The organism is Streptomyces sp. NPDC059679 (assembly GCF_042734105.1).
GTDB lineage: Bacteria > Actinomycetota > Actinomycetes > Streptomycetales > Streptomycetaceae > Streptomyces.
In genome coordinates this window covers 109,317-216,563 of sequence record NZ_JBHWES010000011.1, presented here as the reverse complement: position 1 = coordinate 216,563, position 107,247 = coordinate 109,317, and the positions used below count along the sequence as shown (strand labels likewise).

At 72.1% G+C, this 107,247-nt stretch carries 92 protein-coding genes, 1 rRNA gene, 2 pseudogenes and 1 riboswitch (1 of these 96 cut by a window edge); of the genes and pseudogenes, 58 read left to right on the top strand and 37 right to left on the bottom strand.

Annotated elements, in window-relative coordinates:
• The 11 genes from rrf to ACFV2X_RS15780 all read left to right on the top strand — a co-directional run.
• Positions 1-82, top strand: a 5S ribosomal RNA gene (rrf, locus tag ACFV2X_RS15830); the annotation flags it as partial.
• 143 nt (positions 83-225) lie between these two features.
• Positions 226-834 carry a CDP-alcohol phosphatidyltransferase family protein gene (locus ACFV2X_RS15825; protein ID WP_385616441.1) on the top strand — a complete coding sequence of 203 codons (609 nt, stop codon included), beginning with the start codon at positions 226-228 and terminating at the stop codon, positions 832-834.
• A 115-nt stretch (positions 835-949) separates the two neighbouring features.
• Positions 950-3,445 (top strand): sugar phosphate nucleotidyltransferase, encoded by a 2,496-nt coding sequence (locus ACFV2X_RS15820; RefSeq protein ID WP_385616439.1) that lies wholly within the window; start codon positions 950-952, stop codon positions 3,443-3,445.
• Positions 3,446-3,589: 144 nt separating this feature from the next.
• Complete coding sequence (locus ACFV2X_RS15815; protein ID WP_385616437.1) at positions 3,590-4,516, top strand: DUF881 domain-containing protein; 927 nt, start codon at positions 3,590-3,592, stop codon at positions 4,514-4,516.
• Positions 4,513-4,845 carry a small basic family protein gene (locus ACFV2X_RS15810; protein ID WP_089511818.1) on the top strand — a complete coding sequence of 111 codons (333 nt, stop codon included), beginning with the start codon at positions 4,513-4,515 and terminating at the stop codon, positions 4,843-4,845. The genes ACFV2X_RS15815 and ACFV2X_RS15810 overlap by 4 nt, the downstream gene beginning before the upstream one ends.
• 4 nt (positions 4,846-4,849) lie before the next feature.
• Positions 4,850-5,824: a DUF881 domain-containing protein gene (locus tag ACFV2X_RS15805; protein ID WP_385616435.1), complete on the top strand. Its 975-nt coding sequence runs from the start codon at positions 4,850-4,852 to the stop codon at positions 5,822-5,824.
• A 130-nt stretch (positions 5,825-5,954) separates the two neighbouring features.
• The gene (locus tag ACFV2X_RS15800; RefSeq protein ID WP_385616433.1) at positions 5,955-6,788 is read left to right on the top strand and encodes an FHA domain-containing protein; all 834 of its coding nucleotides are present in this window, start codon (positions 5,955-5,957) and stop codon (positions 6,786-6,788) included.
• A gap of 17 nt (positions 6,789-6,805) precedes the next feature.
• Positions 6,806-7,561: a MerR family transcriptional regulator gene (locus ACFV2X_RS15795; RefSeq protein WP_385616431.1), complete on the top strand. Its 756-nt coding sequence runs from the start codon at positions 6,806-6,808 to the stop codon at positions 7,559-7,561.
• A 52-nt stretch (positions 7,562-7,613) separates the two neighbouring features.
• On the top strand, positions 7,614-8,087 hold the full coding sequence (locus ACFV2X_RS15790) for a bifunctional nuclease family protein (protein ID WP_014181304.1): 474 nt from the start codon (positions 7,614-7,616) through the stop codon (positions 8,085-8,087).
• Between the two features lie 228 nt (positions 8,088-8,315).
• Positions 8,316-8,942: a MerR family transcriptional regulator gene (locus ACFV2X_RS15785; RefSeq protein WP_385616429.1), complete on the top strand. Its 627-nt coding sequence runs from the start codon at positions 8,316-8,318 to the stop codon at positions 8,940-8,942.
• A gap of 112 nt (positions 8,943-9,054) precedes the next feature.
• Positions 9,055-10,557, top strand: coding sequence for a DNA polymerase IV (locus ACFV2X_RS15780; RefSeq protein ID WP_385616427.1), 1,503 nt, complete (start codon positions 9,055-9,057; stop codon positions 10,555-10,557).
• Here the strand turns inward: ACFV2X_RS15780 and ACFV2X_RS15775 are convergent.
• A complete protein-coding gene (locus tag ACFV2X_RS15775; RefSeq protein WP_385616425.1) occupies positions 10,533-10,880 on the bottom strand; it encodes a PRC-barrel domain-containing protein in 348 nt (115 codons plus the stop codon). The two genes, ACFV2X_RS15780 and ACFV2X_RS15775, sit on opposite strands and share 25 nt — an antisense overlap.
• 116 nt (positions 10,881-10,996) lie before the next feature.
• Positions 10,997-11,094: riboswitch (glycine riboswitch) on the top strand.
• A gap of 188 nt (positions 11,095-11,282) precedes the next feature.
• Here ACFV2X_RS15775 and gcvP point away from each other — a divergent pair.
• Complete coding sequence (gcvP, locus tag ACFV2X_RS15770) at positions 11,283-14,177, top strand: aminomethyl-transferring glycine dehydrogenase (RefSeq protein WP_385616423.1); 2,895 nt, start codon at positions 11,283-11,285, stop codon at positions 14,175-14,177.
• A 66-nt stretch (positions 14,178-14,243) separates the two neighbouring features.
• On the opposite strand, the gene ACFV2X_RS15765 is transcribed toward gcvP, so the two are convergent.
• Together ACFV2X_RS15765 and ACFV2X_RS15760 are read right to left on the bottom strand one after the other, a co-directional pair.
• A complete protein-coding gene (locus ACFV2X_RS15765) occupies positions 14,244-14,450 on the bottom strand; it encodes a DUF5999 family protein (RefSeq protein WP_089511810.1) in 207 nt (68 codons plus the stop codon).
• A 290-nt stretch (positions 14,451-14,740) separates the two neighbouring features.
• Positions 14,741-15,319 (bottom strand): hypothetical protein, encoded by a 579-nt coding sequence (locus ACFV2X_RS15760; protein ID WP_385616421.1) that lies wholly within the window; start codon positions 15,317-15,319, stop codon positions 14,741-14,743.
• Positions 15,320-15,765: 446 nt separating this feature from the next.
• Between ACFV2X_RS15760 and ACFV2X_RS15755 the strand changes: the two genes are divergently transcribed.
• Positions 15,766-17,322: a glutamate--cysteine ligase gene (locus tag ACFV2X_RS15755; protein WP_385616419.1), complete on the top strand. Its 1,557-nt coding sequence runs from the start codon at positions 15,766-15,768 to the stop codon at positions 17,320-17,322.
• A 194-nt stretch (positions 17,323-17,516) separates the two neighbouring features.
• On the opposite strand, the gene ACFV2X_RS15750 is transcribed toward ACFV2X_RS15755, so the two are convergent.
• Positions 17,517-19,352, bottom strand: coding sequence for a substrate-binding domain-containing protein (locus tag ACFV2X_RS15750; RefSeq protein ID WP_385616417.1), 1,836 nt, complete (start codon positions 19,350-19,352; stop codon positions 17,517-17,519).
• Between the two features lie 178 nt (positions 19,353-19,530).
• On the opposite strand from ACFV2X_RS15750, the gene ACFV2X_RS15745 reads away from it, so the two are divergent.
• Entirely contained in the window at positions 19,531-20,310 is a 780-nt protein-coding gene (locus ACFV2X_RS15745) for a CPBP family intramembrane glutamic endopeptidase (protein WP_385616469.1), read from the top strand.
• Here ACFV2X_RS15745 and ACFV2X_RS15740 read toward each other — a convergent pair.
• Positions 20,265-21,314: a helix-turn-helix transcriptional regulator gene (locus ACFV2X_RS15740; RefSeq protein ID WP_385616415.1), complete on the bottom strand. Its 1,050-nt coding sequence runs from the start codon at positions 21,312-21,314 to the stop codon at positions 20,265-20,267. The two genes, ACFV2X_RS15745 and ACFV2X_RS15740, sit on opposite strands and share 46 nt — an antisense overlap.
• 128 nt (positions 21,315-21,442) lie before the next feature.
• Between ACFV2X_RS15740 and ACFV2X_RS15735 the strand changes: the two genes are divergently transcribed.
• Together ACFV2X_RS15735 and ACFV2X_RS15730 are read left to right on the top strand one after the other, a co-directional pair.
• Positions 21,443-22,012 (top strand): DinB family protein, encoded by a 570-nt coding sequence (locus tag ACFV2X_RS15735; RefSeq protein ID WP_385616413.1) that lies wholly within the window; start codon positions 21,443-21,445, stop codon positions 22,010-22,012.
• A 23-nt stretch (positions 22,013-22,035) separates the two neighbouring features.
• The gene (locus tag ACFV2X_RS15730; RefSeq protein WP_385616411.1) at positions 22,036-23,130 is read left to right on the top strand and encodes a winged helix DNA-binding domain-containing protein; all 1,095 of its coding nucleotides are present in this window, start codon (positions 22,036-22,038) and stop codon (positions 23,128-23,130) included.
• Positions 23,131-23,187: 57 nt separating this feature from the next.
• Here the strand turns inward: ACFV2X_RS15730 and ACFV2X_RS15725 are convergent, their stop codons facing one another.
• On the bottom strand, positions 23,188-24,015 hold the full coding sequence (locus ACFV2X_RS15725; protein WP_385616409.1) for a PhzF family phenazine biosynthesis protein: 828 nt from the start codon (positions 24,013-24,015) through the stop codon (positions 23,188-23,190).
• A 148-nt stretch (positions 24,016-24,163) separates the two neighbouring features.
• On the opposite strand from ACFV2X_RS15725, the gene ACFV2X_RS15720 reads away from it, so the two are divergent.
• Positions 24,164-24,811, top strand: a complete 648-nt coding sequence (locus ACFV2X_RS15720; RefSeq protein WP_385616407.1) for a PadR family transcriptional regulator — start codon at positions 24,164-24,166, stop codon at positions 24,809-24,811.
• 28 nt (positions 24,812-24,839) lie between these two features.
• On the opposite strand, the gene ACFV2X_RS15715 is transcribed toward ACFV2X_RS15720, so the two are convergent.
• Positions 24,840-25,268 (bottom strand): SRPBCC family protein, encoded by a 429-nt coding sequence (locus tag ACFV2X_RS15715; RefSeq protein WP_385616405.1) that lies wholly within the window; start codon positions 25,266-25,268, stop codon positions 24,840-24,842.
• A gap of 212 nt (positions 25,269-25,480) precedes the next feature.
• On the opposite strand from ACFV2X_RS15715, the gene ACFV2X_RS15710 reads away from it, so the two are divergent.
• Positions 25,481-26,029, top strand: a complete 549-nt coding sequence (locus ACFV2X_RS15710; protein ID WP_385616403.1) for a Clp protease N-terminal domain-containing protein — start codon at positions 25,481-25,483, stop codon at positions 26,027-26,029.
• A 31-nt stretch (positions 26,030-26,060) separates the two neighbouring features.
• On the top strand, positions 26,061-27,101 hold the full coding sequence (locus ACFV2X_RS15705; protein WP_385616401.1) for a DMT family transporter: 1,041 nt from the start codon (positions 26,061-26,063) through the stop codon (positions 27,099-27,101).
• Positions 27,102-27,175: 74 nt separating this feature from the next.
• On the opposite strand, the gene ACFV2X_RS15700 is transcribed toward ACFV2X_RS15705, so the two are convergent.
• Entirely contained in the window at positions 27,176-27,853 is a 678-nt protein-coding gene (locus ACFV2X_RS15700; RefSeq protein WP_385616399.1) for a pyridoxamine 5'-phosphate oxidase family protein, read from the bottom strand.
• 36 nt (positions 27,854-27,889) lie between these two features.
• Here ACFV2X_RS15700 and ACFV2X_RS15695 point away from each other — a divergent pair, with 36 nt between their 5' ends.
• On the top strand, positions 27,890-29,221 hold the full coding sequence (locus tag ACFV2X_RS15695; protein ID WP_385616398.1) for an aminotransferase class I/II-fold pyridoxal phosphate-dependent enzyme: 1,332 nt from the start codon (positions 27,890-27,892) through the stop codon (positions 29,219-29,221).
• 1 nt (position 29,222) lies between these two features.
• Here ACFV2X_RS15695 and ACFV2X_RS15690 read toward each other — a convergent pair whose 3' ends face one another.
• Complete coding sequence (locus tag ACFV2X_RS15690; RefSeq protein WP_385616396.1) at positions 29,223-30,224, bottom strand: DMT family transporter; 1,002 nt, start codon at positions 30,222-30,224, stop codon at positions 29,223-29,225.
• A gap of 74 nt (positions 30,225-30,298) precedes the next feature.
• Between ACFV2X_RS15690 and ACFV2X_RS15685 the strand changes: the two genes are divergently transcribed.
• Positions 30,299-31,207 (top strand): LysR family transcriptional regulator, encoded by a 909-nt coding sequence (locus ACFV2X_RS15685; protein ID WP_089511796.1) that lies wholly within the window; start codon positions 30,299-30,301, stop codon positions 31,205-31,207.
• A 134-nt stretch (positions 31,208-31,341) separates the two neighbouring features.
• Complete coding sequence (locus ACFV2X_RS15680) at positions 31,342-31,974, top strand: hypothetical protein (RefSeq protein ID WP_385616393.1); 633 nt, start codon at positions 31,342-31,344, stop codon at positions 31,972-31,974.
• Positions 31,975-32,050: 76 nt separating this feature from the next.
• Here ACFV2X_RS15680 and ACFV2X_RS15675 read toward each other — a convergent pair whose 3' ends face one another.
• Positions 32,051-32,512 carry a pyridoxamine 5'-phosphate oxidase family protein gene (locus ACFV2X_RS15675; protein ID WP_385616391.1) on the bottom strand — a complete coding sequence of 154 codons (462 nt, stop codon included), beginning with the start codon at positions 32,510-32,512 and terminating at the stop codon, positions 32,051-32,053.
• Between the two features lie 120 nt (positions 32,513-32,632).
• Between ACFV2X_RS15675 and ACFV2X_RS15670 the strand changes: the two genes are divergently transcribed.
• The gene (locus ACFV2X_RS15670; protein ID WP_385616389.1) at positions 32,633-33,280 is read left to right on the top strand and encodes an isochorismatase family protein; all 648 of its coding nucleotides are present in this window, start codon (positions 32,633-32,635) and stop codon (positions 33,278-33,280) included.
• 39 nt (positions 33,281-33,319) lie between these two features.
• On the opposite strand, the gene ACFV2X_RS15665 is transcribed toward ACFV2X_RS15670, so the two are convergent.
• The gene (locus ACFV2X_RS15665; protein WP_385616387.1) at positions 33,320-33,784 is read right to left on the bottom strand and encodes a Rieske (2Fe-2S) protein; all 465 of its coding nucleotides are present in this window, start codon (positions 33,782-33,784) and stop codon (positions 33,320-33,322) included.
• Between the two features lie 114 nt (positions 33,785-33,898).
• On the opposite strand from ACFV2X_RS15665, the gene ACFV2X_RS15660 reads away from it, so the two are divergent.
• From ACFV2X_RS15660 to ung, 6 genes are all read left to right on the top strand, one after another.
• The gene (locus ACFV2X_RS15660; RefSeq protein ID WP_385616385.1) at positions 33,899-34,732 is read left to right on the top strand and encodes a HipA family kinase; all 834 of its coding nucleotides are present in this window, start codon (positions 33,899-33,901) and stop codon (positions 34,730-34,732) included.
• Positions 34,729-35,124 (top strand): DUF3037 domain-containing protein, encoded by a 396-nt coding sequence (locus ACFV2X_RS15655; protein WP_089511793.1) that lies wholly within the window; start codon positions 34,729-34,731, stop codon positions 35,122-35,124. Before ACFV2X_RS15660 ends, ACFV2X_RS15655 begins: the two co-directional genes overlap by 4 nt.
• Positions 35,125-35,579: 455 nt before the next feature.
• Positions 35,580-36,341 carry a 3-oxoacyl-ACP reductase FabG gene (gene fabG / locus ACFV2X_RS15650; protein WP_385616383.1) on the top strand — a complete coding sequence of 254 codons (762 nt, stop codon included), beginning with the start codon at positions 35,580-35,582 and terminating at the stop codon, positions 36,339-36,341.
• A 17-nt stretch (positions 36,342-36,358) separates the two neighbouring features.
• Positions 36,359-37,120 (top strand): SDR family oxidoreductase, encoded by a 762-nt coding sequence (locus ACFV2X_RS15645; RefSeq protein ID WP_385616381.1) that lies wholly within the window; start codon positions 36,359-36,361, stop codon positions 37,118-37,120.
• Between the two features lie 128 nt (positions 37,121-37,248).
• The gene (locus ACFV2X_RS15640; RefSeq protein ID WP_385616467.1) at positions 37,249-38,214 is read left to right on the top strand and encodes an aldo/keto reductase; all 966 of its coding nucleotides are present in this window, start codon (positions 37,249-37,251) and stop codon (positions 38,212-38,214) included.
• Between the two features lie 76 nt (positions 38,215-38,290).
• Entirely contained in the window at positions 38,291-38,971 is a 681-nt protein-coding gene (ung, locus tag ACFV2X_RS15635; protein WP_385616465.1) for a uracil-DNA glycosylase, read from the top strand.
• A gap of 6 nt (positions 38,972-38,977) precedes the next feature.
• Here the strand turns inward: ung and ACFV2X_RS15630 are convergent, their stop codons facing one another.
• A complete protein-coding gene (locus tag ACFV2X_RS15630) occupies positions 38,978-39,385 on the bottom strand; it encodes a DUF3224 domain-containing protein (protein ID WP_385616379.1) in 408 nt (135 codons plus the stop codon).
• Between the two features lie 106 nt (positions 39,386-39,491).
• Here ACFV2X_RS15630 and ACFV2X_RS15625 point away from each other — a divergent pair, with 106 nt between their 5' ends.
• The gene (locus tag ACFV2X_RS15625; RefSeq protein WP_385616377.1) at positions 39,492-40,568 is read left to right on the top strand and encodes a helix-turn-helix transcriptional regulator; all 1,077 of its coding nucleotides are present in this window, start codon (positions 39,492-39,494) and stop codon (positions 40,566-40,568) included.
• Positions 40,569-40,645: 77 nt separating this feature from the next.
• Positions 40,646-41,161 (top strand): hypothetical protein, encoded by a 516-nt coding sequence (locus tag ACFV2X_RS15620; protein WP_385616375.1) that lies wholly within the window; start codon positions 40,646-40,648, stop codon positions 41,159-41,161.
• A gap of 10 nt (positions 41,162-41,171) precedes the next feature.
• Here ACFV2X_RS15620 and ACFV2X_RS15615 read toward each other — a convergent pair whose 3' ends face one another.
• Positions 41,172-43,151, bottom strand: a complete 1,980-nt coding sequence (locus ACFV2X_RS15615) for an esterase-like activity of phytase family protein (RefSeq protein WP_385616373.1) — start codon at positions 43,149-43,151, stop codon at positions 41,172-41,174.
• Positions 43,148-43,567 carry a hypothetical protein gene (locus tag ACFV2X_RS15610; RefSeq protein ID WP_385616371.1) on the bottom strand — a complete coding sequence of 140 codons (420 nt, stop codon included), beginning with the start codon at positions 43,565-43,567 and terminating at the stop codon, positions 43,148-43,150. Before ACFV2X_RS15610 ends, ACFV2X_RS15615 begins: the two co-directional genes overlap by 4 nt.
• A gap of 186 nt (positions 43,568-43,753) precedes the next feature.
• Here ACFV2X_RS15610 and ACFV2X_RS15605 point away from each other — a divergent pair, with 186 nt between their 5' ends.
• A complete protein-coding gene (locus tag ACFV2X_RS15605; RefSeq protein ID WP_385616369.1) occupies positions 43,754-44,671 on the top strand; it encodes a Gfo/Idh/MocA family protein in 918 nt (305 codons plus the stop codon).
• Here the strand turns inward: ACFV2X_RS15605 and lnt are convergent.
• The 6 genes from lnt to ACFV2X_RS15575 form a co-directional block, all read right to left on the bottom strand.
• The gene (gene lnt / locus ACFV2X_RS15600; protein ID WP_385616463.1) at positions 44,631-46,190 is read right to left on the bottom strand and encodes an apolipoprotein N-acyltransferase; all 1,560 of its coding nucleotides are present in this window, start codon (positions 46,188-46,190) and stop codon (positions 44,631-44,633) included. The genes ACFV2X_RS15605 and lnt overlap by 41 nt on opposite strands.
• Before the next feature lie 89 nt (positions 46,191-46,279).
• The gene (locus ACFV2X_RS15595; RefSeq protein WP_385616367.1) at positions 46,280-48,733 is read right to left on the bottom strand and encodes a SpoIIE family protein phosphatase; all 2,454 of its coding nucleotides are present in this window, start codon (positions 48,731-48,733) and stop codon (positions 46,280-46,282) included.
• A gap of 35 nt (positions 48,734-48,768) precedes the next feature.
• Positions 48,769-49,797: an ABC transporter permease gene (locus ACFV2X_RS15590; RefSeq protein ID WP_385616365.1), complete on the bottom strand. Its 1,029-nt coding sequence runs from the start codon at positions 49,795-49,797 to the stop codon at positions 48,769-48,771.
• Positions 49,790-51,328: a sugar ABC transporter ATP-binding protein gene (locus ACFV2X_RS15585; protein WP_385616363.1), complete on the bottom strand. Its 1,539-nt coding sequence runs from the start codon at positions 51,326-51,328 to the stop codon at positions 49,790-49,792. The genes ACFV2X_RS15590 and ACFV2X_RS15585 overlap by 8 nt, the downstream gene beginning before the upstream one ends.
• Positions 51,325-52,332: a sugar ABC transporter substrate-binding protein gene (locus ACFV2X_RS15580; protein WP_385616361.1), complete on the bottom strand. Its 1,008-nt coding sequence runs from the start codon at positions 52,330-52,332 to the stop codon at positions 51,325-51,327. The genes ACFV2X_RS15585 and ACFV2X_RS15580 overlap by 4 nt, the downstream gene beginning before the upstream one ends.
• A gap of 130 nt (positions 52,333-52,462) precedes the next feature.
• Positions 52,463-53,797, bottom strand: a complete 1,335-nt coding sequence (locus ACFV2X_RS15575) for an enolase C-terminal domain-like protein (protein ID WP_385616359.1) — start codon at positions 53,795-53,797, stop codon at positions 52,463-52,465.
• Between the two features lie 165 nt (positions 53,798-53,962).
• Between ACFV2X_RS15575 and ACFV2X_RS15570 the strand changes: the two genes are divergently transcribed.
• The 4 genes from ACFV2X_RS15570 (at position 53,963) to aspA (ending at position 58,773) form a co-directional block, all read left to right on the top strand.
• On the top strand, positions 53,963-54,721 hold the full coding sequence (locus ACFV2X_RS15570; protein ID WP_385616357.1) for a FadR/GntR family transcriptional regulator: 759 nt from the start codon (positions 53,963-53,965) through the stop codon (positions 54,719-54,721).
• Positions 54,718-56,160, top strand: a complete 1,443-nt coding sequence (locus ACFV2X_RS15565; RefSeq protein WP_385616355.1) for an amino acid permease — start codon at positions 54,718-54,720, stop codon at positions 56,158-56,160. Before ACFV2X_RS15570 ends, ACFV2X_RS15565 begins: the two co-directional genes overlap by 4 nt.
• A 116-nt stretch (positions 56,161-56,276) precedes the next feature.
• Positions 56,277-57,308 (top strand): asparaginase, encoded by a 1,032-nt coding sequence (locus ACFV2X_RS15560; RefSeq protein WP_385616461.1) that lies wholly within the window; start codon positions 56,277-56,279, stop codon positions 57,306-57,308.
• Between the two features lie 61 nt (positions 57,309-57,369).
• On the top strand, positions 57,370-58,773 hold the full coding sequence (gene aspA / locus ACFV2X_RS15555; protein WP_385616353.1) for an aspartate ammonia-lyase: 1,404 nt from the start codon (positions 57,370-57,372) through the stop codon (positions 58,771-58,773).
• Here aspA and ACFV2X_RS15550 read toward each other — a convergent pair.
• Both ACFV2X_RS15550 and ACFV2X_RS15545 read right to left on the bottom strand, forming a co-directional pair.
• The gene (locus ACFV2X_RS15550) at positions 58,770-60,080 is read right to left on the bottom strand and encodes a GAF domain-containing protein (protein WP_385616351.1); all 1,311 of its coding nucleotides are present in this window, start codon (positions 60,078-60,080) and stop codon (positions 58,770-58,772) included. The genes aspA and ACFV2X_RS15550 overlap by 4 nt on opposite strands.
• A gap of 107 nt (positions 60,081-60,187) precedes the next feature.
• A complete protein-coding gene (locus tag ACFV2X_RS15545; protein WP_385616349.1) occupies positions 60,188-62,617 on the bottom strand; it encodes a SpoIIE family protein phosphatase in 2,430 nt (809 codons plus the stop codon).
• A 177-nt stretch (positions 62,618-62,794) separates the two neighbouring features.
• On the opposite strand from ACFV2X_RS15545, the gene ACFV2X_RS15540 reads away from it, so the two are divergent.
• The gene (locus ACFV2X_RS15540; protein ID WP_385616347.1) at positions 62,795-63,361 is read left to right on the top strand and encodes a TetR/AcrR family transcriptional regulator; all 567 of its coding nucleotides are present in this window, start codon (positions 62,795-62,797) and stop codon (positions 63,359-63,361) included.
• Positions 63,362-63,465: 104 nt separating this feature from the next.
• Here ACFV2X_RS15540 and ACFV2X_RS15535 read toward each other — a convergent pair whose 3' ends face one another.
• Positions 63,466-65,529 (bottom strand): phosphocholine-specific phospholipase C, encoded by a 2,064-nt coding sequence (locus ACFV2X_RS15535; protein ID WP_385616345.1) that lies wholly within the window; start codon positions 65,527-65,529, stop codon positions 63,466-63,468.
• Between the two features lie 214 nt (positions 65,530-65,743).
• Between ACFV2X_RS15535 and ACFV2X_RS15530 the strand changes: the two genes are divergently transcribed.
• From ACFV2X_RS15530 to ACFV2X_RS15520, 3 genes are all read left to right on the top strand, one after another.
• Entirely contained in the window at positions 65,744-66,952 is a 1,209-nt protein-coding gene (locus tag ACFV2X_RS15530; RefSeq protein ID WP_385616343.1) for an SUKH-4 family immunity protein, read from the top strand.
• An 85-nt stretch (positions 66,953-67,037) separates the two neighbouring features.
• The gene (locus ACFV2X_RS15525; protein ID WP_385616341.1) at positions 67,038-68,480 is read left to right on the top strand and encodes an amidase; all 1,443 of its coding nucleotides are present in this window, start codon (positions 67,038-67,040) and stop codon (positions 68,478-68,480) included.
• A gap of 80 nt (positions 68,481-68,560) precedes the next feature.
• Positions 68,561-69,790 carry an MFS transporter gene (locus ACFV2X_RS15520; protein ID WP_385616459.1) on the top strand — a complete coding sequence of 410 codons (1,230 nt, stop codon included), beginning with the start codon at positions 68,561-68,563 and terminating at the stop codon, positions 69,788-69,790.
• A gap of 165 nt (positions 69,791-69,955) precedes the next feature.
• On the opposite strand, the pseudogene tnpA reads toward ACFV2X_RS15520, so the two are convergent.
• A pseudogene (gene tnpA / locus ACFV2X_RS15515) lies at positions 69,956-70,308 on the bottom strand (IS200/IS605 family transposase); the annotation flags it as partial.
• Here tnpA and ACFV2X_RS15510 point away from each other — a divergent pair.
• The 4 genes from ACFV2X_RS15510 (at position 70,198) to ACFV2X_RS15495 (ending at position 73,613) form a co-directional block, all read left to right on the top strand.
• The gene (locus ACFV2X_RS15510) at positions 70,198-71,133 is read left to right on the top strand and encodes an RNA-guided endonuclease InsQ/TnpB family protein (RefSeq protein ID WP_385616457.1); all 936 of its coding nucleotides are present in this window, start codon (positions 70,198-70,200) and stop codon (positions 71,131-71,133) included. The pseudogene tnpA and the gene ACFV2X_RS15510 sit on opposite strands and share 111 nt — an antisense overlap.
• Positions 71,134-71,604: 471 nt before the next feature.
• Complete coding sequence (locus tag ACFV2X_RS15505) at positions 71,605-72,231, top strand: DUF4352 domain-containing protein (RefSeq protein WP_385616339.1); 627 nt, start codon at positions 71,605-71,607, stop codon at positions 72,229-72,231.
• 76 nt (positions 72,232-72,307) lie between these two features.
• Positions 72,308-72,949, top strand: a complete 642-nt coding sequence (locus ACFV2X_RS15500; RefSeq protein WP_385616337.1) for a flavin reductase family protein — start codon at positions 72,308-72,310, stop codon at positions 72,947-72,949.
• Positions 72,939-73,613 carry an HAD family hydrolase gene (locus tag ACFV2X_RS15495; RefSeq protein WP_385616335.1) on the top strand — a complete coding sequence of 225 codons (675 nt, stop codon included), beginning with the start codon at positions 72,939-72,941 and terminating at the stop codon, positions 73,611-73,613. The genes ACFV2X_RS15500 and ACFV2X_RS15495 overlap by 11 nt, the downstream gene beginning before the upstream one ends.
• A gap of 435 nt (positions 73,614-74,048) precedes the next feature.
• Here ACFV2X_RS15495 and ACFV2X_RS15490 read toward each other — a convergent pair whose 3' ends face one another.
• Together ACFV2X_RS15490 and ACFV2X_RS15485 are read right to left on the bottom strand one after the other, a co-directional pair.
• Entirely contained in the window at positions 74,049-74,921 is an 873-nt protein-coding gene (locus ACFV2X_RS15490; RefSeq protein ID WP_385616333.1) for an undecaprenyl-diphosphate phosphatase, read from the bottom strand.
• A 138-nt stretch (positions 74,922-75,059) separates the two neighbouring features.
• Positions 75,060-75,818: a TVP38/TMEM64 family protein gene (locus tag ACFV2X_RS15485; RefSeq protein WP_385616331.1), complete on the bottom strand. Its 759-nt coding sequence runs from the start codon at positions 75,816-75,818 to the stop codon at positions 75,060-75,062.
• A gap of 328 nt (positions 75,819-76,146) precedes the next feature.
• On the opposite strand from ACFV2X_RS15485, the gene tuf reads away from it, so the two are divergent.
• Together tuf and ACFV2X_RS15475 are read left to right on the top strand one after the other, a co-directional pair.
• Complete coding sequence (gene tuf / locus ACFV2X_RS15480; RefSeq protein ID WP_385616330.1) at positions 76,147-77,328, top strand: elongation factor Tu; 1,182 nt, start codon at positions 76,147-76,149, stop codon at positions 77,326-77,328.
• A 100-nt stretch (positions 77,329-77,428) separates the two neighbouring features.
• The gene (locus tag ACFV2X_RS15475) at positions 77,429-78,280 is read left to right on the top strand and encodes a spermidine synthase (RefSeq protein ID WP_385616328.1); all 852 of its coding nucleotides are present in this window, start codon (positions 77,429-77,431) and stop codon (positions 78,278-78,280) included.
• Here ACFV2X_RS15475 and ACFV2X_RS15470 read toward each other — a convergent pair.
• The gene (locus ACFV2X_RS15470; protein WP_385616326.1) at positions 78,267-79,574 is read right to left on the bottom strand and encodes an MFS transporter; all 1,308 of its coding nucleotides are present in this window, start codon (positions 79,572-79,574) and stop codon (positions 78,267-78,269) included. The two genes, ACFV2X_RS15475 and ACFV2X_RS15470, sit on opposite strands and share 14 nt — an antisense overlap.
• A 108-nt stretch (positions 79,575-79,682) precedes the next feature.
• Positions 79,683-80,549: a hypothetical protein gene (locus ACFV2X_RS15465; RefSeq protein WP_385616324.1), complete on the bottom strand. Its 867-nt coding sequence runs from the start codon at positions 80,547-80,549 to the stop codon at positions 79,683-79,685.
• Between the two features lie 299 nt (positions 80,550-80,848).
• Between ACFV2X_RS15465 and ACFV2X_RS15460 the strand changes: the two genes are divergently transcribed.
• On the top strand, positions 80,849-81,301 hold the full coding sequence (locus ACFV2X_RS15460; RefSeq protein ID WP_385616322.1) for a DUF4442 domain-containing protein: 453 nt from the start codon (positions 80,849-80,851) through the stop codon (positions 81,299-81,301).
• A 196-nt stretch (positions 81,302-81,497) separates the two neighbouring features.
• Positions 81,498-82,193 (top strand): DedA family protein, encoded by a 696-nt coding sequence (locus ACFV2X_RS15455; RefSeq protein ID WP_385616320.1) that lies wholly within the window; start codon positions 81,498-81,500, stop codon positions 82,191-82,193.
• A 48-nt stretch (positions 82,194-82,241) separates the two neighbouring features.
• Here the strand turns inward: ACFV2X_RS15455 and ACFV2X_RS15450 are convergent, their stop codons facing one another.
• Positions 82,242-82,796: a gamma carbonic anhydrase family protein gene (locus ACFV2X_RS15450; RefSeq protein ID WP_385616318.1), complete on the bottom strand. Its 555-nt coding sequence runs from the start codon at positions 82,794-82,796 to the stop codon at positions 82,242-82,244.
• 101 nt (positions 82,797-82,897) lie between these two features.
• Positions 82,898-83,770 carry an EamA family transporter gene (locus ACFV2X_RS15445; protein WP_385616316.1) on the bottom strand — a complete coding sequence of 291 codons (873 nt, stop codon included), beginning with the start codon at positions 83,768-83,770 and terminating at the stop codon, positions 82,898-82,900.
• A gap of 113 nt (positions 83,771-83,883) precedes the next feature.
• Between ACFV2X_RS15445 and ACFV2X_RS15440 the strand changes: the two genes are divergently transcribed.
• Complete coding sequence (locus tag ACFV2X_RS15440; protein ID WP_385616314.1) at positions 83,884-84,456, top strand: helix-turn-helix domain-containing protein; 573 nt, start codon at positions 83,884-83,886, stop codon at positions 84,454-84,456.
• A gap of 44 nt (positions 84,457-84,500) precedes the next feature.
• Positions 84,501-85,055, top strand: a complete 555-nt coding sequence (locus ACFV2X_RS15435; protein WP_385616312.1) for a YbaK/EbsC family protein — start codon at positions 84,501-84,503, stop codon at positions 85,053-85,055.
• Between the two features lie 50 nt (positions 85,056-85,105).
• On the opposite strand, the gene ACFV2X_RS15430 is transcribed toward ACFV2X_RS15435, so the two are convergent.
• Positions 85,106-85,513, bottom strand: a complete 408-nt coding sequence (locus ACFV2X_RS15430; protein ID WP_385616311.1) for a CoA-binding protein — start codon at positions 85,511-85,513, stop codon at positions 85,106-85,108.
• 131 nt (positions 85,514-85,644) lie between these two features.
• On the opposite strand from ACFV2X_RS15430, the gene ACFV2X_RS15425 reads away from it, so the two are divergent.
• From ACFV2X_RS15425 to ACFV2X_RS15400, 6 genes are all read left to right on the top strand, one after another.
• Complete coding sequence (locus ACFV2X_RS15425; RefSeq protein WP_089511754.1) at positions 85,645-86,280, top strand: YigZ family protein; 636 nt, start codon at positions 85,645-85,647, stop codon at positions 86,278-86,280.
• Between the two features lie 171 nt (positions 86,281-86,451).
• Positions 86,452-86,886, top strand: coding sequence for an SseB family protein (locus tag ACFV2X_RS15420; protein WP_385616309.1), 435 nt, complete (start codon positions 86,452-86,454; stop codon positions 86,884-86,886).
• Positions 86,883-87,524 carry a hypothetical protein gene (locus tag ACFV2X_RS15415; protein ID WP_385616307.1) on the top strand — a complete coding sequence of 214 codons (642 nt, stop codon included), beginning with the start codon at positions 86,883-86,885 and terminating at the stop codon, positions 87,522-87,524. Before ACFV2X_RS15420 ends, ACFV2X_RS15415 begins: the two co-directional genes overlap by 4 nt.
• Positions 87,525-87,613: 89 nt before the next feature.
• A complete protein-coding gene (locus ACFV2X_RS15410; RefSeq protein WP_385616305.1) occupies positions 87,614-92,266 on the top strand; it encodes a putative T7SS-secreted protein in 4,653 nt (1,550 codons plus the stop codon).
• A gap of 183 nt (positions 92,267-92,449) precedes the next feature.
• Entirely contained in the window at positions 92,450-93,640 is a 1,191-nt protein-coding gene (locus ACFV2X_RS15405) for an exonuclease SbcCD subunit D (RefSeq protein WP_385616303.1), read from the top strand.
• The gene (locus ACFV2X_RS15400) at positions 93,637-97,365 is read left to right on the top strand and encodes an AAA family ATPase (protein WP_385616301.1); all 3,729 of its coding nucleotides are present in this window, start codon (positions 93,637-93,639) and stop codon (positions 97,363-97,365) included. Before ACFV2X_RS15405 ends, ACFV2X_RS15400 begins: the two co-directional genes overlap by 4 nt.
• Positions 97,366-97,409: 44 nt before the next feature.
• On the opposite strand, the gene ACFV2X_RS15395 is transcribed toward ACFV2X_RS15400, so the two are convergent.
• From ACFV2X_RS15395 to ACFV2X_RS15375, 5 genes are all read right to left on the bottom strand, one after another.
• On the bottom strand, positions 97,410-99,092 hold the full coding sequence (locus ACFV2X_RS15395) for a DUF885 domain-containing protein (protein ID WP_385616299.1): 1,683 nt from the start codon (positions 99,090-99,092) through the stop codon (positions 97,410-97,412).
• Between the two features lie 162 nt (positions 99,093-99,254).
• Positions 99,255-100,511: a GNAT family N-acetyltransferase gene (locus ACFV2X_RS15390; RefSeq protein ID WP_385616297.1), complete on the bottom strand. Its 1,257-nt coding sequence runs from the start codon at positions 100,509-100,511 to the stop codon at positions 99,255-99,257.
• A gap of 184 nt (positions 100,512-100,695) precedes the next feature.
• Positions 100,696-101,220 carry a DUF1990 family protein gene (locus ACFV2X_RS15385; RefSeq protein WP_385616295.1) on the bottom strand — a complete coding sequence of 175 codons (525 nt, stop codon included), beginning with the start codon at positions 101,218-101,220 and terminating at the stop codon, positions 100,696-100,698.
• Positions 101,221-101,250: 30 nt separating this feature from the next.
• The gene (locus ACFV2X_RS15380; RefSeq protein ID WP_385616455.1) at positions 101,251-102,843 is read right to left on the bottom strand and encodes an alkaline phosphatase D family protein; all 1,593 of its coding nucleotides are present in this window, start codon (positions 102,841-102,843) and stop codon (positions 101,251-101,253) included.
• A gap of 88 nt (positions 102,844-102,931) precedes the next feature.
• Positions 102,932-104,401, bottom strand: a complete 1,470-nt coding sequence (locus ACFV2X_RS15375; protein WP_385616293.1) for a PLP-dependent aminotransferase family protein — start codon at positions 104,399-104,401, stop codon at positions 102,932-102,934.
• A 47-nt stretch (positions 104,402-104,448) separates the two neighbouring features.
• Here ACFV2X_RS15375 and ACFV2X_RS15370 point away from each other — a divergent pair.
• Positions 104,449-105,639: pseudogene (locus ACFV2X_RS15370) on the top strand (DMT family transporter); the annotation flags it as partial.
• 30 nt (positions 105,640-105,669) lie between these two features.
• Here the strand turns inward: ACFV2X_RS15370 and ACFV2X_RS15365 are convergent.
• Positions 105,670-106,500, bottom strand: a complete 831-nt coding sequence (locus tag ACFV2X_RS15365; protein ID WP_385616291.1) for an alpha/beta fold hydrolase — start codon at positions 106,498-106,500, stop codon at positions 105,670-105,672.
• A gap of 142 nt (positions 106,501-106,642) precedes the next feature.
• Here ACFV2X_RS15365 and ACFV2X_RS15360 point away from each other — a divergent pair, with 142 nt between their 5' ends.
• Positions 106,643-107,247: the 5' portion of an RNA polymerase sigma-70 factor gene (locus tag ACFV2X_RS15360; protein WP_385616289.1), read on the top strand. Its footprint extends 373 nt past the window's final position; 605 of the gene's 978 nt are visible here — the first part of the coding sequence; the start codon lies at positions 106,643-106,645; its stop codon lies off the right edge, out of view.

Below are 107,247 nucleotides of genomic sequence, written 5' to 3'. Positions count from 1 at the left end.
CATTCCGAACCCGGAAGCTAAGCCTTTCAGCGCCGATGGTACTGCAGGGGGGACCCTGTGGGAGAGTAGGACACCGCCGAACAATCTTTGATAAAGCTCCGGGTGGGAACCATTGGTTTCCGCCCGGAGCTTTTTGTCGTGCCCGGGGCCCCGTGTCAGGCCTCGATACCCTACCGGTAAGGTCATGGGGCATCCATCGGCACCGTTCTCACAGGAGGCTCCCGGGTGGAGGTCCAGGAGACACGCGTCCAGACCGACCGCGTGCTCACCATCCCGAACATCCTCAGCGCCGCGCGTCTGCTCGGCGTGCCGCTTTTCCTGTGGCTGATCCTGTGGCCCGAGTTCGGCGGGCCGAAGAGTGATGAATGGGCGCTGCTCGTGCTGGCGCTCAGTGGTGTGAGCGACTATCTCGACGGGAAGCTGGCCCGACGCTGGAACCAGATCAGCAGCCTTGGCCGGATTCTGGATCCGGCGGCCGACCGCCTCTACATTCTGTCTACACTCGTCGGCCTGACCTGGCGCGACATCCTGCCGATCTGGCTGACCGCGGTGCTTCTCGCACGGGAGTTGGTGCTGCTGGTCATGGTCGGCATCCTGCGGCGTCATGGCTATCCCCCGCCCCAGGTCAACTTCCTCGGCAAGGCAGCGACCTTCAACCTGATGTACGCCTTCCCGTTGCTCCTTCTGAGTGATGGAAGTGGCCCACTTCACACAATCGCTGCTATTTTCGGATGGGCGTTCGCCGGATGGGGTACAACGCTCTATTGGTGGGCAGGAGTCCTCTACGTGGTCCAGGTCCGCCGTCTCGTCAAGGCGGACGCCGCGGCCGACTGAGCTCGCTGATGTGGCAGCCCGTAGTGGTGGGGTGTCCGTAATGCGATAGGTATGTGGGCCATCGGGGTGCGTCAGTCGGCATGACCGTCGTCTCTTCAAGGAGGACGCTTCCGACATGAAGGCCGTCGTGATGGCAGGAGGCGAGGGTACTCGCCTGCGCCCGATGACCTCGACCATGCCAAAGCCGTTGCTGCCAGTGGCCAACCGGCCGATCATGGAGCATGTGCTGCGGCTGCTCAAGCGGCATGGTCTGTGCGAGACCGTGGTGACCGTCCAGTTCCTCGCGTCGCTGGTCAAGAACTACTTCGGGGACGGCGAGGAGCTCGGGATGGAGCTCACGTACGCCAATGAGGAAAAGCCACTCGGCACCGCCGGCAGCGTCAAGAACGCGGAAGAGGCACTCAAGGACGATGCCTTTCTCGTGATTTCTGGTGATGCCCTGACAGATTTCGACCTCACCGAGCTGATCAATTTCCATAAGCAGAACGGGGCGCTGGTCACGGTCTGTCTGACCCGTGTGCCCAATCCCCTCGAGTTCGGGATCACCATCGTCGACGAGGGTGGCCGGGTCGAGCGTTTCCTGGAGAAGCCCACCTGGGGTCAGGTCTTCTCCGACACCGTGAACACCGGCATCTATGTGATGGAGCCGGAGGTCTTCGACTATGTCGAGCCTGATGTGCCCGTCGACTGGTCCGGTGATGTCTTCCCGCAGTTGATGAAGGAAGGCAAGCCGATTTACGGCTATGTCGCCGAGGGCTACTGGGAGGACGTCGGCACCCACGAGAGCTATGTCAAGGCCCAGGCCGATGTGCTCGAGGGCAAGGTCGATGTCGAAATCGACGGCTTCGAGATCTCCCCGGGGGTGTGGGTCGCCGAGGGCGCCGAGGTGCATCAGGACGCCGTGCTGCGCGGCCCGCTCTACATCGGCGACTACGCGAAGGTGGAGGCCGACGCGGAGATCCGCGAGCACACGGTCGTCGGGTCCAACGTCGTCGTGAAGAGCGGTTCCTTTCTGCACAGAGCCGTGGTTCACGACAATGTGTACGTCGGTCAGCAGGCCAATCTGCGCGGCTGCGTCATCGGAAAGAACACCGACGTCATGCGGGCGGCCCGGATCGAGGACGGCGCGGTCATCGGTGATGAGTGCCTGATCGGTGAGGAATCGATCGTCCAGGGCAATGTCCGGGTGTACCCGTTCAAGACAATCGAGGCCGGCGCCTTCGTCAACACGTCGGTCATCTGGGAGTCGCGCGGTCAGGCTCATCTCTTCGGCGCCCGCGGCGTGTCCGGGATCCTGAACGTGGAGATCACCCCGGAGCTCGCCGTACGGCTGGCCGGCGCCTATGCGACGACGCTCAAGAAGGGCTCGACGGTCACCACCGCGCGTGATCACTCCCGTGGTGCGCGGGCGCTCAAACGAGCCGTGATCTCGGCTCTCCAGACCAGCGCCATCGATGTGCGTGACCTGGAGAATGTGCCGCTGCCCGTGGCCCGCCAGCAGACCGCGCGTGGCAGCGCCGGCGGGATCATGATCCGTACCTCGCCGGGCGTGCCCGACTCCGTCGACATCATGTTCTTCGACGAGCGCGGCGCCGATCTGTCCGCCGCCGGGCAGCGGAAGCTGGACCGGGTGTACGCGCGCCAGGAGTACCGGCGGGCGTTCCCCGGCGAGATCGGCGACCTCAGCTTCCCCTCCAGCGTCTTCGACTCGTACACGGGCTCCCTGCTGCGTGCCGTGGACACCAGTGGCATCGCGGAATCCGGCCTCAAGGTCGTCGTGGACGCCACGAACGGCAGCGCCGGACTCGTTCTGCCCAGCCTGCTCGGCCGGCTCGGCGTCGACGCGCTGACCATCAACCCCGGCCTGAACGAATCGCGCCCCACCGAGACGGCGGAGGCGCGCCGCTCGGGTCTGGTGCGGCTCGGTGAGATCGTGGCCTCGGCCCGCGCGGCCTTCGGCGTGCGCTTCGACCCGGTGGGCGAGCGGCTTTCGCTGGTGGACGAGCGGGGGCGGATCGTGGAGGACGACCGTGCCCTGCTGGTCATGCTGGACCTGGTGGCCGCGGAGCGCCGCAGTGGCCGGGTGGCGCTGCCGGTGACCACCACCCGTATCGCCGAGCAGGTGGCGGCGTACCACGGCACGCAGGTGGAGTGGACGACGACCGCGGCCGACGACCTGACCCGGGTGGCCAGGGCGGAGGGCACGATCTACGGCGGGGACGGGCGGGGCGGCTTCATCATCCCCGAGTTCAGCAGCGTCTTCGACGGTACGGCGGCCTTTGTACGCCTCATCGGTCTTGTGGCCCGTACCCAGCTCACCCTCAGCCAGATCGACGCCCGTATTCCGCGAGCCCATGTCCTGCGCCGGGATCTGGCCACTCCGTGGGCGGTCAAGGGACTGGTCATGCGCCGTGTGGTGGAGGAGGCGGGCGACCGGTCGGTCGACACCACCGACGGGGTGCGGGTGGTCGAGGCCGACGGCCGCTGGGTCATGGTGCTGCCCGACCCGGCGGAGGCGGTCACCCATCTGTGGGCGGAGGGACCGGACGACGCGTCCGCGCAGGGGCTGCTCGATGAGTGGTCCGCCGTGGTGGACAGCGCCGGGCGCTGATCCGTTCCCCCTGGTGGGGACCGTCTGAGAGCCCGTAGGCGGTCCCCGGGCGCACAAGGGGCCCCGCAGCCGCCCATGGCCCGCCTCCGGCGCGCCGGTGGGGCCATTCGGCGGCTGCGCCCCCGACGTGCGACGATGTGCGGCATGCCGCAGCAGCCCCCCGTTCGGAGCACAGCTCCGCCGAACCCCCGTCCACGTCTCGACGCGTCCATGTCGCTGCTGACCAACGTGATGGACCACAGTCTCGACGAGGGGTATGCGGAGGCCGCCGCGCGCCGTGGTACGGAGGGGCGGCGGGGCCTGCCGCGCACCCTGCGTGGCAAGCTGGTGCTGGCGGCGGGGCTGCTGCTGGCGGCGGGCATCGTGACCATCGGCGCCGACGAGGCCCGGATATCGGCGCCCAAGCTGGCCAAGGACCGGGAAAAGCTGATCGACCGCATCGAGTCGGGCAACTCGAACGCGGACGACCTCCAGAAGAGCCTGGACAGGCTCCGCGGGGAGGTCGACGACCGGCAGCGGCAGGCGCTGGAGCAGCACGGCGGGGACAAGGGCGAGCTGCTCGCGCTGCTGTCCGGGGCGACCGAGGTGAAGGGCCCCGGGGTCAAGCTGGTCGTCAATGACGCCAAGGAAGCCGACCAGGGCGGCGGAGGGCCGCGGCAGAGCACCGGCTTCTCCGATACGGGGCGGGTGCGCGACCGCGATCTGCAGCGGGTCGTCAATGGCCTGTGGGAGTCCGGCGCGGAGGCCGTCTCGATCAATGGGCAGCGGCTGACGGCCCTGTCGGCGATCAGGGCCGCGGGAGACGCCATACTGGTCGACAACAAACCGCTGGTGCCGCCCTATACGGTGCTCGCGGTGGGGGACGGACGGCGGCTGAGCACGACCTTCCAGGACAGTGCCGACGGACAGTACCTGCACGTACTGCACGAAAACTACGGCGTCCGCACGAGCATTTCCGCCGCGGACGAGGTGCGGCTTCCGGCCGCGCCGAGTCTGATCGTACGAACCGCAGAACCGATAGCCGGTGGCGTCCGGAAGGGCGGCACCGACACAGGGAAGGGCACATCTTGATCGCCGTACTGGGCCTCGTCGTGGGAGTCGTGGTCGGACTTTGGGTCCAACCCGTGGTGCCGACGGTGGTCGAGCCCTATCTGCCGATCGCCGTCGTCGCCGCGCTCGACGCGGTGTTCGGCGGCTTCCGGGCGATGCTCGACGGGATCTTCGACGACAAGGTCTTCGTCGTCTCGTTCCTGTCCAATGTGGTGGTCGCCGCGCTGATCGTCTTCCTCGGCGACAAGCTCGGGGTCGGCGCCCAGCTGTCCACCGGCGTCGTGGTCGTGCTCGGCATCCGGATCTTCTCCAACGCCGCCGCCATCCGCCGCCATGTCTTCCGGGCGTGAGCCGATGACGACTGACGACACGGCGGAGGAGCCCCGGCAGCCCCGCGAGCCGGCCGGGCGGCCCGATCGCCCGGAGGAGCCTCGTACGCCCGAGAGCCGCCCCGATGCGCGACGGGAGAAGCCCGAGGGGGAGCGGCGGGAGACCGCAGCGGCCCCTGAGCCGGCCGAGGACCCTGGCGTAGAGTCCGGTGAGGGGCCGGGAGACGGCCCAGAGGACCGCGCGGAGCCCGAGGCGGCCCAGGATGTCCAGGAGCCGTCCAACGGCCGTCAGCGGCTGGTGAAGGGCCTGTGGCCGCCGCGGCTGACGCGGGCTCAACTCATCGTCGCGCTCCTGCTGTTCGGCCTGGGCCTCGGTCTGGCCATCCAGGTGCGCTCGACCAATGACAACAACAACGTGCTGCGCGGCGCCAGGCAGGAGGACCTGGTGCGGATCCTCGACGAGCTGGACAACCGCACCCAGCGGCTGCGGGACGAGAAGCAGCGGCTGGAGAGCCAGCGGACCGAACTGGAGAACAGCTCGGACCGGGCCGAGGAGGCCCGCAAGCAGACGGCCCAGAAGGAGCAGCAGCTCGGTGTCCTCGCGGGCACCGTCGCCGCCGAGGGGCCGGGTATCACGATGAAGATCGACGCGTCGAAGGGCACCGTGGAGTCGGACATGCTGCTCGACGCGGTCCAGGAACTGCGCGCCGCCGGGGCCGAGGCCATCCAGATCGGCAAGGTGCGGGTGGTCGCGAGCACGTACTTCACGGACGTCGGCGGCGCGGTCGAAATCGATGGACGGAAAGTGACACTGCCGTACGTGATCAAGGTCATCGGCAAGCCGGAGGATTTGGAGCCGGCCCTGAACATTCCGGGCGGAGTGGTGCAGAGCCTGGAGAAGGAGCAGGCCACCGTGTCCATCGAGCGCTCGAAGAAGATCGTCGTCGATGCCTTGCGGTCGGCGAAGCGGCCTGACTACGCTCGGTCGTCGTCGCGGTGAGGTGGTCAGGTATGGGAGTCTCGCGGCCGGACGACGAGGACGCGGGGGGTCGGCGCACCGGAAGAGTCGCGCGTGATGGAAACTGTCTGGTGGTCACGGACGTTGTGAGGATGTCCGGACCGTCTGGTGTGTGCATCGAGGGTTTGCCCTGCCCCACGGGCGGGTCTGTTTCAGTCAAGGGGAATCGCCCGTGAAGTTGTTCGGGAAGTTGTTCGGCAAGAGCGCGCGCCAGGACGGCGGCAGCAGCACCGCCCGCCATCGCGCTCATCGTGCCCCAGAGGAGAGCGGGGTGAGCGAGGAGCGTCCGCTGTTCCGGGACGGTGGCGGCATTCCGGGTGGTCAGGGCGCGTCTTCTGTTGACCCTTCCGCGTCCGGACGCATAGGTTTCGGGGAGCCATCGACCGCGAACACGGGCGGAGGGTTCGGCTTGCCGGTATGTCAGAGGTGCGGCCATCAGAACGCCCAGGACAGCCGTTTCTGCTCCAACTGCGGTGCGCCGCTGCGGGGCCAGGCGCCCTCCGAGCGTGCTTCGGAGACCACGTCCACCATTTCGATCTCCGGTCTTGAGGCATACGACGCCGAGGTGACCGGGCAGACTCCGCTGCCCTCGCTCTCCCCGGAGGCTCAGGCGGCCGTCGATGCGCTGCCCCCGGGGTCCGCGCTGCTGGTGGTCCGCCGCGGGCCGAACTCCGGCAGCCGCTTCCTGCTGGACAGCGATGTGACCACGGCCGGCCGTCATCCGCAGAGCGACATCTTCCTGGACGACGTGACCGTCTCGCGCCGCCATGTGGAGTTCCGTCGCGGCCAGGACGGCTCCTTCACCGTCGCGGACGTCGGTAGCCTGAACGGGACGTACGTCAACCGTGAGGCGATCGACTCGGCCATCCTGAACAGCGGTGACGAGGTGCAGATCGGCAAGTACCGGCTGGTCTTCTACCCGAGCCAGCGAGGCTTCGGTATCTGACCCGTCAGGGGAGGTCCATGCTTCAGACACCGTCGGGCGGTGCCGACACCGGCACCGCCCCCGCGGGCGGCCGGGCGATGAGCATCGGCACCGTGCTGAATCTGCTGCGGGACGAATTCCCCGAGGTCACCCTCTCCAAGATCCGTTTTCTGGAGGCCGAGGGCCTGGTCGAGCCGCGGCGCACGCCCTCCGGCTACCGCAAATTCAGCCCGGAGGACGTGGAGCGGCTCGGCCATGTCCTGCGTATGCAGCGTGACCACTATCTGCCACTGAAGGTCATCCGGGAGCATCTGGACGCCCTGGAGCGAGGAGAGCGGCCCCAGCTGCCCGCCGCGGCCCCCGGTGCCCTGCCGGAGGGATCATCGGCCGAGGAGGGGGCGGAGGGCGCCGTGGAGCGCCCCACGGCCGCCCGGGTGGGCCGGGCCGAACTGCTGGCCGCCACCGGGATCGACGAGGGGAAGCTGGCCGAGTGGGAGTCGTTCGGGCTGATCGGGCCGGGCGCGGACGGCGGATACGGTATCGAGGCGGTGACCGTCGCCAGGCTCGTCGCGGACCTGGGTCGTTTCGGTCTGGAACCACGTCATTTGAGGATCATGAAAGCCGCCGCGGAGCGCGAGGTGGGACTGCTCGAGCAGGTGGTCGCCCCGCTGCGGCGACACCCAAATCCGCAGACCAGAGCCCATGCGGAGGCCAGCGCCCGGGAGCTGGCCGAGCTGTCCGTGCGGCTTCATGCGGCCTTTGTCCAGTCCGCTCTGCGGGCCGGTTCCCGGTGACCGGCTCGGTCCCGACTATCCAAACCGGCCGGGCACGTCCTAGGGTTGCTGTGTGAACGAGCTCGACGTCGTGGGTGTCCGGGTGGAGATGCCCTCCAACCAACCGATCGTGCTCCTGCGCGAGGTAGGAGGCGACCGCTACCTCCCCATCTGGATCGGACCGGGAGAGGCGACGGCGATCGCCTTCGCTCAGCAGGGCATGGCTCCGGCGCGCCCGCTGACCCACGACCTCTTCAAGGACGTGCTCGACGCGGTCGGCCAGCAGCTCACCGAAGTCCGCATCACGGACCTGCGCGAGGGTGTCTTCTACGCGGAGCTGGTGTTCGCCAGCGGCGTGGAGGTCAGCGCCCGGCCGTCCGACGCCATAGCGCTGGCGCTGCGCACCGGCACGCCGATCTACGGCAGTGACGGGGTGCTGGACGACGCGGGGATCGCCATCCCGGACGAGCAGGAGGACGAGGTGGAGAAGTTCCGCGAGTTCCTCGACCAGATCTCGCCCGAGGACTTCGGCACCAGCAGCCAGTGAGCCCGGCCGGCGAGCCATCGGCGGCCAGGGAGCGGCGGACCGTGAGCTGTGCTGAAGCTGTGCTGTCCGCCGGTCTTCGACAGCACATTCGAGTAGCCTTTCCCGCCAGAGGGATACGGGAAACCACCCTTAGGGTGATTATCACTCGGCGTGCCGAGTGTGGCGATCGTTGACGCACCCCGGGTGACTGCCTACCGTCGAGAAGGCAGGTCGAGGACGGAGGTCGGCGTGAGAAGCAGCGGCGACGGCACGGCGGCAGGCGGTCCGTACACGCTCCCCGGGAGCGTACCGGCCGAACCGGTACTGAAGGCTCGGGTGGCGGCACAGGCCACGCCGCCGCGCGAAGGCGCCGTGGCGAAGCCCGAGAAGGTGGGCTATCGCGGGCCGACCGCCTGCGCGGCCGCCGGCATCACCTACCGCCAGCTGGACTACTGGGCGCGCACCGGGCTCGTGGAGCCGAGCGTGCGGCCCGCGTACGGCTCGGGCAGCCAGCGGCTCTACAGCTTCCGGGACGTCGTCGTCCTCAAGATCGTCAAGCGGCTTCTGGACACCGGCGTGTCTTTGCAGAACATCCGGGCCGCCGTCCAGCATCTGCGCTCGCGCGGTCTCGACGACCTCGCCCAGATGACGCTGATGAGCGATGGGGCGACGGTCTACGAATGCACCTCGCCCGACGAGGTGGTCGACCTGCTCCAGGGCGGCCAGGGCGTCTTCGGGATCGCCGTGGGCGTGGTGTGGCGGGACGTGGAGAGCGCGCTGGCGCAGCTCCACGGCGAGCGCGTGGACACCGGCGAGACGCTGGCGGGACACAACCCCACCGACGAACTCGCCCGGCGCCGCAACCGCGCGGGCTGAGCGCGGAGCCGCTGCCCCCGGGTGTCAGCGCCCGGTTGTCAGTGGCCCGTGGTCACTGGCAGTCCAGATGGGTAGTCCCGATTGTCAGTGGCATGCGGCAGCATCTGTAGGTGTGAGGGGTGCGCCGACGATTCTGCATCTGGACATGGACGCCTTCTACGCCTCGGCGGAGCAGGCGGCCAAGCCCAGCCTGCGCGGCAAGCCGGTGATCGTCGGCGGCCTGGGGCCGCGCGGCGTGGTGGCCACGGCTTCCTATGAGGCGCGGGTGTTCGGGGTCCACTCGGCCATGGCGATGGCCCAGGCCCGCCGCCTGTGTCCGAACGCGGCGTATCTCACCCCCCGCTTCTCCCTGTACCGCCAGGTGAGTGACGGGGTCATGGCCCTGCTGGCCGCCCTGTCCCCGCTGGTCGAGCCGCTGAGCCTGGACGAGGCGTTCGTGGATCTGGAGGCGGGCGGTGTCCCGGCCACGGCCGGGGCGGCGCTGGCCGTGGGGGAGCGGCTGCGCTCGGACATCGTGGCCGCGACCGGGCTGACCGGCTCGGTGGGCCTGGCCGGGTCCAAGATGCTCGCCAAGATCGCCTCCGAGCGGGCCAAGCCCGATGGGCTGGTGCTCATCGAGCCCGGCACCGAGCGGGAGCTGCTGGGGCCGCTGACGGTGCGCACCCTGCCCGGGGTGGGCCCGGCCACCGCGGAGGCGCTGCGCCGGGCCGGGATCACCACCGTCGCCGAGACGAGGGAGGCGGGGGAGGAGGAGCTGGTCCGGCTGCTGGGCAAGGCCCATGGCGCCTCGCTTTACGTCATGGCCTGTGGGCAGGACGACCGGCCGGTGGTGGCCGAGCGGGACGCCAAGTCCGTATCGGTGGAGGACACGTACGACGTCGACCTCACCGACCGTACGCGGGTGCAGCTGGAGGTGGCGCGGCTCGCCGACCGGTGTGTGCGGCGGCTGCGCGGGGCCGGCCGTTCGGGGCGCACGGTCGTGCTCAAGGTGCGGCGTTACGACTTCTCCACGCTGACCCGCTCGGAGACGCTGCGTGGGCCGACGGACGATCCGGCGGTCGTGCGGGAGGCCGCGGCGCGGCTGCTGGAAGGCGTGGACACCACGGCGGGTGTGCGGCTGCTGGGAGTGGGCGTGAGCGGTCTGGCGGACTACACCCAGGAGGATCTGTTCGCCCAGGCCGCCCACGCCGCTCATGAGGCCCAGGAGGCTCAGGAGGTCGCCGGGGGGACGGGCGAGGCCGGAGCGACACCGGAGCCCGCCCTGGCGGCCCTGGAGGACGACGAGGGCGCCGACCGGCCCCGCCGCTGGCTGCCCGGCTGCGATGTACGGCATGCGGAGTTCGGGGCGGGGTGGGTGCAGGGCAGCGGGGTCGGGCGGGTGACCGTGCGCTTCGAGGAGCCCTGGTCCAGACCGGGCCGGGTGCGGACGTTCGCGGTCGACGACCCGGCGCTGGAGCCCGCGGACCCGCTGCCGCTGCTCCGGCCCGCCGGGAGCGGCACCGACGCCGACGCCCCGGCCGAGGACGAGGGCCGGGGCGAGGGCCAGGGGCCGGGCCACGACCCGGGCGAGGGCCAGGAGCTTCACCCAGGTCAGCCGGTGACGTCCAGGCCGTAGTGGTGGTAGAGCTGCAGCTCCTGCTCGGGCGACAGATGGCGGCCGACCCCGAAGTCCGGCGCGTCCTTGATGAGCGCCCGTTCGTACGGCACCCGCAGCGTGTCGTCGATGACCTGGCTGGGTTCGAGGGGCACGAACACGTCCCGGCTGAACAGGCCGGTGCGTACCGCCGCCCACTCCGGCTCGCCGGTCGCGTCGTCGAGGTAGACCTCGTCCACGGTGCCGATCTTCGCGCCATCGCGGTCGAAGGCCTTGCGGCCGATGAGGGTCCGCGGATCGATGTCGGTCTGCACACTCTCTCCCACAGGTGGCGATTTTTTCATGACTCCCCCTGTTTCCTTGTGATCCCTACGAAAAGCCACAACGCCGCGCGCGTCCACTCGAGCGCTTTCCCCAAAAACCCTGGCGACAGGCTCGCTGGTAGGCTGACGGTGGCTGCAGACCCCGTGCGGGAGAGCCCTCCGCCGACGTCGTCGGAGGCGCCGAAGGAGCAAATCCTCCCCGGAATCTCTCAGGCACACGTACCGCGCGGGTGAGGTCACTCTGGAAAGCAGGGTGGGCCACGGGCGAGTACGGCTCCGGGACCCCTCCTCACCGACGGTGAAAGCCGGCTCGCCGCCCGCGGGCCGGTGAAGCTCTCAGGTTGAGATGACAGAGGGGGAGGCCGTTCGGGCACCCGCACCGTGGTGCCCCTCGTAGGTCGTACAGACCAGGAGGCCTCGCAGATGACCGCCAATCGCACCTCACTGACCGAGTTGGAACGCGGTACTCCGTTCGAGCGACGCCATATCGGACCGGACTCCGAGGCGCAGGCCAAGATGCTCGCGCAGGTCGGCTTCGGCTCTCTCGACGAACTTACCCAGGCCGCCGTGCCGGAGGTCATCAGAAGCGCCGAGGAGCTGCGGCTGCCCCCGGCCCGCAGCGAGGCCGAGGTGCTGGCCGAGCTGCGCGGCCTGGCCGAGCGCAACCAACTGCTCTCCCCGATGATCGGCCTGGGCTACTACGGGACGTTCACCCCGCCGGTGATCCTGCGCAACGTGCTGGAGAGTCCCGCCTGGTACACCGCGTACACGCCCTACCAGCCGGAGATCTCCCAGGGCCGGCTGGAGGCGCTGCTCAACTTCCAGACCGTGGTCGCCGACCTGACCGGGCTGCCGACCGCCGGCGCCTCGCTGCTCGACGAGGCCACCGCCGCCGCCGAGGCCATGGCGCTGTCGCGGCGGGTGGGCAAGGTCAAGCAGGGCGTGTTCCTGGTCGACGCCGACACGCTGCCGCAGACCGTCGCGGTCATCCGGACCCGCGCCGAACCCACCGGTGTCGAGGTGGTCGTCGCCGACCTCTCGGCGGGCATACCGGCCGAGGTGGCCGAGCGCGGGGTGTTCGGCGTGCTGCTGCAGTACCCGGGCGCCTCCGGCGCGGTGCGCGAGCTGCGCCCGGTCATCGAGCGGGCCCATGAGCTCGGCGCCGTGGTCACCGTCGCCGCCGATCTGCTCGCCCTCACCCTGCTCACCTCGCCCGGCGAGCTGGGCGCCGATATCGCGGTCGGCAGCAGCCAGCGGTTCGGCGTGCCGATGGGCTTCGGCGGGCCGCACGCCGGTTTCATGGCCGTCCGCGACGCCTACGCCCGCAGCCTGCCGGGCCGCCTGGTGGGCGTCTCGGTCGACGCCGACGGCGACAAGGCGTACCGCCTGGCCCTGCAGACCCGCGAGCAGCACATCCGCCGCGAGAAGGCCACCAGCAACATCTGCACCGCCCAGGTGCTGCTCGCCGTGATGGCCGGGATGTACGCCGTCTACCACGGCCCGGAGGGCCTGCGGACCATCGCCCGGCGCACCCACCGCTACGCGGCCGTGCTGGCCGAGGGGCTGCGGGCCGGGGGCGTTCGGATCGTGCACGGCGCGTTCTTCGACACCCTCACCGCGTATGTCCCGGGCCGGGCCGCCGAGGTCGTCACCGCGGCCCGCGAGGCCGGGGTCAACCTGCGGCTGACCGACGCCGACCATGTGGGCATCGCCTGTGACGAGACCACCGGGCGCGCCCAGCTCGCCGCCGTGTGGTCGGCCTTCGGCGTGGACGGCGGGCTGCCCGCCATCGACGAGCTGGACGCCGCGGCGGCCGACGCGCTCCCCGCTGACCTGCTGCGCGGCGATGTGTATCTGACCCACCCGGTCTTCCACCGGCACCGCTCCGAGACCGCGATGCTGCGCTATCTGCGGCGCCTGGCCGACCGCGACTACGCCCTGGACCGGGGCATGATCCCGCTCGGCTCGTGCACCATGAAGCTCAACGCCACCACCGAGATGGAGCCGATCACCTGGCCGGAGTTCGGGGCGCTGCACCCCTTCGCGCCGGTCGAGCAGGCCCAGGGCTATCTGACGCTGATCCGTGAGCTGGAGGAGAGGCTGGCCGAGGTCACCGGCTACGACAAGGTCTCCCTCCAGCCGAACGCCGGATCGCAGGGCGAGCTGTCCGGGCTGCTGGCCGTACGCGCCTACCACCGGGCCAACGGCGAGGAGCGGCGCACCGTCTGCCTCATCCCGTCCTCCGCGCACGGCACCAACGCCGCCAGCGCCGTGATGGCGGGCATGAAGGTCGTCGTGGTCAAGACCGGCGAGGACGGCGAGGTCGACGCCGACGACCTGCGCGCCAAGATCGAGCGGTACGGCGACGAACTGGCCGTCCTGATGGTCACCTACCCCTCAACCCACGGCGTGTTCGAGGAGCACATCAGCGAGATCTGCGCGGCCGTGCACGACGCGGGCGGCCAGGTCTACGTGGACGGCGCGAACCTCAACGCCCTGGTGGGGCTGGCCCGGCCGGGCCGGTTCGGCGGCGATGTCTCCCACCTCAACCTGCACAAGACCTTCTGCATCCCGCACGGCGGCGGCGGCCCCGGGGTGGGCCCGGTCGCGGTGCGCGAGCACCTGGCGCCGTATCTGCCCAACCACCCGCTCCAGCCCGCGGCGGGCCCGGCGACGGGCGTGGGCCCGGTCGCGGCCGCGCCCTGGGGTTCGGCGGGCATCCTGCCCATCTCCTGGGCGTACGTCCGGCTGATGGGCGCCGAGGGGCTGCGCCGGGCCACCCAGGTGGCGGTGCTCGGTGCCAACTACATCGCCAAGCGCCTGGAGCCGCACTACCAGGTGCTCTACACCGGCCCCGGCGGCCTGGTCGCCCACGAGTGCATCGTCGATCTGCGTCCGCTCACCAAGGCGACCGGCGTGAGCGTCGACGATGTGGCCAAGCGGCTGGTCGACTACGGGTTCCACGCGCCCACGATGTCGTTCCCGGTCGCCGGCACGCTGATGATCGAGCCGACGGAGAGCGAGGACCTGGCGGAGCTGGACCGGTTCTGCGAGGCGATGATCGCGATCCGGGCGGAGATCGAGAAGGTCGGCTCGGGGGAGTGGCCCCAGGACGACAACCCGCTGCGGAACGCCCCGCACACGGCGGCCGCGCTCAGCGGGGAGTGGGAGCACCCCTACACCCGGGCGGAGGCGGCCTTCCCGGCCGGGGTGTCGCCGGCCGACAAGTACTGGCCGCCGGTACGGCGGATCGACGGCGCGTACGGCGACCGCAACCTGGTCTGCTCCTGCCCGCCGCTGGAGTCGTACGAGAGCTGACCGGGCGGGCCCGGTCGGGTACGGGGCCGGTGCGGCTGAGGCGCCGGGCCGGCCCCTGAAGGTTCGCTAGGCCGCCGTGACGACGCGCTCGGCGTCCAGCGGCCGGTGCGGTGCGATGATCTGCCCGTCCGGCAGAAGCTCACCGGTGTCCTCGAAGCAGAGGACGCCGTTGCACAGCAGGCTCCAGCCCTGCTCGGGGTGGTGCGCCACGAGATGGGCGGCCTCCCGGTCGGCGGAGTCGGCAGACGGGCACGGTGGCTGGTGCTGGCACATGGAAGGGATCTCTCGCTGCGATGTGGTGAGTGTCCTGTGACTTGCTGCGGCAGTCATGGCCGCCCCCCGTTGGTCAGTCGGTCTGTTGCTCCAAGTGTTGCCCTAAGGGCCGGTTTTCGCACGGATTTCGCGGCACCGGTACCCGCTAGATAATGACGCATCCACCCGGTCGGCGGTTCATCCTGCCGGGACTGTTACGAGCCCGCAGCGGAGCGCCCCGCGATCCGGGGGATCACGGGGCGCTCGGGCGCGGGCGGCGGCGGCCGCGGGCAGTGCTCGGCGGCGGGCGGTCAGGCCGAGGAGCCCAGCAGTGGCGTCGGTGTCAGCCGGAGGGTGAGCACCGGCAGCAGGTCCGCGGCGCGGTGCGCGCGGTGAGCGGCGATTCCGGGCGGGGCGGGGGTGAGCGGCACCAGCAGATCGGCCGCGGCGAGGCGGCCCTCTTCGGCGTCGACGTCAGGGTCGCCGCGCAGCCACAGCGTCAGCATGTACAGCTCCGGGATGGACAGCAGCCGGGGCTGGTACACCGAGGGCAGCGACTCGGCCTGGCTCAGCGCCAGTTCGGCCGACGACACATACGGGCCTTCGGAGAAGTGTGAGAAGACCCAGCCGTCGGCCGTCAGCATCGCCTCGGCGGAGGCCACCGTGCGCTCACCGTCGCGGATCAGGAACCGCCATCCGGTGAGCCGGGCGCCCGGCGGGCCGTCGGGGGCGGTGATGTCGTCCAGGACGTGGACGGGCAGGGGGAGTTCGAGCTCAAAGGGCCCGTCCAGGGTGGCGAGGAGCGGGGTGCGGACGGCGGTGGGAGAACCGAGGGCCGTGCGGATGCTGTTCAGAGCAGGCGCTGGAGCCGAGGGGACGTGCAGCGGCATGGTGGGTCGCCTCTCACTTCGGAGACACGGTGGAGCGCTGGCGTGCCAGGTGCGGATGACGCTGTCGGTGTAACGCGGGTCAGAGGGGCACTGACGAGATGTCAGGGCGCTGTCTCTCTGCCTCGGTTGCCGAGTTTATACGACAAGTGTTCCCGTCGTGTTTCATGTACCTGTCCCCGGTATTGCGGGCAAGCAGTAATCCGGCCCGCCGGGACGAGGGGATTTTCGCCGATTCTCTGCCATATGCACGGATATGACCTGGCATTTTAACCCAGCCTGGGTAGGCTTGATCTGGCGGGTGTTTTTCATCACGGCAATCCGGCGTTGTGCAGAGCCTATCGGTTGGGCAGTCCATGTGTGGCGTTATCGATCACATTGGCTGGGCATCATCGTGCGTGATGTGCGCGGCCAGGAGCCGTTGATCCACTCGAGGAAGGGACGCTTCGATGGGGGAGAAGGTCGTGGCCGGAGAGTTCGATCCGTCCGGGCGGCAGCGGCAGCGCGCCAGGCTCCGGCAGGGCCTGGAGGCGCTGGCCCGGCTCCTGGCCGAGAAGCGTTTCGACCGCCCCAAGAATCTCATGGGGCTGGAGATCGAGCTGAATCTCGCGGGGTCCGACGGGATGCCGAGGATGATGAACGCCGAGGTTCTGGAGAGAATCGCGAGTCACGATTTCCAGACCGAACTCGGACAGTGCAATCTTGAAGTAAACATCGTGCCACACCGTTTGCACGGCAGGGTTCTCGACCAGTTGGCGGAAGAGCTCCGGACCGGTTTGTCATATGCCGATCGCAAGGCGGGGGAAGTCGACTCCGAGATCGTTATGATCGGAATTCTCCCGACCCTTGTCGCCCGCGATCTGGGCTCCGCCAACCTCTCCTACGACGACCGCTACAAACTCCTCAACGAACAGATGCTGGCCGCCCGCGGCGAGGATTTCCTGATCGATGTCGAGGGCGAGGAGCGGTTTCGCTTCGCCTCCGGCTCGATCGCCCCCGAGGCCGCCTGCACCTCGGTCCAGCTGCACCTTCAGGTGACCCCGGGCCGGTTCGCGGCCGTGTGGAACGCGGCCCAGGCGGTGGCCGCCGCGCAGATCGTGGTGGGCGCCAACTCCCCCTTCCTGTTCGGCCGGGAGGTGTGGCGCGAGTCCCGCCCGCCGCTGTTCCTCCAGGCCACCGACGTCCGCCCGCCGGAGTTCGCGGCCCAGGGCGTGCGGCCGCGTACCTGGTTCGGCGAGCGCTGGATCAGCGACGCGCACGAGCTCTTCGAGGAGAATCTGCGCTTCTTCCCGCCCCTGCTGTCGACCGCGGACGACGAGGATCCGCTGCGGGTGCTGGACGACGGCGGGGTGCCGCGGCTGAGCGAGCTGGTGCTGCACAACGGCACCATCTACCGCTGGAACCGCCCCGTGTACGCGGTCGCCGACGGCGTACCGCATCTGCGGGTGGAGAACCGCGTACTGCCCGCCGGGCCCACCGTCAGCGACGTCATCGCCAACGCCGCCTTCTACTACGGCCTGGTGCGGGCGCTCGCCGAGGAGCCGCGCCCGATATGGAAGCGGCTGCCGTTCGAGGCCGCGGCGGCCAACTTCGACACGGCCTGCCGCCATGGCATCGACGCGGTCCTGCGGTGGCCCAAGCCGGGTGGCCGGTCCTCCTCGATGGTGCGGATCCCCGCCGTCCGGCTCGTCCAGGAGGAGCTGCTGCCGCTGGCCGCCGCCGGGGGGGACGCCGGGGGGGGCGGGCCCCCCCCCCCCCCCCGCGACCGGGGGCTCAACCAGGAGCGCAGCCCCCGCCCCCGCCAACGCGCCGCCCGGGAGGGCCCCCCCGACCCCCCGCCGCGGGGCTCGCCGCTTGGGGCGTCCCGCCGGCCGACCGCGAGCGCTACCTGGGGATCATCGAGGAGCGCTGCCGACGCCGCGTCAACGGCGCGTCCTGGCAGGCCGCCGCGTACCACCGGGCGCGGGAGAGCGGCCTCGGGCGGGACGCCGCGCTGGCGGCGGTGACCCGCCGCTACGGCGAGCTGATGCGCACCGGCGAACCGGTCCACACCTGGCCGGCCGGCCTTCCCGGCTGACCCGGCACCGGCCGGGGGCGCCCCGAGCCAACGCTGGGAGGTGCCCCCGCCGAGCGGGACTGGGGGACTGTACCGATATGCGGCTCCGCCGCGTGGCGAGCCGCAAAAAAAGGGGGGGTGCGCTCAGCCCGAGTTCTCCGTGCCCGACCGGCTCGCCGACACGATCGCCTTGAGGATCACGCTGTCGATCTGCGCCGGGTCCGCCACCCGCTGCGCCGAGCCGCCGGTCGCCTCCGCGATGTCCTCGCATGCGGACAGGTCGGCGTCCGGCCCGACCGCGATGGCGATCAGCGGCACCGGGCGGTTCGGGTCGGTGAGCCGTCCCAGTTGCTCGACCAGCGCCTTGCGCGAGATGCTGCCCTCGTCCTGGTTGGACCCGTCGGTGAGCAGTACGACGGCGTTGAACTTGCCCTGCGCGTAGCCGTCGCGTGCCTTCCGGTACGCCGCGAGCGCCGTGTCGTACAGCCCGGTCGCCCCGCCCGGCACCGGCTCCAGGGCGCCGAAGGCGGCCGTCAGCCGGTCGCGCTGGGTGGAGCCGTCCGGGTCGCGCAGGCCCAGCCGTCGGGTGGGCACCAGCTCCCGGTAGTCCCGGGCGCCGTCGAGCCGCCGGGAGAACTCCCACAGCCCGATCTCGTCGTCCGGCGTGAACTGCGCCAGCGCCCGCAGCAGGGACGCCTTGGTGACGGCCATCCGGGACTCGCCGTTCCGGCCGGGCACCGGGGCCGCCATGGAGGCCGAGGCGTCGACGACCGTGTTCAGCCGGGCACTCTGCACGGTGATCGTCCACATGCCCAGCGCGGTCTCCAGCTCCGCGCCCGACGGACCGGAGGCCGGGACCACCGCGTACGGCTGGGGGGCCTTGCCGCCCGCCGTACGGGTCACCTCCTCGACCGCCTTGCCGCTTGCCGGCCGGAAGCCGTGCCGCGCGAGTACCCGGCGGTTCTGGGTGTCGGAGAGAAAGGTCATGAACCGGGTGGCGGCGCGGGCCCGCGCCGTGGTGAGCGCGTCGTCATTGAGCACCGTGTACGGATAGTCGAGCTCGGCGGTGCCGTCCTCGGGGTAGAACAGCTGGAGCCGAGGGGCGCCCCCGGCCGCCGCGTTATGGCGGTAGGCGGCCTGCTCGGACAGGAACAGCGCCTGATTGCGCCGCGGATTCCCCGCCTCCGCGCCCGAGTCGTCGCGCGGCAGCGTGGTCAGCACCTGGTCGTCGCCGTCGGAGACACGCTGGGACAGGAGTTTCGCGGCGGCCGCGGCCCGCGTATCGGCCCCGCCGCCCTTTCCCGGTCCGCCGCTCTCCTTGGCTATCGAGGCGTTGACGCGGGCCAGCGCGAGCAGCCCGGTGGCGCTGCGCGCCGGGTCCGCGGCCCCGAGCCGCAGATCCTCGTCCCCGGTCGCGGCCCCGGTCAGCCGGGCCCAGCTGTACTTCTTCTGCGGCCAGCCGAGCCGCTTGGCGGCCGACGGGGTCGCCGCCACGGCCACCGGCGAGGACGCCACGCCGCCGAGCGTGTCCAGGGGGACGGACTTGGCGGGGGAGGACGCCGCGCGGTCGACCCACACGCTGGAGTCCGGCAGCCACACCTGGAAACCCGGGTCGCGGCTGTCGTCGCCGAGCGCGTCGGCCACCTCGTACGGCACCCGGCTGGTGACCTTCACATCGAGGCAGCGGCCATCGGAGCGGACATGGGCGGACCGGGCGCGCTCGGCGACCTCGCGCAGCGCCGGGGCGATGTCCGGGGAGGCGGCCACCCCGAGGCGCACCGCGTCGTCCGAGCAGGACTCCATCGGGCCCAGCAACTCGCTGCGCAGAACCAGCGCCGCACCGGTGGCCAGGGCGAGCACGACCGCGGTGGAGATCGCGACGGCCCGGCGGCGTGCGGCGGACCGGGACCCCGTAGGGTCCTGCCGTGGTGAGTGGACAGGGCCGACTGAGTCCTCTGGCAGGCTGCTGTGGCGTCCCATGTGCTGCGTCTCCTGTGAAGATGAAGCTGTCAGGAGCAAGGACGGCGCCAGCGGGATGGCGCCCTCCCCTGACCCTCGCGTGATCTTCGGAACTCTTTTCGAGACCATAGCGGCACACGACCACCGATGCGGTGGAAAAGCGGAACTGGAGGCAGGCGTGCAGTCACACGCGCGGGACATGGAGCTTTCCCCTCCGGAGGGCGGGCTCTCGGAACGTGTCCTGCGCCAGGAGACGCTGCTGGTCCTGGCGCTGTCGCTGGGCGCGAGCGGCGTATCGGCGCTGATCAGCTTTATCGGCTCGGTGACCGCGCCCGGCGGGCTCAAGGACAAGGCGGCCACGCTCAACGCCTCCGAGGCACCCGGCAGGCCCTGGCTGGATCTGGCCTGGCAGCTCTTCGGCATCTCCACCGCGCTGGTGCCGGTCGCGCTGGTGGCCCATCTGCTGCTGCGGGAGGGCACCGGGCTGCGCGCCATCGGCTTCGACCGCCGGCGGCCGGCCTTCGACCTGGGCCGGGGCGCCGCGGTGGCGGCCGGGATAGGCGGTACGGGGCTGCTGCTCTACCTCGGCGCACGGGCGGCGGGGGCCAATCTGACGGTGGTGCCCGAGGCGCTGCCCGACGTGTGGTGGAAGATCCCCGTGCTGATCGCCTCCGCCGTGCAGAACTCCGTGCTGGAGGAGGTGATCGTCGTCGGCTATCTGCTGCGCAGGCTCGGGCAGTTGGGCTGGACGCCGATGGCCGCGCTGCTGGCGAGCTCGGTGCTGCGCGGCTCGTACCACCTCTATCAGGGCATCGGCGGCTTCTTCGGCAATATGGCGATGGGCGTGGTGTTCGTACTGCTCTACCGCCGCTGGGGGCGGGTCGGACCGCTGGTCGCCGCGCACGCTCTGATCGACATCGTGGCCTTCGTCGGCTACGCCCTGCTGGCGGGCCGGGTCGACTGGCTGCCCACCGCCTGACCGGTGGGGTCTCCCGCCGCGGCGTCGGCGTAGCGGCGGGCCAGGTGCGCGAAGGCGTCCTTGAGTTCGGCCGGCCCGATGACCTGGATGTCGGCGTCGAACCTGCCGATGGCGGCGGCCAGTCCGGGCCATGACCACGCGCCCAGGACGAGCCGGCAGCGGTCCGGGCCGAGTGCTTCGACGAGTCCGTCGTGGGCGTAGGCGGATACGACGTCGGCGGGCAGATCGAGGATCACCTCGCCGCGACAGGGCCAGCCGCCGGAGCCGTCGGAGCCCTGGAACCTGCCGGCGACGAAGGCGGCCACCTCCCCTCCGGGCAACTCGCGCGGGGTGAAGCGGGGACCGGTGGGGGAGCGCGGGGCGATCCGGTCGACGCGGAAGGTGCGCCAGTCGTCGCGGTCGAGGTCCCAGGCGACGAGATACCAGCGCCCGCCCCAGGTGATGAGGTGGTGCGGCTCCACCCGGCGCGGCGGAGCGATGGTGCGGTCGGCGTCGGCGGCCGCTGGTGGGGATACGGGGGCGGCGTAGTCGAAGCGCAGCACTTCGCGGGCGCGTACGGCCGCGCTGAGCGCCATGAGGACCTGCGGGTCGACCTGCGGATTCGGCCGGGTCCCCGGCCGTTCGACGGCGGTGACCTGGAGGGCGTCGACGCGATGGCGCAGCCGTGTGGGCAGCACCTGCCGTACGGTGCTCAGCGCACGCGCCGCCGCCTCCGCGATACCGGCACCGGCGACGGCGGCGGTCTGGAGCGCCACGGCGAGCGCGACGGCCTGCTCGTCGTCGAACAGCAGCGGCGGCAGTTCCGTACCGGCGCCCAACCGATAGCCGCCGTCGGGGCCCTTGACGGCCACGATGGGATAGCCGAGTTCGCGCAGCCGGTCGACATCGCGGCGTACCGTGCGCGGGCTGACCTCCAGCCGCTCGGCCAGCAGCTGCCCCGGCCAGTCGCGGCGCGACTGGAGCAGGGAGAGCAGTGACAGCAGCCGCGCTGAGGTCTTGGGCATGACGCCAGTATCGCCCCGAGAAGAGGTCACAACCTGACCGCTTCCCCTGCGAATGTGGTTTTCGCCGGACAGCGGCAACGCTCAGACCGCAACGAATCAGACAGAAGGACCCGATCACTGTGACCGCCATGACCACACCCCCCACATCCCTCGGCGCCGAGCGGGCCGATCTGCTCGCCGAGCTCGCCGCCGCGCGCGCCGCCCTGACCAAGACGGTGCACGGGCTCAGCGACGAGCAGGCCGCCGAGCGCCCGACGGTCAGCGAGCTGTGCCTGGGCGGGCTGATCAAACACGTCGCGTTCATCGAGGAGGGGTGGCTGCGTTTCGTGGTCGAGGGCCCCTCGGCGCTCCGTTACGATCTGCCCGACGGTGTCACCTGGGACGATCTCGCGGCCGGTACCGCACGCGAGTTCCCGCAGTGGGCGATCGACCACCAGGCCAACTTCCAGATGCTGCCCGGCGAGACCCTGGCCCAGATCCTGGAGCGCTACGAGAAGGTCGCCGCCCGGAGCGAGGAGATCATCACCACCGTCCCCGACCTGTCGGCGACGCACCCGCTGCCCGAGGCGCCCTGGAACGAGCCGGGGGCACGGCACAGCGTGCGCCGGGTGCTGACGCATGTCATCGCCGAGACCGCGCAGCACGCCGGACACGCGGACATCCTGCGCGAAACGCTCGACGGGCAGAAGTCGAGCTGACGACCGCGCGGGGGCATGACCCGATGACCGTTCTCGACACCCGGGCGCTGGGCCGCGCCACCCTCGCCCGGCAGTTGCTGCTCGAACGCGCCGACATACCGGTCCCCGACGCCGTCGGGCATCTGTGCGGCATGCAGGCGCAGGAGCCGCAGGAGCCGTTCGTAGGGCTGTGGTCGCGGCTGCGCGCGTTCGACCCGGCGGTGCTCTCGGACCTGCTGACCGGGCGCGGCCTGGTGCGGACCCACCTCATGCGCCGCACCGTCCACCTCCTCACCGCCGACGACGTCCTGGCCTGGCGGTCCCGCTACGACGCCATGCTGCGCCAGCGGGTGCTCGGGACTTACCGCCGCGAGTTCGAAGGGACAGATCTCGACGAACTCGCGGCGGCGGGCCGGGCGGTGATGGCGGACGGCGAGCCCCGCACGGCGGCCGAGCTCGTACGGGCGGTCGCCGAGCGCTGGCCGACGCCGGGGCGGCGGGCCCTGGGCGAAATGCTGGTCGCCGCCCTCGTCCCGGTGGTGCAGCTGCCGCCCCGCGGGCTGTGGCGCGCCAAGGGGGGAGTGCGCAACGCTCTGCTCTCCGCCTGGCTGGGTCGCGAGATCGACCCGCCGGCCCCGGATGGCTCCGACCCGGTCGGCCAGGCGCTGGTACGGCGCTATCTGGCCGCGTACGGCCCCGCGGCCTCGGCCGACCTGCGCGCCTGGTGCGGCCTCGCCGGACTGCCGGCCGCGGTGGCCGCCCTGCGCGGGGAACTGGTCACCTTCCGCGATGAGCGCGGCCGCGAACTGCTCGACCTTCCCGAAGCGCCACGCCCCGACCCCGACACCCCCGCCCCGGTGCGGTTTCTGCCGGCGTTCGACAACGCGATCCTCGGCTATCACGACCGCGGCCGGATCGTCGACGACGCCCACCGCGGCCTCTCGGTCGCCGGCGAACGGGTGGTGCTGGTGGACGGCCGGGTGGCCGCGACGTGGGGCGTCGCCGCCGACACCGTCGTCGTCACCCCGCTGCGCGGCCTGTCCCGAGCCGACCGCGACGCCGTCGCAGAACAGGGGCGGGAGTTGGCGGCGTTCCTCTCCGAAGGGGAAAGCCACCGCGTACGGGTCGATTCCGCGTAGTCGATTCCACGTAGCCGGTTCCGCGTAGCCGGTTTCACGTGACGCCCCAGGTGGGCCCTAGGCGAGCAGTTCCCCGTCGATGACGGTGACCGCTGTGCCGGTCAGCAGGGTGCGGTCGCCGCGCAGCGCCGTACGGACCAGCCCGCCGCGGGCGGACGCCTGAAACCCGGTCAGCTCCGTACGGCCGAGCCGGGCCGACCAGAAGGGCGCGAGGGCGGTGTGCGCGCTGCCGGTCACCGGGTCCTCGTCGATGCCGACGGCGGGGGCGAAGACGCGCGAGACGAAGTCGTAGCCGCGGGCCGGGTCTTCGGCGGCCGCGGTCACGATGCAGCCGCGGTGGCCGGTTTGCGCGAGCGCGGCGAGGTCCGGGGACAGCGTGCGCACGGTCGTCTCGTCGGCCACCTCCACGAAGAGGTGGTCGATGTACGGGGTGGTGTGGTGGACGGACAGGAGCCGGACGCCGAGCGCGTCGGCGGCGGCGCCGGCCGCGCCCTGGGCCACGTCGAGCGGCGTCAGCTGGGACGTGGGGAAGTCGAGGGTGATCGTGCCGCTGTCGTCGGCCGTGGTCGACAGCACCCCGCTGAGGGTGGCGAAGCGGACCGTGCCGGTCGCGGCGCCCGTGGTGTGCAGGACGTGGGCGGTGGCGAGCGTGGCGTGGCCGCACATCTTCACCTCAGTCGCCGGGGTGAACCAGCGCAGCGCCCAGTCGGCCTCCGCACCCTGCGGCAGCGGGTGGGCGAAGGCGGTCTCGGAGAGGTTGACCTCGGCGGCGATCCGCTGGAGCCGGTCGTCATCGGGCAACGCGTCGGTGTCCAGGAGGAGGACCCCGGCCGGGTTGCCGGCGAAGGGGCGGGCGGTGAAGGCGTCGACGATTCGGATGCGCATGCGCCGACCGTAGGGCGCCGTCCGGGCCCTCGGCGATGGCCAATTCCGGGCGCGTGGACCGGCCGGGCATCGGAAGACCATTGCTGTGCGATCGGTTCCGATATATCGTTGAGACATCGCGACAGATCAACGATGGAAGGAACGTCATATGCGTCCCCATGGACACCATGGACATGAACACTTCGGACCGGGCCATCGCGGCCGTGGCGACTCCGAGGGGCGGCGCGCGGCCTTCGGCCCGTTCGGCCCGCCCTTCGGCGGCCCCCCGTTCGGTGGCCGCGGCCGGGGTGGACCGCGTGGCCGCGCGCGGCGCGGCGATGTGCGCGCCTCGATCCTGGCGCTGCTGCGGGAGCGCCCCATGCACGGCTACGAGATGATCCAGGAGATCGCCGAGCGCAGCGCCGGCGCTTGGCGGCCGAGCCCCGGATCCGTCTATCCGACGCTGCAGCTGCTCGAGGACGAGGGGCTGATCACCAGTGAGAGCGAGGGCGGGAAGAAGCTGTTCGCCCTCACCGACGAGGGCCGCGGCGAGGCCGAGGCGGGGTCGCGGGCCCCGTGGGAGGAGGTCGGGCGCGGTATCGACTGGGAGTCGATGCAGGAGATCCGGCAGGCGGGCTTCGGCCTGATGGAGGCGTTCGCGCAGGTCTGGAAGACCGGCACCGCCGAGCAGCGGCAGAAGGCCGTCGCGGTCATCAACGACTCCCGTAAGCGGCTGTATCTGATCCTCGCCGAACAGGACGAGAAGGATGAGAAGGGCGGGCAGGATGAGCCCGGAGAGAAGGGAGGCAAGGGCTGAGCAGGCCCTGGGGACGCGCGGGGGAGCCTCAGGCGACCAGTCCGCCGAGCTTGCGCAGCGACTCGTTGAGGGCGGCGCTCGCCGAGTCCTTGAGCTTCCCGGCCATCAGCGAGACCGCGGGACCGGTGAACTCGCCGTCGACGCGGACCGTCGTGGCCTCGCCCTCCGGCGTCAGCGCATAGCGCATGGCGAGGTTCACGCCCATGGGCCCCTTGCCCCGGGTGGCGAACACCCGGACGGGCTCGCTGGCCTCGATGGTCCAGATCACCTCCGCCGGAAAGCCCATCAGCTTCATGTTCTCCTGATACGTGGCGCCCACCTCGAGCGTGGCGGGGCCGCCCCCCGGGAAGCCGGTGTGCGTCACGTTCCACTGGACCCATGAGGCGAAGTCCGTCAGCTGGGCCCACACCTTCTCGGCCGGTGCCTCGATACGCGCCTGGACGCTGACCTCGGCCATGGGGCCACCCCTTCCGCGCGCCGTGGCTCGGATGCCTCAGCGGTGTCGCGCAACGTAGCCCTGGCGCCTCGAACATTCAATACTGATGAACCGTCAGTTCCCAGGCTCCTCCGTGAGGAGGAGATTCGGCCGTCAATGCCCAACTATCGTGGGAGAGCCACATGCTCCCCGGCGGGGATGCTCCGGACTCCGGGGACTGATGGGGTGAGAGCGTGCGAAAAAGTACCTCCGGCGGCTATGACGAGGGCCGGCTCGGCGAGGAGTTGGACGCCGTGGTCGCGGGGGCGCGCCGACGGGCGTTCCGTGACGGCGACCGGCAGATCGACACGGCCCATCTGCTGCACACCCTGCTCGAGTCGGACCCCCGGGCGCGTGCCGCCTTCGCGGGCGGCCCACCCCAGGTCGCGCGGCTGCTCGGCTATCTGGCACAGCGCGCCATCGGCTACGGCGTCCAGTGGAGCGGCTCGGTCGAGGACTCCGGCGCGCGGCGCCGGGTGCGCCCCCGGGACCTGCGCGGAATCCAGGGCGCCCAGGGCGGCGGCATGTCCGGCTGGTCACCCGCCGCCGTGGCGGCCATGGGCGCCGCGACCGCCCGGGCCCGGGCCCGCGGTGCGCTCCGGGCCGAGGGTCCCGACCTTCTCGCCGCCCTCGCCGACGACCCGGAGTGCCGCGCCGTGGAGGTGCTGCGGCGGGCCGGCGTCGATACGGAACTGCTGGTCGCGGCCCTGGACGGGGAAATGCGCCAGCAGTCAACGACGTGACGGTCCTGTCGTGAGCTGACATGATGATCCGATGCACAACACTCAGGGGCAGGGTCCGGGAGGGACGAGAAGCGTGGGGCTGGGGCTGGCGCTCACCTCGGCACTCGCGTTCGGCGGATCGGGCGTGGCCGCAAAACCGCTGATCGAGGCGGGTCTCGAACCCCTCCATGTCACCTGGCTGCGAGTGGCCGGCGCCGCCTTGGTCATGCTCCCGGTCGCCTGGCACCACCGTGATCTGCCCGCCAAGCGCCCCGCCCTGCTGGTGGGGTTCGGCCTGCTGGCCGTCGCCGGGGTGCAGGCGTGCTACTTCGCCGCGATCTCGCGCATCCCGGTCGGCGTCGCGCTCCTCGTCGAATATCTGGCCCCCGCCCTGGTCCTGGGCTGGGTGCGGTTCGTCCAGCGGCGGCCGGTGAGCGGTGCCGCGGCGGTGGGGGTCGTGCTCGCGGTCGGCGGACTGGCCTGTGTGGTCGAGGTGTGGTCGGGGCTGAGCTTCGACGCCGTGGGGCTGCTGCTCGCCCTGGGCGCCGCCGGTTGCCAGGTCGGCTACTTCGTCCTGGCCGACCACGGCAGCGACGGCGAGAACGCCGCGGACCCGCTGGGCGTCATCGCGTACGGGCTGATCGTCGGCGCGGTGGCGCTGACCGTCGTGGCGCGCCCCTGGAATCTGGACTGGGCGGTGCTGGCCGGCCGGGCCGACCTGGCGGGCGCGCGGGTGCCCGCCGTACTGCTGCTCGGATGGATCGTCCTGGTCGCGACGGTGGTCGCCTATCTCACCGGGGTCGTCTCGGTGCGCCGGCTGTCGCCTCAGGTGGCCGGGGTGGTCGCCTGCCTGGAGGCGGTCGTGGCGACCGTACTGGCCTGGGTGCTGCTGGACGAGCACCTGTCGCTGCCGCAGATCGTCGGGGGCGCGGTGGTGCTTTTCGGCGCGTTCATCGCGCAGACCTCGGCGCCGAAGGCGGCCGCGGCCGAACCGGTGGCCGGGTCGGGGACGCTCTCCGCGAGGAAAGAGGCGGATGCGGCCGCAGTGGCCGACGGCACAGGCCGGGCGCCGGGCTCGCCGCCCGCCCGCTGACCGGCTGAGAGGCCGGCGCGGGCGGGTCGGGTTTCGTCGGCCCTCGTCGGGGTCGTCGGGCGTGTCCGGCTTCGTCAGAGACGGGTGAGGTAGCCGGGCACCGGCGTGTCGGGGGTCAGGTCGTCGGCGGGCACCGGCGCGCCGTACGTCCGTGCCACCGGCAGCACGCCGCTCCAGTGCGGGAGCGCCAGGTCCTCGGGCTCGTCGTTCGGGCCGCCGGTGCGGATCTTCGCGGACACCTCGGCGAGGTCCAGGCGGAGTACGGCGGTGGCGGCCAGCTCCTTGGCGTTGGCCGGCCGGGAGTCGGCGGCCCGGCCGGGCACGACGTGGTCGACCAGGGCGTCGAGGGCCGCGGCGCGCTCGGCGCCGTCGGTCACCTGGCGGGCGGCGCCGTGCACCACCACCGAGCGGTAGTTGATGGAGTGGTGGAAGGCGGAGCGGGCCAGGACCAGCCCGTCGACATGGGTGACGGTCAGGCACACCGGCATGCCCGGGTCCTCCGCGCCGCTCGCCATCCGCAGCGGGCGGGAGCCGGTCGACCCGTGCACATACAGCCGCTCGCCCACCCGCGCGTACAGCGTCGGCAGGACGACCGGGGCGCCGTCGCGCACAAAGCCCAGATGGCAGACGTAGCCCTCGTCGAGTATCGAGTGCACCAGCTCCGGGTCGTACGAGGCGCGCTCGCGGGACCGGGTGGGCACCGTCCGGTCGGTCGGCTGGTAGGCGTCCGGGGTGGTGCTCGCGGCGGTCATTTGCAATCCCCTTTGAACTAGTACAAAATCTGTTTTGTGCTAGGAGAGTATCGGATCGAAGGGCGCGGCGCAGCTGAGATCGCCGCGAGTGTCGAGCGCGCGGTGGGCGCCGGTGACCTGGCCCCCGGGCAACTTCTGCCGCCTATGCGGGAGTTGGCGTCCCGGCTGGGTGTCAATCCCAATACCGTCGCGGCCGCCTATCGCTCGCTGCGGGACCGGGGGGTGATCGAGACCGCGGGCCGCAAGGGCAGCCGGGTGCGTCCGCGCCCCGCCACCACCTCCCGTGATCTGCTCCGTGTCGAGGCCCCCGAGGGCGTGCGGGACCTCGGGGACGGCAACCCCGACCCCGCCCTGCTGCCGCCGCTCGGCGAGGCGCTGGCCGCGGCCGCCGCGCGCAACGCCGAACACCCCGCGCTGTACGGCACGCCCGAGGTGTCCCCGGAGCTCGCCCGGGCCGCCCGCGCCGCCCTCGACGCGGACGGGGTGCCGGGCGGCCCGGTCGCCATCACCTCCGGTTCGCTGGACGCGATCGAGCGCGTGCTCGCCGCCCATCTCAAACCCGGCGACGCGGTCGCGGTCGAGGATCCGGGCTGGGGCAGCGTGCTCGACCTGGTCCCCGCGCTGGGGCTGCGCACCGTCCCCGTCGCGGTGGACGACGACGGGCCGCTGCCGGAGCGGGTCGAGGAGGCGCTGAATAAAGGGGCGCGGGCGCTGATCGTCACCTGCCGGGCACAGAACCCGACCGGCGCGGCGGTGAGCGCCGAGCGCGCCCGCGCGCTGCGTACGGCCCTGGACCGCCACCCGCGAACGCTGCTGATCGAGGACGACCACGGGCACGGCATCGTGGATGTGCCACTCCACCCGCTGGCGGGCGGTACGGAGCACTGGGCGCTGGTCCGCTCCGCCGCCAAGGCGTACGGGCCCGATCTGCGGGTCGCCGTGCTGACCGGCGACCCGGTCACCGTGGACCGGGTGCGCGGAAGGCAGCGGCTGGGCCCCGGCTGGGTCAGCCATCTGCTGCAGGACGCGCTGGTGCGGCTGTGGCAGACCGGCGCGGTGGACATCTCGGCGGTGGCCGCCTCGTACGGTCGGCGGCGCGACGCGCTGGTGCGGGCGCTGCGCGAGCGCGGGATCGCCGCCCATGGCCGCAGCGGGATGAATGTATGGGTGCCGGTCCCCGACGAGACCGGTGCCGTCGCCCGGCTGCTGCAGTCCGGCTGGGCGGTCGCGCCCGGGGCCCGGTTCAGGATCGCCTCGCCGTCCGGGGTGCGGCTGACCGTGTCATCGCTGGGCATGGACGACATCGGTCCCGTCGCGGACGCGCTCGCGTCGGCGACGGGACCGGCCCCGGCGGGGCGCTATGGCTGAGTCAGTGAGTGGCTCGGGCCCGAGGGGCCTTGGCGCGCGGCCGCGTCTGGGTCAGCGCCGCGCCCGCGAGCACGATCAGCGCCCCGACCGGCGTGTTCCAGGTGAGGTGTTCGCCGAGGATCGCCACGCCCGCCGCGGTCGCGATGACCGGGACGAAGTACGTCACCATCATGGCGGTGGTCGGGCCGACCTCCTCGACCAGGCCGTACTGCACCAGGAAGGCGAAGCCGGTGCCGAGCGCGCCCAGCGCGATCACCGACAGCAGGGGCAGTACCGGGAAGGAGTCCGGGGCCGGGGCGAACAGCGGGGCCACGACCGCCAGTTGGGCCGTGCCCATCAGCAGTTGGGCGCCGGACATCGCCAGGTGGGAGTGGCCGGAGCCGCTGAGCGTACGCCGGACGTACTGCCAGCCGACCGCGTAGCTGAGCGAGGCGGCCAGCGCCATCGCGGTGCCCGCCGGGTCCTGACCGGAGAAGCCCTGCCAGACGCCGAGCACGACCAACACGCCGGCGAAGCCGATGCCCAGGCCCGCGACGCGCTGCCGGGTCGGCCGGTCGTCGGAGGCCGCCGCCACGGCGAGCACCATGCCCCACAGCGGCGAAGTCGCGTTGCAGATACCGGCCAGGGTGGACGGGATGGTCAGCTCGGCGTACGCGAACAGCGAGAACGGCAGGGCGTTGAGGAAGAAGGCCGCCACGGCCAGATGGCCCCAGACCCGTGCGCCACGCGGCAGCCGCTCCCGCTTCGCCACCAGGACCGCGACCAGGACGGCGGTGCCGAACAGCATTCGCCCCAGCGTGACGTACAGCGGAGCGAACGCCTCGGTGCCGACCTTGATGAACAGAAAGCTGAAGCCCCAGATCAGGGCGAGCGCGCCGAACCGGATCCGCCAGTCCAGGAGCGGGCGGCGGGTGGGGGTGGCCGGTGCGGCCGGGGTGGTGGTGGCCGTGGTGGCCGTGGTGTTGCCGCCGGCGGCGGTGGGCGAGGCGGTCGCTGTGGTCATGCTGCCACCTTGACGCCTGCTGACCTCTTAGGGCAAGTGAGATTTTATGCGAGGTATCGCGTAGCATCTCTTACATGTTGAACCTGGAACGCCTCCGTACGCTGTATGCCGTGTCCCGCCACGGCTCCGTGAGCGGCGCCGCCGAAGGGCTGCACGTCACAACCTCGGCCGTCTCTCAGCAGCTGGCCAAACTGGAGCGCGAGACCGGGCAGCAACTGCTCGCCAAGAACGGCCGCGGCGTGCGGCTCACCGACGCCGGGCGGCTGCTCGCCGACCACGCGGCGCGCATCCTCTCCCAGGTCGAGCTGGCCCAGGCCGACCTCGAGGCGCAGCGCGGCCAGGCGGTCGGGGAGCTGATGATGGGCGCGTTCCCCACCGCGGTCCGCGGTATCTTCCCCGACGTCCTGTCCAGGCTGCGCATCGCCCACCCCAAGCTGCGGGCCCGGCTCCAGGAGATGGAGCCCGATGAGTCGGTGCCCGCGGTGGTCCGCGGCGATATCGACCTCGCGGTCGTCCTGGACTGGTACAACAAGCCGCTGCCGATGCCCGACGGACTGGTCAAGGCGCCGCTGCTGGACGACCCGGTGGATCTGGCGATGCCCGCCGACCATCCCCTGGCCGACCGGGAGGCGGTGGATCCGGAGGAGTTCGCGGACGACGAGTGGATCTCCTGGCCCCAGGGCGGGTTCTGCTTCGACTGGCTGATGATCACCCTGCGCGGCAAGGGTCTCGAACCGCGCATCTGCCACACCGCGCGGGAGCACCACACCCAGCTCGCGCTGATCGCCGCCGGGCTCGGCGTCGCCGTGGTGCCCCGGCTGGGCCGCGGCGTGGTGCCCGAGGGGGTGCGGGTGGTGCCGGTGCGCCAGCACACCATGCGGCGCCATGTCTACGCGATCTGGCGCGCGGACGCCGACCGCAGGCCCTCGATCCGGGCGGCGGTCGACGTACTGCGGGGGGTGGGGGAGCGGTTCGGCGGCTGAGCCGCGGCGTCATTGTCGCGTATTGGGCTGATCGAATGATTCGTCACATAAGCACCGGGATGTGGGTGGAAGGCTCCTGAGGATAAGAAGACGTTTCCGGGAGATTGCCCGGCTCAAGTCCAAGGGAGTACTGAATGCGTCCTCACAGCAGGGCCGCATCGCCGCGAGTGCGGTATGCACGGCTGGCGCTCGGCGTCACCTCACTGACCGCCGTCTCGCTGGTAGGCGTACTGGGCGTCCTACCCGCCGAGGCTCAAGGCCCCGGAGCGAAAGCGCAGTCGGCTTCGGACGTCGTCTCCACTGACCGGGCCGCCTCCATGGATGACCCCGAACCTGTCCCTGACCCCGACTCCTACCCCGAGCCCGGCCGTCCCGGTAAGCCCGGTGAGGTGAAGCCCCCGAGGCCCCCGGAGGCTCAGAACGGGTGCTTCGACATCGACACCGTTCGTCAGGAAGCCGCCGGCGGCGGGGCTTTCTACGCAGCCGTCAGTTTCGGAATTCCCTACGTCGGCGACGAGACCGCTCCTGGCGGGCCCATCGACTGGGACGACCTCTCCGATGAGGGGGGAGCGGTACCCGTGGGCGCCTGCGGTGCGTCCATTGACGTCGGCCCCGGCGGCGACGGCAGTGACATTTTCATCGACGTCATCACCACGTCGGGGACCGTGCACGGCATCACCTGCAGCCGCATGGGGTCGGTGATCACGTCCTGCGGCACCTGGGTTCTGCGCGACACGCCGATGCCCGGGGACACGCTGGGGCCGTAAGCCGTGCTCGTCCTCTCGAGATTCGTGACGCGGCGCAGCCGGCAAGTCCGGCTGCCCCGCGTCGTGCCGCATGGCCCTAGGGGAGCTTGCGGAAGTCCCAGGAGTTGATCGTGTCGGGCGTCAGCCGCAGCCACGCATGGCGGCCGTCGTACGGCATGGCGGACAGCCCGAAGTACTTGGCCGCGAACAGCCGCTCGGGCGTGTCGAGCTCGGGGCACGGCTCGCCGGTGCGCGGCGCCTCGCCGACGATCGCCACCCGGCCGGCCAGTTCGACGCCGCGCAGCTCCCCGTACTCATGCCCGTCGTCGACCACCACGGCGACCCGTGGATCCCGCAGCAGCTGTGCCCAGCGGCGGCTGCGGGTCAGCGAGTACAGCCACAGCGAGCCGCCGTCCCAGCCGAACCACAGCGGGCTGATATGCGGCCGCCCGTCCGCCGAGACCGTCGCCACCCGGCAGGTGCGCTGCTCGGCGAGGTAGGCGTCCAACTCCGCCCGGGTCATCATGATGCGGCGGCCCCGCCGCTGGGTCACGGCCATCGGTCCCGGCACCTCCCGCTGACTGGTGTGTGCCGCACAGGATGCGGCCTCTTCCTTCCATGCGCAATGGCGACTAGCCTCGCGCGGCCGGACCGGCCCGCCGCCCGCAGGAGGCCAACCATGCCCTCGTACGCCCGCGAAACCCTGTCCGAGCTGTTGACCTCCGCCACCTGCGCGCTGCTCACCGTGGAGTGCCAGCGCGGGGTGGTCGGCCCGGATGGCGCCCTGCCCGAACTGGCCGCCGCCGCCCGTGAGACGGGCGCGCTCGACACGGTGGCGCGCCTGGTGTCGGCGGCGCACGACACGCCCGTACAGGTGCTGCACGCGGTGGCCGAGCGGCGCGCCGACGGGCGTGGCGCGAACCGTAACGCGCGGCTGTTCCGGGCCGCCGAGCGGCTGCCGGTGCGGCAGCTGAGCGGCAGCGAGGCGGTACGGATCGCCGAGCCGATCCCGGTCGCGGCCGAGGACCTGGTCGTGCGGCGGCTGCACGGCCTGTCGCCGATCGCCGGGACGGACGTGGACGCGCTGCTGCGCAACCTGGGCTGCCGCACCCTCGTCATCACCGGCGTGTCGGCCAATGTGGCGATACCCAACGCGGTCTTCGACGCGGTCAACCTCGGCTATACGGCCGTGGTCCCCACCGACGCCATCGCCGGGGTGCCCGTCGACTACACCCCGGCGGTGATCCGCAACACCCTCGCCCTCGTCGCCACGGTCACCACGGCCGAGGAGGTCATCGCCTGCTGGCGCCGGTCCCGGGCGCGGTGAGGCCCGTGGTCGCGCTGGTCAGGCCATGGAGCGCGCTGGTCAGGCCATGGAGATGGTGTCGCCCTGCACCTTGATCTCCGCGGGGGTCAGCGCCTTGGTCGCCGGGCCGTGCTTCACGCTGCCGTCGGCGACGTTGAACTTGCTTCCATGGAAGGGACAGTTGATCGTGCCGCCGGAGACGTCCCCGAGCGGCTTTCCCATGTGGGGGCACACCGACGAGAACGCCTTGAACTCGCCCGCCTTGGGCTGCGTCACCACGACCTCGTGGTCCTTGAAGACCTTCCCGCCGCCCTCGGGGATGTCGGAGGTCTTCGCCAGCTCCATGCCGCCGCCCCCGCCGGTCTGGCCCGAGTCGCCGGCTCCGCTGCTCTTCGACGCCTCGGACCCGGAGTCGCCGTCGCTGCCGCACGCCGCGAGCGCTGCGGCGAGCCCGGCCGCTCCACACGCGGTCATAAAGGCGCGGCGGGTGGTGGTGGGTCGCCCGGTGATCGCCGGTTCCGCCATGGTGGTGCCTCCTGGTGAGGGTACGTTTCCGCAATCCGCAAGAGAATACGTGCGGGGCACCCCGGGCGTTCAGCCGCCGCGAAATGCGTTTGCGCCGCTCAATAGGCTGGGCGAATGCTCCCTGAAGTCACCGCCACCCGGTATGTCACACCGCTGCGAGAAGGCGGATCGCTGCCGGGCATCGTCGAGGCCGACGACCTCGGCACCTACGTCATGAAGTTCACCGGCGCCGGGCAGGGCCGCAAGACCCTGGTCGCCGAGGTCATCTGCGGGCAGCTGGGCCGCCGGCTCGGGCTGCGCGTCCCGGACCTGGTGCGGATCCAGCTCGACCCGGTGATCGGCCTGGCCGAGCCGGACGAGGAGGTCCAGGACCTGCTCAAGGCCAGCGGCGGGCTCAACCTCGGCATGGACTACCTCCCCGGTTCGCTGGGCTTCGACCCGCTGGCCTTCGGGGTGGGCCCCGCCGAGGCCGGGCACGTGGTGTGGTTCGACGCGCTCATCGGCAACGTCGACAGGTCCTGGCGCAATCCGAACATGCTGGTCTGGCACGGCCGGCTGTGGCTCATCGACCACGGCGCCACGATGATCTGGCACCACAGCTGGCGCGGCGCCGACGCGGTGGCCGCCAAGCCCTACGACGCCTCCGACCACGCCCTGGCGCCCTTCGGCCCCGACATCGCGGCGGCCGCCGAGGCCCTGGCGCCGCGGATCACCGAGGAGCTGCTGACCGAGGTCGCGGCCGACGTCCCCGACGAGTGGCTGGTCGACGAGCCCGGCTTCGACGGCCCGGACGCGGTGCGCCGCCGCTATGTCGAACTGCTGCTGGAGCGCGCCGCTACGATCAGCGACCGGATCACCCTCGGCGACCAGCGGCCGCCGCATGGGGACAAGCCGTCCCAGGCCCCGGAGTGGCTGCGGATCTGGGTCGAGGGAAAGGCGTCGGAGTGAGCGGGCGGACGGGCGGCCGGGAGGTCTTCGAGTACGCGCTGCTGCGCGTGGTACCGAGGGTCGAGCGCGGCGAGCAGATCAATGCGGGTGTCCTGGTGTACTGCCGGGCCCAGTCCTTCGTGGCGGCCCGCACCCACCTGGACGAGGCCCGGCTGCTCGCGCTGGACCCCGAGGCGGATGTGGCGGGCGTACGGGCGGCCCTCGCGGCCGTGGAGAACGTGTGCTGCGGCGGCGAGCGGGCCGGGCAGGCCGCCGGCGACGACGCGGGGCGCCGCTTCCGCTGGCTGGTCGCCCCCCGCTCCACGGTCGTCCAGCCGGGCCCGGTGCACACCGGCCTGACCCGTGACGCGGAGGCGGAGACGGAGCGCCTGCTGGACCTCCTCGTGCGCTGAACACGCGCGAGGAGGGCAGCGGAGGGCATGCGACAGCCCAGCCCAGGCGTAGTGGGGCTTCCAAGAGCCATCCCGTGAGTCTTGGGGGATGGTCCGGTATGCGGTCGTAGCGCTCCGGCGTGGTCCTTGGGCCGCTCGTTCGCGGGTCGGGGCTCATCCGGGGTTGCCGCGGCGCATGTCCGGAATTTGCCGAGCAGAGGCTCGCCACCAGGCTGGATGCGTGGTCGGCGAGCTGCCACGTGACTCGTGGCCCGAAGGTGCGGAGTCTCGCCGTGGTTGACTCGGCGGGGCTTCTTGCAGCCCACCATGAGAACGACGAAAATCCGACGAAGTCACGGCCTTCTTCAGGCTGCCCGGGGATAAGTCCTGGCGTCTCGTACACTGAAGCGACTAAGCGGTCGCTCACCGCCTTCGTCGTCCGGGCGGTGAGCCCCACCGAGGCGAGGAGAACCCGCATGTCCACCACCGAGCAGCGCGTCGCCATCGTGACGGGCGCCGCCCGCGGCATCGGCGCGGCCACCGCCGTGCGCCTGGCGCAGGAGGGCCGTGCCGTCGCCGTGCTCGACCTCGACGAGGCGTCCTGCGCGGACACCGTGCAGAAGATCACCGAGGCGGGCGGCACCGCCATCGCCGTGGGCTGCGACGTGTCCGACGCGGCCCAGGTGGAGACCGCGGTCGGGCGAGTCGCCGAAGAGCTCGGCGCGCCGGTGATCCTCGTCAACAACGCGGGCGTGCTCCGCGACAACCTGCTCTTCAAGATGAGCGACACCGACTGGGACACCGTCATCGGCGTCCATCTGCGGGGCGCGTTCCTGATGTCGCGCGCCTGCCAGAAGTACATGGTGGACGCGGAGTACGGCCGGATCGTCAACCTCTCCAGCAGTTCGGCCCTCGGCAACCGCGGACAGGTCAACTACTCCGCCGCCAAGGCCGGCCTCCAGGGCTTCACCAAGACCCTGGCCATCGAGCTCGGCAAGTTCGGCGTCACCGCCAACGCCGTGGCGCCCGGCTTCATCGCCACCGATATGACCGCCGCCACCGCCGAGCGCGTCGGCATGGGGTTCGAGGAGTTCCAGGAGGCCGCCGCGAGCCAGATCCCGGTGCGCAGGGTCGGCAAGCCCGACGACATCGCCAACGCCATCGCCTTCTTCACCGGTGACGCGGCCGGATTCGTCTCCGGCCAGGTCATGTACGTGGCCGGCGGCCCGCTCAACTGACGGGAGACACTGACCACATGACCGCGGAAACTTCGGACAGCGGCCGCGCCGCGCTCATCACGGGCGCGAGCCGCGGCATCGGCTATGGCATAGCCGAGGCGCTGGTGGCGCGCGGCGACCGGGTGTGCATCACCGGGCGCAACGAGGACGCACTCAAGGAGGCCGTCGAGCGGCTGGGCTCCGACCGGGTGATCGCCGTGGCCGGCAAGGCGCACGACGAGGCGCATCAGGCCGTCGCCGTCGAGCGGGCGATGGAGGCGTTCGGGCGACTGGACTTCCTCATCAACAACGCCGGCACCAACCCGGTCTTCGGGCCGATCGCCGATCTCGACCTGGGCGTGCTGCGCAAGGTTTTCGAGACCAATGTCGTCTCGGCGCTCGGCCTCGCCCAGCAGGTCTGGAAGGCGTGGCAGAAGGAGAACGGCGGGGCGATCGTCAACATGGCCTCGGTCGCCGGCATTTCGACCTCGCCGTTCATCGCGGCGTACGGCGTGAGCAAGGCCGCCATGATCAACCTCACCGCGCAGCTCGCCCATGAGTTCGCGCCCGGGGTGCGGGTCAACGCCATCGCCCCGGCCGTGGTGAAGACCAAGTTCGCCGCCGCGCTGTACGAGGGGCGCGAGGAGGAGGCCGCCGCGGCGTACCCGCTGGGGCGGCTGGGCGTGCCCGAGGACATCGGCGGTGTGGCCTCGTTCCTCACCTCCGACCAGGCGGCCTGGATGACCGGGCAGACGCTCGTGGTCGACGGCGGCATCTTCCTCAACGCCGGAGTCGGCTGAGGGCTTGCGTTGGCGCGCACTCCAAGGAGCACAGTCTCAGGTGTCGGATCGGACCGGGTCCGGCACCTGAGGTTTCCGCGGACTTCCGCGGACTTCCGCGGACTTCCGCATGAGGAGAGATGCGTACGATGCGTTATCTGACCCTGGCGGGCGGCGCCGGGCCCGAGGTGAGCGCCCTGTGCCTGGGCATTCTCCCGTTCGGCAGCACCGTCGACGAGGAGACGTCCTTCGCCGTCCTCGACCGCTTCGCCGAGGCGGGTGGGACCTTCGTCGACACCGCCAACAACTACTCGATCTGGGGGCCGGGCGGCACCGGGAACGAGAGCGAGGAACTGCTCGGCCGCTGGATGCGCAGCCGCGGTCGGCGGGAGAACACCGTGGTCGCCACCAAGGTCGGCGCCCGGCCCGACCCCGCGCGGGGCAGTGAGTGGCCCGCCAACTGGCAGGGGCTGGCCGCCGACACCGTACGCGGCGGCATCGAGGGCAGCCTGCGGCGTCTTGGCACCGACCGCGTCGACCTGTACTACGCGCATATCGAGGACCGTACGGTGCCGATGGAGGAGACCGTCGGCGCGTTCGCCGAGCTCGTCGCCCAGGGCAGCGTCTCCGTCCTGGGCTGCAGCAACCACGCCTCCTGGGCGGTGTCGGCGGCCCGGCAGTACGCCGCCGACCGCGGTCTGGCCCGCTACGCTTGCGTCCAGCAGCGCTACACCTACCTCCAGCCGCGGCCCGGGGCCGACTTCGGCACCCAGGGCTTCGCGGGCATCGACCTCGTCGAGTACATCGGCACCCAGGAGGACATGACGCTGCTGGCGTACGGTTCGCTGATCCACGGCGCGTACACCCGCGACGACAAGCGCATCCTGGAGCAGTACGACCACCCGGGCACCGAGCGGCGGCTGAGCGCGCTGCGCGAGGTGGCGAAGGAGACCGGCGCGACCCCGAACCAGGTGGTGCTCGCCTGGCTCATGGGGGCGCACAAGCCGGTGATCCCGGTGCTCGGGGTGAGCTCCGTGGCCCAGCTGGAGGAGGCGCTGGGCGCCGTCGACCTGGAGCTCGGCCCAGAGCTGCGGGCGAAGCTGGATGCCGCCTGAGCCGTTGTCGGTGGTCGCCGGTAGGTTCTGGGGCACGTCAAGAGAACGAACACCGGAGGTTGTTGACGTGACCCACATGCTGCCCGAGTCCTGGCGCGGCGTCCTCGGCGAGGAGCTGGACAAGCCCTACTTCAAGGAGCTCACCGAGTTCGTCGAGGAGGAGCGGGCCAAGGGTCCCGTCTACCCGCCGCGTGAGGAGGTCTTCGCCGCTCTGGAGGCCACCCCGTACGACCAGGTGAAGGTGTTGATCCTCGGGCAGGACCCGTACCACGGCGAGGGCCAGGGGCACGGGCTGTGCTTCTCGGTGCGCCCCGGCGTCAAGACCCCGCCGTCGCTGCGGAACATCTACAAGGAGATGCAGGCGGAGCTCGGCCACCCGATCCCGGACAACGGCTATCTGATGCCGTGGGCCCGGCAGGGCGTGCTGCTGCTCAACGCGGTGCTGACGGTCCGGGCCGGCGAGGCCAACTCCCACAAGAGCAAGGGGTGGGAGAAGTTCACCGACGCGGTGATCCGCGCCGTGGCCTCCCGCCCCGACCCGGCCGTCTTCGTGCTGTGGGGGAACTACGCGCAGAAGAAGCTGCCGCTGATCGACGAGGAGCGGCACGCCGTGGTGAAGGGCGCGCACCCCTCGCCGCTGTCGGCGAAGAAGTTCTTCGGCTCCCGCCCCTTCACCCAGATCGACGAGGCGATCAAGGCCCAGGGGCACGCGCCCGTCGACTGGCGGATCCCGAACCTGGCCGCCCAGGCCGGGTGACATCCGTCAGCCCAGGTCGTACTCGAAGCTGTACGGCACGGTGCACTCACCGCTCACGGCCACGAAGCCGCCCTTGCCGGTGAGCCCCGCCAGCTCGCCGGTGCCCGAGCCGGGCACCACCTCGAGCGAGCAGTGGATCTTGCCGTCCTCGCCGAAGGTGCCGTGCTGCACGAAGACGAAGCTGCCGGTGCGCCCGCCGACGGAGCCGGTCACCAGCTCGTAGCCGGTGCAGACGCCGGTCTTCTCGGTGAAGTAGGTGATCGCGTACTCACAGGTGGTGCGCTCCGCTTCCAGGGTTCCCGAGAAGCTGTTGGTGACCGTGGCGCGGGCCAGCTTCGGGCCGTCACCGGCCTCGCCGACGGTGGCCTCGTCCCAGTTGGCGAAGGTGAACGTGCCGGTGGCGTGCGTGGTCATGCGGTGTCCTTCCGATGGTTCTGGGGCTCCGCGCGATCCGTGTCCCGCGGGCCGAGGAGTACGTTGCCCGCCGTACCTGACATCTTTTGTCAGGTACGGCGGCACAATGGGAGCCATGCGCGCCGACCGTCTCCTCTCCCTGCTCCTGCTGCTGCAGAATCGGGGGCGGATGACCGCGCCTGAGCTCGCCGAAGAGCTGGAGGTCTCGGTCCGCACGGTCTACCGCGACATCGACGCGCTCGGCGCGTCCGGCATCCCGGTCTACGCCGACCGCGGCCCGGTCGGCGGCTACCGGCTGCTCGACGGCTACCGCACCCGGCTGACCGGGCTCACCGGCGACGAGGCCGACTCCCTCTTCCTGGCCGGGATGCCGGGCCCGGCCACCGAGCTGGGCCTCGGCGCCGACCTGGCCACCGCCCAGCTCAAGCTGCGGGCCGCGCTCCCGGCGGAGCTGGGGGAGCGGTCCCGGCGCATCCAGGAGCGCTTCCACCTGGACGCGCCCGGCTGGTTCCGCGACGCCGAAGAGGTGCCTCACCTCGGCGCGGTCGCCGAGGCGGTGTGGCGGCCGCGGGCGCTGCGCGTGGACTACCGCCGCTGGCGCGGCGAGGTGCGGCGGAAGGTCCACCCGCTGGGCCTGGTCCTCAAGGGCGGCATCTGGTACCTGGTGGCGCGCGCGGAGAGCGCGGAGAGCGCGGAGAGCGCGGAGAGCGCGGAGAGTACGGAGAGTACGGAGAGCGCGGAGGGTGCGGAGGGTGCGGAGGGTGCGGAGGGTGCGGAGAGCGTGCGCACCTACCGCGTGTCGCGGATCCTGAACGCCGAGGTCCTGGACGAGACCTTCGAGCGCCCCACCGGGTTCGACCTGGCCGCCCACTGGGCGGAGTCGTCCCGGCGGCTGGAGGAGATGCGCTTCCAGGGCGAGGCGGAACTGCTGCTCACCCCGCGCGGACTGCGGCTGCTCCCGATGAAGTTCGGCGCGGCCGGAGAGGCCGCCGTCGCGGCCGCGGGCCCGCCCGACGCGGATGGCCGGGCGCGGGTGGTGCTGCCCGTGGAGTCGCTGCCCGTCGCCACCCACGACGTGCTGTGGCTGGGCGCGGAGGCCGACGTACTCGGTCCGCCCGAGCTGCGCGAGGCGGTCGCGCGCACCATCACCGAACTGGCCCAGCGCTACGCCCCGTCGGGCTGAGTGCGTGAGCGCGCTGCCCCGGATCGCCGTCGGCTGCGGCTAGTTTCGAAGGAGTGTCGGCACAGCGGGAGGCCTCGATGGCGGGAGCACGGCGCAGGGCGTCCGAGGACGACGCGGTGCCGACGAGGATCGGGCAGGCCGTGATGCTGCACCGCGGCGGCGACCGGGAGGAGGCGCGCAACCGGCTGGCCGAGCTATGGCGGGAAGTCCACGACGGCGGGGCCGGCGGCGACCCCTTCCACCGCTGCGCCCTCGCCCACTACATCGCCGACACTCAGGACGACCCGGCCGACGAGCTGATGTGGGACCTGCTGGCGCTCGCCGCGGCCGACCGGATCGTCGGCGCGGACGGCCGCCCCGCCGCCACAAAGGTGCGCGCCTTCTACCCCAGCCTCCATCTCAACCTCGCTGCCGACTACGCGAAGCTCGGCCAGCGGGAGGCGGCCCGCGGCCAGCTCGCCCTGGCGCGGGCCAGCGCCCGGGGGCTGGCCCACGGCCCGTACGGCGACGGCGTACGCACCGCGATCCGCCGCCTCGCGCTGCGGCTGGGTGCGGCAGGGGGCGGGCCGCCGTTGGGAGGCCCGCCGGGGTGAGGGCAGGGGGTCAGGACCGCTGGAGGGAGACGGCGAGAGCGTAGAGCCGGGTCGTCTGCTCGGACCTGCTGTTGTTGTCCGAGATCAGATACAGCGCGCGGCTGCCCTCGGGAACCTTGGCCTTGCCACCGGCCGGGATCGCGGGGCCGAGCGCCATCCCCTCGACATTGTCGAGCAGCGGGTTCTGCTGGTCGTCGTCCGTCCGGACGTTGCCCGGAGGGCAGTCGGCCAGGTCGACCAGCAACGTCTTGTGCGCCATCCGGTCGCTGTCGTCCTTGACCAGATGCTCGGTGTCGGTGAGGTTCGCCGCGCCGCGGAGGTCCACCTCGTAGACCCGTACGCCGTTGCCGAGGCCGCGGATGTAGCCGCGCTCCAGGGCGAGCAGACGGTCCGGCCCGACGGCCACCAGTTCGCTCAAATAGAGCCCCTCCTCGGTCTGGTAGCCGATCTGCCGGTCGGGTTCGTAGTGCCCGCCCGAGCTGCCCCGGTAGCGCTCGATCCGCACCTGATGGCGGCCGTGGACGTCCTCGTCGCCGAGCAGCGGCGCCTCCATCCCGGCGTAGAGGAGTGTTCCATCCGGGATGACGGCGAGGGATTCCACATTCCGCGTGCTCTCGGCCACTCCGCGCGGCGGCGGATAGAAGGTGTTGGGCAGCGGCAGGTCCTTGCCGATCTGTTTGCCGTCGCTGAGGCGGATCCGGCGGATGGCGGGTCCCTTCTCGGAACTCACCAGGGCGGTTTTCCCACCCTTCTCCACGACCAGCCCCTCGCCGTCGAACGTCGTGAACTTCGACCCGTCGGGCTTGTAGATCCCCTGTACGCCGGTCACGCGCGGGTTCAGCTTGCCCGGGAGCGCGCCGGGGGAGCCGAGGGAGAGGGTGAAGATCTGTGCGGGCGTCTCGTCCCGGACCGCGTAGGCGCCCCCGCTCCCGTCCGCGAGGGCCAGCCCGGACAGCCCCGCCACCTCACTGCCCTGGAACTCGTCGTAGCCGGGTTCGTCGAGCTGGTCGGACACATCGAGCAGCGTCGCCCGGCTCCCCTTCCCGCAGGACCCCGGTATCGCCGCCCGCTCCGACCCCGTGCTCCACAGTTCGGGCGCCCAGTGGCCGGCCGCCGCCCCCGCCGTCAGGGTCGACGCCAGGGCCAGCCCGGCCCAGGCCCGTCTGCGCCGGGTCCAGTACTCCGGGGGCCGCGGCGGGCGCCGGGACGCGCGGTTCCAGACGAACGGCAGGGCGCCCACGCCGTCCTGGTCCTGCTTGCGCGGCATGGGGAGGGTGCGCAGGTCCAGGGATTGGACGAGCAGCTTGTGGATCTCGTCGAGGGAGAGCCGCTCCCGGTCGGGGCGGCGCGGATCGCCGTTCTGGAGGATCTTGATCAGCTCGCCGCTGAAGGCGGTGTAGCGCTTCGTGGAGTCCGCGACCGCCTTCTCGTCCGCGGCCGTGGCGGTGAGCACGTACGAACCCTTGGTCCTCAGCTCCGCGTCCTGCAGCCCTGCTTCGGACACGGCCATGCCGTCCAGGGCCTGACCGCTGTGGCAGCAGTCGAGGATGACCACCCGGTGCTTGACCCGGTCCCGGCAGGACTCCAGGATCTGCCGCACCCGGCGGTACGCGAGGGTGGTCTCGCTCCGGTTCCTCCGGGAGGTGGACACGGTCAGATAGAGCTGCTCGTCCTCAAGGGTCTTCAGCCCGTGACCCGCGTAGTAGACGATCAGCGTGTCGGGGGCCTGCTCGATCGCGTCGTAGATCGGCCCGGTCAGATCTCCCGCCGCTTGCGGGTCCGGCACCCTCACGATCCGGTCCGCGGGCAGTCCCCACACGGAACGGTCGGTCAGCAGCCGGCTCAGCGCGTCCAGGTTTCCTGGCACCGAGGGCAGATTGGGGAGGTGCTGGTACTTGCTGACCCCGATGAGGACGCATGCCGACTTCTTCGGGTCCATTCCCACGGCCTCGCCCGGGGCCCGCTCTTTGGTGTCATCTCCGCTGGTCATGCCGCGTCCCCGGACTGTCCGTCGCGCTCGTCTTCCCCGCTCTCCCGGCTGGCGTCCCCCGAGGCGCCCAGCAGCTCGCGCAGCGCTTGCCGTACGGACTCCTCGCTCAGCGACTGGGCGCTGTCGAAGGAGACCTTCAGCCCGTCACGCTCGAAGGTCACCCCGGATCGAGGCTCATGATCGGCGTGCCAGGTCGCGACGGCCACCGCGAGCGCGCCGTACGCGGGCAGCGCGTTGACCACGAACTGCACGACCTCGAAGGTCCCGCCCATCTCCTCAGGGCCGGGGGGAGTGCCGGGCTCGCCCATCCGGATTCCGGCCGCGCGCAGTTCCTCGCGGTGCCGACTCAGCCATTTGTAGAGCGAACGGAATTCAACGCCACTGTGGGGGCCGTGCATGACTATCCGGAGATTCATTCCGCAACCCCGTTCATCGAGCCATGAGCGATGGGATCAGCAGAGCTCGGCCGCCCACCACGATACATCAGGCACTTTTGTAACTCCTTTACACCACACCGGAGTTCCGTAATCCGCACTCGGGAAAGTCGGCATCGCCGAGCGCCCCCCGTATGCTGCCGGGGCGGAACGAACGAGGGAGACGGCATGAGGGTGGGCTGTATCGGGCTCGGGGACATCGCTCAGAAGGCATATCTGCCCGTGCTCATGGCCCGGCCCGGGCTCGAACCGCATCTGCTCACCCGCACCCCCGCCACCCTCCAGCGGGTCGGCGACGCCCACCGCGTCCCCGAGGCCCACCGCCACACCGACCTCGACGCACTCCTCGCGGCGGACCTCGACGCCGCCTTCGTCCACGCGCCCACGGCCGCGCACGCCGCCCTCGTCACCCGGCTCCTGGAGGCCGGGGTGCCGACGTATGTCGACAAGCCGCTCGCCTACGAGCTGGCCGACAGCGAGCGGCTGGCCGACCTCGCCGCAAGCCGCCGGGTCAGCCTGATGGTCGGTTTCAACCGGCGCTACGCGCCCGGCTACGCGCAGTGCCTGGACCATCCGCGCGATCTGATCCTGATGCAGAAGAACCGCGTCGGCCTCGCGGCGGATCCGCGCACTCTCGTCCTCGACGACTTCATCCATGTCGTCGACACCCTGCGCTTCCTCGCGCCCGGCCCGGTCGACCACATCGACGTACGCGCCCGGATCCGCGGCGGGCTGATGCACCATGTCGTCCTGCAGCTGTCGGGCGACGGGTTCACCGCGCTCGGCACCATGAACCGGATGAGCGGTTCCACCGAGGAGATCCTGGAGGTCTCCGGGGCCGACACCAAGCGGCAGGTCCTCAACCTCGCGGAGATCGTCGACCACAAGGGCCAGCCCAGTGTGCGCCGCCGCGGCGACTGGGTGTCGGTCGCCCGGCAGCGCGGTATCGAGCAGATCACCCTGGCCTTCCTCGACGCCGTGCGCTCGGGCACCCTGCTGACCGCCGAGGACGCGCTGCGCACCCACGAGCTGTGCGAGCGGGTCGTCAAGGACGCGCTGGAGAGCCAGAGTCCCGCCGGCGCCTGAGCGCGCCCGCGCCCTCCACCGCGCAGTAGGCGCCGAGCGCGGCCAGCGCCCCGTACACGGTCCACGGCCCGGACCGCACATACGGGCTGGTGCCCCGGGCCAGCGGCACCTCGTAGACCATGGCCGCACTGGTGTCGGTGCCCATCCGCCCGCCCACCGGCTCGCCCCGCGGCCCGAAGACCGCGCTCACCCCGGACAGGGTCGCGTGCACCATCGGCCGCCAGGTCTCCGCGGAGCGCAGCGCGGCCAGCGAGGCGTGCTGCGCGGGCGCCCAGCTGTGCTGGAACGTGGAGGTCGCCGACTGTACGACCAGCACCTGCGCCCCGTCCCGCGCCAGATTGCGGCTCATATCGGGGAACGCGGACTCGAAGCAGACCAGCGGCCCGATCCGCAGGCCCTCCGGCAGCCGCATCACGACCTGCTCCGTACCGCGCCTGCGGTCCTCGGGCGCCGCCTTGCCCACCGAGGTGGCCCAGCCCAGCACCGACCGGAACGGGATGTACTCGCCGAACGGCACCAGCCGCATCTTGTCGTACCGCTCACCGGTGGGGCCGTGCGGCCCTATCAGCACCGAGCTCTTGTAGATGCCCGGCCGGTCGCTGCGCCGCGCGTCCACGTTGACCAGCAGATCCGCGCCGACCCGCCGGGACAGCGCGGCCAGCCGCCGGCCCAGGTCCGGCCGCGCGGCCAGGTCCTGGCCGACGCTGCTCTCGCCCCAGACGACCAGGTCGAGATGGCGGCCGGCCAGCTGCCGGGTCAGCTGCTCGCCGCGGTCGAAGCGCGGTCCGGGGACATTGATCACGCCCGGCTGCACCACCGCGATCCGCGCCGTACCGGCGGACCTCGGCACCGGCGCCCAGCTCCACACCCCGGCGACCGCCGCGACACACGCCATGACCCCGGCCAGCGCCACCCGGCGCGTCCCGGGCACCGCGGCCAGCAGCGCCAGCGCGACATTCACCAGCACGATCAGAAAGCTGACCAGCCACACCCCGCCCACCGACGCCACCCGCAGCGCGGGCGGCACCTGCCACTGGCTCGCCCCCAGCAGCCCCCACGGCCCGCCCAGGTACTGCCAGGACCGTACGAGCTCGGCCATCAGCCACGCGGAGGGCAACAGCACCAGGGCCGCCGCCGCCCGGCCCGGGCCCGGCCGGCCGTGCAACAGCCTGCGCACCAGCCAGCCCCACGGCAGCCACAACAGCCCGAGCAGCGCCGCGAGCACCACGATGAACACATGCAGACTCGGCATCAGCCAGTGGTGCACCGCCAGCAGAAACCCCGCCCCGCCCAGCCAGCCGTCCAGGGCCGCCCGCCGGCCGGTGGGGGCCGAGCGGGCCAGCAGGATCCACGGCACCAGCGCCACGTACGCCAGCCACCACAGCGACGGCTCGGGAAACGTCAGCGCGGGCAGCGCCCCGGCCAGGGCCGCCGCGACGCCGCGGGTCCACGGGGAGGCGAGCCCGCGCCGCCGGCCCTGCCGCCGGCTCCGCCACCGGCCCCCGCGGCCGAACGACATCCGCACGCCGTCCCCCCTTCCTGACTTTGGCGTCCAGTGTGGGGGAGGGACACGATCGCGAACAGGGCGCGGGTGCGCCGGGGTGCGCCTCATGTCGGGGCCGGAAGGTCCTGCTCGGCCCAGATGAGCTTGCCGCCCTCGGTGTAGCGGGTGCCCCAGCGGCGGGTCAGCTGGGCGACGAGGAACAGGCCGCGGCCGCCCTCGTCGGTGGTACGGGCGTGGCGCAGCCGTGGTGAGGTGTTGCTGGCGTCGGCGACCTCACAGATCAGTACGTCGTGCCGGATCAGGCGCAGCCGGATCGGTCCCGTGCCGTGCCGGATGGCGTTGGTGACCAGCTCGCTGACGATCAGCTCCGAGGTCGTCGTCAGCTCGTCGAGACCCCACTCGGCGAGCTGGCGGGCCGTCAGGGAACGGGCGCTGGCGACCACGGCCGGGTCGGTGGGCAGGTCCCAGGAGGCGACATGACCGGGGCTCAGGGAGTGCGTACGGGCCAGGAGCAGTGCGACGTCGTCGGACGGCGGGCTGGTCAGCAGGGTGTCGACCACGGTGGAGCAGACGTCTTCCAGGGGCAGGCCGGGCTGGGCGAGCGCGTTGCTCAGACGGGCGAGGCCGACGTCGATGTCCTGGTCGCAGGTCTCGATGAGGCCGTCGGTGTACAAGGCGATCAGGCTGCCCTCCCGGAGCTCGAGTTCGGCCGACTCGAAGGGCAGCGACCCCAGGCCCAGCGGCGGCCCGGCGGGCAGGCTGGGGAAGGTGACCTCGCCGTCCGGGGCCACGAGGGCGGGCACCGGATGCCCGGCCCGGGCCATGGTGCACCGCCGGGTGACCGGGTCGTAGATCGCGTACAGGAAGGTGGCGCCGATGAGCGCGGCGGCGATGTCCTCCTCGCCCACCCGCTCCTCGCCGAGCCGGATGACCAGGTCGTCGAGGTGGGCCAGCAGCTCCTCCGGCGGCAGGTCCATGTCCGCGAGCGTGTGCACGGCGGTCCGCAGCCGGCCCATGCTGGCCGCGGCGTTGATGCCGTGCCCCACCACATCGCCGACCGCGAGGGCCACCCGCGCCCCGGACAGCGGGATCACATCGAACCAGTCGCCGCCCACGCCGTCGCGGACGGTCGGCAGATAGCGCGAGGCCACCTCCAGGACCGGGCTGCCGGGCAGGTTGTGCGGCATCAGGCTGCGCTGGAGGGCCAGGGCCGTGGTGTGCTCGCGGGTGTAGCGCCGGGCGTTGTCCACGCACAGCCCGGCGCGGGCGACCAACTCCTCGGCCAGGAGCAGGTCGTCCGCCTCGAACGGGTCCGGTTCGCGGGAGCGGACGAACGACGCCACGCCCAGGATGGTGCCGCGCGCTCGGATCGGCGTGACCATCAGGGAGCGCATCCCGAACTCGCGGACCTTCCGGGCCCGGGCCGGGTCCGGGGTGTCGCCGGTCCACGCGGTGACGGAGACGTCCATCGCCGGGTCCAGGAGGGCTTCGCCGGAGAAGAAGCAGGAGGCGAAGGGCGAGGTCGGAGAGATGGAGACGGGATCGCCGAGCGCGGCGATGGACTCGGGGGTGCCTTCATGGATGGATGCCTGCCCCGCCCGCCGGAACGCGGGCAGTGTGTGCTGCGACGGGGCCACAGGCTCCTCGCCGTGCAGCACCGACTCCAGCAGGTCGACGGTGACGAAGTCGGCCAGCCGTGGCACGGCGAACTCGGCCAGCTCCTGAGCGGTGCGCAGCACGTCCAGGGTGCTGCCGATCTTCGCGCTGGCCTCGTTGAGCAGCGCCAGCCGCTCGCGCGCCCGCCACCGGTCGGTCACGTCCATGCCCATGTAGCACACGCCCACCGGGTGGCCGTCGGCGTTGTCGAGCCGGAAGAACGAGGTCGAGTACGCGTGCTCACGGTACGGGTCGGCCATGGTCCAGCCCCGGTACTCGTAGTCGACGATCGGTTTGCCGGTCTCGAGCACCTGCCGCATCTGCGCTTCGAGTGCGCCCGTGTCCAGGCCGGGCAGGGACTCCGCCATCCGGCGGCCAAGACGCTGCTCCCGGGGCACCCCGCCGTAGCGCTCCAGCATGTCGTTCATCCACACGTACCGCAGATCCGGGCTGAGGACGGCCATGCCGATCGGTGAGCGGACCAGGAACGCCTCCAACAGCGATCCGCTCAGCGCCCAGGAGGGGATCTTCGACAGGTCGATCGCGGAGATCAGCCAGCACCCGCGCCCGCAGAAATCGGAGATCCCGGAGATCCCCGAGACCCGCACACCGGCCTCGACCCGGTGGCCGGACCGGTGCCCCAGCGTCACCAGACCGCCCCAGCTGCCCTGGTTGCGGCACTGGTCCGTGATGTTCCGCGCCTTCGCCGCGTCCTCGGGGCTGGCCAGCAGCATCGAGGCAGGCTTGTTCAGCACCTCGGCAGCCGGGTAGCCGAGGAGCCGCTCCGTGGCGGCGGTCCACCCGACAACGGTGCCCGCCGCGTCGACCACCGCGGTCGCCGCGTCGGCCATGTCGAACGGGACGTGCGCTTCGGTTGGAACGATTCCCTCGGGGCTGGTCATCGCCCGTCCCATCTGCGGAGATATTTCCCTTAATACTATGACTCCTGTGCCTCACCAGTGGTGAGGCGGGCCACGATCAGGGCGAGCAGGATGATGCCGCCGTAGATCGCCTGGATCCAGAAGGCCGACACCTGGGCGAGGGTGAGCAGGTTCTCCAGCATCCCCAGCAGCAGCGTGCCCAGCAGGGCGCCGAGCAGGGAGCCCCGGCCGCCCCGGAGGCTGATACCGCCGATCACGGCGGCCGCGAAGACGGTGAAGATCATGCCGCTGCCCTGGTTGGCGTCGACCGCGCCGACCCGTCCGGCGATGACCAGCCCCGCGACGGCCGACAGCGCCCCGCCGACCACCAGCACCGACCAGCCCACCCGCGCCACCCGGATGCCCGCCGCGCGGGCCGCCGGGGCGTTGCCGCCGACCGCGTACACCGCGCGGCCGAAGCGGTGGTAGCGCAGAGCGAACCCGGCCACGGCGAAGCACCCGGCGCTCACCCAGACGCACAGCGGCAGGCCCAGCCAGTTCTCGGAGCCCAGGGCGAAGAAGGCCGGCGGCGCGTCGAACAGCGTCCTGCCGGAGACCAGGCCGATCAGGACCCCGCGCAGCACGATGTTCATCGCGAGGGTGACGATGAAGCCGTTGAGCCCGAGCCCCACGATCAGGGCGGCGTTGACCGCGCCGATCAACGCCCCCGCCAGCGGAATGATCAGTAGCCCCAGCCAGGCGGGCCAGCCGGTGCCGAAGCCGCCCGAGGCGGCGGGGATGACGACCAGGAAGCCGAGCGCGGGCGCCAGGCCCGCGATGGACTCCAGGGACAGATCCATCCGGCCGCTGATCAGGATCATCGCCTCGGCGAGCACCAGCAGCCCGAGCGCCGAGGAGGCGCCCAGGATGTTGATCAGGTTCTCCCGCTCCAGGAACGTGTCATTGGTCAGCGCGCCGATCACCAGCAGCAGCACCACCGCGGGCAGCAGCGCGAGATCGCGGATCCGGAGCCGGGCTGCGCGGCGGACCGGACCGGCGGGGGAGGCGCCCGGGCCGGCGGGGGAGGAGGCGGCCGGGTCAGCCATCGCCGGCTGCCACCCCTTCGACGGCGGCGAGCAGTTCACCGTCCCGCCAGCCCGCCGGGTACTCGGCCGTGACCGCGCCGCTGAACATCACCAGCACGCGGTCGCAGACCCGCAGATCCTCCAGCTGGTCGGAGACCACCAGCACCGCGCGCCCCTCGGCCCTGGCCCGGATCGCCGCCGCGAGCAGAGCCCGCTTGGCCCCTACGTCCACCCCCGCCGTCGGGTCGATGAGCACCAGCACCCTGGGGTCGATGGCCAGGGCGCGGGCCAGGACCACCTTCTGCTGGTTGCCGCCGGACAGCTCGCTCAGCGGCTGGGCCGGCCCCTCGGTGCCGATGCCGAGATCCGCGATCGCCCGCCGGGCGACGGCGTCCCGCGCTTTGGGGGCGATCAGGCCCAGCGGTCCGAGCCGTCCGCTGATCGGCATGGTGATGTTCTCGGCCACCGACAGCAGCGGCACAAGACCCTCGTGGTGCCGGTCGCGCGGCAGACAGCCGACCCCGGCGGCCAGCGCCGCGGGGACGCTGCCGGTGCGCAGCGGACGGTCGAAGATCCAGGCGCGGCCCCCGGAGGTGCGGTGCAGTCCGGCCAGCGCCGCCCCGAGCTGATGGCTGCCGGAGCCGGCAAGCCCGGCCAGGCCCACCACCTCACCGGCCGCGACGGCGAGGCTGACATCGTGGAAGTCCGGGCTGCTCAGATGCTCCAGGCGTACGGCGGCGGGGGCGGACGCGGGTCCGGCCGCGCCGAAGGGGCGCGCCGGCGGTGCGGTGTGCGGCGGGACCGGCAGACCGCCGCGCTCGCCGGTCATCGCCTCGATCAGCTTCCCCGGGGGCATCGCGCCGACCGGAGCGGTGACGATCCGGCGGGCGTCGCGCAGAACGGTGACGGCCTGGCAGACCTCGTACACCTCCCGCAGATGGTGGGAGATGTAGAGGAAGGTGACCCCGGCCTCCTGGAGCCGCCGCATATGGGCGAAGAGCCGGTCCGTCGCCCGGGAGTCGAGCTGGGCCGTCGGCTCGTCCAGGACGATGAAGCGGGTGCCGCGCGAGAGCGCCCGCGCGATCTCCACCAGCTTGGTGTCCTCGACGCTCAGCCCGCCGGCCCGGACCGTCTCGTCCACCGGTACGCCCCACTCGTCCAGCAGCGCGCGGGCCTGCCGCCGCATCCGCCGCCGGCTGATCACCCGGGCACGCGGGGTGACCGGCTGGCGGCCCAGGAACAGGTTCTCCGCCACCGACAGCTCGTCGATGGTCGTCGACCGCTGGTAGACGCAGGCCACCCGGCGGCGCCAGGCCGCCCGGTCGGCGAGGGCGGGCGCGGGCCCGCCGTCGTACCGCACCGTGCCGCGCTCCGGCCGGGTCAGCCCGGTGAGGACCGACACCAGCGTCGACTTGCCCGCCCCGTTGCGGCCGACCAGGGCGTGCGACTCACCGGCCTCGACGGTGATCCCGGCGTCCAGCAGGGCCACCGTGGGCCCGTACCGCTGGGTGACCCCGATGGCCTCGACGAGCGGGGGACGGGCTCCGGTCATCGGCGGTTGCCCCACAGCGCCGGGTCGTTGACGTTGCGCCGGGTCACCAGCGGTGCGGGGAGCTGGTCCTGGAGGATGCCCCCGGGCAGCTCGACGATGGTGCTGCCGTGGTCCGTACGGCCGGGGTGGAAGGTCTTCCCGGCCATCGCCCGCTTGATGTAGTACATGGCGTACTTGGCGTAGAGATCGACCGGCTGGGAGACGGTCGCGTCGATGAGGCCCTTGCGGATCGCGGTCAGCTCCTGCGGGATGCCGTCGTTGGAGACGATCGTGATGTGCCGGGGGCTGCCCGCCCGGACCAGCGCGTTATGGCGCTGGAGGGTCCGCAGAGTGGGCGCCAGATACACCCCTCCGGACTGCATATAGATGCCCTTGATGCCGGGGTTCGCGGTGTACAGCGCCTCCAGGCCGGCCGCGGCCTTGTCCGCCTGCCAACCGGCCGGGATGTTCAGCACCTTGATCGCCGGGTAGTGCCGCGCCATGCACCCGGAGAAGGAGGAGGAGCGGTCCCGGCCGTTGACCGAGGCCAGGTCGCCCTGGATCTGCACCACCTTGCCCGTCTTCACGGCCCGGCCCAGGACCTGGCAGGCCTTACGGCCGTACGCGCGGTTGTCGGCCCTGACCACCATCGCCACCTTCCCCGTCCGCGGGGCCACGTCGACCGCGACCACCGGGACATGTGCGCGCTGCGCGGCCCGCAGGCCCGGGGCGATGGCAGCGGAGTCGATGGGCGAGACGACCAGACCCTTGACGCCCTCGGACAGCAGGTTCTCGATATCGGTGATCTGCTTGCCCGAGTCGCTGTTGGAGTTCACGGTGGGGAGCGCCCGGACGCCCTGCTTGGCGGCCTGCTGCGGGATGTCGTGGTTGTAGGCCTGCCAGAACGGCGAGGTGAGGAACGGAACGACCACGCCGACCCGGCCGCCCGCCGGGTGGCCGCCACAGCCCGTGGCGACCGGCCCCAGGGCCAGGGCGAGAACCACGACGGCGGCGCGCCCCCTCATGCCAGCCCTCATACTGCCCTCTCCCGCTCAGCCTTGCCGCGCTCCAACGCGCGGGCTTCCTTCGTCACTGCTCGCTCCTTCGTCGCTGCGCGGCTCCTCAGTCCAGCCCGCGCAGCGCGCCAAGGCACGCTCATGCTGGTCCCTGCGCCCGCTCGGCGAGCCAGACGGCGCCGTAGGGATAGGAGTACGCGTGCAGTGAGGCGGGCCGCAGGGTGGAGCTGAACCCGGGGACGGAGGGGGCCGTGTACCGCCCCCGGGCGACCACCGCGGGATCGGTGAAGTGCTCGTGCAAATGGTCGACGTACTCGACCGTCCGGTCCTCGAGCGTTCCACTGACCGCCACATAGTCGAACATGGCCAGGTGTCGCACCAGCTCGCAGAGCCCGACGCCCCCCGCGTGCGGGCACACCGGGACCCCGAACTGGGCGGCGAGCAGCAGGATCGCCAGATGCTCCGGGATCCCCGCGACCCGGCAGGCGTCCAGCTGGAGAATGTCGAGGGCCTGGGCCTGCAGCAGCTGTTTGAAGACCACCCGGTTGGCGGTGTGCTCACCCGCCGCAACCTTCACAGGTGCAACGGCACGGCGGATCGCGGCGAGCCCCAGGATCTCGTCGGGGGAGGTGGGTTCCTCGATCCAGTACGGGTCGAACCCGGCCAGCGCGCGGGTCCACTCGACCGCCTCGCCCAGCTCCCACCGCTGATTTGCGTCCAGGGCGATCCGGATGGCCGGGCCGACCGCCTCGCGGGCGATCCGGCAGCGCCGGATGTCGTCCTCCAGGTCGGCGCCGACCTTCAGCTTGATCTGGGTGAAGCCGTCGGTGGCGGCCTGGCGGGCGGCCGAGGCGAGGTGGGTGTCGGAGTAGCCGAGCCAGCCGGGGGAGGCGGCGTAGGCCGGATAGCCCTCGGCCCGCAGCCGGGCCTCGCGCTCGGCCTTGCCGGGCTCCGCGCGGCGCAGGATCAGCAGCGCCTCGTCGGGGGTCAGCGCGTCCGCGAGGTAGCGGAAGTCCACGAGGGTCACCAGCTCCTCGGGGGTGAGGTCGGCCAGCAGCTTCCACAGCGGCTTTCCGGCCCGCTTGGCGTGCAGGTCCCACAGGGCGTTCATGACGGCGCCGATCGCCATGTGGGCGACGCCCTTGTCCGGGCCGAGCCAGCGCAGCTGGCTGTCGCCGGCCAGTGCGCGGTAGCGGTCGGCGAGACCGGTGAGGGTTCCGTCGAGCTCCGCCCCGGTCAGGTGCGGGCGGAGGGCGTCGATGGCCGCGACCGCCACCTCGTTGCCCCGGCCGATGGTGAAGCAGAAGCCGTGGCCCTCCAGGCCGTCCGGGGCGTCCGTGCGGATGGTCACATAGGCGGCCGAGTAGTCGGGGTCGGGGTGCATGGCGTCCGAGCCGTCGAGCCGCCGCGAGGTGGGGAAGCGGACGTCGTATGTGTCGACGGCCGTGATACGTGCCCTGGTCAGCTGCTTCATGCCTGATCACGCACCCGTCGTTCGTGCCCTCGGCCGGAGCCTCGCATGCATGCAAAGAAACTCCACATAGAGCATAAACCGGGCAAAAGCCCCACTCTATGCAGTCGGGCGCTCTTTGTTGCGGAACTATTGACAACGCTTCTATGGCCAGCTGAGTATCTGCCCGTGAACTTGTCAGACAGCCAGACAGGCGGATCAGTCCCGTCCGTCCCTCGCCGCGTCAGCGCCATGGAGGCCGTGCTCACGTACCTCCGCCACGCCATTGAGCAGGGCGAATACGCGGTGGGCGACAAGCTGCCGTCCGAGGCGGAACTCTGCCGCCGACTGGAGGTGAGCCGACCGGTGCTCCGGGAGGCGCTGCGGGCCCTGCAGACGATGGGGCTCACCGCGTCGCGCACCGGGAAGGGTACCTTCGTCATCTCCAGCGGCCCCGTGGAGGACCCCACCTTCGGCGACTACACGGCCAGTGACCTGCTCGAAGTGCGTCGGCACGTCGAGCTCCCGGTCGCCGGGTACGCGGCCGTACGCCGCTCCGCCGAGGACCTGGACCACCTGGCCCATCTGCTGGAGCGGATGGAGCGGGAGACCGACACCACCGCATGGGTGGCGATGGACACACTTTTCCATCTGACCATTGCCCAAGCGGCCCGGAACCCGGTATTCCGCAAGGTGATAGAGGAGATCCGCGACGCCCTGGCACGGCAGTCCGCGTTCCTCAATGAACTCGGCGACCGGCGCGAGCAGGCGAACCGAGAACACCGGGCGATTGTCGAGGCGCTGTCCGACGGCTCGGAACCCGATGCGGTGGCGGCGATGGCCCATCACCTCCAGCGCGTCGAATCAACCCTCAGCACCATCGTGCGGCGCGGCTCCGAGAGCGACAGCGGCACGGCAAGACCCAAGGAAGGCGGACAACAGGAGTGAGCGAGCGGTCCCTCCGGCAGGAAGAACGCCGTCAGCACCAGACCGAGAAGTCGCCCGCGCATATCGACGCGGGCGACGCCGGGTACAGCAAGTCCCTCAAGGCCCGGCACGTCAACATGATCGCCATCGGTGGCGCCATCGGCACCGGGCTCTTCCTCGGAGCCGGAGGGCGGCTCAACAACGCCGGACCCTCCCTTTTCATCGCCTACGCCGTCTGCGGCGTCTTCGCCTTCCTGGTGGTGCGGGCCCTGGGCGAGCTCGTCCTGCACCGCCCCTCCTCGGGCGCCTTCGTCTCGTACGCCCGTGAGTTCCTCGGCGAGAAGGGTGCCTTCGTCGCCGGCTGGATGTACTTCCTGAACTGGGCCACCACCGGGATCGCCGACATCACGGCCGTGGCGACCTACACCCACTACTGGGGCATGTTCACCGATGTCCCGCAGTGGGTGATCGCCCTGATCGCGCTCGCCGTCGTGCTGGCGATCAACCTCATCTCGGTCAAGATGTTCGGCGAGATGGAGTTCTGGTTCGCGATCATCAAGGTCGGCGCGCTCACCCTCTTCATGGCGATCGGCATCTTCCTGCTGGTCACCCGCCATCCGATCGACGACCACACCCCCGGCCCCGGGCTGATCTTCGACAACGGCGGCGTCTTCCCGCACGGCGTGCTGCCGATGCTGCTGGTCATCCAGGGCGTCATCTTCGCCTACGCCTCGGTCGAGCTCGTCGGTGTGGCGGCGGGGGAGACCGAGAACCCCGAGAAGATCTTGCCCAGGGCGATCAACTCCATCATGTGGCGCGTCGCCCTCTTCTACGTCGGCTCCGTGGTGCTGCTCTCCATGCTGCTGCCGTTCACCTCGTACTCGGGCGACGAGAGCCCCTTTGTGACGGTGCTGTCCAACATCGGCGTGCCCTCGGCGGGCGGGGTGATGAACCTCGTCGTGCTCACCGCCGCCATGTCCAGCCTCAACTCCGGGCTCTACTCCACCGGCCGCATCCTGCGCTCGATGGCGATGTCCGGCTCCGCGCCCAAGTTCACCGGCGTGATGAGCCGCACCCACGTCCCCTACGGCGGGATCCTGCTCACCGCCTTCTTCTGTGTGCTGGGCGTGGGTCTGAACTATGTGGTGCCGAGCAAGGCCTTCGAGATCGTGCTGAACTTCGCGGCGATCGGCATCCTCTCCACGTGGGCCATGATCATGCTGTGCCACCTGCTCTTCTGGCGCAAGGCCCAGGCCGGGCTGGTCAGCCGCCCCGGCTACCGGCTCCCCGGCTCGCCCTACACCGAGATCGTCACCATCGGCTTCCTCGCCTCCGTCCTGGTCCTGATGTGGGCCGACGGCGGGCCCAGCCGGCTGACCGTCATGGCGCTCCCCGCGATCGTGGTGGCGCTGGTCCTCGGCTGGTTCGCCGTACGCGGCCGGGTGAGCGGACGGCGATGACCGCTCCCGAACACCCCGACAGCACCCCTACCACCACTTTGAGCACTCCCCCCTTGAACACCTCCGCTGTGAACCCCTCTCCCGCAAGCGCCTCCGAGACGCTCCCCCAGCTACCGCTGGGAGGGGGTACCTCTGACCCCAACCCCGACCGTCCGCTGCCCGCCGCGCCGCCCGAGATACGCGAGGCACGCCATGTGCCGCTCGTCCAGGTGATCCGCGGCGGGCTGGTCGAAGGCGTCCACCACGGCTCGGCCGTGGTGCTGGCCGCCGACGGCCAGGTGCTCGGCCAGGCCGGCGACCCCGACGTCGCGTTCTACCCCCGCTCGGCGCTCAAGCCCGTCCAGGCTGTCGCCATGCTGCGCGCCGGGCTGCCGCTGGACGGTGAGCTGCTGGCGCTCACCGCCGCCAGCCACTCCGGCCAGCAGCGCCACCTGGCCGGGGCGCGGCGCATCCTCGCACAGGGCCAACTGGCCGAGGACCTGCTGCGCAACGTCCCCGACCTGCCGTACGGCGCCCCCGAGCGCGAGGCGTGGCTGCGCGCCGGGTACGGGCCTTCCCGGCTCGCCCAGAACTGCTCGGGCAAGCACGCCGCGATGCTGCTGACCGCCCAGCTGTGCGACTGGCCGCTGGAGGGCTATCTCGACCCGGCACATCCGCTGCAGCAGCTGATCGCCGAGACCGTCGAGGATCTGACCGGGCAGCGCATCGCCCAGGTGACGGTCGACGGGTGCGGAGCGCCGCTGTTCGCCGTCTCCCCGCGCGGGCTGGCCCGCGCCCTCGCGCGGATCGCCACGGCCCCCGCGGACACCCCCGAGGGCCGGGTCGCGACCGCCATGCGCGAGCACCCCGAGATGGTCGCCGGGACCGGGCGGGACGTCGCCCGGCTGATGCGGGCGGTGCCCGGCCTCGTGGCCAAGGACGGCTTCGAGGGGGTCCAGGTGGCCGCGCTGCCCGACGGGCGGGCGCTCGCCGTGAAGATCGCCGACGGCGGGGACCGCGCCCGGATGCCGGTGACCGCCGCGGCCCTCGCCCACCTGGGCGTGGACCCCGGCCTGCTCGCCGAGTTCGCCGAGGCCCCCGTCCTCGGCGGCGGCCGGCCCGTCGGTAGCCTGCGCGCGACGGTTTTCTTCGCACCGCCATCGGCCTGACCCCCGCCACCCCCCACACCCAAAACCCTCACCCCGCCTCACCAAGGGACACCGCACACCGATGACTGCCACCGGCTTCCGCCGAGAACACGACCTGCTGGGCAACCGTGATGTGCCGGCCGACGCGTACTGGGGCGTCCACACCCTGCGCGCCACGGAGAACTTCCCCATCACCGGGACCACCATCGCGGCCTACCCGCACCTCATCGGTGCCCTGGCCGCCGTCAAGGAGGCCGCGGCCCGCGCCAATCAGGACCTGGGGCTGCTGGAGCGGCGCAAGGCCGACGCCATCGCGGCCGCCTGCCAGGAGATCCGGGAGGGCCGGCTGCACGACCAGTTCGTGGTCGATGTGATCCAGGGCGGGGCGGGGACCTCGACCAATATGAACGCCAACGAGGTGATCGCCAACCGGGCGCTGGAAATCCTCGGCCACGCCAAGGGCGACTACGCCGATCTGCACCCGAACGAGGACGTCAACCTCAGCCAGTCCACCAACGACGTCTACCCGACCGCCGTCAAGGTCTCCACCATCCTCGCCGTGCAGGGGCTGCTCGCCGCGATGGAGATCCTGCGCGAGGCGTTCGCCGCCAAGGCCGAGGAGTTCCGCGACATCCTGAAGATGGGGCGCACCCAGCTCCAGGACGCGGTGCCGATGACGCTCGGCCAGGAGTTCTCGGCGTACGCGGTGATGCTGGAGGAGGACCAGAGCCGGCTGCTCGAGGCCCAGAGCCTCGTCCACGAGATCAACCTCGGCGCGACCGCGATCGGCACCGGCCTCAACGCCCCCGCCGGCTACGCAGAGGCCGTGCGCCGCCATCTCGCCGCCATCACCGGACTGCCCGTGGTCACGGCCGCCAACCTGGTCGAGGCCACCCAGGACTGCGGCGCCTTCGTCCATCTGTCGGGCGTCCTCAAGCGCATCGCGGTCAAGCTCTCCAAGAGCTGCAACGACCTGCGGCTGCTGTCCTCCGGCCCGCGCGCCGGGCTGAACGAGATCAACCTGCCGCCGGTCCAGGCCGGGTCCAGCATCATGCCCGGCAAGGTCAACCCGGTCATACCCGAGGTGGTCAACCAGGTCGCCTTCGAGGTGATCGGCAACGACGTCACCATCACCATGGCGGCCGAGGCCGGACAGCTCCAGCTGAACGCCTTCGAGCCGATCATCCTGCACTCCCTCTCGAAGAGCATCACCCATCTGCGCGCGGCCTGCCTGACGCTCGCCGAGCGCTGCGTCTCCGGTATCACCGCGAACGCCGAGAACCTGCGCGCGACGGTGGAGAACTCCATCGGCCTGGTCACCGCGCTCAACCCGCATATCGGCTACAGCGCGGCCACCAGCATCGCCCAGGAGGCCCTGGCCACCGGCCGCGGCGTGGCCGAACTGGTCCTGGAAAAGGGCCTGTTGCCCGCCGACCGGCTCGCGGCCGTCCTCCGCCCGGAGGAGGTCGCCGGCCGCCGCGCCTAACCCGCGCACCGCAGCCGGGCGACGCCCGGCGCGGCGCTGAAGGGCAGCAGGTCCTGGAGGCGGTCCGGCCGTCGTACGTCGACGCGGAGCTGGTCGGCGATGCGGTAGGGGCGGTGCGCGAGCACCGCCCCGAAGCTGCGGCGCAGCCGGGACATGGCGGCGCGCACGGTGACCGTCCGCGTCGGGTCGCCGAAGAGATCGTCGGCCAGCTGGGCCGCGGTCCGCCCGGCCGGGGACGCGGCGAGGACCAGCAGCATTTCGGCGTGGCGCGCGCTGAGCTGATGGGTCCAGGTGCCGGAGGGCCCCGAGAAGGTCAGCGACCACTCGTGCGGACGGCGGACGTCAAGCACCACGCGGCCGGTGCCCTCCGGCCCGTACAGCTCGCCCGTCTCGTCCGCGCCGGAGCCGAGGACCCGCAGCAGATGCCCGCCGGGCAGCGGCTCCACCGCGCAGGTGCCGAGCGCGGGCAGCCACACCGGCCCACAGGCCGGTGTCTTGGGCAGCAGCAGCCGGTGGTCCCGCGGGGTGACCCCGGTGACCCCGGCGATCCAGCCGTGCGGGTCGACGGCGACCGCCTTGCCCCGGATCCGGGCCAGCACCGGCGCCGCGACGGCACGCAGCCGGTCAAGCTCCCGGCTGTGGGCCAGCCGCAGTTCGCCCTCCGCCCACCGGGCCGTCGCGGTGACCAGGGACAGTACGGTCGGATGGGCGCTGGCGGCCGGGCCGCTGATGTCCACGATGCCCAGCAGCCGTCCGTCCCGGGGGTCGAGGACCGGGGCCGCGGCGCAGCTCCAGGTGTGGAAGGCGCGGACGAAGTGCTCGGCGGAGTGCACCCGTACGGGCGCCCGGACGGCCAGCGCGGTGCCGATGCCGCTGGTGCCGGCGACGTCCTCGGCCCAGTGGGCGCCCTCGGTGAGCGCGATGCCGTCGGCGTATCTGCGCACCCCGCGGTGGCCGTCGATCCACAGCACCCGGCCGTCGGCATCGGTGATGATCATGATGTGTCCGGCCGCCTCCGCCGCCTCCAGCAGGCCGCTGTGCAAGGTGGGCAGCACATCCGCCAGCCGGGTCTGCTGCCGCCGCCGCTCCAGCTCCTCGAGGCCCAGCAGCCGCGGCGCGCTGCCGTGCTCCGGGTCGAGCCCCAGGCGCAGCATACGGTCCCAGGACTGCCCGATCACCGGGCGCGCTGGCAGCGGAAGCCTGCCTCGACTCAGGGCGGCCTCGCGCATGACCGACATGAGGCGGGCCGATTCGGCGGGGCTCAGGTCGGCCAGCGGGCCGGTGCCGAGCGAGGCTTGAGTTCGCATGGAGATGCGGCCTTTCGTTCCTTGGGTGCCACGCGCTCCGGCCGAACAGGCTTTGTTTCTTTGGCGATTGTAACGACCTGTCGCCCCCCAGGTCGTAAGGCCCGACCTCACCCGGCCGGGTCGGGCAGGGCCTGCTCGGCCCAGATCGTCTTGCCGGTGGGGCCGTGCCGGGTGCCCCAGCGCCGGGCGAGCTGAGCCACCAGCAGCAGCCCCCGGCCGCCTTCGTCGAAGACGCGCGCCCGGCGCAGACGCGGGGCGGTGTTGCTGCCGTCGGAGACCTCGCAGATGAGGTCGCGGTCGTGGATCAGGCGCAGCTGGACGGGGGCCTGGGCGTGCCGGATGGCGTTGGTGACCAGCTCGCTGACCACCAGTTCGGTGGTGAAGACCGCCTCGTCCAGGCCCCAGGCCACCAACTGGTCGGTGGCGTATCTACGGGCCCGGGCCACGACGGCCGGCTCCGCGGGCAGGTCCCAGGTGGCCACCTGGCTCGCGTCCAGCGCCCGGGTGCGGGCCACCAGCAGGGCCACATCGTCGGCGGGGCGGCCGGGGACCAGCGTGGTCAGCACCGCGTCGCACAGGTCCTCCAACGACTCGGCGGGCCGGGAGAGCACCGTGCGCAGCGCGCCCACCGCCTCGTCGACATCGCGGTCGGGGGCCTGGATCAGACCGTTGGTGTAGAGGGACAGCAGGCTGCCCTCCGCCAACTCCACCTCGCGGGACTCGAAGGGCAGGCTGCCCAGGCCCAGCGGCGGCCCGCTGGGCAGGTCGAGGTATTCGGCGCTGCCGTCGGGCCGGGTCAGCACGGGCGGCGGATGGCCGGCGCGGGCGAGCGTGCAGCGCCGCGACACCGGGTTGTACACCGCGTACAGGCAGGTGGCGCCGACGTCCCCGGCCCGCGCGGCGTCGGCGACCGGCTCGCCCTCCGTCTCGGCCGACAGCCGGTTGACCAGGTCGTCGAGGTGGGTGAGCAGTTCGTCCGGGGGCAGTTCGACATCGGCCAGCGTACGCACCGCCGTCCGCAGCCGGCCCATGGCGGCGGACGCCTGGAAGCCGTGGCCGACCACATCGCCCACCACCAGCGCGACCCGGGCGCTGGACAGCGGGATCACATCGAACCAGTCGCCGCCGACCCCCGCCCGCGAGCCGGCGGGCAGATAGCGGCCGGCGGCCTGGACCGCCGGATGGGGCGGCAGCGCCTGCGGCAGCAGGCTGCGCTGCAGGGTCAGGGCGGCCTCGCGCTGGCGGGTGTAGCGGTGGGCGTTGTCGATGCACACCGCGGCCCTGGCGGTGATCTCCTCGGCGAGCAGCAGATCGTCCGCCTCGAACGGCTCCGGGCGCCGATGGCGGGCGAAGGCGGCCACGCCCAGCGTCGTGCCGCGGGCGAGCAGGGGGACGGCGATCGTGGAGTGGAAGCCGAATTCGCGCATCGTCGCGGCCCGCGCGGGATCGTCCCGCTCCCACTGGGCGATGGTCTCGGCGGTCACCGCGACCAGCACCCCCCGCCCCGCGGCCAGGCATTCGGCCGCGGGCGAGTGCTCCGGGTAGACGGCCAGATCGCCCACCGCGATCACCATGTCCGGTTTGCCGTCGAGCGCCGACTGCCCGGCGATGCGGCGCAGTACGACGGTGCCGGGCACCGGTCCGGGGGGCGGCTCCGCGCCGCCGGGGTGGATCTCGGGCAGCACATCCACCACCGCGAAGTCCGCGAACTCCGGGGCGGCCACATCGGTCAGCTCCTGCGCGGTGCGCACGATGTCCAGCGTGGAGCCGATCCGGACACTGGCCTCGTTGAGCCGCGCCAGCCGCCGCTGCGCCTCGTACCGCGCGGTGACGTCGTGACCCGACAGAACCGCGCCGAGCACCCGGCCGCCGTCGCCGAGCACCGGGGCCAGCAAGATCGACCAGGCTGCCCTGCCGTGTTCCGGGGGGAGGCTCAGATACTGCGGCAGGCCCGTATCGAGCACCAGGCGCATCATCCGCTCGATCTCGGCGCCGCGCGTATCGGGTACGACGTCCGAGACGTGCAGGCCGCGCACCTGGGCCTGATCGAAGCCCACCACACCTTCCATGTACGTGTTCACCCAGCGCACGAGCAGCCGGGCGTCGAAGACCGCCATGGTGCAAGGGCCCTGGGTGAAGGCGGCCCTGACCAGCTCGTCGTCGGCGGCGGTCGGCCCCGTGCGGTCCAGCGGGGAGACCAGCAGCCACTCGGCCCCGCCCCCCGCCGTCCGTCTGTGGTGCGCCAGCAGGGCCACCCGTAGCGGACGGCCGTCGCGGTGGCGCAGCGTCAGATCCCCGCTCCACCTGGTGAGCGGCTCCAGGGGGCCGGGGAGGTCCGTGGCCGCCCCGTCGGCGAGCAGCCGGGAAGCGGGCCTGCCCACCACCGCCGAGTCCGGGTGGCCGAGGAGCTTGCGGGCCCCCTCGTTCCACCCCGTGACGATGCCCCGCTCATCGATGGTGGCTCTGGCCGTGGACGCCTCGTCAACGAGGTCGTCGGACCGGACGGGCCGGTCCCGCGCGGTGTCCGGTCGCCTCATGGTCGTTCATCTCACGCTGTCTGGTGCTCCGGCCGACTCTCTGTAGCTCTCTGCGGCTCTTTCCATTGAATACCCGACCGGCGGCCGATACCTGGCGACCGCCCCGCCGCCGGGGCCCTGGGGTACAGTGGGAGAACGATGGTTCTCGGGTATGGGTACGCGGGGTGGCGAGGGCGGATGACGGTGGATCTCGAAGAGACGAAGGAGCGGGTCCTCGACGCGGCCGAGGAGCTCTACTACGGCCGCGGCGTACAGGCCGTCGGCATGGACGCGGTACGGACCGCCTCGGGCGTCTCCCTCAAGCGGCTCTACCAGCTCTACCCGTCCAAGTCCGTCCTGGTCGAGGCGTATCTGCGGCGCCGCGACGCCCACCTGCTGCACGGGCTCGCGCGGTACGTCGAGGCGGTGCCGGGGCCGCCCGAGGAGCGGGTGGCGGCGATCTTCGACTGGCTGTACGAGTGGTTCAGCGAGCCCGACTACCGGGGCTGCGCCTTCATCAACTCCTACGGCGAGCTCGGCGCCACCGCACCGGAGGTCGCCGCGGCCGCCCGCGCCCACAAGGACGCCTTCCAGCGGTATGTGGCCCGCCTCGTCGCCGCCGCGGACCTGCCCGCGCCGCTGGCCGCCCACCTCGCCCTGCTGGCCGAGGGCGCGATCACCACGGCCGCGATATCCGGCACCCCGGAACCGGCCCGGCAGGCCCGCGAGGCGGCCAAGGTGCTGATCGACGCCGCCCGCGCCTGAGGCCCGAGCCCGCGCCCCGCGCCTGACGCCCGCGCGTCCGGCCGACGGCTGTGTGCCGGCCGGACGCACGGGCGGCGCGGTGGGCGTCGCGTCAGTCGCAGGCGTCAGTCCGACGAGATCGCCGGGTCGCTGACCCCCGCCCGCCCGGTCTCGACATGGCCGGCCAGCCGCCGCAGGAAGCCGCGGTCGTGGTCGGAGGCGACCGACAGGTCGTACCACTGGTGGCTGCGCCGCAGGTCCGCCGTGTGGACGGCGTGCGCACCGGGCCGCAGCCAGTAGGTGGCCGGTCGGGCCTTGCCGTAGGCGTCGGTCACGGTCAGCGTCACGGTCGTGTCGCCCCCGTTGGTGAGGGTCAGCCGCACCTGCCCCGCCTTGCGGTCGTGGCGCGCGCTCACCTCGGGCCCCCGCAGACCGGCGGCGGTGCGGCCCGTGAAGCGCCGCAGGAAGCCTCCGGGCCCGTGGACCGTGAAGTCGTACGCCCCCTGCTGCCGCTCGGCGGTGTCCCAGCTGCCGGACAGCCGCTTCCCCGCCTCGACCGTGTAGCCCCAGGGGCCGGCGGCGTCGGTGGCGGAGGTGACGTGGAAGTGCGCGCCCGCCCGGCCCGGGTTGGCGAAGCCGATCCGCAGCCCGCCGTCGGTGACCGTGGCATCGGCGGCCAGGTCGTACGGCAGCGGCCTGGCGCGGCGCGTGCCCGGCTCCTGCCCGGGCAGCGAGCCGTGCGCCGGGGGCTTGGGCTTGTAGTCGGGATGGCGCTCGCGGTCCGGGGGCAGATAGCCGCTGGTGTCCGGGAACGCCGGGAGGTGGGCGTCGGTCCGCGCGAAGTCGAACGCCGCGGTCAGGTCGCCGCACACCGCCCGCCGCCACGGCGAGATGTTCGGCTCGGCCACCCCGAAGCGCCGCTCGATGAACCGGACGATCGAGGTGTGGTCGAGGGTCTGGGAGCAGACCCAGCCGCCGGTGCTCCACGGCGACACCACAATCATCGGCACCCGCTGCCCCAGGCCGTACGGGCCCGCGACCTTCGACGCGGAGCCCGGGAACAGCTCCCCGGTGGTCTCCACGGTCGACGCGCCCTTCTGCGCGGAGGACGGCGGGTACGGGGGCACGAGGTGGTCGAAGAAGCCGTCGTTCTCGTCGTAGGTGATCAGCAGCGCGGTCTTGCTCCACACCTCCGGGTTCGAGGTCAGCGCGTCCAGCACCTGGGCGATGTACCAGGCGCCGTAGTTCGGCGGCCAGTTGGGGTGCTCGCTGAACGCCTCGGGCGCCGCGATCCAGGAGACCTGCGGGAGCCGGCCGGACTTGACGTCGGCCCGCAGGATGTCGAAGTACCCGTCGCCCTTCTTGGCGTCGGTGCCGGTGCGAGCCTTGTCGTAGAGCGGATCGCCGGGCGCGGCGCCGCGGTACTGGTTGAAGTACAGCAGCGAGTTGTCGCCGTAGTTGCCCCGGTAGGCGTCCTCGATCCAGCCCCAGCCGCCCGCGGCGTCGAGGCCGTCGCCGATGTCCTGGTAGATCTTCCAGGAGACCCCGGCCTTCTCCAGGCGCTCGGGGTACGTCGTCCAGGAGTAGCCGGCCTCCGCGTTGTCGAGGACCGGACCGCCGCCGACGCCGTCGTTGCCCGTGTAACCGGTCCACATGTAGTAGCGGTTGGGGTCCGTGTTGCCTATGAACGAGCAGTGGTACGCGTCGCAGACGGTGAAGGCGTCGGCCAGCGCGTAGTGGAACGGGATGTCCTCACGGGTGAGGTACGCCATGGTGGTGGCGGTCTTGGCCGGCACCCAGTTGTCGTAGGCGCCCTGGTGGAAGGCGGACTGGCCGCCGTTCCAGTCGTGGTTGAGACCCTGGAGGAACTGCAGGCCGAGATCCTCGACGTCGGGGCGGAAGGGCAGCACCTCCTTCGCGCCGTCCGGCTGATGCCACACCGGCTTGCCGCTGGGCAGGGACACGGGGTGCGGGTCGCCGAACCCCCGGACCCCGCGCAGGGTGCCGAAATAGTGGTCGAAGGAGCGGTTCTCCTGCATCAGGACCACGATGTGTTCCACGTCCCGCAGGGTGCCGGTGCGGCGGTTCGCGGGGATCTCCGCGGCCCGCGCGATGCTGTCGGACAGCAGGGACATCGCGGCGCCGCCGCCGGCCAACTGCATGAAACGTCTACGGTCCAGGGAAGACATGAACGGCCTCTCCTCGGCGTCCGGGGTGGAGCGGGGGACCGGGGCAGTCTCGCCCGCCCCGGCGGCACCGCGCCACGGCGGACGGCGAATCCAGGGAGAATCCTGAATGAACGCCGACCGCGGGGGAGTGTCGGTGGCGCGCAGTAGGGTTTTCGAGCAAGGGCAAAAGACGCGGCGCGGCACCGCGCCGGGGTGGCACGGGGGATGCACGGCGATGGCGGTAATCAGGGTCCCGAAGAGGGAGTCCCATCCGGCGATCACCCATGAGGCGACGCGGCGGGCGCTGAGCGAGGCGGGCCTGCCGGACGACAGCGGCCTGATGCGGTTCCGCCCGTTGGCCGACGGCCGGGCGGTACCGGTCCCGCGGCTGCTCGACGACTCGGCCGACCCGGCCGAACTCGACGATCACATCGGCGGTCTGCTGGTCATCGGTCACCTCCTCATCGAGGGCGAGGAGGGCGACCACGTGGTGCTGGACGGGGCCACCGGGCGCGTCTTCACCATGTACCTCTTCGAGAAGAACCCCGATCTGATCGAGGTCCTGCCCCTGGCGCCGTCCCTGGGGGCGCTCACCCGCTTCCTCGAAGCCGCCGCCGAACTGGCTGGGCTCCGGGGCCGGTTCGCGGGGTTCGCGGGGCGGTTCGGCGCGCGGGCGGTGGCGGACGCCTCCGCGCTGTTCCTCTCGCTCCTCGACGCCGAGGACTGGCACGGCGGCTGGGGCAGCGCGGGCGACCGGGAGGAGTGGGAGCACGCCATCCCCGCCCTCTGGCGCATCGTCGCGCTCGTACGGCCGATGGCGCTGATCGCGGGACCGGGCGGCGGGCTGCTGCTCGACCTGCCCGAGGGGCTGCTGGAGGAGGAGTTCGCGCCGGAAGGAGTGGTGCGCTTCGGCGAGAGCGAGTTGCCCGCCACACTCGTCCACGAGCCGACCCGGCGCTTCCTCACCCGCACCGGACTGCCCGAGAACGGCTCGATGTTCATGCTGGACACCGAGGCCCCGCTGCTGCCCACGCTCGCCTGGTGCCGGGAGGAGGAAGAGCGGGGCCAACAGTTCTACGTCCTCCCCGAGGACACGCCCGTCGCGCCCGACCGGCTGCTGCGCCTTGGCGGTCTCGTCGATGAAACGGAGGTCGTCATCGACGCGGACAGCGGAACGGTCTACTCGTGGTATGTCGCCGACGCCGCCCTGTGCCCGCTGAACGCGGACCTCTCCACGCTGGCCTTCGCGCTGTGGATGCTGCGCCGCGAGGAGGAGATCAACGAAGAACACGATCTGACCGCCGACATGTACCACCCGCTGGCCGACACCATGGCCGCCGTGCTCGCCTCGGTGGACCCGGTGGCCTGCCGCCCGACGGGTAATGCCGACGACTGGCGCTACTGGCCGGAGGTCTTCCACGACGAAGCGGGCGGCGTGCTGTAGTGGAAGAGCACGCGCCGCCGGACACCGCGTGCGTCGCGTCAGCCGTGTTCTGAGCCGCGTTCAACGAGAGGGAGAGTGAGCCCGGGTGCCGAACGACGACGACCTCTGCTTTCTGCCCGCCCTGGACCTCGTCGGTCTGCTGCGCCGCCGAGAGGTGTCCGCGCGCGAGGTGCTGACGGCCCATCTCGACCGCATCGAGCGGGTCAACCCCGCGGTCAACGCGATCGTCACGCTGGTCGCGGACCGCGCGCTCGACGCCGCCGGGGCGGCCGACGAGCGGCTTGCGGCCGGGGCCGACCCGGACGGGCTCGGCCCCCTGCACGGGCTGCCCATCGCCCACAAGGACACCCACAACACCGCGGGCATCCGCACCAGCCACGGATCGCGGCTCGTCGACGGCGTACCCGAGCAGGACGACCTGGTCATCGAGCGGATCAAGGCCGCCGGGGCGATCACCATAGGCAAGACCAATGTGCCCGAGTTCGCGGTCGGTTCGCACACCTTCAACCCCGTCTTCGGCGCCACCCACAACCCGTACGACCTCACTCGCAGCGCGGGCGGCAGCAGCGGCGGCGCGGCCGCCGCGCTGGCCTGCGGCATGGTCCCGGTCGCGGACGGCAGCGACGCCGGAGGTTCGCTGCGCAACCCGGCCTCGTTCTGCAACGTCGTGGGCCTGCGCCCCTCGCCCGGCCGCGTCCCCACCTGGCCCGCCGCGGCCGCCTGGAACACGCTCTCGGTGGGCGGTCCCATGGGCCGTACGGTGAGCGACGCCGCGCTGCTGCTGTCCGCCATGGCGGGGCCCGACCCGCGTTCCCCCATCGCCCTGGAGGAGCCCGGCGCCCACTTCGCCCGCCCGCTCGACCGCGATCCGCGCGGCCTGCGGGTGGCCTGGTCCCCGGATCTGGGCGGGCTGGTCCCGGTGGAGCCGGCCGTGGCCCGCGCCGTCGAGTCGGCGGTGAGGGTGTTCGAAGACCTCGGCTGTGTGGTGGAGGAGGCGTGCCCGGACCTCGCCGAGGGCGAGGAGGTGTTCCGTACGCTGCGCGCCTGGCTCTTCGAGCTCTCCTTCGGCCCCCTGATGGACCGCTACCCCGAGGACCACCCCGACGCGCTCAAGCGGACCATCCGGGAGAACGCCGAGGAGGGCCGCCGACTGACCGGGCCCGCCCTCGGCCGGGCCGAGATGGCGCACACCAGGCTCTTCCACCGGGTGCGCGAGTTCTTCGAGCGGTACGACGCGCTGTTGCTGCCGGTCAGCCAGGTGACGCCGTTCGATGTGACGGCGGAATACCCGACCGAGGTGGCCGGCGTACCGATGGCGGACTATCTGGACTGGATGCGCTCGGCCTACCTGATCAGCGCGACCGGCAGCCCCGCGCTCTCCGTACCGGCCGGGTTCACCCCCGAGGGGCTGCCGGTCGGCCTGCAGATCGTGGGGCCGCACCGCGCGGACTTCGCCGTTCTCCAGATCGGCCATGCCTTCGAGCAGGCCACGCAGCACTGGCGGCGCCGCCCGCCGGCCGTGGGCTAGAGGGAAGGTTCTTGTCCTGTCCGGCGGCCGGACCCCATGATGTTTGCGTGAACATCCGACAGGGCGGGGACGCGCGGCAGATGCCCGCGGGGTTGGTCGCGCTCGGTCTCGGCGGCTTCGGGATCGGCCTGACCGAGTTCGTCATCGCGGGCCTGCTGCCCCAGGTGAGCAGCGACCTGGGCGTCTCCGAGGCCGCGGCCGGGTGGCTCATCTCGGGATACGCCCTCAGCGTCGCGATCGGCGCGATCCTGCTGACCGCCGCCACCAACCGCATCCACCGCAAGACCGTCCTCGTCGCGCTGGTGGCGTTGTTCGTCCTCGGCAACCTGCTGTCCGCCATCGCGTCCAACTACGCGGTGGCGCTGCTCGGGCGGGTCGTCGCCGCCCTGTGCCACGGCTCGTTCTTCGGTATCGGCTCGCTCGTCGCCCGCCGTATGGTCCCGCCGGAGCGGGCCTCGCGCGCGGTCGCCGTGATGTTCGCCGGGCTCACGGTCGCCAATGTGCTGGGCGTGCCGTTCGGCGCACTGGTCGGCGAACGCTGGGGCTGGCGCGCCACGTTCTGGGCGATCACCGGGATCGGCGTACTGGCCGTGGCCGCCATCGCCGTATGGGTCCCGGCCTGGGCGGGCGCCGTGGACGAGGCCCACCGGGCGGCCGGTCTGCGTCCCCAGCTCCGCGCCTTGCGCTCCCGGCAGGTCTGGCTGACCCTCGCCGCCACCGCCCTCGGCTACGGCGGCATGTTCGGGGCGTTCAGCTATATCGCGTACACCTTCACCGAGGTCACCGGCTTCTCCAGCACCGATGTCTCCTGGCTGCTCGTCGTCTACGGCAGCGGCCTGGTGATCGGCAACGTCGTCGGGGGCCGGGCGGCCGACCGCGACCGCGACCGCACGCTGGTCGCGTCGCTTGCGGGACTCGCCGCCACGCTCGCGGTGTTCGGGCTGCTGGCCGAGGGGCGGGGCGCGTCGGTGGTCCTGGTCTTCCTGATGGGCGTCTTCGGGTTCGCCGGCGTCCCCGGCATGATCACCCGCGTCACGGACGCCGCCGCCGGCGCACCGCTCGCCGCCAGCGCCAATGTCTCGGCCTCCAACGTCGGCAACGCCCTGGGCGCCTGGCTCGGCGGCCTTGCGATCAGCGCCGGCCTGGGCTACACCGCACCGCTGTACGTGGGCGCCGCGGTCGTGGCGCTCGGCCTCGCCGTCATGGTCGTCGCCGCGCGCACCGGGCGCGCCCCTGCGCCACCCGGCTCCGACCGGGCGCCCGGTCACACCCGGCCGGATCAGGAACCCCGGCCCAGCACAAGCCGGTAGCCGACCGGGCCCGCGGCGGTCCAGTATGCGGCGGGCGGTTGACGTGGCGCGCGATCTGTCTTTGATCTTGCGCAGTGCGCCGCCCTTCAGAGCGGTGGTGAAGCGCATTCCGAACTTGCTCTGACGCGCAGGTGACCACGGGTCGGCAGTGGTGGCTTCGGCCGGCTACACGGGGCGCTGCTGGTCCTCGATGTACTGGCGTACGACGGCCGGTGGTGCCCCGTCGCATGATCCGGCGAAGTAGGAGCCGGACCAGAAGTGTCCGCCCGGTAACGGCGTACGTGAGCGTCGTATTCCTTGCGCAGGTAGCGCGATGAGACGCCTTTGAGGGAGTTGACCAGCTTGGAGAGCCGGACCTTGGGCGGGTAGTGCACGAGCAGGTGTACGTGATCTTCCTCGCCGTTGAACTGCTTCAGCTCCGCCTCGAAGTACCCGCACACCTCACGCATGATCTCCTCACACCTGGTCAGCATGCCGCTGGTGGATGCCCGCCGCCGGTACTTCGTGACAAAGACCCAGGAAAGCGCGCAGGTGCCGACAACCGGATCACCGGGGCCCGGCTGGTCAAAGACGCGCTCGGCTGGCATGTAGCCTTCCGCGTCCAGACTCTCGAACCCGCTCCCGAGCCGCACACCGGCCCCGAAGTCGGCATCGATGTGGGCGTCGTCGTGCCGCTCGCCCTCTCGGACGGCACGACGTACGACCACGACGCATGGCTGACCGGGAAGGAGCAGGCCAGGCTGGGCCGGCTGGAGCAGTGGGCCGCGCACCGCAAGAGCTTCCGCAAGCGGGGAGAGCGCACCTCCCGCCGCCTGCGGACCACCTATGACCAGATCGCGGGACTCCGCGCGAGAGCCAAGCGCAGACACCTGGACTGGCAGCACAAGGCCACCACCGCCATCGCCACGAAGTACAGCGTGGTCGTGGTGGAAGACCTGAACGTCACGAACATGGTCAAGAGCGCCAAGGGGACCGTGGAGGCCCCGGGGAAGAACGTCGCGCAGAAGTCCGGCCTCAACCGCGCCATCAGCGGCGAGGCATGGGGCCGCACGGTCGGACTGCTGATGTACAAGACCGCCCGCAACGGCGGCACCCTGCACAAGGTCCCCGCCCCCGGCACCTCCCAGCGCTGCTCGATGTGTGGCATCACCACACCGGGCAGCCGGGAGTCCCAGGCCGTGTTCGTGTGCAGGAACCCCGACTGCGGCTGGGCGGGCAACGCCGACCACAACGGAGCCCGGAACATCTTGCACCTGTACCGGATGGGCCTCGCGCTCATCCCGGCTGCCGGGAGGGCAGTCGTCAGGCGCGCACGCCGCGTCAAGCCCGCCACCGCAAGGTAGGTAGGAATCTCACGGATTCACCCGGGAGAGCACTTCAATGCTGAATGATTGCCATGGCTGCCCAGCAGCGTTTTGTCACCCGTGGCCAAATCGACTTCGGTCGTGTGTGGTCCGCTGCGTGTTGCGTCTGACTCGGCGGCGGACCGCCCAAGCGGTCGGCCTCCACCCGTTACAAGCGGTGAGAGCGGCGGTGAGTGCGACGACCGCCGCGGCGGCAGCTATGCGAAGGTGCTGGGGCGCTGGGGCGCTGGGGCCTGTCGGCCGAGGCCATCGAGAAGTCGGAGATCAACCCGCCGGGCCTGCCCAAGACCAATAAGTGAGGCGATCCGGGGCGCGGGGCCGCAGGCTCTCGCGCCCCACTCCGGTTTGGCACCGTTCAGTTACAGAACGAACATCCCAGGCGCACTGTGGTGTACGAGGATATGAGGACGTCGCCACTGATCTGATTTCACGGAATGTACGGGGGATTCCATGCACCGTTCCATCGCTGCCGCCGCGGCGGTCGTCGCACTCACCGCCGCTCTCACCGCTTGTAATGGGTCGGACGGGGACGGCGACAAGGCCGGGACGACGAAGAAGGGCAGCCACTCCAGCGCCGCCGCCGAACCCGGCGGTGAGAAGTCGCCGGAGGCCGCGCCCAGCAGCGCGAGCTCGACGGGCGCCAAGCTCGGCGACACCCTCTCGCTCGTAGGAACAGCGGGCCTGGGTTCAACGGGCGTGCCCACGGCCGACGTCACGCTGAACAAGTTCGTGGACAACGCGAAGCCCGGGCTCGGCGCCTTCGAGCCCAAGGACGGAAGCCGCCTGGTCGCAGCGGAGTTCACGATCGTGAACACCGGCCAGGTCGCCTACGGCGAACTCCCGTACACGCCGCCGACGGTCATCGACGCCGCCGGTGCGGAACACCACGGCAAGCCCGGGGATTCCGATGCCGGCAAGCCCATGGGGGACGGCATGATCATGAATATCTCACCGGGGCAACGGGCCACCGGCTGGGTGATCTTCGACGTGCCGAAGGGCGTGAAGGTCACGACCGTGACGTTTCTGATGAACCGCATATCGGCCGACCCGGCACGCACCGGAAGGTGGACCCTCTAGGGTCTGTCCCCACAGGCTGGGTGAGACCGCGAGCCGCCCTTGGGATGGGCCGCCGTATATGCGGATACTGGGCGGTATGCGTATTGAATTCGATCCCGAGGCCGTAGGCCGCACTCCCTTCTACAAGCTGCTGACCTCCGTGGTCGTCCCCCGGCCGATCGCCTGGGTGTCCACCGTCTCGGCCGCCGGGACCTGCAATCTGGCGCCGCACTCCTTCTTCACGGTCGCCTGTGTGGCCCCGCCGATCGTGCAGTTCACCTCGGTGGGGCGCAAGGACTCGCTGCGCAATGTGGAGGAGACCGGGGAGTTCGTGGTGAACTTCGCGCCCGAGCAGCTGTTTGAGCAGATCAACGAGACGGCGACGGACTTTCCGCCCGAGGTCGGGGAGTTCGAGGCGGTGGGCATCGCGCGGGAGCCGAGTCTGCGGGTGAAGCCGCCGCGGGTGGCGGCCTCGTCGGTCGCGCTGGAGTGTGAGCTGCACAGCACGGTGCGGCTCGGGGACTCCACCGTGGTGTTCGGCCGGGTGGTGCACGCCGCGGTCGATGAGCACGTCATGGACGACGGCCACCCCGAGGTGACCAGGCTGCGTCCGCTGGCCCGGCTGGGCAAGGACGAGTGGGCGACGCTCGGAGAGGTGCTGGAGCGGCCCCGGATCCGGTACGCGGACTGGGAGGGTGGCGCGGGCGGCTCCGGATTCGGCGGGCAGGGTGGTTCGTAGGGCGGGGTCCGCGCCGGCGGCGATCGTCTTCGACGTCGGCTCGACTCTGGTACGTGAGGACCGGTACTGGGCCGCGTGGGCCGACTGGCTGGAGGTTCCCCGCCATACGCTGTCCGCGCTGGTCGGGGCGGTGGTCGCGCGGGGGCGGGAGGACGTGGAGGCGATCCGGCTCGTGCGGCCGGGGGCGGACATCCGGGCTGAGCGGCGGGCGCGCGAGGCGGCCGGGTGCGGGGAGCGCCTGGAGGAGGCGGATCTGTATCCGGACGTACGGCCGGCCCTGGGCGCGCTGCGGGCGCTCGGAGTCCGGGTGGTCGTGGCCGGGAACCAGACGGAGCGCATGGGTGAGCTGCTGCGCGCGCTGCAGCTGCCGGTGGACGGGGTCGCCACCTCCGCGCAGTGGGGCGTCGCCAAGCCCGATCCGCGCTTCTTCGGCCAGGTCGTGGACCTGGCGCAAGCCGCTCCTCACGAGACCGTGTACGTGGGCGACTACCCGGCGCTCGACATCCGTCCCGCCAAGGCCGCCGGGCTGCGGGCGGCGCATATCAGGCGTGGGCCGTGGGGGCATCTCTGGGCGCGCTCGGCCGACGCGGCGATGGCGGACTGGTGCGTGGACTCGCTGACCGAGCTGCCCGGGGCGATCGAGGCGGCCCGCAGCGTTGGGTAGGGCTCGCACGGAGTGTGACGAATTCACACCCCGTGTGATGAGAGTGCATGCATATATCTACCGCACACCCTCCCGCGGAACGCGGTGTGGTGGTTGAGTCTTCATACAGCCCGCTCAGGTGTGCCAGACCTGGGCGAAGGGGCCGCCGGACTCCCTCCCTCCTCGGCCGGCGGCCCACCCCCTCTTCCCGTCGTGAAGGCCGCTGCACAAGGCCGCTGCACAAAGCCGCCCGCGTCGTCCGGAGGCGGATCGTTTATTCGATCGGCCCCGGCGACGCGGGCGGCTAGAGTGGGTCCCGCGCCTCCCGGTGCGCAGGCTTGCGGTTACTTCTTTTGGGTAGAAACGCGTTCGCGCGTGCGGGGATCGAACCCCGCAGAACCGCTGCCGCTCCGATCTCGGGAGGCGCTTTCCGTCTCCGCTTCCGCTCCGTCTCCGTCAGCCCGCGGACTCGGCCGCGTGCGCGCTCAGCACGCCGAACGCGACGAGCGCGAACACCGCCAGGCCCAGCAGCACCCGGTAGACCACAAACGGCATAAAGCTCTTGGTGCTGATGAACTTCATGAACCAGGCGATGACCGCATATCCCACGATGAAAGCGATCACCGTCGCGAAGATCGTCGGGCCCCACGCCGTATGCCCGTCCGAGGCGTCCTTCAGCTCGTACGCTCCCGAGGCCAGCACCGCGGGCACCGCGAGGAGGAACGAGTAGCGGGCCGCCGACTCGCGCGTATAGCCCATCAGCAGACCGCCGCTGATCGTCGCGCCGGACCGGGACACGCCCGGCACCAGCGCCATCGCCTGGCAGACACCGAAGATCAGGCCGTCCTTGACCCCGAGTTCGCGCAGTGTCTTGCGCTGTACGGGGGTGCGGTGCTTGCCGCCGCTCTCGTCGCGGGCCGCCCGCCAGTCGGCGAAGCCCAGGATGATGCCCATCACCACCAGCATGGTGGCGGTGAGCCGCAGATCACGGAACGGGCCCTCGATCTGGTCCTTGAGGGTCACCCCGAGCACACCGATGGGTATCGAGCCGACGATCACCAACCAGCCCATCTGGGCGTCATGGTTGCCGCGCCACTCCTTGTTGAAGAGCGAGCGGAACCACGCCGAGACGATGTTGGCGATGTCCTTGCGGAAGTAGATCAGCACGGCGAGCTCGGTGCCGATCTGAGTGATGGCCGTGAAGGCGGGGCCGGGGTCTTCCCACCCCGCGAAGGCGGCGGTGAGCCGCAGATGGGCGCTGGAGGAGATCGGCAGGAACTCGGTCAGCCCCTGGACCAGCCCGAGAATGAAAGATTCGAACCACGACATCGCGTCTACGCTATCCAAGGCTGATCATGCACTGACCGGCGCAGCGGCGGGTCAGGCGGGGTGGCCGACGGGGAAGACCGGCCGCTGTGGATCAACGCCGGTCGTCGGGCAGCGTACCGTCCCTTGGTAAGAGCCCTACTAAGACCCTGGTCTTCCGGCCACCGGCGGGGTGCACTGATCGGTTTCCGGAGCGGTCTTGCCAAGCCGCGCCCGCCTGCGCCAGGCCACCACGAAACCCGCGAGCGCGGGCAGCGCGATACACGCCAGCGCGGCCAGGAACACCGGCGAGGTCGGGGTGGTGGCGCGGCTGCCCGCCACCGCGTACGCGGCGGTGTTCGGCACACTGCCGAGGCCGGTCGCCAGCAGGAAGGGCAGCCAGCCCATCCGTGATACGGCGGCGCAGTAATTCGCGGCGGCGAAAGGTACGCCCGGGAACAGCCGGATCGCCAGCATCGAGCGGAACCCGTGCCGGCTCAGCTGCCGATCGGCCGCCATCAGCCAGCGGCCGCGCAGCAGCGGCCGCAGCGCGTCCTGCCCCAGCAGCCGACCCAGGCCGAATGAGACACCGGCGCCGAGCACCGTGCCGGCCACCGCCGCGGCCAGCCCCGTGGACGCCCCGAACAGTGCGCCGGCCGCCAGATTCAGCAGCGGCCGCGGCACCAGGGCCGCGGCGCAGCCCCCGTAGACGACCGCGAACACCACCGCGGCCGTGGCGCCGGACAGCTGCGGCGGCCACCCGTCGGCCAGCAGCCGGTGCGGTTGCCACGCCCATACCGCGCCCGCCGCACCCGCCAACAGCGCCACCAGCAGGCACAGGCGCAACCGCGGCGAGAACAGCGCGCGGGCGCGGCGCGCGGCCGGTGCGGCGGGCGCGGGCGGGGCAGCGGCATCGAGCACCGAAGGAGCGTAACCGACGGGAATGAAGTGCCAGGTCGGGTCGTGGGATCCAGACCGGGAAAAACCAGTCGACGGGCGTCCCGCGATAGGCGACGATCAACGCATGTTCCGGCAGCCCTTCTTCGAGCTTGTGTCCGCGGTCGCGGACGCGCCGAAGGCTGCCGTCGTCTCTCTCGCAGCGCCTGCCGCGGCCTGCGCATCCGCCTGCCTCGACGGCGCCCGACTCTGACCCTCCCCGGACAGCTCCGACCGGACCCCACCAGGGGAGGGTCGGTCCGGCCCTGGGGTCCTCCTTTCACCCATCGCTGTTCCGAGGAGGAACGGGAGCATGTCCAAGCAGGTCTACGTGCGCACCAAGCCGCATCTGAACATCGGCACCATCGGCCATGTCGACCACGGCAAGACCACGTTGACCGCCGCCATCACCAAGGTGCTCAGCGAGCGCGGCGCCGGCGGCACATACGTCCCCTTCGAGCGCATCGACCGGGCGCCGGAGGAGGCGGCGCGCGGCATCACCATCAACATCGCGCACGTCGAGTACGAGACCGACACCCGCCACTACGCGCATGTCGACATGCCGGGCCACGCCGACTTCATCAAGAACATGGTGACCGGCGCCGCCCAGCTCGACGGGGCGATCCTCGTCGTCTCGGCGCTCGACGGCGTCATGCCGCAGACCGCCGAGCACGTACTGCTCGCCCGTCAGGTGGGGGTGGACCACATCGTGGTCGCCCTCAACAAGGCCGACGCGGGCGACCCGGAGCTCACCGACCTCGTCGAGCTCGAGGTGCGCGAACTGCTGTCCGCGCACGGCTATCCCGGCGAGTCCACCCCCGTCGTACGGGTCTCCGGGCTGCGCGCGCTGGCCGGCGACCCGCGCTGGACCGGCTCCATCGAGGCGCTGCTCGACGCGGTCGACACCTATGTGCCGATGCCGGTGCGCTACACCGACGCGCCGTTCCTGCTCCCGGTGGAGAACGTGCTGACCATCACCGGGCGCGGCACGGTCGTCACCGGCGCCGTCGAGCGCGGCACGGTCCGTGTCGGCGACCATGTGGAGGTGCTGGGCGCCGGCACCACGACGGTGGTCACGGGCGTCGAGACGTTCGGCAAACCGATGGAGTTCGCCGAGGCCGGGGACAACGTGGCGCTGCTGCTGCGGGGCGTCGCGCGGGACACGGTGCGCCGCGGCCATGTGGTCGCCGCGCCCGGCAGTGTGGTGCCCCGGCGGCGCTTCAGCGCGCGGGTGTACGTCCTGTCGACGGCCGAGGGAGGCCGGCGCACGCCGATCTCCACCGGCTACCGCCCGCAGTTCTACATCCGCACGGCCGATATGGTCGGCGATGTCGACCTCGGCGTGACGGGCGTGGCCCGGCCAGGTGACACCGTCACCATGGACGTCGAGCTCGGGCGCGCGCTGCCGCTGGAGTCCGGCCTGGGCTTCGCGATCCGCGAGGGCGGGCGGACGGTGGGCGCGGGCACGGTCATCGCGGTGGCGGACCAGCCGTGAGCCACGGCCGCCCCGGTACTTGAGGCCGCCCCGGTACGCCGGGGGCCGGCCGTACCGGGGCGGCCGTGGCTGCGTGAAGCGCGTGGTCACACGGCACAATATGAGCGTGGACGAGCCGATACCCGTGATCCGTGACGTGGACCACGGCACCGCCAAGCTGATGCCCGACGTGGACCGCCCGCGCGCCTGGCTGCTCACGCTGGACGGCTCCCCCCAGTCGTACGTCGACCTGGACGACCCCACCCACCTGGAGTTCGAGTACGCGCGGCGGCTCGCGCACGTCCTGGAGCTCACCGGCGCCCCCGGTACCCCGCTGGACGTGCTGCACCTGGGCGGCGGGGCGCTGACCCTGCCGCGCTTCGTGGCGGCCGTCCGCCCCGGTTCGCGCCAGGAGGTGATCGAGGCCGACGGCAAGCTGCTGGAGCTGGTCGCCGAGCGGCTGCCGCTGCCCGCCGGGTCGGGGATCGCGGTGCGCCGGGCGGACGCCCGTACCGCGCTGGAGGCCGCACCCGAGGCGTCCGCCGATGTGATCGTGGCCGATGTCTTCGGCGGTGCGCGTGTCCCCGCGCATCTCACCTCCGTCGAGTACGCCCGCGCCGCCGCCCGGGCGCTGCGCCCGGGCGGCCGCTATACGGCCAACCTCGCCGACAGCGCGCCCTTCAGCTTCCTCCGCTCCCAAGTGGCCACGCTCCAAGCAGCCTTCGCCCATCTGTGTCTGATCGCCGAGCCCGCCGTGCTGCGCGGCCGGCGGTTCGGCAACGCGGTGCTCGTGGCCTCGGACGATGAACTGCCCGTCGACGACCTGGCGCGCCGCACCGCCGCCGACGCCTTCCCGGCGCGGGTCGAGCACGGGGCGGCGCTGGAGCGCTTCGTCCAAGGGGCCGCGCCGGTACGGGATGTGGACGCGGTGCCCTCACCGGAGCCGCCGGGCGGCGCGTTCAGTATTGGCTGATTCCGCTCTCCGCGGCGGGCTCGGCGATTTCGGCGGGCTCGGCGTGGGTGGCCGCGGGCGCGGGCGTGCGCCGCCGTAGTCGGCGTACCTCAGGCACCGTCAGCACGGCCAGGGTCAGCAGCAGGATCAGCGCCGAGCACCCCCACAGCGCGGCGGTGCGGCCGAAGGCGCTCTCGGCCGGGCCCGTGAGCGCCGTGGCGACCGGAATCATGGACACCGAGCCGAACCAGTCGTACGCGGCGACCCGCGACAGCTTGTCCTCGGGGATCTCCTGGTGCAGCGCGGTCATCCAGGACACGCCGAACACCTCTATGGAGAGGCCGCCGACGAACATCACCGCGCAGAGGGCGGGGACGGGCAGCGGGACGGCGAGCGCGGCCGACGGGAGGGCGAACGGGAACACGCACACCGTGCCGACCAGCAGCAGCCGTTGCGGCTTCCAGCGCGTCATCAGCAGCCCGCCCAGGACGGTGCCGGCTCCGAACGCGGCGAGGGCGAGCCCCCAGGGCCGCGCGCCGCCCAGGTGCTCCTCGGCGACCAGCGGCCCGTACACCGCCTCGGCTGCCGCCACCACGGCGTTGACCACCGAGAACTGCACCACGATGCTCCACAGCCAGGCCCGGCCGGCCACCTCCTGCCACCCCTCGCGCAGATCCCGCAGCAATCCGCCGCCCGCGCGCCTGGCCACCGGCCCGACGTCGAGGAAGGCGCGCAGGGCTCCGGCGAGGGCGAAGGCGGCGGCGTCGACGACCAGCACCCAGCCGGGGCCGAAGGCCGCGATCAGCGCGCCGCCGAGCGCCGCGCCGCCGATCTGCGAGCCGTTCATGCCCATCCGGAAGACCGCGAAGGCGCGGCCGGCCTGTTCGCCCTCCACGCTGGAGAGCAGCATGCCCTCGGCGGCGGGGGAGAAGAACGCCTGCCCGGTGCCGCCGAGCGCGGCGAGCACGGCCATCTGCCACAGCCGTGCCTCGCCCGACAGCACAAGCGCGGCGAACGCGGCCTGGGACAGGCAGTTGAGGGTGTTGGCCGCGACCATCACGCGGTGCCTCGGCAGCCGGTCCGCGACCGCGCCGCCGATCAGCAGAAAGACCACGAGCGGGATGGTGCGGGCCGCGGCGACGAGGCCGACGTCGCCGCTGTCCCCGCCGGCGTCCAGGACCGCGAACGCCGCCGCGATCAGGGCTCCGGCGTTGCCGAGGCCCGTCACCACGGCGGCGGCGGTCAGCAGGGTGTAGTTGCGGCCGGCCCAGGCGGGGCGGCGGGGGCGGTGGCGCGGGGCCGAGGGGATGGTCACCAGCGGACTATCCCCGGGGGCGGGCTCCGGCGCCAACCGGATTTCGGCCTGATCGGCTCAGGAAGGGAAGCGGCTCAGGAGGGGAGTCGGCTCGGGGGGAGAGTCGGCTCAGGCACCGGACTTCAGCGGCCGCAGCGTGCTCATGACCTTCTTGATGGTCTCGTCGGAAACCTCGTCCTTGACGCCCTTGGCCGCGTAGAGGACCCAGGTCGCCCAGTCGCCGTTGATGTCCGTGTAGGTGACCGTGAACGTTTTGCCGTCCGACGCGCACTTGCCGGTCTTCTTCACACCGGTGACGGTGGCCGCGGCGGAATAGCCCTTGATGCCGTATTTATTGGTGAACTTCTTGGGGAGCTGGGTGAATTTGTAGTCGCCGGTCTCGTTCTGGTCGAACACGGCGTAGAGCCAGTTGTTGGCCTCGGTCTTGGCGGCCTCGGCCTGGCTCTTGGCACCTTGGGCGCCCTTGGTGCCCGCTCCGGCCACGGGGCTCGACAAGGTGACGCCGGTCTTCTTGTCCTTGACCGTGCAGTTGTCCTTCTTGTAATAGGCGGGACCGGTCATCGAGATGATCGGCTTGCCGTCCTTGGAGTAACTGCTCATGGTGTCGGGGGACGCCACATACCAGTCGGTCGGAACGTCGAAGGCGTCGTGGCGCTTGGGGTTGGTGACCGTCTTCCAGCCGGGGATGACCGGCTCGACGGTCTGGCCCACGCGCGGGTTGTCCTCGTCGCTGCCGCCGTCGTCCTGAGAGGGCGTGTCCTTGGCCGAGGACGCGGCTGCGGAGGGCTTCTTGTCGCCCTTCGCGGCGTCCTTCTTGTCGTCGTCCTTGTTGATCACCAGCACGGCGGTCACCGCGGCGGCCGCGACCACCGCCACCGCCGCGACGATGGCGATGACGGCCGTACGGTTTTTCTTCCGCGGCGGCTCGGGCGGGCCCGGCTGCACGGCGGGGGTGCCCCATGCCTGTGTGGGCATGTCGTACATCTGCTGCGGCTGCTGCTGCGGTTGAGCCTGCGGCTGGGGCTGACCCTGAGGCTGCCCCGACTGAGGCGGCTGGGGCTGCTGATACGGATTCGGCTGGTGGTAACCCGGCTGCTGATACGGGTTGGGCTGTTGATACCCCGGCTGCTGATAGGGGTTCGGATTTTGCGGGTTCTGCTCGCCCCCGGGCGGCTGCTGTCCTGGCCACATGGCCAGTAACCATAAAGGGGACCGCAGATGGCGGCTATGGCCGCCCCTTCCCGGTAAACGCTACTGAGTGGTAACTTCGGGCCATGTCAGAGACCCAGCCGTCCATCGGTGAACTGCTCACTGCCACGGTGCCCATGGTGCGCACCCTGAACCTGGAGTACGTCGAGACCTCGGCCGAGCACGCGGTGCTGCGCCTGCCCGACCAGCCCGAGTTCGGCAACCACGTCGGCGGGCCGCATGCGGGCGCCATGTTCACCCTCGCCGAGTCGGCGAGTGGCGCGATCGTGCTCGCCGCGTTCGGTGACCAGCTCTCCCGCGCCGTACCGCTGCCCGTGCGCGCGGAGATCGACTTCAAGAAGGTCGCCAAGGGGATGGTCACCGCGACCGCCCGGCTGGGCCGCCCGGCCGTCGAGGTGATCGCCGAGCTCGACGAGGGCCGGCGCCCCGAGTTTCCGGTCCATGTCGCGATCACCCGCGAGGACGGGGCGGTCACCGGTGAGATGACGGTGATCTGGACCCTGCGCCCCCAGTCGTGACCGTCGTCACCTGTCGGGAACCTTAGTGGTGTCGTGGACCGTCTCCCATGGGGGGAGCGCGGTGGCGAGCGCCGCGCCCATGATCATCGATGCGGCATGTGCGATGTGGCGGCCGCGCGCTGATTGAGTAGGCTTCCCGCCGTGCGCCCAATCGGTGCACGGCGGGAAGAGTACGGGCAATGGGGAGGAACCGGCGTTGCACATTGATCACTGGCTCGAGACCGTTCCGGCGGTCAGCGTCTATCTGCTGGTAGGCGTGGTCATCGGCCTGGAGAGCCTGGGTATCCCGCTTCCCGGGGAGATCATTCTTGTCAGCGCCAGCCTGTTGGCGGCCTCTCAAGACCACATCAATCCGTACATTTTGGGCGCGTCCGCCATCGCGGGAGCGGTCATCGGCGACTCGATCGGCTATCTCATCGGCCATAAGGGCGGTCAGCCGCTGCTGACGTGGCTGGGCCGGAAGTTCCCCAAGCACTTCAGCGCCGAGCACGTGGCCAACGCCGAGCGGTACTTCCAGAAGTGGGGCATGTGGGCGGTCTTCGTGGGCCGCTTCATCGCGCTGCTGCGCATCTTCGCCGGCCCGCTCGCCGGATGTCTGCGCATGCCGTACTGGAAGTTCCTCATCGCCAACGTGCTGGGTGGCATCGTCTGGGCCGGTGGCACCACCGCGGTCATCTACTCGGTCGGCAAGGTCGCCGAGGACTGGCTCAAGCGCTTCTCCTGGCTCGGCCTCGTGGCGGCCCTGCTGTTCGGCCTCGGCTCGATGCTGGTGATGAAGCGGCGGGCGAAGAAGTCCCATGCGGCCGCGCCGGAGGCCGGGTCCGAAGCCGAGGTGGCGTCCGGCGCCGGGCCCGGGACGGCCGAGCCCAACCGGGTCCCGGCCGCCGACTGACCCACCGCGTCCGCTTGGGCTCTGCGTCCGCTCGGGTCCCGTGTCCGCTCAGGCCTGCCGCTCCCGCCGCTCACGCTCCAGCGTGGCGGCGCGGTGGTGGCGGGCCAGCTTCATATAGCCCTCCGCGTTCGCCCGGATGCCCTCCCGCTCCTCCTCGGTCAGCTCCCGCCTGACCTTCGCCGGCACCCCCGCGACCAGCGAGCCCGGCGGCACCTGCATCCCCTGCGGGACCAGCGCCTGCGCGGCGACCAGGGAGCCGGTGCCGATGCGGGCGCCGTTGAGGACGGTGGCGCCCATGCCGACGAGGACATCGTCCTCGATGACACAGCCGTGCAGCACCGCGTTGTGGCCCACCGACACCCGCTCGCCGACGGTGGCCGGGAATCCGGGGTCGGCGTGCATCGTGCAGTTGTCCTGGATATTGCTGCCGGCCCCCACGCTGATCGCCTCGGCGTCGCCGCGCAGCACCGCGTGATACCAGACGCTCGCTCCGGCGCCCAGCGTCACATCGCCGATCACCACGGACGTCGGGGCGGCGAACGCCTCCGGGTCGACCTTCGGCTCCTTGCCGCCCACGCCCGCGATCAACGCCCGCTCCGTCACTGCCCACTCCTCGGTCTCGGCCTGGTGCTACCCACCGCCGCCGTGAACGGCGGTCGGTGGCACCGTAGCCCCGCGAGCCCCACCCTTCACAGGGCGCCCGATCACCCCGTCGCGAGCAGCAGTGATCCGGCCAGCGCCAGCCCGGCTCCGGTGGCCTGCACCGCGCGCAGCCGCTCGCTGAGGACCGCGCGCGCCGCGAGCGCGGTCACGACCGGATAGAGGGCGGCGAGCACCGCGGCGACGGTCACCGGGCCGGTCTGGGCGGCCACGCTGTACGTGCCGTTCCCCGCCACATCGGCCAGGCCCACGAAGGCCAGGGCGGGCAGCGCGGCCCACAGTGCGCGCACGCCCCCGGCGGCCGGGTCGAGCGCCGGGCTGCCGCGCCGTACGGACACATACAGCGCGCCGCCGCCGACCGCCACGTTGCACACCCGCTGGACGAACAGCGCCAGGAACAGCCCGGTCAGTGTGGTGGACGCCGCGGCGATCAGTGTCATGACCGACCCGAAGCCGACCGCCGCGACCAGCGTGAGCATCAGCGTCCGCCGCTGTACGGACGTGCCGCCGGTCTGCGGCCCGCTCGCCAGCACGACCCCGGCCACCGCGACCGCGATCCCGGCGAACTGCGGCAGGCCGGGCCGCTCACCGAGGGCCAGCCCGACGCCGAGGGGGACGGCCACGCTGCCGAGCGCGCCGATCGGCGAGACGACCCCCATCGGGCCGAGCGCCAATGCCCGGTAGAAGCACAGCATCCCGACCGGCCCCACCACGCCCGCCGCGACGGCGTACCACAACTGCGGCCCAACCTCCGTCCATCCGCCACTGGCCGTGACGATGGCGCCCAGGACGACGACCGCGATGCCCTGGGAGACGACGACCACGGTGAGGGCGGGGGTGCGCCGGGTGAGAAGCCCTCCGCCGAAGTCGGCCAGGCCCAGCAGGACGCTGGTGGCCAGAGCGAAGAGTGCGGACATGGTGAGACCTCGCCGTACAGTGTGGTGAACCATTGGAAGTGCAGCAGTGCGGAGTGCACCACCGTAGTTCAGTTTGTTCGACTACGCCATTTAGAATATTGGACGGACGGACCGTGACGGACCTCGATCAGCTCACCCAGTCGCTCGCCCGCAACCTCAAGCGCTGGCGCAATGAGCGCGGCTTCACCCTGGACGCCCTCGCGGCCCGCTCCGGGGTCAGCCGAGGCATGATCATCCAGATCGAGCAGGCCCGTACCAATCCGAGCGTCGGCACCACGGTCAAGCTCGCCGACGCGCTCGGGGTGAGCATCACCACCCTGCTCGACTACGAGAGCGGCCCCAAGGTCCAGCTCGTCCCCGCCACCCAGGCGGTGCGGATGTGGACCACCGACGCCGGCAGCTACACCGCGCTCCTCGTCGGCACAGAGGCGCGCGGACCGCTGGAGATGTGGGAGTGGCGGCTGATGCCGGGTGACGGCAGCGACTCGGATCCGCATCCGTCCGGCACCTTCGAGCTGCTGTATGTCACGGCGGGCGAGCTGACGCTGACCGTCGGGGACGAGACCTACCGGGTCCCGGCCGGCACCTCTGCGGCCTTCGAGGCGAGCGCCCCCCACGGCTACCGCAACGACGGGGCGCAGACGGTGGAGATGACCATGACCGTCTCGGTGCCCCCGGCGCGCTGAGACGGCGGCTCTCGCCCTCTGGACGGCCTGCTAGCTTCGACCGCATGAGTACGCCGATGGACGCTTTCGACGACCACCGTCCCGCCGTCGAATGCCTCGACCTGCTGACCGCCCCGGTGGCCGACGCGCTGCGCGCCTGGCGCGGCCCGGTACCGGTGGAGCAGGTGCTGTACGTGGACACCGACCCGGACAAGGCCGACACGGCCGTGCTCGTGGAGCACTACGGGGCCTGGCTGGTCGAGCAGTCCGCGAACTGCGTGGTGGTCGCGGGCAAGCGCGGTGGCGAGGTCACGCTCGCCGCCTGTGTGGTCCTCTCCCACACCCGGGTGGACGTCAACGGCGCGGTGCGCCGCCGGCTCGGCGCCCGCAAGGCATCGTTCGCGCCGATGGACACCGCGCTCGGGGAGACCGGTATGGAGTTCGGCGGCGTCACGCCCCTCGGCCTGCCCGCCGGCTGGCCGGTCCTGGTCGACGCGGCCGTCGCCGACACCCCGTACGTGCTCATCGGCAGCGGCCGCCGCCGCGGCAAGCTGATCCTGCCGGGCAAGGCGCTCGCCGCGCTGCCGGGGGCCGAGCTGCTGGAGGGCCTCGGCGTCTGACCCGCCGGGTACGGGGCCTGGTGCGGGCCGGCCGGGCAACGGGCCCGGGGTCAGCCCAGCCGGGGCAGTTCGATGGCGGGGCAGCGGTCCATCACCATGGCGAGCCCCGCGGCGCGGGTGCGCTCGTACGCCGCCTCGTCGACCACGCCGAGCTGGTACCACACGGCCTTGGCCCCGATGGCCACGGCCTCGTCGGCGACCGCGCCGGCGAGGTCGCTGTTGACGAACACGTCCACGACGTCCACCTCGAAGGGGATGTCGGACAGCGACGCGTACCCCTGCTCCCCGTGCACCGTCTCGGCCTTCGGGTGCACGGGGACGATCCGCTTGCCGTACCGCTGGAGCACATCCGCGACCCGGTACGCCGCGCGCGTCTGGTTCGAGGAGAGCCCCACCACCGCCCAGGTGTCACCGAGCTCGGTGAGGATCTTGCGGATCTCCGCCGGATCGCCGTACACGCCTGCCTCCTGTGGCCGGATGGTCATCTGGGATCGGCAACCAGGACAGGTGCTGGGCCATTCCCCCGGCGCTCCCCGAACGACAAAGGCACAACGACGAAGGCATGACGACAAGGACATAGGGTGGCCGGATGCAGGAGCGGTACCGGACGGTCGCGCGCGAGGGCGTGCATGAGATCGAGATCAACAAGTCGCGCTTCCTGTGCTCCCTCGCGCCCGCCGCGACCGAGCACGAAGCCCAGGACTTCATCCGGCGCGTCCGCGAACAGCACCCCACCGCCACCCACAACTGCTACGCGTATGTCATCGGCGCCGACGGCGGTGTCCAGAAGGCGAGCGACGACGGGGAGCCGGGCGGCACGGCGGGGGTGCCGATGCTCCAGATGCTGCTGCGCCGCGAGATGCGGTACGTGGTGGCCGTCGTCACCCGCTACTACGGCGGTGTGAAGCTCGGTGCGGGCGGGCTGATCCGCGCGTACGGCGGGGTGGTCGGCGAGGCACTGGACGCGCTGGGCACCGTCACCCGGCAGCGGTTCCGGCTGGCGACCGTCACCGTCGGCCACGATCGGGCCGGCCGGCTCGAGAACGACCTCCGGGCGACCGGGCGCGCGGTGCGCGGCGTGCGGTACGCCGAGGCCGTGACGATCGAACTGGGCCTCCCCGACGCGGACGTCGACGCCTTCCGCGCCTGGCTGGCGGACGCCACCGCGGGCACCGCCGCCCTCGAACTGGGCGGCGAGGCGTACCAGGACGCCCCGGGCGGCTGACCCCTTTGGCCTGTTGACGCGGCGGGATGCCGTTTGTACGGGGTTTGCAACAGTGGATGACATGAGTGGTGATCATGGAGCGGTGCGACGGTACCGTGACGAGGGATAACGGTGATGAGTTGATTGGGACACGCACCGGAACGGGAAGCGGGACAGGAACGGGGGCCGCCGATGGAACTGGCTGAGCACATAGCCGCGGTGCGCGCGGGGGCGGGCGATCCGGCCGCGATGGTCGGCGAGTTCCGGCGCACGGCGGTGCTCGTGCCGGTGGCCGACGGCGGTTTCATGACGGCCGAATACGGTGGCATCCGCTGGATCTACGCGTTCACCGACGAGTCCGCGCTGGCCCGGTTCGCCACCGCACGCGGTTCCGACCCCGCCCAGGAGTGGGAGTACGCGGCCGTGCTCGGGGCGCGGCTGCTGGATGTGATGGTGCCGGAGATGGGCCGCCCCGCGGGTGTCGCGGTGGACGTGGCGGACGAGGACGGGTCGATGATGTTCCCGCCGGTGCACGGGATCGTCCCGGATGAGGTCGCGGTGGACGTGGACGAGAACGGGAACCACATCGGGGACGGCGACGAGCGGGCACAGGGGGCCGGGCAGTGAGCAAAGACGGGGATCTCAATGTCGGTAAGGAGTCCGTGGACCTGATCACCAAGGGTCTGCGGGCGGCGATCGGCGAGCTCAAGGATGTCGGGGACAACACCGGCGCCCTCCAGGGCTCCGGGTTCTCGGATATGACGATGTCCAAGATGGAGGCCGGGGGCAAGGGGCTGGCCGACGCGTTCGAGGGGTTCTGCGACCGCTGGGAGTGGGGGGTCCGGGCGCTGGTCCAGGACGCCAACGAGATCGCCAACCGGCTGGGTCTGGCCGCGGGTGTGATGTGGGAAGAGGACCAGTACTGGGGCAACACGCTGAAGGTCACGGTGAACGCCCTGTCGTCGACCGGCAATCCGCATCTGTCGGAGGAGGAGGTCGCCAAGCAGAGCTGGGGCGACATCTTCACCCCGGACATGCCGGACTACAGCTCGGCGTCCTGGGACCGGGCCGGCGACGAGATGGCGCAGACCTGGAAGGACACCGGGCGCTCGCTGCTCACCGAGGGCCGGGGCGGTATGCAGACCGACCTGATGAACCAGGCGCTCGGTATCGACGACAAGACCTTCAACCAGCAGCTCGACGAGACCTTCGGCCCCTCACCCGAGGAGCGCGCGAGGCAGCAGGGGCAGCAAGAGGGCGAGTAGACGAGGGCCCGTAGGAGGGCCGGCGGCACACAGTTCGACAGCCATCGCGGATGGCCGGCACGTCAACGCTGATCGGGGGATAGGCGTCCATGGGTCTTGGGGATTTCGTTCCGGACTTCGTCGAGGACTGGGTCGAGGACCGGGTCGAAGATGTCGGCGAGGTCGTCGACGACGTGGGGGACTGGACCGCGGACCGGCTGGATGACGTCGGCTGGGAGAGCGGTGCGGACTGGGTCCGGGACAAGTCCGACTCGGTGGCGAACGCGCTGGGTGCGGACGTCGACGAGATGCAGCTCGGGGAGACCGAGGACCCGAAGAAGCTGGTGCACGGCAGCCCCGACAAGCTCCGCTCCACGGCGGGCCATCTGAGGGACTTCCAGACCGCGTTCGACAATGTGGGCAAGGGGTTGCAGGGGCTGGACGCCGCCCATCTCAAGGGCAAGTCGGCGGACGCCTTCCGGGAGAGTGTGTCGGTCGAGCCGAAGAAGTGGTTCACGGCCGCGGACGCGTGTGAGAAGGCGGCCGCGTCGCTGGAGAGCTTCGCGGGCACGGTGGCATGGGCGCAGAAGCAGGCCGAGGACGCGATCGCGCGCTACAACAAGGGCAAGAAGTCGTCGGATGACGCCCGGTCGGCACACAACGACAAGGTGTCGGCGTACAACAAGGCGGTCGACGCGTACAACGCCAAGCCCGCCGATCAGCGTGACAAGTCGACGCTGCCGGAGAAGCCGGGGGAGTTCCACGACCCGGGCACCGCGGACCTCGCCGCCGCCCGGGACATCCTGAGCGAGGCGCGGCGGCAGCGTAACGAGGCCCATACGACAGCGAAGACCGCGGTGGAGACGGCGCGCGACAAGGCGCCGGACAAGCCCTCGTACGGCAAGCAGCTGCTGGACGGCCTGAACGGGCTCAACCTGGACGCTTCGCATTTCGTCGGCGGCATCGTCAAGGGCACCGCGGGCATCGCCAACTTCGCGCGGCAGATCAACCCGCTGGACCCGTACAACCTCACGCATCCGGCGGAGTACGTCACCAACCTCAACAGCACCGTCGCCGGTCTGGTGCGGATGTCCAACGACCCGCTGGGGACGTTGGGCGACATGTGGGACACCTTCAAGAAGGACCCCTCCGAAGGGCTCGGGCGGCTCGTGCCCGAGCTGATCGGCACCAAGGGGCTCGGCGGCATCAAGAAGGTCGCGACCCTCGGCAGGCGTGCGGCAGAGCTGAAGCCGCCGGGCCGTGGCCTCCTGGACGAGGGCGGACCCCACGGGCGCAACACCCCCGACGGCGTGAAGGAGACCACGGGGTCGGACCCGATCGACTTCGCGACGGGCCGGATGTTCCTGCCGCAGACGGACATCACCCTGCCCGGTGTGCTGCCGCTGGAGTTCCACCGACGGGTCGAGTCGGGGTACCGGGCGGGGCGGTGGTTCGGGCCGTCGTGGTCGAGTACGGCCGATCAGCATCTGGAGATCGGGCCGGAGGGCGTGGTGTTCGTCTGCGAGGACGGCCGGCTGCTCGACTATCCGCACCCCGCACCCGACCTGCCCACCCTGCCCAAGGCGGGCGTCGCCCGCTGGCCCCTGGAGCGCACCGTCGACGGGGACTACACCGTCATCGACCGTGACACCGGCCGCACCTACCGCTTCACGGCTCCCGCGGGCGGCGTCGACGGCATCGCGCCGATCGAGGAGATCCACGACCGCAACGGCAACCGGATCAGCTTCCACTACGCCGCCGACGGCACGCCGACCGAGATCGTGCACTCGGCGGGCTACCACCTGAAATTCACGACGCAGGACGGCCGGATCACCGCGCTGCGCCTGGCGGGCGCAGCCCCCGACGGCTCCGATATGACGGTGCTCCGCTACGGCTACACCGACGGCAACCTCACCGAGGTCATCAACTCCTCAGGGCTGCCCCTGCGGTTCGAGTACGACGACGACCGCCGGGTGATCTCCTGGACGGACACCAACGACCGCCGCTACGACTACGTCTACGACAACCTTCACCGCTGCATCGCCGAGGGCGGCACCGAAGGCCATGTCTCCATCCGCGTCGACTACCACGGCGTCGACCAGCGCACCGGCCACCGGATCACCACCGTCACCAGCGCAGCCGGCCACACCCTCAAGTACCTCGTCGACGAGGCATACCGGGTCGTCGGCGAGATCGACCAGCTGGGCGCGTACTCCCGCACCGAATACGACCGCCACGGCCGGCTGCTGGCCCACACCGACGCCCTCGGCCACCGCACCGCGTACGCCTACGACGAGCACGGCCGGCTGGAGACCATCACCCGCCCCGACGGCGAGCACGCGACCATCCGCCACAACGACCTGGGCCTGCCCGTCTCCATCACGGGCGTGGACGGGGCCACGCAGACCTACGCCTACGACGAACGCGGCAACCGCCTCGCCGTCACCGACCCGGCCGGAGCCACCACCCGTTACACCTACGACGACCTCGGCCGGCTGACCTCGGTCAGCAACGCCCTGGACGAGACCACCCGGGTGCGCTGTGACCCGGCCGGCCTGCCCGTGGAGATCACCGATCCGCTGGGCGCGGTCACCATCTGCCGCCACGACGCGTTCGGCCGCCCGGTCGCCGTCGCCGATCCGCTCGGCGCGACGACCCGGATGGAGTGGTCGGTCGAGGGCAAGCTGCTGCGCCGCATCGACCCCGACGGCAGCCAGGAGGCATGGACGTACGACGGCGAGGGCAACTGCACCCACCACGTCAACGCGGCCGGCGGGGTGACGTCGTACGAGTACACGCACTTCGATCTGCTCGCCGCGCGGACCGGCCCGGGCGGGGCGCGCTACGAGTTCCAGCACGACGCCGAGCTGCGGCTGGCCAAGGTCACCGGCCCCCAGGGGCTGACCTGGGCTTACGAGTACGACCCGGCGGGCCGGCTGATCTCCGAGACCGACTTCGACGACCGTACGATCCGCTACGAGCACGACGCCGCGGGCCAGTTGGTCGCGCGCACCACGCCGCTGGGCGAGCAGATCGCCTTCGAGCGCGATGTGCTCGGCCGCGTGGTCACCAAGGACGCCGCCGGACGGACCACCAGCTACGGCTATGACGCGGTCGGCCGCCTGATCTCGGCCGCCGGACCGGACGCGGAGCTCGTCCTCCAGCGGGACCGGCTGGGCCAGGTGAAATGCGAGATGGTGGACGGGCGGGTCCTGACCCACCGTTACGATCCGCTGGGCCGCCGCATCCGCCGCACCACCCCCGGCGGAGCCACCACCAGCTACGCCTACGACGCCGCGGGCCGCCGCACCACCCTCACCGCCTCGGGCCACACCCTCGGCTTCGAGCGCGACGCCGTCGGCCGCGAGACCACCCGGCTCATCGGGGACGAACTGGCCCTGACCCAGCACTGGGACCTGAAGGGCCGGCTCACCGAACAGGCCCTGACCGGGCCGGCCGCCGGAACCGTCCAGCGCCGTGCGTACACCTACCGGGCCGACGGCCACCTCGCCGCGGTCGACGACGCGCTCCGCGGCCGCCGCACCTTCGAACTGGACGCCGTCGGCCGGGTCACCGCGGTCCACGCCCAGCGCTGGAGCGAGACCTACGCCTATGACGAGGCGGGCAACCAGACCCAGGCGTCCTGGCCGGACAAGCACCCCGGCGCGGAGGCCACCGGCGAGCGCGCGTACACCGGCACCCGTATCACCCGCGCGGGCCGGGTCCGCTACGAACACGACGCGGCCGGGCGGATCACCCTGCGGCAGAAGAACCGGCTGTCGAAGAAGCCCGACACCTGGCGCTACGAGTGGGACGCCGAGAACCGGCTGACCTCCCTCACCACCCCCGACGGCACGGTGTGGCGCTACCTGTACGATCCGCTCGGCCGCCGCATCGCCAAGCAGCGGCTGGCCGCGGACGGCGAAACGGTCCTGGAGCGGACCGACTTCACCTGGGACGACGCCACCCTCGTCGAGCAGACGACCACCGCGCCGGGCGGCCCCGGCCAGATCGTCATGACCTGGGACCACGACGGCCTCCACCCCGTCGCCCAGTCCGAGCGCATCACGGACGCCACCGGAGCGCGGGAGGTCGACCGGCGCTTCTTCGCCATCGTCACCGACCTGGTCGGCACCCCCACCGAACTCGTCGACGAGAGCGGCGCGATCGCCTGGCGCACCCGCACCACCCTGTGGGGCACCACCACTTGGCCCCGCGGCAGCGGCGCGTACACCCCGCTGCGCTTCCCCGGCCAGTACTACGACCCCGAAAGCGGGCTGCACTACAACGTCCACCGCTACTACGACCCGGAGACCGCCCGCTACGCCAGCCCCGACCCCCTGGGGCTGACCCCCGCGCCCAACCCGGCCGCCTACGTCCACAACCCGCACACCTGGAGCGACCCGCTCGGTCTCGCGCCCGACTACAACAAGTCGCCGGGACGGCTGTCGGATCCTCTTCCGCAGGGGCTGCCGAAGACATTCGTCTCCGCCTACGACGAGATCAGGGCGGGCAGGGGGATCCACCAGCGGGATCCGCACACCGGCCAGCCGCAGGTGTTCGAAGGGACCCACGCCCCGCACGAGAGGCCATGGGCGGGTGCGGAGGAATACGCGGTGCCGGGGGCGAAGAACATAGGAGAAGCTCGCATTCTGGTGAAAACCCTCCCCGACGGCCGCAAGGTGATGGGGTGGACGACCGACCACTACAAGACGATCCATCCGTTCACGGCGCCGCACTTCCCGGACAGCGGCTGGAAGTAGGCCGGGGCGGGGCGGGGCGGGGCCTGCGGTTCCGTGGGGTGTGCGGGCGCCGGGTCGGCCGATAGGGCTACGGTAGGGCGGTGCCGACGGCCCGGACGCGGGCCGGGTCCGGCGCGGTGACAGGAATCAGGGGCGGGGAGCCCGCGGCGGGAAGGTTACGAGTGTGCGGGTCGGGGCGAGGCTGTGAGATTTCTGCACACATCCGACTGGCACCTGGGGCGGTCCTTCCACCGGGTGAACCTGCTCTCGGCACAGCGGGGGTTCATCGACCACCTGGTCGCGACCGTACGTGAGCGGCAGGTCGACGCCGTGCTCGTCGCGGGCGACGTCTACGACCGGGCCGTGCCGCCGCTCGCCGCCGTCGAGCTCTTCGACGAGGCCCTGCACCGCCTCGCCGGCCTCGGCGTGCCGACCGTCATGATCTCCGGCAACCATGACTCGGCCCGGCGGCTCGGCGTCGGCGCCGGGCTGATCGAACGGGCCGGCATCCATCTGCGCACCGACCCCGCGGGGTGCGGCACCCCGGTCGTCCTCGCCGACGACCACGGCGACATCGCGCTCTACGGACTGCCGTACCTCGAGCCCGCGCTCGTACGGGAGGCGCTGGGCGCGGACGCGGCGGGGCACCCCGCGGTGCTGCGCGCCGCCATGGACCGGGTCCGCGCCGACCTCGCCACCAGGCCGCCCGGCACCCGCTCCGTCGTCCTCGCCCACGCCTTCGTCACCGGCGGCGCGCCCAGCGACAGCGAGCGCGACATCACCGTCGGGGGCGTCGACTCCGTCCCCGCCGAGATCTTCGACGGCGTCGACTACGCGGCGCTCGGGCACCTCCACGGCAGCCAGGCCATCACCGAGCGGATCCGCTACTCCGGTTCGCCGCTCGCGTACTCCTTCTCCGAGGCCCGGCACCGCAAGTCCATGTGGCTCGTCGACCTCGGCCCCGGCGGCGCCCTGTCCGCCGAGCGCGTCGACTGCCCGGTGCCCCGGCCGCTGGCCCGGATCCGGGGCCGGATCGATGAACTGCTCTCCGACCCGGACCTGGACCGGTACGAGGACGCCTGGGTCGAGGCGACCCTCACCGACCCCGCGCGCCCGCACGAGCCGATGCCCCGCCTGGCGCGGCGCTTCCCGCACCTGCTGAGCCTGGTGTTCGACCCCGAGCGGGGCCCGGAGGACCCGCTCGCCTCGTACGCACAGCGGCTGCGCGGCCGCACCGACCGGCAGATCGCGGAGGACTTCGTGGCCCATGTACGCGGCGGGCGCGGCCCGGACGAGGCCGAGCGCGCGGTGCTCGACGCCGCGCTGGACGCCGTACGGGTGAGTCAATCCGAGCCCGTCGAACCCGCCCGGACCGCGGGGGAGGCACGCGGATGAGGCTGCACCGCCTCACCATGACCGCCTTCGGGCCCTTCGGCACCACCCAAGAGGTCGACTTCGACGAGCTCTCGTCCGCCGGGCTCTTCCTGCTGCACGGGCCCACCGGCGCGGGCAAGACGTCCGTCCTGGACGCGGTCTGCTACGGCCTGTACGGCCAGGTCCCCGGCGCCCGGCAGGTCAGCGGGCTGTCCCTGCGCAGCGACCACGCCGATCCGCACACCCCCACCGAGGTCGTCCTCGAACTCACCGTCGGCGGACGGCGCCTGGAGATCACCCGCCGCCCCGAACAGCCGCGCCCCAAGAAGCGCGGCACCGGCACCACGCGCGAAAAGGCGCAGAGCCGGCTGCGCGAATACCTCCCCGGGGCCGGGGAATGGAAGGCGCTCAGCCGCTCCCACCAGGAGATCGGCGAGGAGATCTCGCAGCTGCTCGGCATGAGCAAGGAGCAGTTCTGCCAGGTGGTGCTGTTGCCCCAGGGCGACTTCGCCCGCTTTCTGCGTGCCGACGAAATGGCCCGCGGCAAGCTGCTCGGCAAGCTCTTCGACACGGGCCGCTTCGCCGCCGTCGAGGAACGCCTCGCCGAGCTGCGGCGCGCGGCGGAGAAGCAGGTCGTCGGCGGCGACGAACGGCTGCTCGCCCTCGCCCACCGCATGTCCCAGGCCGCCGGCCCCGGCGACCATTCGCTGCCGGACCTCGCCCCCGGCGAACCGGGGCTGGCCGACGCCGTACTGGAGTGGGCCGCCATCGCCCGTACGACCGCCCGCGAGCGGCAGGACATCGCGGTCGCGGCGCTCGAGGCCACCGAAACCGCCCACCAGGCCGCGCGCCGAACCGCCGACGCCGCCCGCGAACGCGCCCGCCTCCAGCGCCGCCACGCCGAGGCCCGCCACCGCGCCGACGAGCTCGAGCGCCGACGCGCCGAGTACGACCAGACCCGCGCCCGCCTGGAGCAGGCCCGCGCGGCCGATGCTGTCGTCCCCGCCCTGGAACTCCACGCCACCGCCGAACGCGACCACACCACCGCCACCACCGCCGAGCGCGCCGCCCGCGGCCGCTTGGCGGCCGAGCCCGGCCTGGAGCTTCAGGCGCCACGACCGATGGACGCCCCCGCACCCGCCGAGACCGAACTCCCGCGGCCGCGCCGCGCCGACGACGAGGCGGAACACGCGGCGGGGGCCGCGAGCCCGACGGCGGGCGCTGCCGCCGGGCCGGCCGTCGCCGAGGAGCCGGCGGTCCCGGCCCCCGGCCCCGGCCCGGGCCACCCCGCCGGGGCGCCGGGTCCGGCCGGTGACGAGTCCGGGCAGCGGATGGTGACGGAGCCGCCGCGTGCGGACGGCGTCGGTGCGTGGCCGGACGCCGACCGGCGAGGGTCGCATAATCGGGGGGAGTTCCGCGGCCGCGCCGGGGCGGGCGATGAGTGGCCCGCCGAGGGACGAGCGGGCGCGGCGCCGGGCGCGCGGGGCGTGCCGGAGCCAGGGGCTTGGCGCCGCGCCGACGAGCCGCGGACGCCGGGAGGGCCGCAGGGGCCCCACGGGCATGGCGTGGCGGAGGGCGTGCCGACGGAGGACGCCGCCGGACGGCGAAGCGCGGGGGAGGGGGCGCGGCCGGAGGCCGGAGGGCTCGCCGACGCGCCGGGCGTGGCCGGTGGCGACTCGGGGCAGCAGGGCGCGGCCTCCACGTGCGGAGCGCTCGCGGTGCCGGAGCAGGGCTCCGGGGAGCATGGCGGGACGCGGGGCTTGGCGCGCGCCGCCGAGCTTTCGGCCGTACCGGGGCTCGCGGGCGGCGACGCCACTTGGCTGGCCGCTGAGGAGCGGCGGCTGCGGGAGGAGTTGGGGTCGCTGGGCGCGGCGCGGCGGGCCGAGCTGCGGGCCGGGGAGGTGGCCGCCGAGGTCGCGGGGCTGGACCGGCAGGCGCGGGCCGACGAGGAGGCGATCGAGGAGGCCGGGCAGTGGCTCGCCGGGTGGGAGACGGCCCGTCAGGCGCATACGCGGCGCGTCGAGGCGGCGCAGGACGCCGCCACCCGGGCCGAACAGCTCGCCGGACAGCTCGCCCCCGCCCGGCAGCGCCTCGAGGCGGCCCGGCGGCGGGACGTGCTGGCCGGGCAGGCGGCCGAGGCGGGACAGCACCTGCTCCACTCCCGCGAACAGGCCGCCGCCGCGCACGAGACCTGGCTCGACCTCAAGGACCGGCGGCTGCGCGGCATCGCCGCCGAGCTCGCGGCGGGGCTGAGCGCGGGCGAGCCGTGCGCCGTGTGCGGGGCGACCGAACACCCCCGCCCCGCGCGCCCGGGCGCCGGCCATGTGGACCGTACGGCGGAGGAGGCCGCGCTGGCGGCCTACCGGCGGGCCGAGGCCGGGCGGGAGGAGGCCGAGCGGGGGCTGCAGTCCCTGCGGGAGGCGCTGGCGGGCGCGGAGGCCGCCGCGGGCGGCGGCACCGAGGACGAACTGGACCGCGCCGTCGCGGACTTGGAGACCGCCCTCGCCGAGGCCCGCGGTGCCGGGGCCGACGGCCACCCCGCGCGCGAAGCGCTGGCCCACGCCGAGGAAGAGCACGACCGGCGCCTGGCCCAGCGGCAGGAAGCCGAGCGGCGCGCCGCCGCGCGCACCTCGCGGCGCGAGGCCCTGCTGCGGGAGCGGGCCGGGCTGCTGGCGGATGTGGAGCGGGCCCGCGGTGGAGCCGCCACCGTGGCCGAGCGCGCCGCCCGGCTGGAGCGCCATGCGGGGCTGCTGTCCCGGGCCGCCGACGCGGTCCGGGAGGCCGAGGCCGCCGCGCGGCGGCTGGAGGAGGCCGGGGCGCGGCTCGTCGACGCCGCGCGCCGCGCGGGCTTCGAGGAGCCGAGCGCCGCGGCCCGCGCCGTACTGCCCGCGGCGAACCAGCGCGGGCTGCGGCACCGCCTGGAGCAGTGGCAGACGGAGTCCGCGGCCGTCGCGGCCGAGCTGGCCGATCCGCAGCTGGCCGCAGCCGCGCGGGAGCCCTTGGCCGACCCCACCGCCGCCGAGGCGGCGGCCGAAGCGGCCACCCGCGCGCTGCGCGAGGGCTCGGCGCGGGACGCGGCGGCCCGCACCCGCTGCCAGGAGCTGGACCGGCTCTCCGCCCAGGCCGTCACCGACGCGCGCCGGCTCGCCCCGCTCCGCGAGGAGCACGACCGCCTCGCCCGTCTGGCCACGCTCGCGGCGGGCACCTCCGGCGAGAACGAGCGGAAGATGCGCCTGGAGGCATACGTCCTGGCCGCCCGGCTCGAACAGGTCGCCGCCGCGGCCAGCGCCCGGCTGCGGCTCATGTCCGCCGGGCGCTACACCCTCGTGCACTCCGACGCCCGGACGGGCGGCCGCGGCAGGTCGGGTCTCGGCCTGCACGTCATCGACGCCTGGACCGGCAGCGAGCGCGACACCGCCACCCTCTCCGGCGGCGAGACCTTCTTCGTCTCGCTCTCGCTCGCCCTCGGTCTCGCCGACGTGGTGACGGACGAGGCGGGCGGCACCCGGCTGGACACCCTCTTCATCGACGAGGGTTTCGGCAGCCTGGACGAGCAGACCCTCGACGAGGTCCTGGACGTGCTCGACTCACTGCGCGAGCGGGACCGTACGGTCGGCATCGTCAGCCATGTCGCGGACCTACGCCAGCGCATCCCGGTGCGGCTGGAGGTGGTGAAGGGCCGCGACGGATCGGCGGTGCGCCACCGTACGGCCAAGGGCGCGGCCGGAGCGGGAGGGCGGACCTGACGCGGGCGTGAGCCACCGCCCGTCCGCCCGGCCCCCTCACCCCGTCAGATCGCCGAGAGCTCGGCCACCAGGTCGTCCAGGCCGAGCGAGCCCTGTGAGAGGGCCGCCATGTGCCAGGACTTGGCGTCGAAGGCGTCACCGTGGGCCTTGCGGGCCGCCTCGCGCCCGGCCAGCCAGGCGCGTTCGCCCAGCTTGTAGCCGATGGCCTGGCCCGGCATGCCCAGGTAGCGCACCAGCTCGCTCTCGATGAAGTCCGCGGGCCGGCCGCTGTGCCGGCCGAAGAACTCCTGTGCCAGCTCCGGCGTCCAGCGCTCCCCGGGGTGGAACGGGGAGTCGGCGGGGATCCCCAGCTCCAGGTGCATGCCGATGTCGATGATGACGCGCACCGCGCGCATCATCTGCGCGTCGAGGTAGCCCAGGCGCCGCTCGGCGTCGGTGAGGAAACCGAGCTCGTCCATCAGCCGCTCCGCGTACAGCGCCCAGCCCTCCGCGTTGGCGCTGACCATGCCGACCGTGGCCTGGTAGCGGGAGAGCCGGTCGGCCACATGCGCCCACTGCGCGAGCTGCAGATGGTGGCCGGGCACGCCCTCGTGGTACCAGGTGGAGACCAGGTCGTACACCGGGAAGCGGGTCTCGCCCATGGTGGGCAGCCAGGTCCGGCCGGGGCGGGAGAAGTCCACCGACGGCTGGGTGTAGTACGGCGCCGCCGCGCTGCCCGGCGGCGCGATCATCGACTCGACCCGCTTGACCCGCTCGGCCAGGTCGAAGTGGGTGCCGTCCAGCGCCTCGATGGCCTGGTCCATGAGCCCCTGCAGCCAGGCGCGGGTCTCCTCGACGCCCTCGATGGCCTGGCCGTGCTCGTCGAGGTGGCGCAGCGCCTCCCAGGGGGTGGCGCCGGGGAGGACCTTCTCCGCCTCGGCGCGCATCTCGGCGTGCAGCCGGTGGTATTCGGACCAGCCGTAGGCGTACGCCTCGTCCAGGTCGAGGTCCGTGCCGTTCCACATGCGCGACCAGGTGCGGTAGCGCTCGCGCCCGACGACGTCCGGCGCGCCCTGGACCGCCGGGTCGTACACATCGCGCAGCCAGTCGCGGAGCGTGGCGAACGCGGCGGTGCCCTCGGCCGCCGCCTCGTCCAGCTCGGCGCGCAGCGCCTCGGGGCCGCCGGCCGCGAAGTCGGCGAACCAGCCGCCGTCGGTGCCGATCCACTCATCGAGCTGCCCGATGACCGTGGTCACCTGGCGGGGGCCGGCGGGCAGTTCCTGCCGCAGCCCCTCGGCGAGCGAGGCGCGGTACCCCTCCAGGGCGGCCGGTACGGCGCGCAGCCGCGCGGCGACCGCCGCCCAGTCGTCCTCGGTCTCGGTCGGCATCACGGTGAAGACGCCGCGCACGGCGTGCAGCGGGGAGTGGAGGTTGCTGACCGCCCGCAGGTGTTCCCGCGCCTCGTGTACGGCGAGCTCGGCGGTCAGCCGCTCCCGCAGCAGCCGGGCGCAGCGCCGCTCGATGTCGCTGTCCGCACCGGGCCGCGCCTCGGCCTCGCCGAGCCGGTCCAGGGTGGTGCGGGCGAGGTCCGCCAGCGCCTCCTGCCCGGCGGGCGAGAAGTCCGGCAGACGCCGGGCGCTTTCGGGCACGCCCAGGTAGGTGCCGGTGATCGGATCGAGTTCGATGAGGGCGTCGACGTAGGCGTCGGCCACCTGGCGGGGCAGGGATGCGTCAATGGTGTCGGACATGCGGTCATCCTCGTACGGCGGGCGGGGTCGCGTCACGGGCATTTGGATGTCACGTACCTGACCGAGATCATGTCGTGCCCGGAACATGTCGTGCCCTGATCGTGTCGTGCCCGGATCGTGTCTGCTTGGATTCTGCCGTACCCCGCCCCGCACGGCGGTCGGCTACGCGCCCGACGAGACCACCGCGGGCGAGAGCCGGGCCGTGATGACGAGCGTGCCCTCCTCGATCTGGTAGTCGAGCGGCAGCTCCAGCGCGCGCATCGCCGCGACCATGCCGGTGTTGGCCGACTGGGTGACGGCGTAGACGCTGTCGCACCCCGTCTTGGCGGCCATCGCGACCAGCCTCCGCAGCAACTCCCCGCCGACGCCGCGCCGCTGCCACTCGTCCTCGACGAGCAGCGCGATCTCCGTCTCGTCCCCGTCCCACAGCAGATGGCCGAGGGCCACCAACTGCCCGGAGGCGGTGTGTGCGGCGAGGGTGCGGCCGAAGCGCGGGCTGAGCAGGTGGCCGAGGTAGCGGTCGGCGTCGCCGACCGGACCGTGGTAGCGCAGGGCGAGCGTCTCGGGCGAGCACCGCTGGTGCATCGCGCGGGCCGCGTCCAGGTCGCGGGTGTCGGCGCGGCGCACGGTGATCTCGTTGCCCTCGGGCAGCGTCAGCACATCGTGGCGGCGCGGAACACGCGGGCCCAGCCGGGCGTCCAGCTCGATGAGCGCGCGGGCGCGCGCGAACTCGGTCGGGGTGAAGGGGAGATACGGGCGCTCGATGGTGATCGCGCCGCCGGACGGGTCCCGCAGCCGCATCACGGTCTCCTCCAGCACGCCCTCGACCGGCGGCGTCCCCTCCAACGGACGGCCGTTCAGGGACTTGGCGGGCAGTGACCGGATGGTGCAGCGGCCGAGCAACTGGCGCAGCGCGAGCGGGAGTTCGGCGGCGTCCAGGGCGGTGCGGGTGGCCAGGGACAGTATTCGGGTCGGCGCGTCCACCAGGTCGTGGGCGTCGGCTCGCTCCAGCCAGGTGTCCCGGCCGCCGCCGGCCGTGACGGCATCGGTCAGCTCGGTGGGTGGCAGATCGGCGGGGGCGCGGAGCAGGAACTCGTCCACGGTGCCGTCCGCCAGCGGGTGGGTCTGCAGCGACAGGATGTCGACCGCGTGGCGGGCGAGCGCCGCGCACAGCGCGGCGAGGGTGCCCGGCTCGTCCCGTACGGTCGTCCGTATGCGCCACAGGGTGGTGTCGGCGCTCCGGGCGCCGTTCGTGGCGGTCGTGTCGGGTGCGCCGTCCGTGCTGTTCGTGCCGTTGGGGCCGTCCGTGACGGGGCCGTGGCCGTGGCGCCGTGACCATCGGGCGGCCAGCTCCACCAGATCGAGCCGCCAGCCGAGGGGGCGTCGCCGGGTGTGGTGTTGAGGGGTCGCGTGGGTCATGCACCCACTCTTGCCGAGGGGTGTTGCGCGATCACGAACGCACTGTGACCGATGGGTTAAGAGGGCAATTGTGAAGCAAACCCATTTTGCCTGGAATGGCATGGTTGGCAGGTGGAGCCTGTCGGACCGCGAGTCCTTCGGATTCTGGGGGTTCTCCAGGTGCTCATGCCGCTTCTTCAGGTTCTCATGCCGCGGCCAGCCGCCGCAGCACCGCCCCGCAGCGCCGTACGTACGCCCGCTGGAAGAGCGGCACCAGCGGCCCGGCCGCCCGCGCGTACCAGACCGCCGGGCGGCTGAAGGCCGTCACCGTGAGCACCACGGCCGCGTCCGGCTCCAGGCTGACGACGAACGACTCCTCGCCGCGCTCCGGATGGCCGGGCAGCGTCCCGTACGCGAAGCCGGTCCGTGTCTCCTCCGCCACCGTCCACACCACCTGGCACGGCGCGCGCAGCCGCAGCCGCCCCACGCCAAGACCGATCACCACGGGCAGGCCCGCCACGGCGGTCGGCTCCCAGCAGCGCACCGACACCCCCACCGCCCGGTGCATCCGCCAGTCCATCACCGCCCGGCCCGCGGCCCCGAACGTGTCGGGGCCGCGGCCCACCGGGACGGACACCCGGAGATGGCTGTAGCCGGCGGGCAGTGGCCACTGGCGCGTGGCGCCCGTCTCCGGGTAGGTCAGACGGGATACGGGGCCGGTTGGGGACATGCCCGTACGGTACGAGCCCGGCCCCGCGCGTCACTGGCCGACGCGCCCGGGCTGCAGCACCTTGGTGAACAGCACCGTGCCGCCCAGTTCGCGCAGCCGGACCGTCAGCTCGCCGCTGTGCCCGTCGATGTCCACCTCGCCGAAGAACTGGAAGCCCTCGGCCGGCGAGACGTTCGCCCTGGTCGGCGCCTTGACGAAGGGCTGCTCCGGCCCGAAGGTGCCGTCCAGCTTCACCGCCGGGAACGCGCCCGCGTTCAGCGGCCCGGAGACGAACTCCCAGAACGGGGCGAAGTCCTTGAAGGCCGCCCGCGACGGGTCGTAGTGCTGGGCGCTGGTGTAGTGGACGTCCGCCGTCAGCCACACCGTGCCGGTGATCTTCCGGTGCTTGATGTGCCGCAGCAGCTCCGCGATCTGGAGCTCGCGGCCCAGCGGCGCGCCCGGGTCGCCCTGCGAGATGGCCTCGAAGTCCGTCGCCCCGTCCGGGACCACAAGACCCAGCGGCATGTCACACGCGATCACCTTCCACACCGCGCGCGATGCCGACAGCTCCCGCTTCAGCCAGGCCAGCTGCTCGGCGCCGAGGATGCCCTGGGTGTCCTCGGGCTGTCGGCCGGGGGAGTTGGCGTCGCGGTACGTACGGCAGTCCAGCACGAACACATCGAGCAGCGGGCCGTGCCGCAGCACCCGGTACACCCGGCCCTCGGGGTCCTGCCGCATCGTGGAGATGGGGAAGTACTCGCTGAAGGCCTGCCGCGAGCGCGCCGCCAGCACGTTCACGTTCTTCTCGGTGTAGCGGTCGTCGGTGAGGATCTCGCCCGGGTACCAGTTGTTCAGCACCTCGTGGTCGTCCCACTGGATGATGGTGGGCACCTGGGCGTTGAAGCGGCGGAGATTGGCGTCGAGCAGGTTGTAGCGGAAGTTGCCCCGGTACTCCGCCAGCGTCTCGGCGACCTTGGACTTCTCCTCCGTGGTGATGTTCCGCCAGGTGCGGCCGTCGGGCAGCGTCACGCTCTGCGCCAGCGGGCCGTCGGCGTAGATGTTGTCACCGCTGCACAGGAAGAAGTCCGGGTCCAGCCGGCGCATCTCCTCGTAGATCCGGTAGCCGCCGAGGTCCGGGTTGATGCCCCAGCCCTGCCCGGCCAGGTCGCCCGACCATACGAACCGCAGCCCCTGGCGGCGGGCCGGTGCGGTACGGAACGTCCCGTACACCGGCTCGCCGGTGCGGCGCGGGTCGTCCGGGTCGGCGAGCAGCACCCGGTAGTGCACCTGGGTGCCCGGCGGCAGCCCGTGCAGCGCGGTGGTGCCGGTGAAGTCGCTCCCGGCGCCCAGCACCGGGCCCCGCCAGCGGCGCGCCTTCGCGAACGACTCGGTCGCGGACGTCTCGACGACCATCCGGGCCGGGCGGTCGGACCGTACCCACACCAGGCCCGAGGACGTCGTGACGTCGCCCACCTGGACGCCCCACTGGGCGCTCGGCCGCCCGGACAGCGCCTGCGCGGGCGCGGCCGACGCCGCCGACGCGAGTGTCGGCACCGCCAGCGCGGCGGACGCCGCAGCCGAACCCAGCAACACCTCCCGCCGCCCGAGCCCTCTGTTATCGGATCCGTCGGATTCCCGCGCCATGCCGAACCTCCCGTTGCTCATGGAACCGCTGTGCCGTCCCGTTGCTATCGCTGTCAGATGCCTCGCATTCGAACGGACAGTGAACAACTCACCGAGGGGTGGCGGGAAGGCCCGGGGCCCCGGCATCGGCGATCAAGGCCACGGCCTGGGCGATCCGGGCGGGGGAGAGATGGGCGTAGCCCATCACCAGACGTACGCATCCGTCGTCGGGGGCGGCGGGCGTGGGACCGGGGGTACGGTCGGGCCGGTGCGCGAAGTCGGCGAGCGGGCGCAGTGCCACCCCCGCCCGCACCGCGCGCTCCAGGAACCGCGCCTGGGGCCCGTACCGGCGCGGCAGCCGGGCGATGACATGCAGCCCGGCGGCGATGCCGGTCACCTCCGTGCCCGGAAAGTGTTCGGCCAGCGCGGCGACCAGCGCGTCGCGCCGCTCCCGGTAGGCGCGCTGACAGCGGCGCAACTGCCGGTCGTAGTCGCCGCGTTCGATGAAGTCGGCCATGAGCGCCTGATCGAGAGTCGGATTGCCGAGATCCATGGTCCGCTTGCGCTCCACGACCAGATCCACCAGCTGTTCGGGTATCACCAGCCAGCCCAGCCGCAGCCCCGGGGCGAGCGACTTGCTGACCGAACCGGCATAGGCGACCCGGGCCGGGTCGAGGCCCTGCAGCGCGCCGACCGGCGCCCGGTCGTAGCGGAAGTCGCCGTCGTAGTCGTCCTCGACCAGCAGCCCGTCGACGGCGCGCGCCCACTCCAGCAACTCCAGGCGGCGCCGCGCCGAATACGCGATGCCCGAGGGGAACTGGTGGCAGGGGGTGAGCTGGGCGGCCCGCGCGCCCGACGCGGCCAGCGCGGCGAGGGACACGCCCTCCGCGTCCAGTGGCACGGGGAGGGCCGTCAGGCCCGTGGCCGAGAGCAGCGTGGTGTGCTCCGGGCTGCCGGGGTCCTCCACCGCCACGGCCCGGTGGCCAAGCCCGGCCAGCGTGAACCCCAGCAGCGTCATGGCTTGCGCGACGCCCGAGCAGATCACCACGCACTCCGGCTCCGCCACCACCCCACGGCGGCGGGTGAGCAGCCCCGCCACGGCGGCCCGCAACTCCGGCAGCCCGCGCGGATCCGGATACCCGAGCCCGCTGTGCGCCAGCCGCGCCAGCACCCGCCGATGCGCCGCCGACCACGCGGCGCGCGGGAACAGCGCCAGATCGGGGCTGCCGGGCAGAAACCCGGTCCCGGGCGCGCCGTCGGCGACGGGCTGCCTGTGCTCCCGTACCGCCGCGGCCTGCGCCGCCCCGCTCACCCAGGTGCCCGAGCCCCGGCTGCTGCTGAGGTACCCCTCGGCCGCCAACTGCTCGTACGCGTCGGTCACCAGACCACGCGAGACCCCCAGGTCGGCCGCCAACTCACGGCTGGACGGCAACCGCGTCCCGGACGCGATCCGCCCGGAGCGCACCGCCTCGCGCAGCGCGGACTGCAGCACCCGCCCGCGCCGCCGTGGCGGCGCGGCCGCGGTGGGGAGCAGCAGCTCCCAGGCGGCGGTCCAGGAAGTGGTCCGTGAATCAGCCATCGGATTGGACCTTAAAGGGCACCGATCGGCTGCCTAGCGTCGGCGCCATGAAACAAAGCGATCCCCCGGGGGACACGCCCCCCTCGGCCGCCACCCCCGAGCCCACGGATGCCGCCACCGCGCCTGGCCGCGATACGGACAGGGCCACTGCCGGCAGCCCGGCCGCCCAGGTCGGTCGAGCCACTGCCCGTCGCGCCGCCACCGACGTCATCGCCGGTGCCGCGGACCGCGTTGCGGCGGCCCGCGATACGCCGGGGCCCGGCCGTGGCGGGCGTCCCGCGGCGCCGAGCGCCGGGGCCGTCGCGCCTGGGCGGGCGCCGGGCGGCGGCGCACGGCCGACAGCCGGCGGCGGCACGGAGCGGCGCGTTTGCCGCAGCGACGGCCGGCGGCGCGTTTCGCGGCACAGTTTGCTGGGGGCGCTGCTCGCGGGGGTGGCGTGTTGTCTGGTCGGGGCCTCGTTCACCGCCAACAGCGTGCTCGGCCACTACCCGCACGCGGGCGGCCAGGCGCTGCGCTATGGCCTCGCCTGCGTTCTGCTGCTGCCGCTCGCCCGGCGTGGCGGGCAGCCGGTGCTCGGACCGTTGCGGGCGCTGAGCGGGCGGCAGTGGGGGCGGTTGGCGGCGCTCGCGGCCGTGGGCATGGTGGGGTTCAACCTGGCCGTGCTGGCGGCGGAGCGCAGCGCGGAGCCCGCGGTGCCGGGGGTGTTCGTGGGCTGCGCGCCCGTGGTCGTCGCCGTGATCGCGCCCGCGCTCGACGGGCGGCGCCCGGCTCCCGTGGTGGTCGCGGGGGCGCTGTCGGTGGCCGCGGGGGCGTTCACCGTGCAGGGGTGGGGGCGTACGGACACGGCCGGGCTGCTGTGGTCGGTGGGGGCGCTGGCGGGGGAGGTGGGGTTCGCCGTGCTCGCCGTCCCCGTCCTGCGGCCGCTCGGCCCCCGGCTGCTGTCCGCCGTGGCGTGCGGCCTCGCCACCGTCGAGTCCGCGCTGCTCGGCCTGGTGCTCGACGGCGCGGGGTGGCTGAGGGCGCCGGACGGCGGCGAGGCGGTGGCGCTGCTGTGGCAGGCGGCCGTGGTGACCGTCGTCGGCTTTGTGTGCTGGTACGTCGGCGTCCAGCGGATCGGCGCCGAGCGGGCCACCCTGTTCTCCGGCCTGATCCCGGTCTCCGCCGCCGCGACCGCACCGCTCGTCGGCACGGGCGGCTACGGCCCGGCGCAGGCGGCCGGCAGCCTTCTGGTCGCCCTGGGCGTGGCCCTGGGCTCGAACATGGTGGGGTCAGCGGCTCCCGTCCAGGATCACGCGGGCGACGAGGGCCGGGTCGTCGTTCATGGGGACGTGGCCGCAGCCGGGGAGGCGGATCAGCCGGGCCGCGGGGATCGCGCGCTTGGCCCGGACGCCCTGGCGGGGCAGCAGTACCCGGTCGCGGGTGCCCCAGCCGATGGTGACGGGCACATCGGGGACGTCGTCGGCGAACGTGGCGCCTCGCCCGGACGCGAGGGTGGCCTCGAACCCGGTCGCCTCGCGCATGGCTCGCGCCTCGGCGACCACCGCCTCGGCTGAACGCCGCCCGGGCCGGGCGTAGATGGTGCCGGTCAGCGCCACCCGACCGGCCGCCGTCCGCGCCAGCCGGCCGAGCAGCGGCAGCGGTATGGCCCGGGCGCCCACCCGCATGGCCGTCAGCACCCCGGAGGCGTAGCGGCGTTCGGCCTCGCTCCAGAACCGCGCCGGGCTGAGTGCGGTGACGGACCGTACGAGCTTGCGGCGGCCGAGTTCGAGGGCGAGCAGCCCGCCGAGGGAGTTCCCGGCGACGTCCGGACGGTCGAGGTCGAGCGCTTCGAACAGCGCGGCGAGTACGGGCACCGTGTCCTCCAGGCCGTACCCGACGCCGTCCGGCAGCGCGGCGGACTCCCCGAAGCCGGGCAGGTCCACGGCCGTCACCTCGCGCTCGACGGCGAGGATGTCCAGCACCGGCTCCCATGCCTGCCAGTGGTGTCCGATGCCGTGCAGCAGTACCAGGGGCCGACCGGTGCCGCGCCGCTCGTAGACGACGCGCGTGGGCTGCCGCCCGGTGGGCGTGTCGATGGGGAAGGTGATGGTGGCGGCCATAGGGCGGCTCCTCGTCGGTTGGCAGGCGCAGTGGTGTACACACGCACTGACGCGGTGACGTTACGAGACAGGATGTCAGCAGGTGTTACCCCTGGGTAGACCCGGTGCGGGCCGGGCCCCGGCAGGGTGGGATGATGGCCGCGTGGCCACTTCTGACACCGCGGCCGGGGCCGCGACGGACGTCTTCGAAGATCACCGCTCCCTGCTGACCGGAGTGGCCTACCGCATGCTGGGCCGGGTGACGGACGCCGAGGACGTCGTCCAGGAGGCGTGGCTGCGCTGGTCCGGGGCCGACCGCGAGGCGGTGCGCGAACCCCGTGGCTATCTCGTACGGATCACCACCCGGCTCGCCATCGACCGGCTGCGGCAGGCGCAGGCCCGCCATGAGTCGTACGTCGGTCCGTGGCTGCCCGAGCCGATCGCCACCGACTTCGGCCACACCGTCCCGGACACCGCCGAGCGCGCGGTGCTCGTCGAGTCCGTCTCGCTGGCCGTGCTGGTGGTCCTGGAGTCGCTTTCCCCGCTGGAGCGCGCGGTGTTCGTGCTGCGCGAGGCCTTCGGCTTTCCGTACGGGGAGATCGCCACCGCCCTGGACCGCACGGAGGCGGCGGTGCGGCAGCTGGCCGGGCGGGCGCGGCGCCATGTGGACGAGCGCAAACCGCGGTTCGAGGTGGACCAGCGGCAGCGCCGCGATCTGACGGAGCGCTTCCTGGCCGCCGCGCAGGGCGGCGACCTCGAGGGGCTGCT

What these genes read in the sequence shown, in the direction of transcription:
- ACFV2X_RS15820 (WP_385616439.1), top strand. Translation starts at nt 950, where the DNA reads ATGAAGGCCGTCGTGATGGCAGGAGGCGAGGGTACTCGCCTGCGCCCG.
- ACFV2X_RS15815 (WP_385616437.1), top strand. Translation starts at nt 3,590, where the DNA reads ATGCCGCAGCAGCCCCCCGTTCGGAGCACAGCTCCGCCGAACCCCCGT.
- ACFV2X_RS15805 (WP_385616435.1), top strand. Translation starts at nt 4,850, where the DNA reads ATGACGACTGACGACACGGCGGAGGAGCCCCGGCAGCCCCGCGAGCCG.
- ACFV2X_RS15795 (WP_385616431.1), top strand. Translation starts at nt 6,806, where the DNA reads ATGCTTCAGACACCGTCGGGCGGTGCCGACACCGGCACCGCCCCCGCG.
- ACFV2X_RS15775 (WP_385616425.1), bottom strand. Translation starts at nt 10,880, where the DNA reads ATGAAAAAATCGCCACCTGTGGGAGAGAGTGTGCAGACCGACATCGAT.
- gcvP (WP_385616423.1), top strand. Translation starts at nt 11,283, where the DNA reads ATGACCGCCAATCGCACCTCACTGACCGAGTTGGAACGCGGTACTCCG.
- ACFV2X_RS15765 (WP_089511810.1), bottom strand. Translation starts at nt 14,450, where the DNA reads ATGTGCCAGCACCAGCCACCGTGCCCGTCTGCCGACTCCGCCGACCGG.
- ACFV2X_RS15760 (WP_385616421.1), bottom strand. Translation starts at nt 15,319, where the DNA reads ATGCCGCTGCACGTCCCCTCGGCTCCAGCGCCTGCTCTGAACAGCATC.
- ACFV2X_RS15755 (WP_385616419.1), top strand. Translation starts at nt 15,766, where the DNA reads ATGGGGGAGAAGGTCGTGGCCGGAGAGTTCGATCCGTCCGGGCGGCAG.
- ACFV2X_RS15750 (WP_385616417.1), bottom strand. Translation starts at nt 19,352, where the DNA reads ATGGGACGCCACAGCAGCCTGCCAGAGGACTCAGTCGGCCCTGTCCAC.
- ACFV2X_RS15745 (WP_385616469.1), top strand. Translation starts at nt 19,531, where the DNA reads ATGGAGCTTTCCCCTCCGGAGGGCGGGCTCTCGGAACGTGTCCTGCGC.
- ACFV2X_RS15740 (WP_385616415.1), bottom strand. Translation starts at nt 21,314, where the DNA reads ATGCCCAAGACCTCAGCGCGGCTGCTGTCACTGCTCTCCCTGCTCCAG.
- ACFV2X_RS15735 (WP_385616413.1), top strand. Translation starts at nt 21,443, where the DNA reads ATGACCACACCCCCCACATCCCTCGGCGCCGAGCGGGCCGATCTGCTC.
- ACFV2X_RS15730 (WP_385616411.1), top strand. Translation starts at nt 22,036, where the DNA reads ATGACCGTTCTCGACACCCGGGCGCTGGGCCGCGCCACCCTCGCCCGG.
- ACFV2X_RS15725 (WP_385616409.1), bottom strand. Translation starts at nt 24,015, where the DNA reads ATGCGCATCCGAATCGTCGACGCCTTCACCGCCCGCCCCTTCGCCGGC.
- ACFV2X_RS15720 (WP_385616407.1), top strand. Translation starts at nt 24,164, where the DNA reads ATGCGTCCCCATGGACACCATGGACATGAACACTTCGGACCGGGCCAT.
- ACFV2X_RS15715 (WP_385616405.1), bottom strand. Translation starts at nt 25,268, where the DNA reads ATGGCCGAGGTCAGCGTCCAGGCGCGTATCGAGGCACCGGCCGAGAAG.
- ACFV2X_RS15705 (WP_385616401.1), top strand. Translation starts at nt 26,061, where the DNA reads ATGCACAACACTCAGGGGCAGGGTCCGGGAGGGACGAGAAGCGTGGGG.
- ACFV2X_RS15700 (WP_385616399.1), bottom strand. Translation starts at nt 27,853, where the DNA reads ATGACCGCCGCGAGCACCACCCCGGACGCCTACCAGCCGACCGACCGG.
- ACFV2X_RS15690 (WP_385616396.1), bottom strand. Translation starts at nt 30,224, where the DNA reads ATGACCACAGCGACCGCCTCGCCCACCGCCGCCGGCGGCAACACCACG.
- ACFV2X_RS15685 (WP_089511796.1), top strand. Translation starts at nt 30,299, where the DNA reads ATGTTGAACCTGGAACGCCTCCGTACGCTGTATGCCGTGTCCCGCCAC.
- ACFV2X_RS15680 (WP_385616393.1), top strand. Translation starts at nt 31,342, where the DNA reads ATGCGTCCTCACAGCAGGGCCGCATCGCCGCGAGTGCGGTATGCACGG.
- ACFV2X_RS15675 (WP_385616391.1), bottom strand. Translation starts at nt 32,512, where the DNA reads ATGGCCGTGACCCAGCGGCGGGGCCGCCGCATCATGATGACCCGGGCG.
- ACFV2X_RS15670 (WP_385616389.1), top strand. Translation starts at nt 32,633, where the DNA reads ATGCCCTCGTACGCCCGCGAAACCCTGTCCGAGCTGTTGACCTCCGCC.
- ACFV2X_RS15665 (WP_385616387.1), bottom strand. Translation starts at nt 33,784, where the DNA reads ATGGCGGAACCGGCGATCACCGGGCGACCCACCACCACCCGCCGCGCC.
- ACFV2X_RS15660 (WP_385616385.1), top strand. Translation starts at nt 33,899, where the DNA reads ATGCTCCCTGAAGTCACCGCCACCCGGTATGTCACACCGCTGCGAGAA.
- fabG (WP_385616383.1), top strand. Translation starts at nt 35,580, where the DNA reads ATGTCCACCACCGAGCAGCGCGTCGCCATCGTGACGGGCGCCGCCCGC.
- ACFV2X_RS15645 (WP_385616381.1), top strand. Translation starts at nt 36,359, where the DNA reads ATGACCGCGGAAACTTCGGACAGCGGCCGCGCCGCGCTCATCACGGGC.
- ACFV2X_RS15640 (WP_385616467.1), top strand. Translation starts at nt 37,249, where the DNA reads ATGCGTTATCTGACCCTGGCGGGCGGCGCCGGGCCCGAGGTGAGCGCC.
- ung (WP_385616465.1), top strand. Translation starts at nt 38,291, where the DNA reads ATGCTGCCCGAGTCCTGGCGCGGCGTCCTCGGCGAGGAGCTGGACAAG.
- ACFV2X_RS15630 (WP_385616379.1), bottom strand. Translation starts at nt 39,385, where the DNA reads ATGACCACGCACGCCACCGGCACGTTCACCTTCGCCAACTGGGACGAG.
- ACFV2X_RS15625 (WP_385616377.1), top strand. Translation starts at nt 39,492, where the DNA reads ATGGGAGCCATGCGCGCCGACCGTCTCCTCTCCCTGCTCCTGCTGCTG.
- ACFV2X_RS15620 (WP_385616375.1), top strand. Translation starts at nt 40,646, where the DNA reads ATGGCGGGAGCACGGCGCAGGGCGTCCGAGGACGACGCGGTGCCGACG.
- ACFV2X_RS15615 (WP_385616373.1), bottom strand. Translation starts at nt 43,151, where the DNA reads ATGACCAGCGGAGATGACACCAAAGAGCGGGCCCCGGGCGAGGCCGTG.
- ACFV2X_RS15610 (WP_385616371.1), bottom strand. Translation starts at nt 43,567, where the DNA reads ATGAATCTCCGGATAGTCATGCACGGCCCCCACAGTGGCGTTGAATTC.
- ACFV2X_RS15605 (WP_385616369.1), top strand. Translation starts at nt 43,754, where the DNA reads ATGAGGGTGGGCTGTATCGGGCTCGGGGACATCGCTCAGAAGGCATAT.
- lnt (WP_385616463.1), bottom strand. Translation starts at nt 46,190, where the DNA reads ATGTCGTTCGGCCGCGGGGGCCGGTGGCGGAGCCGGCGGCAGGGCCGG.
- ACFV2X_RS15595 (WP_385616367.1), bottom strand. Translation starts at nt 48,733, where the DNA reads ATGACCAGCCCCGAGGGAATCGTTCCAACCGAAGCGCACGTCCCGTTC.
- ACFV2X_RS15590 (WP_385616365.1), bottom strand. Translation starts at nt 49,797, where the DNA reads ATGGCTGACCCGGCCGCCTCCTCCCCCGCCGGCCCGGGCGCCTCCCCC.
- ACFV2X_RS15585 (WP_385616363.1), bottom strand. Translation starts at nt 51,328, where the DNA reads ATGACCGGAGCCCGTCCCCCGCTCGTCGAGGCCATCGGGGTCACCCAG.
- ACFV2X_RS15580 (WP_385616361.1), bottom strand. Translation starts at nt 52,332, where the DNA reads ATGAGGGGGCGCGCCGCCGTCGTGGTTCTCGCCCTGGCCCTGGGGCCG.
- ACFV2X_RS15575 (WP_385616359.1), bottom strand. Translation starts at nt 53,797, where the DNA reads ATGAAGCAGCTGACCAGGGCACGTATCACGGCCGTCGACACATACGAC.
- aspA (WP_385616353.1), top strand. Translation starts at nt 57,370, where the DNA reads ATGACTGCCACCGGCTTCCGCCGAGAACACGACCTGCTGGGCAACCGT.
- ACFV2X_RS15550 (WP_385616351.1), bottom strand. Translation starts at nt 60,080, where the DNA reads ATGCGAACTCAAGCCTCGCTCGGCACCGGCCCGCTGGCCGACCTGAGC.
- ACFV2X_RS15545 (WP_385616349.1), bottom strand. Translation starts at nt 62,617, where the DNA reads ATGAGGCGACCGGACACCGCGCGGGACCGGCCCGTCCGGTCCGACGAC.
- ACFV2X_RS15540 (WP_385616347.1), top strand. Translation starts at nt 62,795, where the DNA reads ATGACGGTGGATCTCGAAGAGACGAAGGAGCGGGTCCTCGACGCGGCC.
- ACFV2X_RS15535 (WP_385616345.1), bottom strand. Translation starts at nt 65,529, where the DNA reads ATGTCTTCCCTGGACCGTAGACGTTTCATGCAGTTGGCCGGCGGCGGC.
- ACFV2X_RS15530 (WP_385616343.1), top strand. Translation starts at nt 65,744, where the DNA reads ATGGCGGTAATCAGGGTCCCGAAGAGGGAGTCCCATCCGGCGATCACC.
- ACFV2X_RS15520 (WP_385616459.1), top strand. Translation starts at nt 68,561, where the DNA reads ATGCCCGCGGGGTTGGTCGCGCTCGGTCTCGGCGGCTTCGGGATCGGC.
- ACFV2X_RS15505 (WP_385616339.1), top strand. Translation starts at nt 71,605, where the DNA reads ATGCACCGTTCCATCGCTGCCGCCGCGGCGGTCGTCGCACTCACCGCC.
- ACFV2X_RS15500 (WP_385616337.1), top strand. Translation starts at nt 72,308, where the DNA reads ATGCGTATTGAATTCGATCCCGAGGCCGTAGGCCGCACTCCCTTCTAC.
- ACFV2X_RS15490 (WP_385616333.1), bottom strand. Translation starts at nt 74,921, where the DNA reads ATGTCGTGGTTCGAATCTTTCATTCTCGGGCTGGTCCAGGGGCTGACC.
- tuf (WP_385616330.1), top strand. Translation starts at nt 76,147, where the DNA reads ATGTCCAAGCAGGTCTACGTGCGCACCAAGCCGCATCTGAACATCGGC.
- ACFV2X_RS15475 (WP_385616328.1), top strand. Translation starts at nt 77,429, where the DNA reads ATGAGCGTGGACGAGCCGATACCCGTGATCCGTGACGTGGACCACGGC.
- ACFV2X_RS15465 (WP_385616324.1), bottom strand. Translation starts at nt 80,549, where the DNA reads ATGCCCACACAGGCATGGGGCACCCCCGCCGTGCAGCCGGGCCCGCCC.
- ACFV2X_RS15460 (WP_385616322.1), top strand. Translation starts at nt 80,849, where the DNA reads ATGTCAGAGACCCAGCCGTCCATCGGTGAACTGCTCACTGCCACGGTG.
- ACFV2X_RS15445 (WP_385616316.1), bottom strand. Translation starts at nt 83,770, where the DNA reads ATGTCCGCACTCTTCGCTCTGGCCACCAGCGTCCTGCTGGGCCTGGCC.
- ACFV2X_RS15435 (WP_385616312.1), top strand. Translation starts at nt 84,501, where the DNA reads ATGAGTACGCCGATGGACGCTTTCGACGACCACCGTCCCGCCGTCGAA.
- ACFV2X_RS15425 (WP_089511754.1), top strand. Translation starts at nt 85,645, where the DNA reads ATGCAGGAGCGGTACCGGACGGTCGCGCGCGAGGGCGTGCATGAGATC.
- ACFV2X_RS15420 (WP_385616309.1), top strand. Translation starts at nt 86,452, where the DNA reads ATGGAACTGGCTGAGCACATAGCCGCGGTGCGCGCGGGGGCGGGCGAT.
- ACFV2X_RS15410 (WP_385616305.1), top strand. Translation starts at nt 87,614, where the DNA reads ATGGGTCTTGGGGATTTCGTTCCGGACTTCGTCGAGGACTGGGTCGAG.
- ACFV2X_RS15400 (WP_385616301.1), top strand. Translation starts at nt 93,637, where the DNA reads ATGAGGCTGCACCGCCTCACCATGACCGCCTTCGGGCCCTTCGGCACC.
- ACFV2X_RS15395 (WP_385616299.1), bottom strand. Translation starts at nt 99,092, where the DNA reads ATGTCCGACACCATTGACGCATCCCTGCCCCGCCAGGTGGCCGACGCC.
- ACFV2X_RS15390 (WP_385616297.1), bottom strand. Translation starts at nt 100,511, where the DNA reads ATGACCCACGCGACCCCTCAACACCACACCCGGCGACGCCCCCTCGGC.
- ACFV2X_RS15385 (WP_385616295.1), bottom strand. Translation starts at nt 101,220, where the DNA reads ATGTCCCCAACCGGCCCCGTATCCCGTCTGACCTACCCGGAGACGGGC.
- ACFV2X_RS15380 (WP_385616455.1), bottom strand. Translation starts at nt 102,843, where the DNA reads ATGGCGCGGGAATCCGACGGATCCGATAACAGAGGGCTCGGGCGGCGG.
- ACFV2X_RS15375 (WP_385616293.1), bottom strand. Translation starts at nt 104,401, where the DNA reads ATGGCTGATTCACGGACCACTTCCTGGACCGCCGCCTGGGAGCTGCTG.
- ACFV2X_RS15365 (WP_385616291.1), bottom strand. Translation starts at nt 106,500, where the DNA reads ATGGCCGCCACCATCACCTTCCCCATCGACACGCCCACCGGGCGGCAG.